Source organism: Paenibacillus mesophilus (assembly GCF_005938385.1).
Classification (GTDB): domain Bacteria; phylum Bacillota; class Bacilli; order Paenibacillales; family NBRC-103111; genus Paenibacillus_AB; species Paenibacillus_AB mesophilus.
This window is the reverse complement of record NZ_VCRA01000022.1, coordinates 1-115,343: the sequence shown is the minus strand read 5'-3', so window position 1 is coordinate 115,343 and position 115,343 is coordinate 1. Positions and strand designations below refer to the sequence as shown.

Annotated in this window: 78 protein-coding genes (1 of these 78 running past the window's edge); 61 read left to right on the top strand and 17 right to left on the bottom strand. The window is 55.3% G+C overall.

Going from position 1 to position 115,343, the window contains the following annotated elements:
* The 4 genes from FE783_RS28350 to FE783_RS28335 form a co-directional block, all read left to right on the top strand.
* Positions 1-201 carry the end of a formylglycine-generating enzyme family protein gene (locus tag FE783_RS28350; protein WP_238403290.1) on the top strand. Its footprint begins 837 nt before the window's first position, so the window shows 201 of its 1,038 coding nt (coding positions 838-1,038); its start codon lies beyond the left edge, outside the window; the stop codon is at positions 199-201.
* Between the two features lie 241 nt (positions 202-442).
* Entirely contained in the window at positions 443-1,285 is an 843-nt protein-coding gene (locus FE783_RS28345; RefSeq protein ID WP_138882746.1) for an AAC(3) family N-acetyltransferase, read from the top strand.
* Positions 1,286-1,392: 107 nt separating this feature from the next.
* Positions 1,393-1,884: a GNAT family N-acetyltransferase gene (locus tag FE783_RS28340; RefSeq protein ID WP_238403289.1), complete on the top strand. Its 492-nt coding sequence runs from the start codon at positions 1,393-1,395 to the stop codon at positions 1,882-1,884.
* A 111-nt stretch (positions 1,885-1,995) separates the two neighbouring features.
* Positions 1,996-2,178 (top strand): YjfB family protein, encoded by a 183-nt coding sequence (locus FE783_RS28335; protein WP_138882745.1) that lies wholly within the window; start codon positions 1,996-1,998, stop codon positions 2,176-2,178.
* A 78-nt stretch (positions 2,179-2,256) separates the two neighbouring features.
* Here the strand turns inward: FE783_RS28335 and FE783_RS28330 are convergent, their stop codons facing one another.
* Positions 2,257-2,769: a Uma2 family endonuclease gene (locus tag FE783_RS28330; RefSeq protein WP_158302074.1), complete on the bottom strand. Its 513-nt coding sequence runs from the start codon at positions 2,767-2,769 to the stop codon at positions 2,257-2,259.
* 237 nt (positions 2,770-3,006) lie between these two features.
* Here FE783_RS28330 and FE783_RS28325 point away from each other — a divergent pair, with 237 nt between their 5' ends.
* The gene (locus FE783_RS28325) at positions 3,007-4,230 is read left to right on the top strand and encodes an MFS transporter (protein WP_138882743.1); all 1,224 of its coding nucleotides are present in this window, start codon (positions 3,007-3,009) and stop codon (positions 4,228-4,230) included.
* 64 nt (positions 4,231-4,294) lie between these two features.
* Here the strand turns inward: FE783_RS28325 and wsfD are convergent, their stop codons facing one another.
* Genes wsfD through FE783_RS28310 form a run of 3 tightly spaced genes read right to left on the bottom strand, consistent with a single transcriptional unit; the run spans position 4,295 to position 7,235 of the window.
* Complete coding sequence (gene wsfD, locus FE783_RS28320) at positions 4,295-5,737, bottom strand: glycan biosynthesis hexose transferase WsfD (protein WP_476638932.1); 1,443 nt, start codon at positions 5,735-5,737, stop codon at positions 4,295-4,297.
* 5 nt (positions 5,738-5,742) lie between these two features.
* A complete protein-coding gene (locus tag FE783_RS28315; protein WP_238403288.1) occupies positions 5,743-6,195 on the bottom strand; it encodes a GtrA family protein in 453 nt (150 codons plus the stop codon).
* Positions 6,192-7,235, bottom strand: a complete 1,044-nt coding sequence (locus tag FE783_RS28310) for a glycosyltransferase family 2 protein (RefSeq protein WP_138882741.1) — start codon at positions 7,233-7,235, stop codon at positions 6,192-6,194. Before FE783_RS28310 ends, FE783_RS28315 begins: the two co-directional genes overlap by 4 nt.
* A 731-nt stretch (positions 7,236-7,966) precedes the next feature.
* Here FE783_RS28310 and FE783_RS28305 point away from each other — a divergent pair.
* On the top strand, positions 7,967-8,614 hold the full coding sequence (locus FE783_RS28305; protein WP_138882740.1) for a hypothetical protein: 648 nt from the start codon (positions 7,967-7,969) through the stop codon (positions 8,612-8,614).
* Between the two features lie 240 nt (positions 8,615-8,854).
* On the opposite strand, the gene FE783_RS28300 is transcribed toward FE783_RS28305, so the two are convergent.
* On the bottom strand, positions 8,855-9,124 hold the full coding sequence (locus tag FE783_RS28300; protein ID WP_138882739.1) for a hypothetical protein: 270 nt from the start codon (positions 9,122-9,124) through the stop codon (positions 8,855-8,857).
* A 486-nt stretch (positions 9,125-9,610) separates the two neighbouring features.
* Here FE783_RS28300 and FE783_RS28295 point away from each other — a divergent pair, with 486 nt between their 5' ends.
* The 5 genes from FE783_RS28295 (at position 9,611) to FE783_RS28275 (ending at position 14,268) form a co-directional block, all read left to right on the top strand.
* Positions 9,611-10,450 (top strand): AraC family transcriptional regulator, encoded by an 840-nt coding sequence (locus FE783_RS28295; RefSeq protein WP_138882738.1) that lies wholly within the window; start codon positions 9,611-9,613, stop codon positions 10,448-10,450.
* Between the two features lie 77 nt (positions 10,451-10,527).
* Positions 10,528-10,734: an FAD-binding protein gene (locus tag FE783_RS28290; RefSeq protein WP_138882737.1), complete on the top strand. Its 207-nt coding sequence runs from the start codon at positions 10,528-10,530 to the stop codon at positions 10,732-10,734.
* 7 nt (positions 10,735-10,741) lie between these two features.
* Positions 10,742-10,873, top strand: a complete 132-nt coding sequence (locus tag FE783_RS38745; protein ID WP_274381465.1) for a hypothetical protein — start codon at positions 10,742-10,744, stop codon at positions 10,871-10,873.
* Positions 10,874-11,761: 888 nt separating this feature from the next.
* Positions 11,762-13,096: an ABC transporter substrate-binding protein gene (locus FE783_RS28280; protein WP_138882735.1), complete on the top strand. Its 1,335-nt coding sequence runs from the start codon at positions 11,762-11,764 to the stop codon at positions 13,094-13,096.
* Positions 13,097-13,269: 173 nt separating this feature from the next.
* Positions 13,270-14,268 (top strand): Gfo/Idh/MocA family protein, encoded by a 999-nt coding sequence (locus tag FE783_RS28275; protein WP_138882734.1) that lies wholly within the window; start codon positions 13,270-13,272, stop codon positions 14,266-14,268.
* 182 nt (positions 14,269-14,450) lie between these two features.
* On the opposite strand, the gene FE783_RS28270 is transcribed toward FE783_RS28275, so the two are convergent.
* On the bottom strand, positions 14,451-15,395 hold the full coding sequence (locus tag FE783_RS28270; protein ID WP_138882733.1) for a phosphatase PAP2 family protein: 945 nt from the start codon (positions 15,393-15,395) through the stop codon (positions 14,451-14,453).
* Positions 15,396-15,785: 390 nt separating this feature from the next.
* Between FE783_RS28270 and FE783_RS28265 the strand changes: the two genes are divergently transcribed.
* Complete coding sequence (locus FE783_RS28265) at positions 15,786-18,173, top strand: WG repeat-containing protein (protein ID WP_138882732.1); 2,388 nt, start codon at positions 15,786-15,788, stop codon at positions 18,171-18,173.
* An 80-nt stretch (positions 18,174-18,253) separates the two neighbouring features.
* Here FE783_RS28265 and FE783_RS28260 read toward each other — a convergent pair whose 3' ends face one another.
* A complete protein-coding gene (locus tag FE783_RS28260) occupies positions 18,254-18,586 on the bottom strand; it encodes a hypothetical protein (RefSeq protein ID WP_138882731.1) in 333 nt (110 codons plus the stop codon).
* 227 nt (positions 18,587-18,813) lie between these two features.
* On the opposite strand from FE783_RS28260, the gene FE783_RS28255 reads away from it, so the two are divergent.
* The 10 genes from FE783_RS28255 (at position 18,814) to pglX (ending at position 36,384) form a co-directional block, all read left to right on the top strand.
* On the top strand, positions 18,814-19,650 hold the full coding sequence (locus tag FE783_RS28255) for a YitT family protein (protein ID WP_138882730.1): 837 nt from the start codon (positions 18,814-18,816) through the stop codon (positions 19,648-19,650).
* Between the two features lie 203 nt (positions 19,651-19,853).
* Positions 19,854-20,051 (top strand): hypothetical protein, encoded by a 198-nt coding sequence (locus FE783_RS37730; RefSeq protein WP_202916279.1) that lies wholly within the window; start codon positions 19,854-19,856, stop codon positions 20,049-20,051.
* Positions 20,048-20,998 (top strand): helix-turn-helix transcriptional regulator, encoded by a 951-nt coding sequence (locus tag FE783_RS28250; RefSeq protein WP_138882729.1) that lies wholly within the window; start codon positions 20,048-20,050, stop codon positions 20,996-20,998. Before FE783_RS37730 ends, FE783_RS28250 begins: the two co-directional genes overlap by 4 nt.
* A gap of 207 nt (positions 20,999-21,205) precedes the next feature.
* Complete coding sequence (locus tag FE783_RS28245; protein WP_138882728.1) at positions 21,206-24,109, top strand: PD-(D/E)XK nuclease family protein; 2,904 nt, start codon at positions 21,206-21,208, stop codon at positions 24,107-24,109.
* Complete coding sequence (locus FE783_RS28240) at positions 24,102-27,425, top strand: UvrD-helicase domain-containing protein (RefSeq protein WP_158302072.1); 3,324 nt, start codon at positions 24,102-24,104, stop codon at positions 27,423-27,425. The genes FE783_RS28245 and FE783_RS28240 overlap by 8 nt, the downstream gene beginning before the upstream one ends.
* A gap of 37 nt (positions 27,426-27,462) precedes the next feature.
* On the top strand, positions 27,463-29,523 hold the full coding sequence (locus FE783_RS28235; RefSeq protein WP_158302071.1) for an AAA family ATPase: 2,061 nt from the start codon (positions 27,463-27,465) through the stop codon (positions 29,521-29,523).
* 5 nt (positions 29,524-29,528) lie between these two features.
* Positions 29,529-30,836, top strand: a complete 1,308-nt coding sequence (locus tag FE783_RS28230) for an McrC family protein (RefSeq protein WP_138882725.1) — start codon at positions 29,529-29,531, stop codon at positions 30,834-30,836.
* Between the two features lie 137 nt (positions 30,837-30,973).
* Positions 30,974-31,945, top strand: coding sequence for an ADP-ribosylglycohydrolase family protein (locus FE783_RS28225; RefSeq protein WP_138882724.1), 972 nt, complete (start codon positions 30,974-30,976; stop codon positions 31,943-31,945).
* Complete coding sequence (locus FE783_RS28220; RefSeq protein WP_138882723.1) at positions 31,945-32,382, top strand: YkvA family protein; 438 nt, start codon at positions 31,945-31,947, stop codon at positions 32,380-32,382. The genes FE783_RS28225 and FE783_RS28220 overlap by 1 nt, the downstream gene beginning before the upstream one ends.
* A 495-nt stretch (positions 32,383-32,877) precedes the next feature.
* Positions 32,878-36,384: a BREX-1 system adenine-specific DNA-methyltransferase PglX gene (pglX, locus tag FE783_RS28215; RefSeq protein WP_138882722.1), complete on the top strand. Its 3,507-nt coding sequence runs from the start codon at positions 32,878-32,880 to the stop codon at positions 36,382-36,384.
* Between the two features lie 200 nt (positions 36,385-36,584).
* Here the strand turns inward: pglX and FE783_RS28210 are convergent, their stop codons facing one another.
* The 3 genes from FE783_RS28210 to FE783_RS37725 form a co-directional block, all read right to left on the bottom strand.
* A complete protein-coding gene (locus FE783_RS28210) occupies positions 36,585-38,324 on the bottom strand; it encodes a hypothetical protein (protein ID WP_138882721.1) in 1,740 nt (579 codons plus the stop codon).
* Positions 38,325-38,431: 107 nt separating this feature from the next.
* A complete protein-coding gene (locus FE783_RS28205) occupies positions 38,432-39,373 on the bottom strand; it encodes a hypothetical protein (protein WP_138882720.1) in 942 nt (313 codons plus the stop codon).
* Positions 39,363-39,518 (bottom strand): hypothetical protein, encoded by a 156-nt coding sequence (locus FE783_RS37725; protein ID WP_158302070.1) that lies wholly within the window; start codon positions 39,516-39,518, stop codon positions 39,363-39,365. The genes FE783_RS28205 and FE783_RS37725 overlap by 11 nt, the downstream gene beginning before the upstream one ends.
* 244 nt (positions 39,519-39,762) lie before the next feature.
* Between FE783_RS37725 and FE783_RS28200 the strand changes: the two genes are divergently transcribed.
* The 8 genes from FE783_RS28200 (at position 39,763) to FE783_RS28165 (ending at position 55,935) form a co-directional block, all read left to right on the top strand.
* Positions 39,763-41,550, top strand: coding sequence for a vWA domain-containing protein (locus FE783_RS28200; RefSeq protein WP_138882719.1), 1,788 nt, complete (start codon positions 39,763-39,765; stop codon positions 41,548-41,550).
* A 222-nt stretch (positions 41,551-41,772) separates the two neighbouring features.
* Positions 41,773-45,162, top strand: a complete 3,390-nt coding sequence (locus FE783_RS28195) for a tubulin-like doman-containing protein (protein WP_138882718.1) — start codon at positions 41,773-41,775, stop codon at positions 45,160-45,162.
* A 19-nt stretch (positions 45,163-45,181) separates the two neighbouring features.
* Positions 45,182-47,524, top strand: a complete 2,343-nt coding sequence (locus FE783_RS28190) for a hypothetical protein (RefSeq protein WP_138882717.1) — start codon at positions 45,182-45,184, stop codon at positions 47,522-47,524.
* A 38-nt stretch (positions 47,525-47,562) separates the two neighbouring features.
* Entirely contained in the window at positions 47,563-48,846 is a 1,284-nt protein-coding gene (locus FE783_RS28185) for a vWA domain-containing protein (RefSeq protein ID WP_138882716.1), read from the top strand.
* A 30-nt stretch (positions 48,847-48,876) separates the two neighbouring features.
* Positions 48,877-49,515 (top strand): hypothetical protein, encoded by a 639-nt coding sequence (locus FE783_RS28180; protein ID WP_138882715.1) that lies wholly within the window; start codon positions 48,877-48,879, stop codon positions 49,513-49,515.
* Between the two features lie 13 nt (positions 49,516-49,528).
* Positions 49,529-50,797 (top strand): TRAFAC clade GTPase domain-containing protein, encoded by a 1,269-nt coding sequence (locus FE783_RS28175; protein ID WP_138882714.1) that lies wholly within the window; start codon positions 49,529-49,531, stop codon positions 50,795-50,797.
* A 2-nt stretch (positions 50,798-50,799) separates the two neighbouring features.
* The gene (locus FE783_RS28170) at positions 50,800-53,442 is read left to right on the top strand and encodes a GAP1-N2 domain-containing protein (RefSeq protein ID WP_138882713.1); all 2,643 of its coding nucleotides are present in this window, start codon (positions 50,800-50,802) and stop codon (positions 53,440-53,442) included.
* Positions 53,443-53,484: 42 nt separating this feature from the next.
* Positions 53,485-55,935 (top strand): S-layer homology domain-containing protein, encoded by a 2,451-nt coding sequence (locus FE783_RS28165; RefSeq protein WP_138882712.1) that lies wholly within the window; start codon positions 53,485-53,487, stop codon positions 55,933-55,935.
* A 74-nt stretch (positions 55,936-56,009) separates the two neighbouring features.
* Here the strand turns inward: FE783_RS28165 and FE783_RS28160 are convergent, their stop codons facing one another.
* Positions 56,010-57,362 carry a PD-(D/E)XK nuclease family protein gene (locus FE783_RS28160; RefSeq protein WP_138882711.1) on the bottom strand — a complete coding sequence of 451 codons (1,353 nt, stop codon included), beginning with the start codon at positions 57,360-57,362 and terminating at the stop codon, positions 56,010-56,012.
* 158 nt (positions 57,363-57,520) lie between these two features.
* Between FE783_RS28160 and FE783_RS28155 the strand changes: the two genes are divergently transcribed.
* The 7 genes from FE783_RS28155 (at position 57,521) to FE783_RS28125 (ending at position 67,483) form a co-directional block, all read left to right on the top strand.
* Complete coding sequence (locus FE783_RS28155) at positions 57,521-58,477, top strand: 3'-5' exoribonuclease YhaM family protein (protein WP_138882754.1); 957 nt, start codon at positions 57,521-57,523, stop codon at positions 58,475-58,477.
* A 550-nt stretch (positions 58,478-59,027) separates the two neighbouring features.
* Positions 59,028-60,113 (top strand): Gfo/Idh/MocA family protein, encoded by a 1,086-nt coding sequence (locus tag FE783_RS28150; protein WP_138882710.1) that lies wholly within the window; start codon positions 59,028-59,030, stop codon positions 60,111-60,113.
* 84 nt (positions 60,114-60,197) lie between these two features.
* Positions 60,198-61,226, top strand: coding sequence for a LacI family DNA-binding transcriptional regulator (locus FE783_RS28145; protein WP_138882709.1), 1,029 nt, complete (start codon positions 60,198-60,200; stop codon positions 61,224-61,226).
* 148 nt (positions 61,227-61,374) lie between these two features.
* Positions 61,375-63,324 (top strand): alpha/beta hydrolase family protein, encoded by a 1,950-nt coding sequence (locus tag FE783_RS28140; RefSeq protein ID WP_238403287.1) that lies wholly within the window; start codon positions 61,375-61,377, stop codon positions 63,322-63,324.
* Between the two features lie 629 nt (positions 63,325-63,953).
* Positions 63,954-65,600: an extracellular solute-binding protein gene (locus FE783_RS28135; RefSeq protein ID WP_138882707.1), complete on the top strand. Its 1,647-nt coding sequence runs from the start codon at positions 63,954-63,956 to the stop codon at positions 65,598-65,600.
* A 25-nt stretch (positions 65,601-65,625) separates the two neighbouring features.
* The gene (locus FE783_RS28130) at positions 65,626-66,591 is read left to right on the top strand and encodes an ABC transporter permease (protein WP_238403286.1); all 966 of its coding nucleotides are present in this window, start codon (positions 65,626-65,628) and stop codon (positions 66,589-66,591) included.
* A 19-nt stretch (positions 66,592-66,610) separates the two neighbouring features.
* A complete protein-coding gene (locus FE783_RS28125) occupies positions 66,611-67,483 on the top strand; it encodes a carbohydrate ABC transporter permease (RefSeq protein WP_138882752.1) in 873 nt (290 codons plus the stop codon).
* Between the two features lie 545 nt (positions 67,484-68,028).
* On the opposite strand, the gene FE783_RS28120 is transcribed toward FE783_RS28125, so the two are convergent.
* The gene (locus tag FE783_RS28120) at positions 68,029-70,308 is read right to left on the bottom strand and encodes a helix-turn-helix domain-containing protein (protein ID WP_138882706.1); all 2,280 of its coding nucleotides are present in this window, start codon (positions 70,306-70,308) and stop codon (positions 68,029-68,031) included.
* Between the two features lie 289 nt (positions 70,309-70,597).
* On the opposite strand from FE783_RS28120, the gene FE783_RS28115 reads away from it, so the two are divergent.
* The 8 genes from FE783_RS28115 (at position 70,598) to FE783_RS28080 (ending at position 85,243) form a co-directional block, all read left to right on the top strand.
* Positions 70,598-71,614, top strand: a complete 1,017-nt coding sequence (locus tag FE783_RS28115; protein ID WP_138882705.1) for an ABC transporter substrate-binding protein — start codon at positions 70,598-70,600, stop codon at positions 71,612-71,614.
* Between the two features lie 75 nt (positions 71,615-71,689).
* A complete protein-coding gene (locus FE783_RS28110) occupies positions 71,690-72,700 on the top strand; it encodes a FecCD family ABC transporter permease (RefSeq protein WP_202916278.1) in 1,011 nt (336 codons plus the stop codon).
* An 8-nt stretch (positions 72,701-72,708) separates the two neighbouring features.
* Positions 72,709-73,752 (top strand): FecCD family ABC transporter permease, encoded by a 1,044-nt coding sequence (locus FE783_RS28105; protein ID WP_138882750.1) that lies wholly within the window; start codon positions 72,709-72,711, stop codon positions 73,750-73,752.
* A gap of 82 nt (positions 73,753-73,834) precedes the next feature.
* Positions 73,835-74,413: a nitroreductase family protein gene (locus tag FE783_RS28100; RefSeq protein ID WP_138882704.1), complete on the top strand. Its 579-nt coding sequence runs from the start codon at positions 73,835-73,837 to the stop codon at positions 74,411-74,413.
* A gap of 135 nt (positions 74,414-74,548) precedes the next feature.
* Positions 74,549-76,183, top strand: a complete 1,635-nt coding sequence (locus FE783_RS28095) for an AraC family transcriptional regulator (RefSeq protein ID WP_138882703.1) — start codon at positions 74,549-74,551, stop codon at positions 76,181-76,183.
* Between the two features lie 161 nt (positions 76,184-76,344).
* Positions 76,345-82,182 carry a DUF3320 domain-containing protein gene (locus tag FE783_RS28090; RefSeq protein ID WP_138882702.1) on the top strand — a complete coding sequence of 1,946 codons (5,838 nt, stop codon included), beginning with the start codon at positions 76,345-76,347 and terminating at the stop codon, positions 82,180-82,182.
* A gap of 95 nt (positions 82,183-82,277) precedes the next feature.
* Positions 82,278-82,844: a Uma2 family endonuclease gene (locus FE783_RS28085; RefSeq protein ID WP_238403285.1), complete on the top strand. Its 567-nt coding sequence runs from the start codon at positions 82,278-82,280 to the stop codon at positions 82,842-82,844.
* 125 nt (positions 82,845-82,969) lie between these two features.
* Complete coding sequence (locus tag FE783_RS28080) at positions 82,970-85,243, top strand: ATP-dependent helicase (RefSeq protein WP_138882700.1); 2,274 nt, start codon at positions 82,970-82,972, stop codon at positions 85,241-85,243.
* Between the two features lie 502 nt (positions 85,244-85,745).
* Here the strand turns inward: FE783_RS28080 and FE783_RS28075 are convergent.
* Together FE783_RS28075 and yhbH are read right to left on the bottom strand one after the other, a co-directional pair.
* On the bottom strand, positions 85,746-87,173 hold the full coding sequence (locus tag FE783_RS28075; protein WP_138882699.1) for a SpoVR family protein: 1,428 nt from the start codon (positions 87,171-87,173) through the stop codon (positions 85,746-85,748).
* An 8-nt stretch (positions 87,174-87,181) separates the two neighbouring features.
* Entirely contained in the window at positions 87,182-88,327 is a 1,146-nt protein-coding gene (yhbH, locus tag FE783_RS28070) for a sporulation protein YhbH (RefSeq protein ID WP_138882698.1), read from the bottom strand.
* Between the two features lie 319 nt (positions 88,328-88,646).
* Between yhbH and FE783_RS28065 the strand changes: the two genes are divergently transcribed.
* From FE783_RS28065 to cyoD, 9 genes are all read left to right on the top strand, one after another.
* Positions 88,647-89,363 (top strand): NAD-dependent deacylase, encoded by a 717-nt coding sequence (locus tag FE783_RS28065; RefSeq protein WP_138882697.1) that lies wholly within the window; start codon positions 88,647-88,649, stop codon positions 89,361-89,363.
* A gap of 164 nt (positions 89,364-89,527) precedes the next feature.
* Positions 89,528-91,228 carry an ATP-binding protein gene (locus FE783_RS28060; protein WP_138882696.1) on the top strand — a complete coding sequence of 567 codons (1,701 nt, stop codon included), beginning with the start codon at positions 89,528-89,530 and terminating at the stop codon, positions 91,226-91,228.
* A gap of 30 nt (positions 91,229-91,258) precedes the next feature.
* Positions 91,259-91,570 carry a hypothetical protein gene (locus FE783_RS28055; protein ID WP_138882695.1) on the top strand — a complete coding sequence of 104 codons (312 nt, stop codon included), beginning with the start codon at positions 91,259-91,261 and terminating at the stop codon, positions 91,568-91,570.
* Positions 91,571-91,795: 225 nt separating this feature from the next.
* Entirely contained in the window at positions 91,796-92,263 is a 468-nt protein-coding gene (locus tag FE783_RS28050) for a zinc ribbon domain-containing protein (protein ID WP_138882694.1), read from the top strand.
* 234 nt (positions 92,264-92,497) lie between these two features.
* Positions 92,498-92,752, top strand: a complete 255-nt coding sequence (locus FE783_RS28045; RefSeq protein WP_138882693.1) for a hypothetical protein — start codon at positions 92,498-92,500, stop codon at positions 92,750-92,752.
* Positions 92,753-93,079: 327 nt separating this feature from the next.
* Complete coding sequence (gene cyoA / locus FE783_RS28040) at positions 93,080-93,997, top strand: ubiquinol oxidase subunit II (RefSeq protein ID WP_420799777.1); 918 nt, start codon at positions 93,080-93,082, stop codon at positions 93,995-93,997.
* The gene (locus tag FE783_RS28035) at positions 93,981-95,948 is read left to right on the top strand and encodes a cbb3-type cytochrome c oxidase subunit I (RefSeq protein ID WP_138882691.1); all 1,968 of its coding nucleotides are present in this window, start codon (positions 93,981-93,983) and stop codon (positions 95,946-95,948) included. The genes cyoA and FE783_RS28035 overlap by 17 nt, the downstream gene beginning before the upstream one ends.
* On the top strand, positions 95,948-96,583 hold the full coding sequence (cyoC, locus tag FE783_RS28030; RefSeq protein ID WP_138882690.1) for a cytochrome o ubiquinol oxidase subunit III: 636 nt from the start codon (positions 95,948-95,950) through the stop codon (positions 96,581-96,583). Before FE783_RS28035 ends, cyoC begins: the two co-directional genes overlap by 1 nt.
* 1 nt (position 96,584) lies before the next feature.
* Complete coding sequence (cyoD, locus tag FE783_RS28025) at positions 96,585-96,947, top strand: cytochrome o ubiquinol oxidase subunit IV (protein WP_138882689.1); 363 nt, start codon at positions 96,585-96,587, stop codon at positions 96,945-96,947.
* A gap of 66 nt (positions 96,948-97,013) precedes the next feature.
* Here the strand turns inward: cyoD and tnpA are convergent, their stop codons facing one another.
* On the bottom strand, positions 97,014-97,412 hold the full coding sequence (tnpA, locus tag FE783_RS28020) for an IS200/IS605 family transposase (RefSeq protein ID WP_138882688.1): 399 nt from the start codon (positions 97,410-97,412) through the stop codon (positions 97,014-97,016).
* Between the two features lie 441 nt (positions 97,413-97,853).
* Between tnpA and FE783_RS28015 the strand changes: the two genes are divergently transcribed.
* On the top strand, positions 97,854-98,930 hold the full coding sequence (locus FE783_RS28015) for an exo-alpha-sialidase (protein WP_138882687.1): 1,077 nt from the start codon (positions 97,854-97,856) through the stop codon (positions 98,928-98,930).
* 89 nt (positions 98,931-99,019) lie between these two features.
* On the opposite strand, the gene ileS is transcribed toward FE783_RS28015, so the two are convergent.
* Positions 99,020-102,100: an isoleucine--tRNA ligase gene (gene ileS / locus FE783_RS28010; RefSeq protein WP_138882749.1), complete on the bottom strand. Its 3,081-nt coding sequence runs from the start codon at positions 102,098-102,100 to the stop codon at positions 99,020-99,022.
* 664 nt (positions 102,101-102,764) lie between these two features.
* On the opposite strand from ileS, the gene FE783_RS28005 reads away from it, so the two are divergent.
* Positions 102,765-103,193, top strand: coding sequence for a VanZ family protein (locus tag FE783_RS28005; protein ID WP_138882686.1), 429 nt, complete (start codon positions 102,765-102,767; stop codon positions 103,191-103,193).
* Between the two features lie 35 nt (positions 103,194-103,228).
* On the opposite strand, the gene FE783_RS28000 is transcribed toward FE783_RS28005, so the two are convergent.
* Positions 103,229-104,806 (bottom strand): extracellular solute-binding protein, encoded by a 1,578-nt coding sequence (locus FE783_RS28000; protein ID WP_138882685.1) that lies wholly within the window; start codon positions 104,804-104,806, stop codon positions 103,229-103,231.
* 768 nt (positions 104,807-105,574) lie between these two features.
* On the opposite strand from FE783_RS28000, the gene FE783_RS27995 reads away from it, so the two are divergent.
* From FE783_RS27995 to FE783_RS27975, 5 genes are all read left to right on the top strand, one after another.
* Complete coding sequence (locus tag FE783_RS27995) at positions 105,575-107,833, top strand: helix-turn-helix domain-containing protein (RefSeq protein WP_158302069.1); 2,259 nt, start codon at positions 105,575-105,577, stop codon at positions 107,831-107,833.
* Positions 107,834-108,182: 349 nt separating this feature from the next.
* Positions 108,183-109,643 carry an extracellular solute-binding protein gene (locus FE783_RS27990; RefSeq protein WP_238403284.1) on the top strand — a complete coding sequence of 487 codons (1,461 nt, stop codon included), beginning with the start codon at positions 108,183-108,185 and terminating at the stop codon, positions 109,641-109,643.
* A 132-nt stretch (positions 109,644-109,775) separates the two neighbouring features.
* Positions 109,776-110,723 carry a carbohydrate ABC transporter permease gene (locus tag FE783_RS27985; protein WP_138882683.1) on the top strand — a complete coding sequence of 316 codons (948 nt, stop codon included), beginning with the start codon at positions 109,776-109,778 and terminating at the stop codon, positions 110,721-110,723.
* Between the two features lie 16 nt (positions 110,724-110,739).
* Complete coding sequence (locus FE783_RS27980) at positions 110,740-111,576, top strand: carbohydrate ABC transporter permease (protein WP_138882682.1); 837 nt, start codon at positions 110,740-110,742, stop codon at positions 111,574-111,576.
* A gap of 208 nt (positions 111,577-111,784) precedes the next feature.
* A complete protein-coding gene (locus FE783_RS27975; RefSeq protein ID WP_138882681.1) occupies positions 111,785-114,991 on the top strand; it encodes a DUF4838 domain-containing protein in 3,207 nt (1,068 codons plus the stop codon).
* Positions 114,992-115,343: the final 352 nt, after the last annotated feature.

Genomic DNA, 115,343 nt, shown 5'->3' with positions numbered 1-115,343 from the left:
CGGACCGCTTACATGGACGAGCCGGCGGACAACCCGAAAGGTCCCGCGTCCGGCGACCGCCGCAGTATGCGCGGGGGCTCGTATTTGTGCCATAAATCATACTGCAACCGGTACCGTGTGGCGGCCCGCAACTCCAACACGCCGGACAGCTCGGCGGGCAACATCGGGTTCCGCTGCGCGGCGGATGTGCCCGGCCATTAATAGCGGTAAAGCCTGCGCCTGCGCCCCTTCGTTCGAACGGAGGGGTGTGGGCTCTTTTTGCCTATATGGGGTTTATGATTTCGGGGTCCCCGCAAAGTACTTGGAATAAGCTTCGAAGCAAGGCTCCACTTTGTGGGGTTATTTTGCGGAAGAAGGCGAATCGGCTATAGTCAAAAAAACACTAACAAGCGGATGCTTCCGATGCGGATAATAAGGGAAAAGACAGTGGAGGCGGCATTTGATGAAACAGCCGGAAATTCAGGGAGACCTCATTACGATAGAAACGTTAATCGAGGACTTGATCGCCATGGGTGTAACGCCCGGCATGACGCTCCTCGTCCATTCTTCGATGAAAGCGCTGGGAGGATGGGCTCCGGGAGGACCGGTGGATGTCATATTGGCGCTGGAGCAAGTGCTGGGGCCGGAAGGCACGCTCGTCATGCCGACGCATGCGGGAGACTTGTCCGATCCGGCCGGCTGGTGCAATCCGCCGGTACGCGAGTCGTGGTGGGAGCCGATCCGCAGGCTGATGCCGGCTTATGACCCGGATTTGACGCCGACCCGCAGCATGGGAGCGATTCCCGAATGCTTTCGGAAGCAGCGCGGAGTCGTCCGCAGCATGCACCCGCAGCTATCGTTCGCCGCCTGGGGCGGACGCGTCCAAGACATTGTCTCCGAGCATCCGCTCGAGTTCGGCTTGGGGGAACGTTCGCCAATAGCCCGCATCTATGACGCGGACGGGTGGGTGCTGCTGCTCGGCGTCGGGCATGGCAACAATACTTCGCTGCATTTGGCGGAAATTCGAGCATCTTTTCCGGGGAAAGCGGAGACGACCGCCTACGCCCCGATACTTCGCGACGGCGTCAGAGAGTGGGTAGGCTACCCGGAGCTCGACTACGATTCGTCAGACTTCGAAGCGATCGGGCGTGACTTCGCCAAAGACACCGGACATGTCCGGACAGGACGCATCGCCAATGCGCCGACCATGCTGATGCCGCAAAGGCAATTGGTCGATTACGGCGTCGCGTGGATGGAGAGGAACAGGCCGGCCGACTGCGCTTTTTCCGAACATAGAAGCTCCTAAAGGCTCTTAACCGCCACACCGCGGGTACACAATGTTGCGGTCCCGACTTACGGAACGGGCCGCGTTTTGGTACACTGTAGCCAAGAGAGCGATTGCGGGGTGGAACTGTGGCGGTCATCATTCGAATCATCGAAGAAAAGGACGTCGCCGAAGTACGGACGGTGGCGCGCACGACATGGCATCATACGTATGCGTACATTATTCCCGAGCCGGTACGCGTCAGGTTTCTGGATTCGTTCTATTCCGAAGAGGCGATGCGGCGAAGAATGGTCAATTCTTTGCTGCTCGTGGCCGAGCGGGACGGCGTCATCGTAGGCTTCGGCAATTTCTTCGTGTCCCGCCGCGATCCGGAGGAGGCCGAGCTCGGCGCGATCTACATTATGCCGGAAGCGCAAGGAACCGGCATCGGAACGATGCTGCTGAAGGAAGGGATAGGCCGGCTCGAGGGAACGAAGCGGCTGTTCGTCAACGTGGAGAAGACGAACCGGACGGGCCGTGCGTTCTACGACGCTAGGCGGTTCCGAGTCGTCGGCGAGACGGAGGAGCTGTTCTACGGACATGCCCTGCGTACGGTCAAGATGAGATTGGATCTGGCTTGATTACGACTCGGCGTGGCGGGCCAATTTGCTAATTTATGGTTGTTCGCGCGTCGGGCTACGTGGTATGATCGGGTTTGAAGGGAAAATGGACAACCGTCAGGAGGATCAGTTATGAGCGTATCGTTAAATGCGGCGTATTCCCAATTCAGCAAGAGCGATCTTCCTCTTGCGGTCGGCATCCAAATGCTCAGCAAGGTGAAGGAAGCCGCCGAGGTGCAAGGTGCGCAAATGGCGCAAATGCTGCAGCAGAGCGTGCAGCCCCATTTGGGCGGCAGCCTCGATATTCGCGCGTAGCGGAAAGGCCGTTATAACCGGTTACAGACAAGAAGCCCGCGAAATCGTCGATTTCACGGGCTTCTTGTCGTAGGCGGATCAGTGGACGTCCGGCAATCCGCGGAACAGTTCATCGGTATCGGTCACAAGCTCCGGGAACAAAATCGAACGGTCGGCGAGTGCATACCCTCCATCCTTCAACGTATGGACCCGGATTGTTTTATCGAACGGATCGACAATCCAATACTCCTTTACTCCGAACTGCTCGTAATTATTATATTTTTCCACGAGATCCCGATCATAGGCGGATAAACCAGGCGATAGGATTTCTACAATCAGGTCGGGACTTCCGAATATTCCATCCTCACGGACAAGCTCGTCTTCTCGCTCCGCAGCGACAAACGACAGATCGGGCATCCGGTAACGATCTTTTTTTCCTGTCAAATATACGGCCGTATTGGAACCGTATAGACCGCCGAGACGATTCGCATCTATATGGGTGCCGAGCAGATTGGATATGCGCAGAACAACTTTTTCATGCCTTGGACTAGCCGGAGTCATCATAATGATTTCACCGTCCCACACTTCATACCTGTCATGTTCCTGGAACAATGGACCCACCGCCTTGCGCATATAGGTTCATGCAGCTAGTTTCAAGTATACCATACGAGAAAATAACGATAAAGGGAGCTTCCCGGGTAACAGATCGGGAAGATCCTTAAGAACGTTCCCGCTCACTAGGGTATTGACGGTTTCCCGGCCTGTCGTGCTATAATCGCACAAACGTTCATTTCGTTTGAAGGAACGTTTGCTTTTCTTTTGTTTTTATTTTTCAACCAGCTTAGGGAGATGACCACAGTGGCAAGAACCGCTTCACATGCTTCAACCGCAGCAGCGACCGTTTTTCCGATTTTGTTCGCCATCAGTATCGTCCATTTGCTGAACGATGTGATGCAGTCGACGGTTTCGGCGCTGTTTCCGATTCTGAGAGACTCGCTCAGTTTGTCCTATAAGCAGATCGGCTTGATCGCCTTCGCGATGAATATGACAGCTTCGATTTTGCAGCCGATCGTCGGAACGTATGCGGATATACGCCCCCGGCCGTACATCTTGCCGATCGGCGTATGTTTTACTTTGGCGGGTATCGTCATGCTGGCGCTTGCGCCGAATTTCGCTCTAATCCTGCTTGCCGTCACGGCGATGGGCATCGGCTCGGCGATCTTCCATCCGGAATCGTCGCGGGTCGCTTACTTGGCCGCCGGAGGAAAGAGAGGATTGGCCCAATCCATTTTCCAAGTAGGCGGCAATATCGGCAGTTCGCTCGGTCCGATTTTGACGGCGGTGCTGTTCGTACCGCTCGGACAAATAGGCGTCATTTGGTTTACTTTCGTCGCGATAGCGGGAATCGTCATCCAATATTACGTAGCAGGATGGTACAGGCGGCAAAATATCGCGCCGCGCGCATCCGCCAAGCGCACTGCGCAGGAGGCCAGGATCGGCTCGCTGTCCCGTTTCCAGATCGTGTCGGCGATCGTCATCCTCGTGTTTCTCGTGTTCTCGAAGCATGTATACATGTCCAGCATTACGAGCTTCTATACGTTTTATTTAATCGACGATTACGGAGTGACGGTCGAGCACGCGCAGCTGTTCCTGTTCGCATTCCTCGTCGCTACCGCGGCCGGGACGTTCTTCGGCGGGCCGCTCGCGGACCGGTTCGGCAGACGCAACATCATCTGGCTGTCGATACTCGGAACGGCGCCGTTCTCGATACTGCTGCCTTATGCGGATTTGTTCTGGTCGGGCGTATTATGCGTATGTGCCGGTTTCGTGCTCTCTTCGGCCTTCTCGATCATCGTCGTCTACGCCCAAGAGCTGCTCCCCGGCAATGTCGGGCTCGTATCGGGATTGTTCTTCGGTCTGGCGTTCGGCCTCGGCGGACTGGGCTCGGTCGTGCTCGGTTGGATCGCCGATGCGACGAGCATCGCTTACATCATGAAGCTTTGCGCCTACTTGCCGCTGCTCGGCGTGCTGGCCATCCTGCTGCCGAAGGACAGGAAGCCGGAGGCGGCGTAAATACGGGCTGCAGCAGATAAGGAAAGGGCGCGACTCTCTTCATCGAGAATCGCGCCCTATTTCTTTACTGCCACGAGTCATAACGGGGATAAGCCGGCCGTCCGCCAAACGCAATCGCCGCCTTATGGACGATCCAAAGCAGGCTGGCGACGAACATGATGTCGAAGCAGACGTTGAACAGAAACAAATGCTTGCTCAGATCGGCTTCGCCGTCGCCGATAACCGGGATGAGGAACGAGATGATGCCGATCAGCCCGACGAGGGCGAACGTCTCCGCGTATATTCGTCCTCCGAGCGACCCCGCATTGCGCCATTCCATCCATAGAATGAAATAATACAGCAGGCAGAACGGGAGGAGGAACCAGAGCGTATTCGGCAAGTATGTCCGCTTCCACTCGCTCCATAAGCCGAATTTGTTCGAGACGGCGCCTCGCGGCATGCCCTCGCTTTTCTCGTAAGTGCCCAAATAATACGGGCGGATCGTCATGCCGTTCTCGGCCGCGATTTCCAGCTTCTCGAATAGGCGTCCCGGATGCTTCAGGTAGAACAGCGCGATTTTGCCATGGCTCATATGGTTATAGAACATCTCGTACATGCGCGGATCGCGCTGCGGAATCGGCGTGTCGGCGGTGAAGAAGTTCGTGCCGGCCAGAACCGCGAGCTCTTTCGATACGCCAAGCTCCTCCAAGTCTTCTTCGGGCGTCGGCGAATCTTTCACTACGCCATAGAAGACCGTTTGATACATATTAATCTCTTTCAGCTGCTTCGGCGCGAAAATATACATGGCCAGCGAGCCGAGCGCGAGAAAAGCGGAGAAGCCGATTACCGTCCTGCGCCAAGCGGCTTCGCGGCTCATCCCCAAGAAACGCAAGCCGAGAAGGGCGATCAGGATGCCGACGGGTGCGTTCTGGATTTTGGATCCGGTCAGCCAGATCGCGCAGAGGAAGAAAGCGACGAGCAGCTTGCGCGAAGGCTTCTCACGGGTAGCGGTTGCCAGTGCCAGCGCGACGGTCAGGAGCAGAAAGACGAGCGACACCGGCTCGCCGAACAGCGAGTTGAAGTATCCGATATAGCCCACATCGGCAAATACGAACACGAGCAGCAGCCCGATCGCGATCCGGCTGACGAGCGGAAGCGTCCGGTGAAACCGGGTGACGGCCCAGAAGCCAGCCAGCAGCAGCAAGCCGTATACGACGGTCATGAACCGCATGTCGAACACGTCCCGGCTGTAGGCGAGCTTGTTCAGCCAAGTGGCGATAATGACAAGCGGCACTTGCGTCGAAGCGTAGCCGCCTATGCCGAGCGAGGCGAGCTTGAACTCGCGTATAAAGTTTCCGAAATATTTGTCTTCATAAGAGAGATTCGGATCCAGGTAGTCCAGTCCGGTCGATGCCATGATGCGCAAAAAGTCGCCGTTGTCGGCGATGCCGACGATCGGTTTGACGATCAGTACGTACACCATGACGACGATTGCCGCGGCCATCGTCCAGAAGGTAAGGCCTGGCATTCTTCTCAAGACGACTCACCTGCCTGTCTGCTAACGGATGAAACCGTCCGAAAGCTGAAATATTTGTGTCCCAAATAATTGGTTACCGTATAGAGTCCCGTGCCCAGCAGGGTCGCCGCGTCGTGCACGCGGTTGTCGGGAAACCAAGGAAATACGGCCGCTATCAACCATCCGCCATATAAACCGATCCCGTAGGACAAGCCGTAACAAACGAGAGTGACGAGCAAAAATTTCCACAAGCTTCCGGCAACCTTGGCTTTGGAGCGAAACGTGAACCGTTTGTTCAAAATGTAGCTGACCAGCGCTCCGACGGCGTTGCCGATAAAGGTGGAGGCCCAATAGCCGATCCCGGCGACATGGAGCAGCAAGGCGATGACGGACAGGCCGACCAGCGTATTGAACACTCCGACGAGCAGGAAGCGGAGGAACGAGTGGTCCATCCGGGCGAGCAGGTTCATCGCAGCGTCTCCTGTTCCACTTTCCGGGAGGTCTTGTCCGGCGTCGGGTTCGGTTCCGTCCGGCTGCTCGCTTCGGACTGCGCCGCGAGATCCGTCTCTACGATATACAGCGGACGGCGCTTGACTTCTTTATAAATTTTGCCGATGTACTCGCCGATAAGCCCGAGGCTGATCAATTGAATGCCTCCGACGAACCAGATCGAGAGCATGAGCGACGTCCAGCCGGAGACGGTATTGCCAGCCAGCTTCTGGATAATCGAATATAGCGCCGCGAGCACACTGATCAGGAAAAGCGCGAAGCCGGCCAAGGTGACGAACCGGATCGGCGTCACGCTCAGCGAAGTAATGCCGTCCCATGCGAACGAAAGCATTTTCTTCAGCGGATATTTCGATTCCCCGGCGAACCGCTCGTGACGGTCGAAGTATACTTTGGTGCTCTTGAAGCCGATCATCGGCACGATGCCCCGCAGAAACAAGTTCACTTCCTTGAACCGGTCGAGCTGCTCGAGCGCGCGGCGGCTCATGAGCCGGTAGTCGGCGTGGTTGTATTCGACTTTGGCGCCGAGCTTGGCCATCAGCTTGTAGAACGATTGCGCCGTTCCGCGTTTGAACGCGGTGTCCGTGGCGCGGCTTTGGCGGATGCCGTATACGATGTCGTAGCCTTCACTGTATTTGATCATAAACTCGCGAATCGCTTCCGGGTCGTCCTGCAAGTCCGCATCAATCGAGATTGCGCAGTCGGCGGTCAGACGGGCGCGATTCAGTCCGGCGAGCAGCGCGCGCTGGTGTCCCGCGTTGCGGGCCAGCTTCAGGCCGGCGACCCGGGGGTTCGACTGCCGGAAGCTCTCGATCAGCTCCCACGTCTTGTCCCGGCTTCCGTCGTCGACGAACAGCATGAAGCTGCCCGGAGACGCGAGACGTTCCCCGACCAGCCGATCGAGCACGCGAGTCAGTCGTACGATCGTTTCGGGAAGAACTTCTTCCTCGTTGTAGCAAGGAACGACGATGCCTAATATGGGTAAAGCCCCTTGCGCATGCATATGCGTGTCCTCCGTTAGCCAATTTTACCTCTCTCTATGATACGATTATTGACGGGAAAATCAAATGCCGGTTAAAAGCCGCTTGCTTCCGGGCAATGCGCAAATGGATCAGATAGGAATGAGAGTATTTCGAGACAGGGGGAGTGAGTTTGACCGGCGGGATGGGACATTTCGAATCCGAGCGTGGATAAACCCGATGAGGAGCTTGCATGTGTTCCGTAGCCATCGATTTCCACGGCAATCCGAAACGGCGGTCTAATGTATGCGTAGTCGATGAATCGCGAGCACTTGAAAATCTTTCACGTCGTGCTCCAGATGCAAATGGCGGAAATGCCCGATCACGGCCACCATGGGTTCCACCTTGAAGTCTGGGTGTGCTTTTTATACCCAAGCAGCTCGCGTGATACAAGCGCAGGGCTGCTTTTTTAACGATAAGGAAAGTTTAACTTCGCTAAAGCACTACAGTGAAGAGAGACTTTGTTTACCAAGAATAAGCTACCGCTAAAACACGAATGAACATCATCGAGAAGGCTTCGATCAGAAGCTTTTCTTATAGCGAAATGTTTTATTGTTCTTTATAACGAACGATTTCAACGAATTTACTTAATATTCAGGCGTTAATTCAAAAAAAATTCTTTAACAAGAACAAAATTATTGAATTATCTGTATATTCGGAATATACTAACTTATGGAATGGCCATCCAATCATGATTTAAGGAGGGAATTGAAGTATGAAGGGAAGCAGGAAAAAGCTCATGCTCGTCGGTTTGCTGTCCGCCGCCCTCACGCTGTCCGCCGCCGGAGTCACGGGAGCCGAGTCCACCGGGAACGGGGCTCCTAGCGGCGCTCATTACAATCTGAACATTATCGGAGTATCGCATGACAAAAATGCCGATATGACCAATAACGACGGTCGTCGCATTTTTGTTCCGCTTGAAGGAAGCTCGCGAATTTTACTTTCCCAGGGCGACTACCAAGTGTTGGATGCAAACGGTACCGACGGCAGCGCTGCTTTCCGGTTGCCCAATCCGGATCCGGATGGAGACGGCACGACTTCGTATTCCGTTTATGCGCGAGCGCTTGGAAAATCGGGCGGCAGTTCGGAAATGACGACTTGCGCTACGGATCCGTCAACGGACGAACTATATTGTTCTTTGTATAGCCTTGTTTCCGTGAGAGACAAAGGAAAAAGCTCGTTCGACAACGTCACCAAAGAATTGTTGTATATTTATGTGGATTTGGACGGAGACGGCGTTACGGAACGATACCCGCTTTTTGACGATCGTTTGGAAAACTATTTCTGGCAGTATGACAATAAGGGCTTAAAGGTGCTCCAGCTTCGTTTCTACGAACAGCCTACTAAGGTACCTGCGCAATAATCGACGAACGTTCGGGTTGGAGCCGGGCTTTGTCTCGCTCGACGTTTTCCCGTTCCCTTTTAGCGAGGATGCACTTTGTCCTCGCTTTTTATTTTTAAGACGATTGATATAGACAAGGAAGGAAGAGGCGGATTCGTTGAGTATAGCTCCTATCAGTATGCTGGGGTAGATAAAAACGGCGGCGGCCGTCCGGGACTTTATTTTCGCGTCCCGGGCTGCCGCTGCCGTTGCATTCAAATCTTATCCATAGTATGGATACGGATAGTAAGGGTACGGCTGTTGGTACGGCTGCTGGTACGGATAAGTCGAGTAAGGATAGGAGGAATAAGGAGTCGGATACGGATACGGCAGCGGGATAATTAAAGGGAATAGCTGCGGGAATTTAGGCGGGTAATAACCGCCATGGTATCCCCCTCCATGATAACCGCCGTGATGGCCGTCTCCGTGATGGCCGTCGTGCCCCCCTCCTTGGGGAGGTCTTAGCTCCTGCGTATCGGTGCCGTTGCTCATCTGCCGCTCTCTTCCTTTCCATTGATGTCTAGTTTATCCTATGCACGGCAAAGGGAAGAGGGCACTAGCCCGCATCGTTTTGGATCAGCCGGACAAACGGCGAAAAGCCCGCGATTTTCACCCTTGCAAAGTCGTGTTGGCCGTGTTATTTTTGCGCAAATACCCCTTTACGACTTTCACGCGTTCAGGTGGACTATCTCCTCTACTCCCGGCTTGTCGGCTGTTAGGCTGGCTCGCTTTTTGTACGATTCACCGATTTTTTTCCTCGCATATGGATACAGGTTTACAAGTATGGAAGCCCTCGTTCTTTCATGGAATCGCCATATAGGCAAGAAATGACACTGGTAAATGGATGAAAAAATAGAAACATGGACAAATGTTTGGATTCCTCATCATAAAACATAAATCCATATATCTGTTCAAAATTCCATTTAAACCATATCGCGAAGCAACTATAATAACGTTACGGAACAGGGGGGATCGTTAATGGACAATGCCTTCTTCTCGAGATTTCATCCGCGGGTTTTCGGCGTGTTATGGCGCGACTGCAAATTTTGGCAGGTTCATGGCAAGCATACTCGTACGGTGACGTATGAGAAAACGTCGCTGCGTAATTTCATGTTTGTCACCCATGGAGCGGGGGTGGTGATTATTAACGGCGTCCATTATCCGCTGTCCGTCGGTTCCGTATTTTATTTTCCGCTTGGCAGCAGATGCCAGCTCACGTATACGTCCGAGCAGCCGCTGCAGTTTTATTCGGTCCATTACGATTACAAGCTGATCGAGTGGGACGCAAGCTCCGTCATTTGTCTCGATCCGCAGGAAGACCGTTTGCCGCTGCCGGTTGTGACGCAGACGGACGACATCGAAGGCTTTGCCCTTCAAATGAAGCGTCTGTACGATCTGTGGCACGACAAGGACGCGGATTACGAATGGCAGGCCAGACTGATGTTCCAGAGCATTGTAGGCGAAGTGCGCAAGCTGTACTTGCAAAGGAAGGAAGGCGACCTTGTCCGCCGGGCCATAACCAAGAGCATGGAATATATCAAGAGCCATTACGCCGACCCTTTGGAGAGGGAGGAGCTGGCGGAAGTAGCCGCTTTGTCGATGAGCTACTTCTCGATCATGTTCAAGAAGGTGGCGGGCTGCACGCCGACGCAATACATTACGAAGATCAGGCTGGACAAGGCGAAGCAGCTTCTGCAGAGCAGTGATATGACCGTGTCGGAAGTGGCGCGGAAGGTCGGCTTTCAAGACCCGCTCTATTTCGCCAGAGTGTTCGCGAGCCATGCGGGCATGCCGCCCCGGGAGTACAGGAAAGCGTAGCTTGGGCTTATCGGCTTCGGATAAAGGTTGGAAAGTTCGGTCAATCCGATAGGGGATGTCATGAGGAGGTTGTTCAAGTGAATCGCACAGAGTGCTCGCTGCTCGTATGCGGCGCCACGTTAGCCGGCCTTGGCGCGGCAATAGCCGCGATGGAGGAGAAGCGGGACGTGATCGTCGTCGAGCGCACCGCCTCGGTCGGGCGGGAATTTATCGAAGCGTTCAATCCGGGCTTCGGGTGGGGGCCGCCACGAGGAGACTCGGCCGGCAATCGCGGGAGCGTTTGAGCGCTATTTGCCGAAGCTCGACGGATCGCTGGTCATTTCGTTCAAAGGCAGCTCGGAAATCCGCAACGTAATGGACGATAAAATCCGGCTGCTGATCGACCGCGCGCTTCGCCGTTGGGGGAAGCCGGCCTTCATCTAAAATAAATGAAGCGGCTGCCGCGTGGCAGCCGTTTTTTGCCGTGTCATACGGGGATAGCAGCTTCCGCTCTTGTACGGTTCGTCCTCCTCCCCTCATTAAATGGAAAACATGCATATAAAAGCGGCGCCGAACGGCAGCTGGGGACTTTTAACTGGAAAACATGCAGCTATTTCCTCAGTACCTGAGGCAACCAGGGCAGATTTAGGAGAAATAGCTGGACTTTTTCCATCTAACTACAGGTACATGCACTGATTTCACGAAAATAACTGCATCTTTTCCATCTGCGGACGGCGGACACATCTAGCCTGCACGCGATCGATATAACGGTTACTTCCCGGCTTGCGGGTAATAGCTTTAATGCAGTGCGATGGGCGGGATAAAGTTTCGGGTTTACAGGAGCGATCTTAAATATTATAATGTATTGTAACAATATAGGTTATATTGTATCTCATTGTGAGACATATACTTCGACTCACTCGCAATAATAATCCCCAGTCATCTTAACGAAATTCACCTGCTGCATAGCGTAGCCTGGAATGATCCGTACAATTCTCCTAATCGCTCCGGATATTGGCTCAAGCTTCTCATCCTTCATGGGACTGTTGAATCCGCAATTCGTATCGCTCGAAACTTTTCTTTCCAGTAAGCGCTTCCAATCGATTGCCGATGCAAGTCGATGCTTCAATCGCCGAACCTTGCAAGACGCAATCGTTCCGCTTCCAAATAAGCGATCGCCATGCTTAACGCGGGTGAACCGGGAGGGATGCCCAATAGGGTGACGGATGTACCGTTCAATGGCGGCGTAGCCCGCAGCCGCTTTTTCCAGCCTGTCGGATAGAACCCGTAAGCCGATTGCGGGACATTCACGTACTGGAGGGGGAACAAGTCATGTTGAATAAAAACGTACGAGGGTCGGTCGCTTTGTTAGCATTGACGCTGGCACTGACAGCCTGTTCGAAAGGATCGGACGGATCGGCCAATGGGAAGGGACCCGAGGCGACGCCTGCGGCACCAACGATAGGCAAGCCCGGAGAGCCTGTCGAGCTGCTGTTTCTCGGTTCTACCGACAAGGAAAGATTTATGCGCGAACACGGCAACGATCTGCTCAAAAAGTATCCGAACCTCAAGCTCGATTACTATTTGCTGGGCTCAACCGATGACGAGGCCAAAGGGATCATGTCCATCCAAGGTGCGCTCACGAAAGGGCTGTCCATCGATATTCTTCATGTGGGGACGATCAACATCAACCCTTATCTGATAGAAACGAAATTGGCCTACGATGTCGGCGATCTGATCAAAAAATACCGGTACGATCTGAACATGCTGTATCCGGAAGCGATCGACGTTCTCCGGCTTATAACCGGGGGGCCGCTGTACGGCTTGCCTGTCAACTTCAGCTCCTACAAATTGTACTACAACAAAGATTTGTTCGATAAATTCGGGGTCGCCTATCCGAAGGACGGGATGACCTACGACGAGTTTTACGAACTCGCGAAGAAGATGACGAGAACCGACGGCGGCGTGCAGTATCAAGGGGCGATTATCAACACCGGGAATATGCTGCTGTTCAACCAGCTGTCCGCTCCTTTCGTCGATCCGAAGACGAACAAATCGCTGTTCACTTCCGATCCGAGATGGCAGAAGTTTACGTCCAATTACGTCCGCTTCTTGCAAATTCCGGGGAATGAGAAGCCGACCGACACGAATTTGTTCATCAAGCAGGGCACGGCCGCGATGATGCTTGCCGCCGTCGATCTGAATGCGACCTGGGAGGTCAATTGGGACATCGCGCGCGCTCCCGTGTTTGCTGACCTGCCCGGCGTGGGCGGGGGCATTCAAGGCAGCATTTATTCGCTTGCCAGCACGAGCAAGCATAAGGACGAGGCGTTCCAGGTCATTTCGTTTCTGGCTTCGAAGGAGCATTTGATGGACTTGTCCAAAGCGGGGATCTTGACGGTGTTGAACGATCCCGAAGCGAAGAAAATATTCGGTACGGAAATCCCTTGGCTGAAGAACAGGAAAATCAATTTGGCCGCGATGTTTCCCGACAAATATGCGCCGCCGTATTTATTGACGCCTTATGACGGATTGGCCCAAAGCGCACTGAATAAACAGTTCGGCGAAGCGGCTGCAGGCAAAGTCACCGATGTGAATACGATGCTCAGAATTGCGGAAGAAGAAACGAATAAAGCCGTCGCCGAACGAATGGCCGCCAAAAAATGATGCGGGCTGCGTACCCGCCTGCCCCTCGGAGAAATCCGAGGTTTTTTGTTTGCCGCGGTTGACCGGAACATACTGCTTCAATCTTTCGTTGATGGAATATACTAGGAAGTGTTATTCTATAATAAGAACGTAATTCTTTATTATAGAACATTGGTGACCAAAGGTGGGCGCGTATGGCGATTCGTGTAGGATTTATCGGAACGGGAAGATTTGCGGAGAAGCACCAACGCATTATTGCGCAAATGGAAGGCGTGTCGATCGCCGCCATATGCGGGAGAACGATGGAGAGCGCGGAACGGGCGGCGGGAAACTGGCGGGATGCGAAGGCGTTTGCCGATACAGAGCATATGCTGGACGAATGCAAGCCGGATGCCGTCTACATTTGCCTGCCGCCGATGGCGCATGGCGCTGTAGAGATGAGTTTGGTCGAACGCGGAATCCCTTTTTTCGTGGAGAAGCCGCTTGCGATTCAGACGGAGACGGTTGCTCCGGTGCGGGACAAAGTCGTGGAGAAACGCCTCATTACGGCGGTCGGCTACAACTGGCGATACCATGATTCCGTGGCAAAAGCCCGCGAGCTGCAGCAGCGAGCGACGACCGGGATGGCGCTCGGCTACTGGATGGGCGGGATGCCCCTAACGCCGACATGGTGGAGACGGCAGAACGGCTCCGGGGGACAATTCGTCGAGCAGGCGACGCATCTGGTCGATCTTGTCCGGTATTTGTGCGGCGAGGTGGAGGAGGTATACGCGGCGTTCGGACGGCGCCATGTACACGAAGTTGTTGAAGGGACGGACGTAGCCGACGTCGGGACGGTCACCATGAAGGTGGCGGGCGGCATAGTCGCCACGATTTCCAATACGTGCATGCTCCCGAAGGGGCACCAGACGGGGCTGGATTTGTTCACGAGCGCAGGCGTTCTCGAAATCCGCTCTACCGGGCTGAAGGCGATCGGACGGGATCGCACGACCGAATACCGGAATGCGGCGGACCCGTATGTACTGGAAAACGAAGCTTTCCTGCATGCGGTCCGAACAGGCGACACGTCCCGGATTCGTTCCGATTACGCCGACGCGTATCGATCGTTCGAAATAACGGCCGCGGCGAACGTTTCCGTGGAGGAAGGCAGTCCCGTCCGTTTTGAAGGTACAGCCCAATCCGTAAGACCGTAGATGGAAAAGATGCAGTTAATTTCGGGAAAACGACGCATATACGGTTCATGAACTGGAAAAAGTCAGCAATTTCTCCCGAATCGGCGCCGATCGCCGCCATGGCCAGGAAATAGCTGCATGTTTTCCAGTAAGTAAGCAATGCAAAAGCCGCCTCCTCCGTAACGGGAGAAGGCGGCTCTTTTTTAACCGTGGAGCGTGCTTGAATCCGGTGGGACAGCCTGCGGCATTTGAGGCACCTTCGGCCCCATGAAACGGTTCTGCAGACGGGCGCCAAGCGCTTCGAACCAGGCGGCGAAGGCGGCGTACGCCTTCGTGCCGACGATCCAGTCGGCCAGCTTGACGCAGCCGTAGGCGAACGCCATGCCCGCGAATACGTCGATGACCCAATGGATTTTCAAATACATGGTGGAGACGATAATCGAGATGCAGTACGTACCGATCCACCAGCGGTACCACACGCTTTTCTCGCGCATGGAGAGAAGGAATCCGGCGAAGGCGATCGACGTATGCATGCTCGGGAAGCAGTTCATCGCCGTGGAATACTGCTGCTCCGGCGTCAGTATGCGTTCCAGCAAATCCGGCGTTCCCTGCACGTACCACACCTCCTGCAGCAGAACGAGATTGTAGAACGGCAGGATGAGCGGCACCTGCAGCAAATACCCGGCGAGCGAGTAGCGCCCGAACTTCTGCACGTCCTTCGTGAAGAAGGCGCGGATGACGCAAATCCAATACGACAGCGCGAAGCCGTAATTGTACACCCACTGGAAGTATTCCGTCAGCCAGCCGGGCTGCCACAGCCGGAAGAAGAAGGCGTCGTTGAACGGGATCGCATTGAAGATCTCGTTCCATTGAAAGATGTGGCGGATGTTCGCCGTCTGGTAGCCCACTACCTGGTGCCACATCGGATTGGCGTAATTATAAATGAGGAAGAAAACGAACATAACGACGATGCCGAGCGGCATGAACTGCCCCCACGAGATCGCTTTGGCATCCTTCCTGGCGCCGATCAGCGCGAGCGCCAGCACGATCAGACATAGGATCCCCCAATTTTCCACGCGCGTAATCGCAAAAATAATAGCCGCGGCAGCCGCGACCAAAAACGTCATGTACCCTGTTCTAGCCGTCAAGCTTGTAATCCCCCTTGTGCTCTCCGCATCTGTTTACAATATGTTTACAATACCGGATTTGACCCTAACCTGCAACAGATTTCACGGGAAACCGATTGGCGGAATGATGGAAACGCGGCGCTGACGGACGAGGGAAGGGGGATGGGGGTGGATCGGACGACGGAGTTGAACAAAATAACGGTCTTCTCATCTGAACGCTTTTGGCTAAAATCGCTTACAGGTAATGCGAAGGTTATCGGTGACAGTTAGAGAGTAGCATCTCTTCGTTCGGAGTGTCAATGAGCGCTCTGTCGAGAAAAAAAGGAATGGATAATATTACCTGTCGATGCTACACTCAGAAAAGGAATTTATAAGTAACAAGCTCAAGTACAAAGGGAGAGGACAACGGAAGTGGAACGGATTTTTATTGCATGTATAGCCACCGTGCTTCTGTACGCTTGGCCGGTTTCGGCGGCGGACGCCGCTGCGAACGTGAAGGTGAACGATAAAGGCAATATCGTTTATCAATTTTTGAACGCATATGACGAAGCGGAGTCCGATTCGTTCTCAAGCGCTTATGTGGACAAAGACGGAATCATCATGGTTCCATCCGTCTCGGTCGCCCGGTTCAAGAACGCGATCGGCCACAGCTACAACAGCGGCAGCGGCATAATTACGATTTCCGACAAGGCGAAGTCGCAATATTACGAGATGAAAGTAGGCAGCGACAAAGTAGCGGTGCTGGACAAGAATAAAATCAAGCAGTCCGAGTTTACGCTCAGTACGGACGTTTCCTTGCATTTGGTCGGGGATTACCCGTGCTATCCGCTGGACTTTTTTCAAAAGATAGGATACAAAGCCGAATTCGACGGGAAACGGACGATCACCTTCGACTTTGTACCGAAAGCGGAGGAGAAAAAGGAAGACCCTCAGCTCGTTCCCTTTTCGCTAGGCTCCAAATTCGGCTATATGAACGCTGCGGGCACGGTCGTCATCGAACCGGATTTCGACGGAGCGCAGCCGTTCTCGGAAGGGCTGGCGGCCGTGAAAGCCGACGGCAAATGGGGATATATCGATTCGAGCGGAAGCATGGTCGCCCTGCCTCAGTACGATACGATATCCGCCTTCTCCGAAGGACTGGCCGTAGTCGGGCAATATATCGACGGGAAGCTGAAATACGGCTATTTGCATAAATCCGGCAAATTGATGAAAGCGCCCGAGTTCGACTATGCGCTTCCGTTCAGCGAAGGTTACGGCGCAGCGACATACGGGCACACCTTCTTCTACATGAATCAGGACGGAATCTATGTCCTGAATCGATCTTACGAGGATACCGGTCCTTTCTCCGACGGGTTGTCGAAGGTGGCGAAGAAAGACAGCTATGGCTACATCAACAAGCGCGGAGATGAAGTGATCACGCTGCAGTACGAGAACGGCGGCGACTTCTCCGAAGGACTGGCGGCCGTTCGGAAGAATGCAAAATGGGGATATATCGACAAGACCGGGGCTACGGTCATTCCTCACCAATACGAGCATGCCGGCCCGTTCACGGACAGCTTAGCGGCGGTGAAGAGTGCCGGCGGCTTATACGGCCTAATCGACAACACCGGCAAGCCGGTAGTCGCGCCGCAGTTCGAAGCGATCGGAAACGGCCATAACGGATATTGGCCGGCCAAATCGGCGGGCAAGTGGGGCTATATCGACGCCAAAGGGAGCTGGATCATCGCTCCGAGCTATGATTTTGCTTATGGAGCGGCCAGCGAGCTGTTCTCCGTACGGACCGGGGACCGGAACTATTATGTCAATTCGCAAGGAGCCGAGGTTGTTCCGCGCGATGCGTCCGGCAAGGAGTATGTGCAGCTGCTTATTGCTGGCAGGGCGATGGAAGTGAACGGCAAGCTGATGGAGCTGCTGGACAATCTTCCGGCAGTCATCGAAGGAATAACTTATGTTCCGGCGCAGCCCGTCTTGGAAATGGAAAGAGCAGGCTTGCGGGCTTCATGGAACGCCGATACGCAAACGTTGACCGCGACCCGGTCCGGTTTGTCGGTTGCGCTGCAAGCCGGCAACGCAAAGGCTCAGGTGAACGGGGCCGATGTGGAGCTGGCCGCCGCGCCTGTCGTTGTGGACGGTATACTTTACGTTCCGGCCTCTTTCCTTAAAGGCAACGTCGTCTCTCGAGTGGATTATGCGGATTACCGCCCGGTCGATCTGACCGCAATGGGGATGGAACAAACGTGGAACGACTTCGCGGAATGGGCCGACCTGTACAACAACGCCGATTCCGATACCCGGCTCGAAATGGCATTGCAGATCGAAGAGGATTTCAATGCGCTCGAAGCGGCTTACGCGGCCAAGTTCCAGGCGGAGCCGAACAACGATGCCGCCTATATGGAGTACGCCGTCCTGCTCGGAGAGCTTGCGCAAATGTTCGAATTGGATGAGCTGTGGGCCGAATCGGCCAATATGGCGAGAAAAGCCGCCCAGCTCGACGGCCGCAATGCATCGTATTACAATCTGTACGTGGCCGATCAACTGATGATGAGCGGCCCGGAGAAATCGGCGCAATACGGCAAAGCGGCCGAGGCCGATCCGTATCTGGTGCTCAATCATGCATGGACGAGCGGCATGTATTACGACGCCGGGATCGCGTTCGGCGAAATAGACGGCATGTCCGACTTTGCGATCTATTGCTTGAAGCTGGCCGCATCGCACGGCGATGAAGAGGAGCAGCGGCTGGCGAAGCAGCTGCTCGGCGACAAGTACCATTTGTCGGAAAGCCATTACCGGCGCTTCTAGCCGCCGCGGGAGTCATGCTTAACCGAAGAAAACCGCCGGTATCCGGCGGTTTTTTTGGCGAAAATGGCAAAATGAATTCTTCAAGCCCGATATTTCTCCGAAATGCCGTAAGGACTTCTTAACAGGACGTCGGTCTGTTTGGAAGCCAGCTCCAATAGCTCCACTAAGGTTTGTTTGGACTTCTCCCCCAGCCCTTTGATTGTACGGAGCGCGCAATCGTTCATTTCCAGAACGTCGCCGAGCGACTGGTATCCTCGAGCGTGAAGAGCGCGAATGATTTTATAGACGGCCGGCTTAGTTTTCTCATCGGCGGCGACAGTCAACAGACAATACAGGTCAAGCTTCCAACATGGTTCAGCTATGTCGGGGACAAATTGTTTTAGCGGAACACGCTTGTGCAAGGCCGTATTCACAACGGGTCACTCCTAGTAATTGGGGTATGTTACAATTTTAGCGATTATGACCTACCCGTTGTGTGATCGAAATCACTTGACCAAGGTGTAAATTATGCCAACCCCCGCTCATAAGACGCGTCGGCGAAAGGAGCGGCTCGAACAAGGGGTTTGCCGGGGCTTGTCGAATATTGTACATAGGACATAGTACCGGCAATCTTTCAGAGACAACAAGGGGTGACACGGCGATGAAAAAACGATTGGTAGACATACTTGCGATTCTAGTAGGAGCGCTGCTGTTCGCTCTCGCGATCAACTTGTTTATTATTCCCCACGAGCTTGGCGAAGGCGGAGTAACGGGCATAACGATTATTCTCTTCTACTTGTTCGAATGGTCTCCCGGGCTCGTCAGCTTGATCCTGAACTCGCTCCTATTGATCATAGGCTACAAGTTTCTGGATAAAACAACGACGGTCTATACGATTATAGCCGTGTCGTTCCATTCGCTGTTTTTGGTTTTGACCAAGAATTGGCATATCGATTCGGAAGAATTGATGATTAATGCGATATTCGGCGGAATCTTCTCGGGAACGGGCATCGGTCTGATTATACGGGTTGGCGGAACAACGGCGGGCAGTACGATTTTGGCCAGAATTATGAAAAAGTATTTGGATTGGAACGTCAGCTATGCGCTCTTGTTCTTCGATCTCATCGTCGTTCTTTCGTCGTTTTTCGTGATCGGCGCGCAAAGCTTGATGTTTACGATCGTCATGCTCTATATCGCGACCAAAGTGATGGATTTCATTATCGAGGGAGTAAACCCCAAGAAGGCGATCATGGTCGTGTCCAAAGAGCATGTTCGGATCGCCGAGCAAGTGAACGTGGCTATGGATCGAGGGGTTACCGTCATTCATGGCTATGGGCATTACACGAAGCTGCCCAAAGAGATTCTATATATCGTCATCAGCAAGCAGGAAGTGAGCATGCTCAAGAAAATTGTAAGATCGATCGACAAAGAGGCGTTCCTGACGATACACGACGTGCGCGATGTGTTCGGGGAAGGATTCATGGACATCTCCAAGTAATTGCCGCTGCCGAGGCCGTTATGAAGGGCATCCGATCGGGATGTCCTTTTTCGGCATGCCGTTTAATAGTCCGGTAACCCGCAGCGGAGTTCATACCGGACTTTTTTGGAAACAAACGCAGCGAACGTACATTCGAGACAACCTAGTGTCATTTGGAAAATGTAACCTGAAATGGGATGTAGGTCATTTCTATTCGAGGAAGGATGAAAGAATTGAGGGAATATATGACAATCGATGTTAAAAAAATGATGAAACAACTGGGGCTTGCGCCCGCAACCATAGATGCACTGCTCGATCAAGACAGTCGTCGATTTATGCAGGAAAAAGCAGTTCCTTGTAGAAATAGTTCGAAAGAACCAAACGATTCTAAAATTTACAACCTACAGGGAGAAATGTCATGATCGACAAAGTGATCCGGCTGTTCAACATCATCCAGGCGATTCAGGCGAATCCGGGTATATCCGCGGCCGATCTGGCCTTGAAATGCGACATCCATATCAGAACCGTCTACCGCGACCTGGATACGCTCAGTCTGATCGCTCCGGTGACGAATGAGCGGCGCGGTTCGGGATACCGGTTCATGGGGAAGTTTTATCTCCATCCGCTCAATTTCACGGAGCAGGAAGCGCTCGTCTTCTCGCTGCTGCCTTCCGTCATCGACCGGGACAAGCTGCCGCCGGGATTCGATACGGCGTACAACAAAATTATGTCGACCCATCTGAAGGAGAAATCGAATCAGAACGCGATCATCGACAATATCGCCGACATCATCCAGATGGGAACGCCCGCCTACCGGCAGGAAAGCCCGAATTTCCTGCAGCCGATCATTCGGGCGATTCTGGAAACGAAAACGATTCATACGATATATCATACGCAATATCGGAACGAGACGACCGAGCGCCATATCGATCCGTACTACTTGGTGCCCCGCGAGCAGCGGTTTTATTTGATCGGCTATTGCCATCTGAAGGGGGAAATCCGCACGTTCCGCATCAGCCGTTTCCAGCGGGTGGAGCTGACCGGACAGTCTTTCGAGATGGGCGACTTCAACATCAAGTCCTATTTGAAAAATACGTGGTCGATCGAGCGCGGCGACAAAAGCATGACGTTCAAAGTGAGGTTCAATCCGGAGGTGGCCCGGTACATACGCGAAGAGGAGCTGTTCGTCCATCCGAGAATGAAAGACCAGCGGGACGGGAGCCTGATCTTCGAGGTGACGGTCAACAACGAGCGGGAGTTTCTGAAATGGGTCATGCAGTACGGCCCCGCGGCCGAAATCCTCGAACCCGTATCCGCGAGAGACAACCTGAGGCAGCAGCTGGCGGAGTGGGTTCGACTGTACCAATAATAACCGCCGCGAACTTATGTTCGAGACAGCATGCTGTCACCTATGCGATGGTATGCTTTTTACGACTTAGGAACGGTCACGTAATAACGTATCTGCTCTGAGATTCGCTTCTTCTTGTTAGGAAGGGGAACAGGCGTCGGATACGCGGTAAGTAATTGCGTGACAGTTCCTTAAGCGCAGATTCGAGTGGAAAGGTTGGGATTTTCCGTGGCTCACGACCTCGTACGGAATGTTCACGAGCTGCTGCAGCGGCATCCGCTCAGCCGGAAGGTGCTGATCTGCGATCATTTCGCCGCAGGGAATATGCTTCTCGAGCAAATATGCGGGCGGTACGGACAGGTGCTGCTGGCCGAGGTGCAAACGATGGCCGCTCTCGCGCTTCGGGAGGCGGAGTTCGGTCTGTTTCGCCAAGGCCTGCAATTCGCCGGCCGCGATACGACTTTCTGGATTGTACATCACCTGATGGGACAGCTTGCGAAGCTGCCCGATCCTTATATGACCGGCGAGCTGCTGACGCCGGGAACCGTCCGCCTCGTCCATGAGGCGGTAACCGGGCTGAGGGAAGCGGCGGTCCGGGCGGAGACGCTTGCGGCCGATGCTTTCGTGGATGAGCGCAAAGGCCGGTATGTGCGGGAGCTTCTGGCCCGATACGAGCGGTATTTGGAGCGTCATGCGCTGGTCGACTTCGCAGGCGTGCTCCCGCATATCGGGGAGGAGTCCGACGACGCCGTGTATTTGATCGGCGAATCGCTGGTGCAGAACGCTACCCGCTACGAATCGCTGCTGCTCGAGCGGATCGCCGGCGGCCGTCTCCTCGTGTACCCGGACCCTTTGCCGTTTCTTCACCCGGAGTCCGGCTTTCCGGCGAAGGAGTCGGAGCAGTTCCATGCCGTGGGGGCCACGGCTGAAGTCCGTGAAGTATTCCGGCGGCTGCTCGCAAGCGGTACGCCGCTCGACCGGACGGAAATCGCGGCTTCCGACTATAACGAAGCGGCTGGAATCGTCCATTCCGTCGCCTCGCTGCTGGATGTACCCTGTACGTTCGCCGAAGGGCTTCCGATCGAATTTTCCGGAACGGGGAGGGCGGCGCTGCAGGCGCTCGATTGGCTCGAGGGCGGCTGCCCCGTCCGTCTATTGTGCGATATGCTGCGCGAAGGGGTCATCTCGTTTCGCAGCTTGGGGGAAGACGTACCCGCGTCGGAGTGGATTCGCGTGTTGGAGACTTGCGGGATCGGCTGGGGCAAGGAGCGTTACTTGCTTCTGCTCGACCCGCGGCAGGTGCAGGCGGCGGATAAGGACGCGGAGCTGAAGAGAACGCTGTACGGCCTGTTCCGCGAGCTGTTCACGCCGCTGTCGGACGGCGATGCGTGGAGCCCGCGGCTGCTGCTGGATTGGCTTGCGCGCTTTCTAGACCGGTTTGCGAACTCGCCGGATGAGCAGGAGAGCGCGGTGCGAGCCGCAGTGAAAAAGGCGGGCGAATCGCTGCGCGGCTTGCCGGAAGAAGTCTCGGATATGGCGATGGAGCAGGCTGTCCGTTACGCGAAGGCGGCTCTTGCGGGTATACGGGTGCGAACCTCCCCTATGCCGGTTCCGGGTGCGGTGCATGTCGCATCGCTGTCGGGAGCGGGATGGAGCGGAAGGGACAACACGTACGTGATTGGCGCTGACGAACGCAGCTGGGCGACGGCCGCGAGGCAAAATCCCGTTCTGCTCGATGAAGAGCGCGTCAAGATCAGTCCGTATTTGCCGACGTCCGGCGAGCTTGCGAAGCGCGCGCGCAATTCCCGCTATTCGCGAATCGGCGCGATCCGGGGGCGGGTTACGTTCAGCTACTGCTCCTACAGCTTGTCGGACGGGAAGTCCGCGAGTCCCGCGTTCGAGCTGCTTCATCTATTCCGCATTGGAAGCGGACTTCCGGCTGCGGATTTCTCCGAGCTGCGGACGGCGCTCGGCCAACCGGCAGGCTACTGGGGGGCGAATGGGGCGTTCGCGCTCGATGAAGGCGAAGCTTGGACGAACGCGCTGTCCGATCGGTCCGGCAGGTGGAAGGACGGGAGAGCGGCGATGGAGCGGGCGAAGCCGTCGATGCGTAAAGCCGGGACGGCTGCCGCATTGCGGGAGCAAGCCGCCGTCTCGGAGTACGACGGGGTCGTAAGCGGCGAGCGTTGGGACGTTCATTGGCGAGAACGGCACAAACGCTCGATCAGCGCCAGCCAGCTCGAACGTTATGCGGAATGCCCGCAGAAGTATTACTACGGCTACGTGCTCGGCTTATGGCCGAAGGACGGGGCGGAGTTCGAGCGGACGAAGTGGTTGCAGCCGACGGAGCGGGGAAATATGCTGCACCGTATATTCTACGAATATATGCGGACCGTGACGAACGGCGGGAGCGATGTCCCCAAGCATGACGCGGCGATGCTGGAATCCATCACCGACATTGCAATCGCGGATTACGAGAGGTCGATTCCGGCGCCGAGCGCACACATCTTACGGAAGGAATGTCTGGAAATCCGCGACGATGTCGAGCTGTTCTTCAAGGAGGAACTGAAGCGTTCGTCCCGTCCGCGATTTTTCGAGCAGGAGCTGTCGATTGACGGCAAGCCGATGGAAGTGCGGCTCGGCGAAGAGCTGAGCTTGCGGCTGAAAGGCTTCGTCGATCGGATCGACGAAACGGCCCCGCACGAATACCGGATTATCGACTACAAGACCGGGAGCTCGAGCAAATACAGGGACAACGCCTTCTTCGCCGGCGGGACGCAGCTTCAGCATGCGTTGTACGCGGCCGCGGCGGAGCAGTGGCTCCGCTTGACCGGTATCGACGCGGAGGCGCGCGTAACCGAATCGGCCTATATATTCCCGACGATGAAAGGTGCAGGCCGCGAAGTGGTCCGGGTCCAGAACAAGCGACAGGAGCCGGCGCAAGTCGTGCGCAGCCTGCTTGCGTCGATGGAACGGGGGCTGTTCGTCCCGACGGGGGACGCATCGCGCTGCAGAAGGTGCGACTACAACGTTGTGTGCGGAGCGCAAGCCGAACGGATGGCGGTTAAACGGAACGCCCCCGCTAATTCGGATGCGCTGCGGCATTTGCTGGAGGTTGAGGCGATTGACTAAGACTGGCGATGCACAGGCGCGGGAGCGAATCATGACGGAGCTCGGCACGACTTTCATGGTCGAGGCCGGGGCGGGCTCGGGCAAAACGACCGGGCTCGTCGGACGCATGACGGCGCTCATTCGTACCGGAGCGGCGGAGATCGACCGGATCGCGGCTATTACGTTTACGAATAAGGCGGCCGACGAGCTGAAGGAACGGTTTCGCCTCGAGCTGGAACGGTCCCTGCAAAGCGCGGCCGCCGACGCCGAGCATACGAGGCTCGCGGCGGCGCTGGAGCGGCTCGACGGCTGTTCGATCGGAACGATCCATTCTTTCTGCGGCGGCATGCTGCGGGAAAGGCCGATGGAAGCGGGGCTGGACCCCGCGTTCGCCGAGTTGGACGAAGAGGAAGAGAAGCGGTTCCGGGACAGGTGCTGGGACGAATATTTGCTGCAATTGGAGGAGCGCGGCGAGAACGGAGCGCTGGGGGAGCTGCTGGACGACGGGCTCGACGTCGTTACATTGAAGGACGTATACGACCGGGTGTCGATGTTCAGCGACGTTCACGTCGTTACCGAGGACTGTCCCCGTCCGGACTTCGACCTGATCCGGCTGTCGCTCGCGCCGCTTGTGGACGAAGCTTACGCTTACGTTCCGGACAACGAGCCGGAGAAAGGGTGGGATGTGCTGCAAGCGCTGCTGCGCATGACGAAGCGGCTGGAGCGTCTGCTCGGCTGGGACGACGACCGCAGCGTGCTGCAGCTGGCGCAGGCGTTCGACAAACGGCTGGAGGTTACGCAGAATCGCTGGACGGACGGCGGCAAAGCCCGCGAGTTCAAGCAGGCGTTTCATGAATGGCAAATATCCGTACTGTTTCCGTTTCTGAGGTCGTGGCGCGAATATTTGTATCCGCAGCTCATTCGCTTCGTCCTGCCCGCGGTGAACTATTGCGAGCGAAGAAGGCGGGAGCTCGGGCTGCTCAGCTTCCAGGATTTGCTTGGGAAAGCGACCGCCCTGCTGCGGGACTACCCCGAGGCGCGCCGTTATTTCGCCGGCCGTCACCGGATTGTGCTCGTTGACGAATTTCAGGACACGGACCCGGTTCAAGCGGAGATGATGTTCCTGCTAACCGGTGAAGGAGAGGACCCGGACGAGCGGGATTGGCGGCAGTTGACGCCGCGGCCGGGCTCTTTGTTCATCGTGGGCGACCCGAAACAGTCCATATACCGGTTCCGCAGGGCGGACATTTCTCTCTATAACGAGGTGAAGGAGAAGATCGCGGGATGCGGCGAAGTGCTGCAATTGAACGCGAATTTCCGTTCGGTGCATGCGATCGGCGACTTCGTCAACTACCAGTTCGGCTCCCGCTTCCCGGCGAAGGCGACCGAGGAGCAGGCCGCATTCGTCCGTATGGAGACGCAAGCCGCCAATCCCCGAGGGGGAAAACGGGCCGCGCACGGCATCTTCACGCTGTCTCACGCGAAAACGCCGGGAGGCAAGCAGGCGGTCGCGTTGGCGGACGCGCGAAAGGTGGCGCAATGGATCGCCTGGGCGTGCGGGGAAGGCCGGCTGCACATTCAGGAGAATGGGGCGCGCGGGGAGGCGGCGTTACGCCGGGCGGTTCCGAACGATTTCCTTATTTTGCTCAAGACGACGGAGTTTCTTCATCTATACGCGGAGCAGCTGGATATGCTGGGCATCCCGTCCGACACGTCGGGCAGCTCCGTCCTGTATGTCGAAATGCACGCTCTCGCTCAGTTAGCCGCCTGTTTGGCCGATCCGGCGGATTTGGTGGCGCTGCTCGGCGTGTTGAAGGGAGAACTGTTCGGCATAAGCGACAAGGAATTGTTCGCATACAAGCAAGAGGGGCATCCGTTCGAATTCCGATCGCTGCCGGATCGGGACCGCTGCGCCGCCGAGGCGATGCCGGTATGGTCCGCGCTTGCGAAGCTGCAACATTACGAAGGCTTCGTTCGTACACTGCCCGCCATGACGGCGCTGTATCGGATCGTCGACGACTTGGCCGTTTTGCCGGGAACGCTTATGCGTCAGGCGGGAACGACCCGGGCCGGCACGCTCATCAAGCTGCTGCAGCTGCTGCAGGAGCAGACCGGGACTGCGGCTAGCTGGCCGGGGCTGTCCCGGTCCCTTGCGGAGCTGTGTACGAATAAAGGGATGGAGACGTCGAGCGTCCATGCCGGCGGCGGCCAGGCGGTCCGCATCATGAATTTGCACAAGGCCAAGGGGCTTGAGGCTCCGGTCGTGTTTCTCGCCTGTCCGGCAGGCGAATCGGATCATGATGCGACCCAGCATATCGACCGTTCGCGGCATCCGGCCGTCGGCTATTTTACGATAACCCGCCAAAAGTACGATTACGTATATGAAACGGTAGCCCAACCGGTAGGATGGGCGGAACGGAACGAGAAAGAACGCGCCTTCATGAACGCGGAGAAGGAACGGCTTCTGTACGTCGCCGCAACCCGCGCCAAGCAGCTGCTGGTCGTCAGCCTGTATCCGGGGCAGCCGGCCAAATGCCCGTGGACCGCTTTGATGACGGGAATGGAGCATACGCCGGAGCTGGAGGCGGCCGGCTCGCTAATGTGGCGGCCGGAGCCGTACGAAGGCGACCCGGATTTGGCCGATGCAGCCGATGCCAGAACGCTGGCTCTCGAACGCGCGGCCGGTCCGACTTATGCCCGCCTGTCCGTAACCCGGTTGACCAAAGAGGCAGGAGACGTTCCGGAATGGTCCGGCGAAGGAAGAGGGATGGCATTCGGCACGGTCGTGCACGAAGGCGTGGAAGCGATGGGAAGTGGTAAAGCCGGAGAGATGCTTCGAGACTATGTGGCGATGCTGGCCGCAAGGGAAGGATTGGGCGGAGGCGGCGCCGAGGCCGCTTGGGCCGTGCTTCGGCAGCTCGCGGACAGCGGTCTGTGGCGGCGGGCGATGGCGGCCAAGCGGAGGCTGCACGAGGCTGCGGTGATGATCCGGCGAACGCCCGAGGAGCTGCAGGCGTTCGGCCCGGCGGAGGGGGACGCTGCCACCGAGGCCGCCGCTTCGGGAGCGGCTTTCCCTTCGGCGGCGGGGCGGAGTACCGTTCGCACCGTCTTCGTCAGAGGAGTCATCGACTTCCTGTTCGAGGAAGAGGACGGCTGGGTGATCGTCGATTTCAAGACCGATCTGATCGACGAGCGCCGCGAGCCGGGCTTCGTCCGCTTCTATAAGCCGCAAGTAATCGCCTACGCCCGCGAGTGGGAGCGGTCGTTCGGCTTTCGCGTCAAGGAAGCCGGGCTTTATTTTACGAGTACAGGCAAGTATGTGCCTTTGGGGCGCTGAATCCCTTCATACCCTAGACGAGAGGAATTTGCACAAGATGACACAGCAACAGCAGCAGCTATTCCAGCAGATCGAGCAGTTCGACAAAAAATATGACAACCGGAAGCTTGAGGCGGCCATCAGCCTTCATGAACAATTCATGCTGCGGTTTCCGCGGAGCGAGCTGGCCCATCTTCCGCTGGAAGCTTACGCGCTCGGCAGACAGGGAGAGTCTTTCTCGTGGTGGCTCGAATTCAACACGCTCCCCTTGGGCAGCATCAAGGGGGGCAACGCCGCCAAGCATATTATTTACTACAGCAAGAAGGACGGCGATTGGAAAATCCCTTCGGGCGAAACGTCCGTCAGCGAAGTATGGCAGAAGCTGCGCAGCGACATGATATCGCTGCTGTCGCTCTACGACCGGGAGCCGTACGGGGAGCTCGATGCGGGCAGCTACATGAGCCGGGCGAATATGGTGCGGGGCAAGCTGTTGTTCATGTATCACCCGCATCTGTTTCTGCCGATCTATTTGCTTGATCATTTGCGTTTCTTTCTCGAGGCGCTCGGCGTACCGAAGGAGCAGTGGGCCGGGAAGGACAGCATGGAGACGAACCGCCTGCTTGCGCAAACCGTCAAATCGGTCGGTCCTTTGGAAGACTGGCATCCGGTCAAGATCAAAGATTTTCTTTACGGGACGTACTTGCCGGAAGAAAAGTTTTTCAAAGTATCGCCCGGCGAAGACGCCAAGCTGTGGCCCGCCTGCAAGCAGGACGGCTACATCGCGGTCGGCTGGGACGAGATGGGCGATTTGACGCAGTATCCGGACTACGAGGAATTCAAAAACGCCTTCCACGGCAAAGGGTATCAGTCGACGGCGAGCAAAAATACGGAGAAGGCGAACGAGCTGTGGCAGTTTTACAATCTGAAGCCGGGCGACCAAATCGTGGCGAATAAAGGGAAGTCGCATATATTGGCGATCGGCACGGTGACGGGGCAAGGCTATGCGTTCAGACCGGAGCTGGAGTCGCACCGGCATACGGCGGCCGTCAGCTGGGACTTGGTGTTCGACCCTCCTCTCGAAATACAGCCGCAGTCCTATTGGCCGATGAAGACGGTATACGAGCTGTCCAAGAAGCAGGTGAACGAATGGAAAAATGCCGTTTCCGACGCGTCCGCAATCGATTCCGGAGTGGAGGAGCACTCTTTCGCCCCGCAGGAGGAAAGCTTCTTCGGCAAGCTGGAGCAGGCGCTGGACCGCAAAGGCCAATGCATCCTGTACGGTCCCCCCGGAACCGGCAAAACGTATACGGCCCGCCGGTATATCGAATGGAAGCGGAGCAAGGCCGGTCATGACGGTGTCAGGGGCGAGGCCTATATGGAAATGGTCACGTTCCATCCTTCGTTCAACTATGAGGATTTTATCGAAGGGTACAAGCCGGGGGCGGAATCGAGCGGGTCGGTATCGTTCGCTCTGGAGAAAGGAATATTCGCGCAGCTGTGCGCACGCGCCCAAGCGAGCCCGCACATTCCGCACTATTTGATCATCGACGAGCTGAACCGCGGCAACGTGCCGAAAATTTTCGGGGAAATCATTACGCTGCTGGAGAAAGACAAGCGCGGGGTAACGCTGCGGCTGCCGCAAAGCAAAGAAAGCTTCGCGATCCCCCCGAACGTGCTCATCATCGCCACGATGAATACGTCCGACCGGAGCATCAAGATGATGGATGCGGCATTGAAGCGGCGGTTTGCGTTCATCGAATGCATGCCCCGGTACGACCTGCTCCAAGAGGAGATCGATATTCTCGGCTTGAGCCCGGGGGCGATTTTGCAGTCGTTGAACGAAGCGCTCGTCCGCACCCAAGGACGCGACAAGCAGATCGGCCATGCTTACATGATGAAGGACGGGCAGGCACTCGCCTCGCTGTCCGAGCTTAGAGAAGTGTACGAGCTCGAGATCATTCCGCTCATCCAGGAATACTGCTTCGACGATTACGAGCTGCTCGCGGAAATCGTCGGCGGCGGGTTCGTCGATGCGGTCGCCATGCGCATTCGGACGGAACTGTTCAGCGGGCTCGAGGACGCGTTCAGCGCCGAGCTGATCAAGCGGTTCAAAGGGTGAGGGCGATGCTGACTGCTATCGAGCTGTCCGAATACGGCGAAACGATCATCGAAGGCTATGAGCTGACGGACGAGGAACGGCGGTATTTGCAGAAGCTGGCCGTCATCAAATCCGAGGACTATTGGGAGAAACGGTTTTACTTCGATGAGCTGAGAGGCGGATTGCGGCTTCGCGCAACGAGCTGGGTCGGGGTGATCGAGCTTGGGCGGGTGCGGGTGTCGATCCGTCCGAAGTTCAATCACGGCTTCCAATCGCTGCTGCGTATGATCGGGTTCGTCGAGAGGCTGCCGTTTCACGTCTGGCATCCGACCGCAGCAAGCTGGGGGGCGCTCGATATGGCGGAGCTGCTCGTCCGGTATTTCCTGAAGCGGCTGGACGAGCTGTGGCAGAAAGGGCTGGCGAAGGACTACGTCACGGAGGAGGACAACCTGAAGCAGCTGCGGGGAAGGCCGGACATGCTGAGGAATATGCGGGACAATCTCGGCTTCCCGAACCGGATCTATTGCCGCTACGACGAACTGGTGACCGACCAGCCGGAGAACCGGGTGATCCGCCTTGCGCTGGAACTCGCCGCACGGTTCCGCCTGCGGCCCGAGACGGCGCGCAAAGTGAACCGGTACCGGTCCGAGTTCGAGCTGCTGTGCGGCGTACACGAGGACAAGCAGTGGCCGTCCTTCCACTACCACCGGCTGAACGCCCATTACGAGCCGGTTCACCGGCTGGCCCGGTATATTGTCGATCAGCGTTCCGTCAACGATGTGTATCAGGCCGACAACGCCTCGTTCTTCTCGCTGCTCGTCGATATGAACAGCTTGTTCGAGCAATTCGTGGGGACGTTCCTGAGCCGCTATTTGCCCTCCGCTTACCGCGTGGAGGAGCAGCGGAGGCTGACCGATGCGATCCAACTGAACGGAGCGAGCTACCGCCACATTATCCCGGATCTGGTCGTACGCGATACGGCCGCGAACAAGACGGTCGTGCTCGATGTGAAGTATAAAAATTACGGGGCCAAGCCTGTCGATACCGCGGACATGTTCCAACTGGCGTTCTACGCGCAATATTACAAAGCCGACGAAGCCGCCGCTCATCGATCTGTCATCGTATTCCCCCGATATGCGGACAGCCCGGGGCCGGGCGAAGCGGGGGTGCGGATCGATCTGCTGCCGCAGAAGCCGGCGCGCGGTCAGCTTATGACGCGTAGCTTGCGGATCGAGGAGGTTTTGCAGCTGTGCGCGGAGCGGAATGATGCGGAGCTGCGGGAGCTCGCTTTGCGGCTTGTCGATCCGTTCGGGTATGCGGACGCGCGAGCTTGATTTTTTTATGGTTATTGTCCCCGCAAGTCGGAACATGCCATAATTAAGAGGTGCAAACGTCCGCTATTTTCCGCACGCATCCATCGGCTGCAGCCGGAATTGGCGGGTACGATCGCAGGATGAAGGAGGACGGACTGATGGAGCAGGTAGGCCAGGGATACGGGCCCGAGCCCGGATATACGCGTGAACGGTACGAGGGAGCCTTGGCGGGGCTCGCGGTCGGAGATGCGGTCGGCGTGACGCTGGAGTTTACGAAGCCGGGAGCGTTTCAGCCGATCGACGATATGGTCGGCGGAGGGCCGTTCGGCTTGAAGCCGGGCGAGTGGACCGACGATACGTCGATGGCGCTTTGTTTGGCGGACAGCCTGCTCGCGTGCGGCGGGTTCGACCCGCTGGACCAGATGCGGCGCTATCGGGATTGGTACCGGAACGGCTATAGGAGCAGCAAAGGGTACTGCTTCGACATCGGCAACGCCACGGCGGAGGCGATCGAGCGGTTCGAGCGCACGGGCAAGCCGTTCAGCGGCTCGACCGATCCGTACAGCGCGGGCAACGGGGCCATCATGCGTCTCGCGCCCGTCCCGCTCTATTATGCAGCCAATACCGCGGAGGCGGTCCGCTTCTCGGCCGAGAGCTCTATGACGACCCACGGAGCGCTCGAGTGTGTCGACGCTTGCAAATATTTGGGCGCGCTGATCGTCGGAGCGGTATCCGGTTACTCCAAGGAACGATTGCTCGGCGGCGAGCTTGATTTGCCGGCGGACGAGCCTTTGGCGGACGCCATCGAAGCGATCCGCGGCGGTTCGTTCAAGCGCAAGCAGCCTCCGGACATTCGCGGAACCGGATACGTCGTCCAATCGCTCGAAGCGGCCTTGTGGGCCTTCCACAACAGCGGCAGCTTCAAGGAAGGACTGCTGCTCGCGGTCAATCTCGGCGAGGATTCCGATACGACGGGCGCCGTATACGGCCAGCTGGCGGGCGCTCACTACGGAATTTCTTCCATTCCGGCTTCATGGCTGGACAAGCTTGTGATGAAGGAAACGATACTGGAGCTGGCGGGGAAGCTTTTCGAGCGCTGCCGCCATACCAACGAAGGGAGCAAACAATAATGGCAATGAAAGAGGATTTCTACCAAAGCTTTCGCGAGAAGATGAGAAGCTGGCTGGCCACGGATGAGGGAAAGACGAACAAGTTCGGCGAGTACCTGATGTTCGCTCCGGATTTGTTCCACCTGCTGTGCAAGCTGTCGCTGGACGACGAGGTCCCGGTCAAGGAAAAGGCGAAGCTCGCCGGAGCGATCGCCTACTTCGTATCGCCGATCGACCTGCTGCCGGAAGTCATAACCGGACCGCTTGGTTATCTGGACGATATCGCCGTTGCGGCGTACGTGTTGAACGGCATCATCAACAACACGGACAAGGCGCTCGTAGAGAAACACTGGGCGGGCGACGGGGATGTTCTTGCCGTCATTCAGCAAATCATTAAAGGGGCCGACGAAATGCTCGGCAGCGGCTTGTGGGCCAAGATTAAGAAAAAGTTTCAATAGAGGGTCCGTAATCGGCCCGTTCAACCGGCAGAGCGTAATGGCTGCCGGTTTTTTGGTGTTCGAAACCTTCCCGTTAAAATGTTGTGGTGGCACATTGCCGGATTTCTGAAACGAACTGTGATAAAATTAGCGAAGAACTGCACGGAGCCCAATGGCAAAAAGAAGTCTTTACCATCTCTTATTTGGCGCTTCTCTTATCTGCCTTCACAAATAAAAGCTGCCAGCACCTCTTATTCGGAGACATTTCGCGCTTTTGTGGAGGAATGGGGGCAAATAACAGCCTCAAACCGCTCTTATTTTACCAAAACTCCAGGTAGGACAAACAATAACAGCTGCAAACCATTCTTATTTCGCATACTTGCTCGGCAAATTTGCCATAACAAACCGACTATAGCAGCCCGACGCCGCATAGCGCGGGCTTTCCATGCGACCCCGATCCGCTTACGCTGATACGGATGTCAATGCACTCCTACAACAGGCAGGTGGCACTCGGTTATGAATAAGACGGCATTGAGAAGCTTTGCGATGAACGCGCGGAAAGAGCTGATCCGCAAAGTGGAGGCGCAAGCCCGTCGAATAGGAATAACTCCGTACGACAACGAAGGGAAAGCCGCCCCCGGAAGCCCGAATCTTACCGCCGACGAGAACAAACAAAGGGACACGATCGTCCGCCGGATTCGGGAATCCGGTTACGACCGGGTGATGGAGGATGCGGCCTGCACTTGGTTCAACCGTTTCACGGCGCTGCGCTTCATGGAGGTAAACGGCTATGTTCCGGCGAGAGCCGAAGTGCTTTCTTCCGTTGCTCCGGGCCGTCCGGAGGCGGATTTATTCGAGGAAGCGTTATCGGTCGACTGGGGCATCGATAAAGAGCTGGTGAACGAACTTATAAGGAGCCGCGATGCAGAGCGGTTGTTTGCATGCATGATGGTCAGGCAGTGCGGCAGCTTGAGCCGCTACTTGCCGTTTCTATTCGAAGCGGCGGGGGATGCCGACGAGCTGCTCTTCCCGACGGGGCTGTTGACGGACGGCTCCTTTCTTCGTCAGCTGACCGATCCCGAATGTATTCCGGAATCCGACTGGAAGCGGGTCGAGCTCGTCGGATGGCTGTATCAGTACTACATGACGGAAGAGAAGGACCGCGCAATCAAAGCGAAGAACAAATATAGGCCGGAGCAAATTCCAGCGGCAACCCAATTGTTCACCCCCGAGTGGATCGTCCGGTATATGGTGCAGAACTCGCTCGGGCGGTATTGGATGGAAGCGCACCCGGAAGACCGCAATTTACTCGACGGCTGGGAGTTTTATTTGGAAAATCTCAGGCCGGAGAAAGACTTGGCGCAGAAGCTCGCACCCTACGTCGACAAAGAACTGAAGGTCGAGCATATCCGATGCTTCGACCCCGCGATGGGCAGCGGTCATATTCTGGTCTATCTGTTTGATGTTCTTTACGAAATTTACAGCAGGTGCGGGTACAAGCGGCAAGAAATTCCGCGGCTGATTCTGACCCATAACCTGTACGGCCTGGAAATAGACGACCGCGCTTACCGGCTCGCTTGTTTCTCCGTAATGATGAAGGCACTCCAATACGACGGCAGCTTCTTTCAAACGATAGAACGGGAAGGATTGTCGCTCCGTCTGGCCTCCATCCAAGAGACGAATCGGCTCGGCGACCGCGATATCGCTTACTTGGCCGGAGAAGGTGCGGGAGCAGGATTTCAGGCGGCGAAGCGATTTGTAGACCGGTTCAAGAACGCCAAGACGTTCGGTTCCTTGATCGAGGCCGGGGAATACGACTATCGGTTTCTGGAGAAACGGTTGCGCTGGATGAAGGATAATCCGGCAGAGGACGCCCGCGACGAGCAATCCAGACAGGCATGGTTGGAGCTCATGCCGAAGCTGCTGCAGCAGGCCGATCTTTTAAACGCCTCCTATCCGATCGTAATCACGAATCCGCCCTATATGGGGAGTGCCTATATGAACGAAGAGCTGTCCGCCTTCGTGAAGAAGCACTATGCAAAGACGAAATCCGATCTGTTCTCCGCTTTTCTCGAAATGTGCTTCCGCAGAGCGACCCCGGACGGACATTTGGGTTTCATGACCCCATTCGTATGGATGTTCATAGCCGCATACGAACCGTTACGGGAGCTTATCATTCGCGATAAAGACATAAGCAGTCTCATCCAGCTCGAATATTCCGCGTTCGAGGATGCGACCGTACCGATCTGCACGTTCACGCTAAGAAACAGCAAAATCGATACAAGCGGTGAATACGTCAAACTGTCGGATTTTATCGGAGCGAAGATGCAGCCCGTCAAAGCAAAGGAAGCCGTTATCGATCCGTCCGTCGGCTACAGATATTCCGCCATGTCCGAGATGTTCGGTAAAGTTCCGGGCAGCAGTATCGCATATTGGCTGGATACGGCGGCAATCCGGCCGTTTGACGGTCCCCGTATTGCGGAGCTGATAACAACCCGGGAAGGCATGACGACGGCCGATAACGATCGTTTTTTGCGGGAATGGTATGAAGTCGATTTCTCCCGTATCGGCTTCGGCATCGGAAATAGCAAGGAAGCGGAGCTTTCAGGAAAAAGATGGTTCCCTTATCTGAAAGGCGGGCCGTTCCGGAAATGGTACGGCAATATGATGAAAGTGGTCAATTGGGAACGGGATGGAGCCGAGATCAAATCCAACATCGACCGGACGACCGGCCGAATCCGTTCCCATAATTACAACGGCAACTTCGGGTTCAGGGAAGGAATTACATTCCCGACCGTCAGCTCGGGGAAATTCGGGGCGAGATATGCACCCGCCGGATTTATGTTCGACGCCAAAGGGGCTATGGGATTTTTCCGTGACGATTCCGACCTGTACATGATATTGGCGCTGCTGAACACGGCAGTCTCGCAATATTACTTGCGGGCTCTGGCGCCGACTCTCGATTTCAAATTGAACAAGATCATGTCGATACCCGCGCTACTTCCGGACTGCAGAGCGGAAATCGTTTCGTTATGCGAACAGTGCATGGACATAGCCAAGAGAGATTGGGATGGGTACGAGAAGTCGTGGGCATTTTCGACCCACCCGCTGCTCAGCACAAGATCCGGCTCCGGTCGAATAGAGGATGCTTTTGCGGAATGGTCGGACTTCAAGCATAAGGAATGGACCCGGCTTAAAGAAACCGAGGAACGGCTGAACGCCATTTTCATCCGCCGCTATGGATTGGAGCATGCAGTGTTCGCGGTCGCGGCCGACGAGGACATTACGATTACCAAGGCGCATCGGGAAAAGGATATAAAGTCGTTCCTCTCCTATGCGGTGGGCTGCATGTTCGGGCGGTATTCGCTTGATGAAGCGGGTCTTGTTTGCGCCGGAGGCTTATTTGAACCGGACCGATACCGTACGTTTTCCGCCGTTCGGGATAACATCATTCCGCTCATACCGGGCAATTCGTTAGGGAGGGATATTGGTTCGAAGTTTGTCGAATTCGTCGAGGCGGCTTTCGGGACGGAAACGTTGGCGGACAATCTGGAGTATATAGCGCAATCGATCGGTAAAAAGGATGGCGAGTCCGCAAGGGAGGCAATCGAATCGTACTTCTTGACCGGCTTCTTCAAGGATCATGTGTCGGCTTATAGGAGGAAACCGATCTACTGGCTGTTTAGCTCCGGCAAGCAGAAAGCTTTTGCGTGCCTGATCTACATGCACCGATACGACGAAACGACGCTCACCCGCATTCGCACCGACTATGTGCACCGACAGCGGGTTCGGCTCGAAGCGGAGAAAGCGGCGCTCCATGAGATTAACGCGGCAGCGGGAACAGCCGAGGAGATAAGCAAAGCCAAGAAAGCGTGGAAGGCGCTCGACGCGAAAACGAGTGAACTGGAAGCATATGACGAGCTGCTGCGACGGATGGCGGATATGCCGCCCGAGCTCGATCCGGATAACGGAGTTGCCGGGAATTATGACAAATTGAGCGGACTGCTGGCAAAGCTTGAATAGATTTTAAGGTATGTGTACGTCATAAAGCCCGGTGTACGATTCGCCGGGCTTCTGCTTAACGTTTCAGAATGTTTAAGTTCGCTAAAGCATTAAAGCGAACAGCGACATTCTGAACCAAGGAAAACTTCCGCTAAACCGCGGCCGCTCATCCTTGAAATACGTCGATAGACGTTATACTTATTTGCGTGTCTATGTCTCGGCTACTGCTGAGCGGCGACAACATTCACCTTCATGGCCGGAATGCTCGTCGCTCCTTTCTTGATTTCTTCGTATTCCGACCAAGTGCCGGTTATGACGGCGGACCCGGTCTTCAGCTTCATCCCGCCGAGCAGAATATATTGTCCGTCGTGCATGACGACGGCTACGTTGTCGTCGACGGCTATGATGGTGCACTGGAACCGGACTTTTACGTTTTTGTAGTTTTTGAGAGATGCCAAGGCGATGTCCACATAGTCGGGCTTGATTTTGCTGAACGCGTATTCGCCGTTGCGGTACTCGTAGTACGATTTCTGTCCCGCGCCTTTGCCGTTGTCGTTGTCCACGACCAGGACGCCTTGTCCTTCCTGCTGGTAGCCGTCCGCCTCGAAGTCGAACAGCTTGCGCAGTCCGGTCTGCACAGCGTCGTAGGCGATATATCTCGATTTTCTGGCCGTGGAGGCGGCCTGGACTAGCAGCGTAGGCATCCCCTGCACGCCGAGGCTTTCGATGGTGCGCAGCTCCGTGATCCTGACGCCCGGACCCAGGTCCGTCTCCTTCTTGTCGACCGTCATATCGGCCATCAGCTTGGCGAGTACGAGCTTGCTGCCGGCTATGCCGGCCGCATAAGCGACGGCTCCGAATTGCGACTTTCCTGCGATGACGTTCGTAAAAGCCGTTCCGGGCATCGCCTTCTGCAGCAGGTGTTCCGGCTGTGCCGTCGACCAGGCCAGCTCGACGGCGCGAATTGCCGCGCGGGTATCGCGGTAAGCCGCGAGCTTCTCGTACAGGGCGATCGCTTCGGCGAATCGTTGCTGGGCAGACAGCTGCTCGGCTGCCGCCAGCTGCTTGTTGTAGCTGTCCTGAATATATTTCGCGGTCGGAGAGCCGGCGACGGGCCATTCTTTCGATTGCTCGTACAGCTTGGCGTTTTGCGCGAAGGCCGTCCAGTCGTTTTTCTCGAGCAATGCGGCTAAGCGGTTCTGCACCGTTTGCTCGATAATCGGATACAGCCAGTCGGGCCGGAAGCCGTATTGCTGGTACAGCTTGTTCAGGCGAGCTCCCTCGGCCATCAATTCGGCCAATCCTTTCCCTGCGTTCAACGCCTCGATTCTCGCTTGGTCGTACGGCTCCAGCTTGGCGCGGATTTCTTCGTTTCTTTTCTGCTCGCTGCCGATATAGGCGGGGGGAAGCTGAAGCCATACGACTGCTGCCTCGTCTTGGAACACCCTTTTCTTCATGCCGGCCTGCAGCTCCTTGGCCGCCTGCTCCGCGGCGCGCTGCATCGCGCCGGATAATTCGGCCTCGACGTTGTCCAGGGCGGACATCTCCGCGAAAAGGGCGGCATTGTTTTCACCGCCCGCAGTCGCCTGAGCTTTCTTCTCCCCGTATTCGCCGTATACGGCGAGCAGCGACTGAATGTCGTTCTTTTTGTCCGCTTCTTCGGCGCGGTTGCGGATGTCCTGCATCATTTCTTTGATTTCGGTCACCGGTTTCAATTCGGCGAGTATGAGGGAGGTTGTCTCCTCCTTGTAGCTCAACCATCGGTTGCTGGCGGTTTTATTGAAATAGATCTCGGCTTGGATCCAGTTCCGGTTTTCATAGGACCGTTTCGCCTCCGCGAAATGGCGCACCTTCGTGTAGCTGTTGTACAGCTTGAAGCAGACGACGGCAGCGAGCGCGAGCATGAGTGCGAAAGCGGCCGCCCTTAACCGGATAGCCGTGTTGTATGAGGGGCTGTTCATGATGCCGCTCCTTTCTTGGTCCCCCAAAAGTGACGTGGAGCTTCGTAGCTTATTCCGGGTACTTTTGGGGGAGCCCCCGAAACCAGACCCCCAAAAGTGAAGTGGGGCTAAAACAATCCTTGAAACTCCGGATCGAAGCCGTAGCGCGTCTTGGCCAGCTCTTTGCATCTTTCGTACAGGCGCCCCCGGTCCGCCGCCGGTGTCGAGGCCATCAGCTTGCATAAGCGGTGAAACCTTTCCCTAGGCAATTCGTCTAAGTAATCGACAATGAAATGCGGGTATCTCTGCACGTACGCTTTCATGCGCAGAGCGGCGCCCGCGACCAGCGTCAGGATGTCCTTGCCGTGCTCCATGGCCGCTATTTCGTATCGATACGCTACGACGTAATCCAGTACGCTTTGCCGGACCAATCGCTTATTGACTTTGACCGCTTCCCATAAGTAGAGTACGAAATCTTGGCGGAATGACGCGGGTACGATTTCCTCCAGCTCCAGCTCCATATCTTTGCGGATAAAGAACCGGCCCAGACAGTCGATCTTGCGTACTTTCACATGCTCGCCGCGGAGGAAATGCCCGATTTCCCGCAGCTTCTCGTAAGCTTCCTTAGGTTTGGCGGCATCCATGTCCTGCACCGCCTCCTGAAGATCCGCGCGGAGTCCCCTCCATATGGCCGGGGTATGGTCGATCAGCAGCCTATGCAGCCGGTAAGTGTCGGCGTAAGGCTTGTACCGTTTCCGCAGCAGGAAGAACAGGAACAGGAAGGCCGCTCCGCCGATCACGGCGGCGGCGAGATGCTGCAGCGTACCCGCGCTTGCTACGGCAAGCAGGACGAGCGCGATAGCCCCGAACGCTTCCGCCCAAGGCATAATGCGGTTCATCGCGGAGGCGTATTCGGTAACCGGGATGAACTTGTCCCGGGAGCCGCACTGCTTGCAGACGTTGTCGAAGAGCACCGAGTAGCCGCCGCACTTTTTGCACGTTTTCAGCCGCTCGAAGGCGTGGGAGGTCCTTCTGTTTTTGCGGAACTGGACGGCGAGCTTAGTCTGCATGCGATCCCTCCGCCATGTTCAGTCTGTCGACCAGCGCGGAATCGATTTGGCTGCGCGTCAGCGCTTTTTTCTTGTATGCATGATAGAAGACCCATTTCGCCAACAAATAAATCGCTGCGACGATAAGGAGGCCGTAAGTGATCATGAGCATCTCTTCTCCTTGTCTCCAAAATTCTACAATATTCTACAAACGACGTCGTGGCGGCAGTATAAAAACTATGGCAATAATCGTTTCGAAAAGGTATCATAAAGCTTGTAAAAACTAGCATTTCGTGCATGTTGCATACAGGACTATTCTACTATCTGTCTTGCCGTTTGACTACTTGTTTTCGGCCGGACCGCTTCTGCCAGAAGCGCATATTCAGACGACGAATGCGGAGGTACGAATCGTGATCAAGCATAGAACAGGCAGCAAACTCTCGCTTTTGTCCATCCTCCTGATCGTACTCATCCTACTCGCGGGCAGCCCTTCCCTGCATGCGGCGCAGAGCGCGGATCAGAAGATGGATGCGGTGCTGGCGATGGATGCGAGCACCTCGATGAACGACAGCGACAAAAACAAAGTAGCCAACGAAGCGATGAAAATGTTCGTCGACATGGCCTCCGTAAGCGGCGACAAAATCGGCCTCATCTCGTATACCGACCAGATCGTCAGGGAGAAAGCTCTGCTCAAAATCAATTCGGCGGGCGATAAAGAAGAACTGAAATCGTTCATCGACCAATTGGCCAGAGGCCCCTATACCGACGTAGCGGTCGGAGTAGCCGAAGCGGTGAAAATATTGGAGTCCGGCAAGGAAGCCGGCCATTATCCGCTTATCGTGCTGCTGTCGGACGGGAACAACTCGCTTAGGGCGGGACGGACCCAAGCCCAGTCCGATGCGGAATTGCAGGCGGCCGTGAAGAAGGCGAAGGAGCAGAGCATTCCGATTTACACGATCGGCTTGAATGCGGACGGGCAGCTTAACAAAGACGTGCTGGACCATATTTCCCGGGAAACCGGAGGCAAATTGTTCGTGACGAGTACGGCCGACACGCTGCCGCAAATATTAAGCGAAATATTCGCCAACCATCTGAAGCTGAAGGTCGTTCCGCTGACGGGGTTCACGGCGAACGGGGATTACCAGGATGTGACCGTATCCATTCCGAACGGCAACGTCATGGAAGCGAACGTGTCCATTATGTCGACCCGTCCGGTGGAAGTCAAATTGTTCGATCCGTCCGGCGCGGAGCGGAAAGTTCCTTCCGACGGAGTCGTTTATTCCAAATCGGCCGCGTATTCGCTCGTCAAGCTGATCAAGCCGCCCCAAGGCGACTGGAAGCTGCAGATCAAAGGGGTCAATCAGGACAAGATCAATATCAACCTCGTCTACAACTACGATCTGGCGCTGGTCATGACTCCGCTGTCCAAGACTTATAAGGCGGGAGACACCGTCCAGATCAGCGCGCGCCTGGAGTCGAACGGGCAGACGGTCGCCGATCCGGATTTGTATAAAAATCTCAAGTCGACGCTGCTGCTCACCGACTTGGATGCGAAGCAGACGAAAGAAATTGCTTTGACGAACAGCGGCAAAGACTTCACCGGCTCCTTCAAGATCGGCGAGCCGCACGACTATGAGGTCAAAGTGCGGGTGGAGGATTCGAGCTTCTTCAGAGAGACGAACCCGGCGACGATCAGCGCGAAATCGGGTGCCCAGCAGCCCGCGGCGACGCCGGTCCCGGCACCCGCTCCAGTTCCGGCGGAAGACGGCAAGCCGTTTCCATGGACGCTTGCGATCGGTGGCGGTGTTCTGCTCATCGTGCTGCTGGCGGCGCTTCTGTTCATCCTGAGCAAAATCAAGCAGGCGAACAAAGGCTTCTACGGCCAGATTGTCATCGAGATTTTCGACGAGGACACCGGCGATCGGACGAGCCCGCAGTACAAGAAGCTGAACGGCTTCAAAGGCAAGGTCAAGCTTCATCAGCTACTGCAGCTCGCGCCGGAATTCGCCGAGACGGAACAAATCGTCTTCACCCCGGGCAGCGACTCGGTATTCGTGACGAACCAGTCGCCCTGCGTGCTCGAGAAGTCGGGCCGGGCGTTCGACGCCACCAAGGCGAAGGAACTCAAGAAAAACGACCGCATCAAAATTACGCTGCAAAGCACCAATAAATCGATTTGGCTCGAGTATATTCACTAGGAAAGGAACTTTAACGGAACTATTTTCCGCTAACCCGGGTATTTCCCGATATTTCCCGCGAATAAAGGAACTTTGTGCCGCTATATCAGCCGGTTTGTCGTGCATTGGCGCGAGACGGGGCGAATAAGGGAGCTCAGTTCCGTTATTCGTTTCCCGGACGTTCAATCGTAACTGAATAAACGTACTTGTGTTCCGCAATCCACTATACAGGAGGATGCAATCATGAAAGCAGTCGTCAAAGAGCATATCGAACAGTTGGACGTATCCAAGGGCGGCGGAATTGTCAGCGATAAAATCCGGGTCGATACGATCGACAATCCGATGCTGGTCATCGGCTTGGGGGGCACCGGCATCGACGCGCTGCTCCGCCTGAAATACCAGATCAACCGCAGGTTCAAGCTGCCGGAGGATCCGATCTCCAAGAAAAAACGCGATAAGCCGGATAACGTGGAGTTTCTCGCTTTCGAGACGAACGAGCACGACCGGCACAAAAAATATAGGGGAATCGGGCTGGACCCGCTGACCGAATACGTGCTGCTATCCAATCCCGAAGTAGGCGGCCTGCTCCAGAACCGCAGCCTGCTCGAGCCGTATATCAAGGAGTGGCTGTCGCCCGAGCTGCTGATTACGGACGGCATCAACGGTGCGTCCGGCATCCGTCAGGCCGGAAGGCTGCTGCTGTTTACGAAGATCGTGCCGGTCGTCCAGGCGATCGAGAAGAAGATCAAGGCGCTGTCCGTCGGCACGAACAAGAAGCTGATCGTCTTCCTGCTGACCGGGCTGTCCGGAGGTACCGGGAGCGGCTGCTTCCTAGATATCGCTTACATAACGAGAGGGCTGATCGAACGGGATCACGGCGATGCCGGCGTGGACAAGGTCAACATGTTCGGCTATTTGTTTACCCCTGACGTCAACTTGTCCAACAAGAGCATTTCCGACCATACGAGAGAGTACATCAAGAAGAACGGGTACGCGGCTCTGAAGGAGCTCGACTACTGGATGAACGTGAATGAGCGTAACGAACGGTTCAAGCAGAAGTACGGCAACATCTTGTCCGTCAATTCTCCGGTAGCCCCGTTCAACTTCGCCCATCTGATCTCGGCCACGAACCTGGAAGGGACGCTGCTCGAGAACGGCTACGATTATTGCATGAACGTGACGGCGGAGAAAATTACGACGTTCATGGCCAGCGAGGAGAAGCAGTCGGGCGAGGAATTCGCCATTCAGGATTACATGAGCAACATCCATACGAACATCGCCCAGATGACGAAGCAATATGCGGCCAACTACCAATACAACGTCATCGGCGCCTCCTCGGCGGTGCTGCCCATCGAGGAAATGACGACGTTTCTCGCTTACCGGCTCTTCAAGAAGATGGAGAAAATGTTCGACGCCTCCCCTTCCCAGGAAGAAGTCGAGAAGCTGGCCCGCAAGCTCGAGATCGATCCCGACTCCGTCCACCGGGAATTCAACAAAAGAGTGCCGGAGCCGATCCCGGGCTACCAGAACAGCGAACGGTTGAGCTACAACAACGTCATCAAGCAGCAGGTCGTCAGCATCGATACCGAGCTCGAGCAGAGCTTCCTGTCGCGCGCCCGGGAAGAATACATCAAATCGAAGAAGCAGCTGCCGCGCCAATGCGTCGAACGTTTCACCGAGCAGGTCAACCGGATGTTCCTGAATCCGGAGCAGGGGCCGTTCTTCGCCTCGCGCGTTATTTTCTCCCATAAGGGTTACTGTTTGCTGAATCAGATCAGCTCGTATATCGAGGCTTTGAAAGAAAATTTGTACCGGGTTCCCCAGGACGCGGAGAGCGCCAAAACGACCGCCAACCAGAAGCTGGGCGACGCGCGGAGCGCCTTCATCTCGCGGGACAAGAAGAAGGACGCCTATATCGAGGCGAAAATCCAGGAATACTTGCTGTACGCCGACCGCGAGCGCATGGAGCAGATGATCGAATTTTACGAGGATCTGTACAATATCCTGAACGATCAAAACTCGCGCATTTATCAAATATTTACGGAAATATTGAACGCGTTGAACCAGATTTTCGAGAAAAACGGCGACATTCTCGTCAACGGGGAAGAGCAGGTCGATCACAAGGGCAACAAGACGTACTTCTGGAACGTCGTCAACGTGCCGGACATCGAGAAGCTGATCGGGCACATTATGGACGATAAGAACGTGAACGACCTGATCCGCGACTTTACGAACGAGCTGCTTACCAAAACGAACCAATGGATCCGGGAGCAGGATATTGACATTATCGGCTCGATTTCCGAATTTTTGACCGATCATTTCGGCGATTTGATTACGAAATCGATGGAGGATTTCCTCGCGATCAAATACGGCCAGGACGAATCGATCGAGAAGGTCATCGAGCGGATCATCGCCAAGCGGCTCGACGATGAAGCGGTGCCGGTGTTCCACTTGAGCAACAGCGCGGGCAGCTTTCATTTCCCGGAATGCGGCTTCGTCTCCGTGCCGGCCGACGCCCCGAACATTTTCAAGGGAGTCAGCAATTTCAAAGAAATCGCCCTCGGCAAAACGAAGTTTACGATCAAAGAGAGCCGGGTGAAAAACCGCATTTTCTGGCTGAACACGAAAAACGGGGTGCCGCTGCTCGCCTATTCGCCGCTGAAGGTGATGGAGGAAAGCTACGAGAGGACGATTCTCGAGCAGGAAGGGATCGGCCGCCACCTCGTACAGACGGAGAAGACGAACTGGACGTACTTGCCGTCGCCGATTCCGGAGAAGTCGTGGGGAGACGTCTACGTCAACGCGCGCGTAAGGAAATACAACGCGGAAGTAAGAGCTCTCTTCGACAAAGCGGTCGCCTTCGGCTGCATCAAGGAGAAAGCCGGAACCGCCAATACGAGCAACCGGTTCGAATGTTATTTGACCAAGCCGTTCGAGATCCAAGCTTTCGTCGCCGGGTTCCCGATGCAGCTGGACGCCCAGAAGCCGAACTTCGGCGAATTGAAGCGGTGCATCGCGGCGCTGAAGGAGCTGCTGCAGGGCGGCATGGAACGTGAGGAAACGAAAGACGTATTCAATAGCATAAGCGAGGAAATGGCCAAGGAAAACTTGATCCGCTCGCCGGAGCTGTTGGACCGCATTCGCCGGGAAGTGGCGAAGTACGAGCAGATCGCAAGCAAAGTCGCCGAATTGGAAGCGGTGCTGAACTCGCATCAGGACGAGGAGAAGCTGCTCGACCGGTTCATCGAGGCGATGTACACGAAGACGATCGCGAAGCGGGGCGCCCAATACGTCTATGACCACGATGCCGACGAGGATGCGTGGGAGCCGTTCGTCAACCTGATTAAAGTGAACAAGTTTTACGAGTACGTCATATTCGAGCAGGTGCGCGGTCTCGATGCGAAGCGCCAATCGCTGCTGCAGCGCAAGGCGGCCAGGAGGAGCGAGCAGTTGACCGCCTCCGACGATATTTCGGGGCTTGTGGTCACCTTGAAGGAGATGGCCGACGCTTATCAGGAGGCGAAATCGGCGCTGGATTACGACCGCAACGAATATGTGAACGGCGAAGACATGTACCGGTTCTACAAGCAAGTCGTGACCAAAGTGAACGATATGCTGAAGACGATCAAATAAGGTGGGTGGAGGAATCGCCGTGCAGGAACGATTATGGGCATTCGCCGGCGAGTATGACGCCGAGGCCGACAAGCAGGCATATGCGAGCGACGGGCAGCGCAGCATCAATCACCCGCTCGTCTTCGCGTTTATCGGAGACGAGAGTCTGGATGCGCTTGCCGCCGTGTACGAGTTGAATGAAACGAAGTGGAACAACAGCAAAGGGGTTGTCTATCTTCACGTATACACCGAGCGTACACTCACACGAGACAACGTGTTCGGAATCCGTCTGCCCGCGCTATCGGCGGACCGGAAGAACGTTCGCCCGGAGCTGCACCGGCAGTTTTACGACGACCCGCTCAAGCTCGCGGAGCTGGGCCGCGCCGTCCGGCAGATCAGCAACCGGATCGCCGAATTCGGCCGGATGTACTCTTCGTTCCAGCAGCTGAACATCGCGGTCGTAACCCGGACGGACGACCCGTGCAACGTCCTGCTGCAGGAAGTAACGCTTCTGCTCAAGACGGTGCTGAGCGAGTCGTTCAAGCAAATCCAGGTCGATTTGTACGGACTTATTCGCGAGAAGCAAATAAACGGAGAGCACGAATACGCGTCGTCGGTATCGGTAGGCTTTCTGCGCGAGCTGGATTATTACCAGAGCCGCGGCTACAGCTTCAACGCCCCGCTTCTGGTCACGGAAGATCAGATTCGTCTGCCCGTCGTGCATGCCAATGCGCCGCTGTTCGATCTTGCTTACTTGCTGAGCGACAAAAACGAACAGGGCATGTTCGTAGACGGAAGCATGGAGTCGAACTATGAAATCATTTCCGGCATAAGTCTTCTGAAAAACCGGAAAACGGCCGACTCCTACGATTCGTTGCAGGAAAGCTATAACAACCAGCATTTCCGGCAGCATATCACCCCGGCGCACGTACAAGGAAACACATACGCCACGGCGGGCTTCTCCAAAGTCAAGCGGCCAAACCGCGCCATCGCCTTGACCGTGCTGCATCACTTGACTCAGCATATGGTTGGCCGGCTGAAGGAGCAGAGCGAGGCGGACCGCCGGACGATTCTCGAGCTATGGCAGCTGGAGAACGGCTCGATCGACCGCAAGGCGGAAGCGATCGTACCGGACAGGGAGAAGCTGGAGGACATGAACGCCCTGCTGTTCTCAACCGTTTCGATCGACGAATTGAAGAGGCTGACGCTCGCCGAGGCCGAGCAGCTGATGTACGGGCGGCATGCCGGGGAGTTTTTCCGCGAGCAATTCGCGGCCAAGGCGAACCGGATGCTCGAGCAGCTCGATCCGGACCGGGAAGTGCGCGAAGCGGCGGAACGGAGCATCATCGACAATCCGCGGTTCGGCCTGTACTGCGCCTACGCTTGGACGTCCGAGAAAGATGACGCCGTGCCGTATCAGGAGCTGCGGAAATGGTCGAAGGAAACGGCGAAGCAGCTGGAGGAGAGCAGGCTCGGGCTCGAGCACTTCCTGCAGGAGACGGTCGATATGCAGCCGTTCCGCCGCGTGCCGTTCATGAAGAAGAGCACGCTCAAGCATTTCAGCCGCTTCTTCTTCGAGAACGTCTACGGCAGAAGGCTTGCGATTCTGCAGCTCGAGACGAAGCTGTCGCTCCTGCAGCGGTACGAGACGGCGTTCGCCCGGCTGCACGAGCTGCTGCGGCCGAAGGTCGAAAGGCTGTTCGAGCTGGAGAAGCAAATCCGCGAGGCGAGCCGGCAAAGCGTATCGGAAGCGAACGATTACCTCGGGCGGAACATTTCGGAATATTATGCGACAGTCGTGGGCGACATCGTCAAAGAGCTGCAGGCGAAGCGCGGCGACGACTTTTTTTTCGGAGACCGGTTCATCGGCAATGCGGCCAAGCATCTGGAGGAAGGCCCGGAGCGGCTTCTGCAGCGGCTTATCGACGTATGCCGCAAAGAGCTGTTCCCGCACGAGCCGTTCCGCCAGTCGTTCGAGGACGAGCTGATCCGGCGGGCGAACGTTACCGTACGGTTCGACGACAAGGACGGCGTCTTGTCCAAGGAGCAGCTGTACCGCGATTTGTATGATACATTGCAGGAGCAGGCGACGGTTCACGTCGAAGTTTATAATTACACGCACAAGCACCGTTATGAAGAGCATTACTTTTTCGGCGATAGCGAAAGCGAATTTATCCGTTACGCGTTCGATGTGGACAAAGGAAACCGGGCCTACAAGCTCGGCTGCGTGCACGAGAACCGAAACAGCGGCATCGAGAAGCTGAGCCTCATGGGCGGCTTCCGCATCGACGATTTGCAGAGCTTGCGCAACGGCAAAAAATATTACGACAGCTACAGAGCGAACGGCTTTCAATTTCACGCGATTCCATTGGACGAGCCGTAATAGCTCCGTGCGATGCGGCCATAAGGAGGGGCGGAACGGTGTATCAACGGAAAGTAAATCTGCTTCTCATCGTATTCAGCGTCATCGGGGGCGTCATCGGCTTTGCCGCCGGGGAAGCGCTGCTCTACAGCTGGGAGGGGCGCATTCCGAACTGGCTGCTGATGGGCGCCTACTTCGGCCAGCTTGCCTTGTTCGTCGGCTTGATGTGCCTCATTGCCGAGCAGATCTCGCCCGAGCTGAACGGCAAAGGGTGGCGGCTGCGCTACGCCAAGGATGGCTGGAAGCTGCTCGTTCCCGCGACGCTGCTCCTCCTGCTGATCGCCGGCGGGGTATTGCAGTTCGTGTACGGGCTCTATTTCGGGAAGCATCAGCCCCCGCACAATATTCTCGTCTCGATCGACGTCTCGGAAAGTATGGCCGAAACCGATCCCGGCCGGGAAAGCTTCCGGGCGGCCAAGCAGCTTGTGCAGAACATGGAACCGGACAAGCGTGTCGCCGTCATGACGTTCAACGACCAGGCCAACCTGTTGCAGCCGCTCACTCCCGTCGACAACCAAGCCGCCAAGGACGCCGTCACGGCCAAGCTGGACAGCTTCGGCCGTCCGACAGGAGGGACGAACATCGGGGCCGCGCTGGCCAAGGCGATGGAGCAGATCGAAGCCGCTCAGGCGGAGGCGCGCGGGAGCATGGTCATTCTTATATCCGACGGCTATAGCGAAGTCGATTTGAACAGCTCGCTTATGCCGTATACGAGCAAAGATATAGCGGTGAATACGGTGGGCGTCAACGCCCAAGACCGGCAAGGAAACGAGCTGCTGAAGCGCATCGCGTCCAGGACCGGCGGAACGTACCACAGCGTCGAGGACGTCCAGAATTTGTCGGCCGTGTTCGAGAAAATTTACAAAGCGAACCAAGGCTGGCATCTGGTTGGGGAACGAACGGGGTCCGCCGTCAATAGTCTCTACTATGCCGTACTGAGAATCGTCTGCATGACGCTGATCGGACTGCTGATGGGTTTGTCGCTCGGCATCGTATTCGACAACCGGTACCTCGCACGCAGCTTCTCCATCGGCGGAGCGATCGCCGGACTTGCGGCCGGCTTTATTTTGGAAGAAGGGCTGAAGGGCGGTTTCCTTCCAGGAGGTACGGTCCGCGGAGCGGCCGATATCGTACTGGCCGTCGTCTTGTCGCTGTCTACGCTGATCTTCGCTTATAAGGAAAGCAGGACGGACGATGCGGGCCAAGGATTATACAAGCGCAGCCGGAACGGCTCCGGCCGAACCTTCGGACAGAACGGCCCGACGAACAGGAAGTTCCAATAAGGAGCTTGAGATGAAGGAGGAATCGCGCGGATGCAATGGAGCGGCGAGGCGTCCGGGCGGAGCCGTATAACCGGAATGCGGCATCGGATGCAGGACAACGAGAGCGTGTTGACATGGAACTGGCCGGAGGACATCCACATCGTATACATTTACCTGTTTCCCGCGGAGGCGGAGCTGCCTTTGGAGAAACGGCCCGGGCACGCGATGAAGCTGCTGACGCGCGAGGAGTACAAGGCGAAGGCCGGTTACCGGGGACGCATCGAAGGTATCGGGCGTTACGCCTATCGCGTCTATCCGTGCGAGCGGGGGGAGGGCGGCATCGCGCTGCTCCGGCAGGAGGACGAGGACAATGTCATCCGCTTCAGTACCGGCAAAGCCCGAATCCGGTATTCGATCAAATACGGCAGCGCCTTGTTCCGTAAAATGAAGCCGGTGCGGATCGAGCTGTTGAGCGAGGTGCTCGTGCCGAAGGAGGCGCTGTGCTACGTGATGAAGGAAGGGGCGCTTCCGCTCCATAAGGAGGACGGGACGGCGTACCCTTTCATCGAGGACATCGTTCCGGGACGCAACGTGCTGCCGGAAATCGAGATTCCGAGAAACAATCGGATCAGGCTGTTTTTTACCGATGGCAAGCTTTACGGTGAAATGTACGAGCTGATCCCCGAATAGAGGAGGGAAACGCATGCTGCAATTTCTGAAAGGGCTGTTCGAGAAAAAGCCGCTGCCGAAAGTGAGGCCCGAGTTCTATCCGATCGTGTGCCCGTATTGCTTCAGCAAGTTCAGCCCCGAGGATGTAGTGTTCCGGGCGTCGCACCATGTCGAGGGCGACCAGGATTACGGGCTCCAGGAAGACGAGGAATTGAACAAATATCGCGGGCGGTTCAATTTGTCTCCGATCGATGAGCTCGAAGCGGTCATTCATCCGGCTTCCATACCGGAAGAGAACCGGATTTACTCGAATAAGGTGCTTGTCGGGCTAAACGACCGGTACGGCCGCGTGACGAGAAAGCGGCTGTGTCCGCATTGCCACAATGAGCTGCCGATTACAGCGGGCAAAGTTCCGAGCAACATCATCTCGATCGTCGGCGCCTCCCAAGTCGGGAAATCGGTCTATATGACCTCCCTGATCCATACGCTGCAGCATTTAACCGCCTCGAATTTCAACGCGGCCTGCATTCCGCTCAACGCCGATATAAGCAGGAGATTCCGCCAAAATTACGAGGAGCCGATATTCGAGAGAGGCATCATGCTCGATTCGACCCAGAAGGAAGAGAAGCAGGAGCCGTTTATTTTCCAGTTCGTGTTCAAGGACGAGCAGATGGCTCCGCTTACGCTCGTTTTTTTCGATGTCGCGGGCGAAATTATGACCGATCGGGATATGCTCGACCTGTATGCGGCGCACATTAAAAATTCCGCGGGAATCTTGTTCATGGTCGACCCGCTTCAGATCAAGACGATCCGCGACAGGCTGCTGATCAATGCCGGCAGTCAGGTGGGGGAATTCGCGGGCCGGTACGACGAGCCGAGAGAAGTGGCGATTACGATGTTCGAGAATTTTATCGGGCACGAGGACAAGTCCAGAACCGATATTCCGACGGCCGTCGTGCTGACGAAAAGCGATATGCTGCAGCATTTGAAGGAAGAGGACGGGGACTATATCCGCTCGAACAGCAACGTGTTCCGCGACGTCGTTCACCGGAAGCATCTGAACTTGAGCGAATTCGAGAACATTAACGGGGAAATACGCAGATTCATCGAGAAGGTGGACCGTCCGTTCAAAGATACGCTGGACGTTTATTTCACGGATACCGCCTACTTCGCCGTCTCGGCGCTCGGGTCCAATCCGGTCGACAAAAAAATCGCCGGCGTCGTCACCCCGTGGCGCGTGGACGAGCCCTTCGTCTGGCTTCTGCACAAGCTGGACTATATCGAGGGGAGGGAGGGCGATTGAGCATGCAGGGGAAAATCCAGCAGCAGTACTATACCCGCGGGCGGAAAGGGATATTCCGGTCCAACGAGGGTCTGGACACCGTAGCCAAGTCCCCCTCACTCGACAACAATTTTATTAAGAAAACGCTGCATCCGTTCTGCTTGTACCACGCCCCTCAAGAGCTGAGACAGCGGGGGGAGCAGGATTTGGCGAAATATCCGGAGTCGCTTACCGTCTTCACGGCGGAAACCGGGGAACTGGTCATCGGGCGCGGGGTGTTCGCCGGGGCGGATTTTACCGGACAGCGCGATACGATATTCGTCCACCAGTATGTCGTTCCCGTAGACAGGAAAGAGCAAGCGTACCGGACGCCGGACTCGATATTCCGCATCCGCTTCTTCGAGAGCAAATACAACGAGGAACAGACGTCGCTGCCGGAGCTGGACGAGCTGGACTATACGCCCGGGCCGAAGCTTGAGGAGGAACGCGAGACGCTGAAGCGGCTCGGCATCGGCGAGATGCGGTTCAAGCAGCTGCTATGGGCGATTATGATGTCCGTGTCCAGCAACAAGAAAGTGTACGTCGCCCTCGACGTCGACGTCAGCGAAAGCTCGCTGTACGCGAACAGGCTGCTCGGCTTGTTATACCGTTGTCTGCCTTACGGGATGCGGCGCAAATTCGGCTTTACGACTTACAGCCACGAGCCCCAAGGCAAGAAGTTCATCAACGCGATGTTCGTGGAGAAGGGCAGTATCCGGGCCGGAGACCGCAATATCGACAAAGACTACATTTTCGATTTTCCGAACGAGCGCTTCAGCAACGTAGAGCCCCAAGGCTCCGATCCTTATTATTTGGATTTCGCCTGGGCGAATCGGGAGCGGCCGGAGGAGCTTGCGGCTTTCTACGAGTTTGCGGAAGAGGCGCTGCAGGATATGGACGCCTCCATGCAGTCTTCTTTGCCGGCCTATTACCAGCTATGCGCGCTTTACTTGGTGGAGCAAGGAGACGACAGTCTGTACGAGGCAAACAAGGAAGCTTCCGTCTCCGGGACGCTGAGCTACTTGAACAAGGACAACGTCGAACGCAAGCCGAGAATGGACGGGCTGTTCTGGAAGCTGGTCGACAAGGAGGTTTCCTTGCTCGGTACCGGCTACACCCCGACGTTCGGCTTTCTGGAAGCGATGATCGACTTTTACCGGATCGGCGGTATGAAGGAAAAGCTGGTGACGTCGTTAATCCGTTTTCTGTATAACGGCTGGAACTACCACGAGGATAGCAGGTTGGCGCAGCAGGTGTTTCAAGCGATGGTCAAGCACGAGGAGCTGTTCCAGTCCGTCGTCCGGCGAATGCTCCATACCGACCAGTTCGCCCCTGTCGTGCACGGCTACTTGCTCGACCGTCTGCAGCCTATCTCCAAGATGTCCGCGCTGTTGGACGAGCTGTCGTTCTGGCTCAAGCAGAACGAGGAGGCGTTGTGCACGCCGTATTTCCGGGAGCAGCTGATCCGCGTGACGAAGGAATTGCTGGATAAGGACAAGGAACGGATCGCCGCGGGCGGCAGCCTGAACGCCTTTCTGGACAAGCAGTACAAAAGCAAGTCGGACAACGCGAAGCGGCTGCAGGAATTTTACAACGATCTGGACTTGCAGGCGCAGAAAACGATTATCGCCCACGCGGATCTGGAACGCATCACCATGCAGCAGCTCGAAGGCGTGAAATATATGCTCGGCCACCACTCCCAAGTGCTGTCCGACAGCTTGGGTCCGAAAGACCAGGCCGTGTTCAACATTTTGCAGTGCGCCTCCTTCCTATTGCGCAACGCCAATATGAAGGAAGCCGAGAACTATATGACGTTAAGCCTGCTGCAGCCGAGGGAAATCGACCAGCTGCAATCGCTGCTGCAGCGTCTGCTGAAGGACAAGGTCCGGTCCGACAGCTATGAGAAGATCGCATACGCCTTCTATGAGAGCGGAACGGAGCCGGGCGAATGCTCGTTCTCTTATTTGAAGATGCTCGACTACGTGCTGAAGCAATCGAACCATTCCGATGAAATGTACGACTTCTTGAACTGGTCGGCCTCCTACCCTTATTTTCTGGATGCGCGCGGGAAGATCGCCAGGGAATATGAAGGCGCGATCCGGGGCTACTTCAACAAAACCGACCGCGGCGCGCTGAACAAACGGAACGTGTGGCTCAAGCTGAAAGGGACGCCGAACCGCTCCTTCAAGAAACTGTACGACGATATCCGGCTCGCGCAGTCGAACCCGATCATCCGGTTTATCAAAAAGAACCGCAAAATGCTCATTCAGTTCGGCGGCATTGTCGTGGGCGTGGCGGCGCTGACGATCGGCGGCATTTACGCCTTCCAGTCGTGGTCGGGGCCTTCCGAGCCGGTTCAGCAGGAGCCGAAGACGGAGGACAACGCGGGGAAACAGCAGCCGGCCGCTCCTGCGGACAAATCCGGTCAGCCAGGCGGACAGACGGGGACGCAGGGCGGGCAAAGCGGGACACAGAGCGGACAAACCGGGACTTCCGGGGCGAATACGGGGTCCGGCACATCGACGAGCGGTGGAGGTCAGACGACAGGACAGACGACCAATTCTCCCGCCTCGTCGTCCACGCCATCGGGTACGTCCCAGACCGGGGCCGGCGGCGCACGGCCATAACGCCGGCTCGTCTACTTTGTTGCAAACACGGGAGGAATATCAGTGCTCGACGTGAAAAGACTAGCGAGCCTCGCCCTGTTGTCGATGCTGGTGGGCGCAGCCGCGATCGTCGGATGGGCGGGCGCCGCGGCGGCCGCCGATTCCGGCGATAAAACGTTCGGCGACGTATCGGCCGACCATTGGGCGCATCAGGCTGTCCAGGACATGATCGGCAAAGGCATTATCGACGGCTATGACGACGGGACGTTCCGCCCAGGCGATTCGCTGACGAGGGAGCAGTTCGCCAAGCTGCTGACGCTCGCCTTGGACCAGCCGCTTGAGCCGGTATCGGAGGCGACATTCTCGGACGTGGCCCCCGATTCGTGGTCGTTCCCTTACGTCGAGACGGTCAAGCTCTATTTGGAAGGCTACGTGTTGCCGATAGGCAAGCCGTTCTTCGATCCGGGCGCGGTCGTGACCCGGGAAGACGTTGCGGTCGCTCTCGTGAAAGGGATGAAGCTGCAAATCGAAGGCATTGATGCGAGAAGCGTCATCGAGGCCAGACTGACCGATTATGACGATATTTCTCCGGGGCTGGACGTATATGTGGCCGCGGCGCTGCAGAACCGTCTGATCGAAGGCTATCCGGACGGAACGTTCAAGCCGGATAGCGGCTTGGACCGCGGTGCGGCGGCCACGCTGCTGTACAGACTGCTGCAGTCTCCCGATATGCCGAAGATGAAGGAGATCGAGCTGACCGTAAGCGCGCCGTCCAGTGCGGAGACGCCCATAATTCAAGTGTCGGGCTCGGTAGGCAAGGAGACGAAGCTGACTTTGAACGGAACTGATATCTCGCATAACGACACGTTCAGCCGGCAGATCGAGTTGACGAACGGCGAAGGAAGCTACGATTTCGAGTTTCGGGCGATCAAGCCTAACGGACGGTATAAAGCCGTCTTGAAGCATGTAACCTTTGCGATGCCGGGTCCGAAGCTGACGGTGGAAGCGCCGCAATCGACCGATAAGCAGAAGGTCGTCGTGACCGGCCAAGTATCCGACATCAACGACGCCGCACCGGTGATCCGGGTGAACGACCAGGAAGTAAAGCTGTCGTCGAACGGGGCATGGAGCAAGGAGCTGACGCTCGCCGAAGGAGATAACCCCATTGCGGTTACGGCCGTCAACAAGTACGACAAGACGACCTTCATTCAGCGCAACGTGACCTTCACGGTCAAGCCGCCGGAGTTGTCGCTCGGCGACATACCGGAGACGGTTCATGCGAAGACGCTGAAGGTGACCGGCAAAGCGGACGATTTGAACGACAAGCAGCCTAAGCTCTCGGTAAACGGTCAGCCGATCGAGTCGCTGGATTTCGCCGTGAACGTCACCTTGAAGGAGGGCGACAACACGCTTCTTTTCGTGGCGAAGAACAGCTTGGGTAAGACGACGACGATTACGAAGAAAGTCAATTACGTCATACTGCCGCCGACCATTACGCTCGATCCATTCAACGAAACATCGCTCCAGAGCAGAGTGACGCTGAAAGGCAGCGCAACCGATACGAACGACCCCGAGCCGTCCTTGTATGTTAACGACCGGTTTGTGAGCCGGAAAACATTCAGTACGGACGTTACACTCGCGGAAGGGGACAATACGGTTACGATCAAAGCGACGAACAATTTGGGGAAAACGAGTACGGTGACGAAGAAAATCACTTACGTGATCATTCCTCCGAATCTGAATATCGACCCGATTCCGGAAACGAGCCCAACCAAGACGATTACAGTCAAAGCTTCGGCCGCCGATGCCGTCGACCGCTCCCCGATGCTGTACTTGAACGGCAGCTACGAGGCGGTATCCGCCTTTACCCGCACGGTCACGCTGAACGAGGGAATGAATACGTTAACCTTCAAAGCGACGAATGCATCGGGCAAAAGCACGGTCGCCGAGCGTAAAGTGATGTTCGTTCCGCCGCCCCCGACGATCAAGGCGGACAATATCCCTCAAGCGGTAACGTCCAATACGCTGTATTACGTAGTCAAAGCAACGGACCCGAACGACATGTATCCGAAGCTGTACGTAAACAACCAGTACGTCGGTTCCGGCGACTACAACGGCAGTATGACGCTGAAGGAAGGCGAGAACGTCATCGTCTTCAAATCGACGAACGCTTATGGCAAGACGTCGGAGCTGACGAAGACCGTTACGTACACCGCGCCGGGCCCGACCGTAACCGTCGGCACGCTGCCGCAGACGACAAGCTCGCAGCTGCTCATGATCAGCGCGGACGCGAAAGATCCGAACGATCCGGCCCCGAAGCTGTACATGAACGGCCAGTACGTTCAGGACCGCGCTTTCGCCAAGTCGGTTACGCTCGTCCCGGGGTTGAACAGCTTCGAGATCAAAGCGATCAACAAGGCCGGCAAAACGTCGAACGTCGTAACCGTGAACGTTACGTACAATCCGCCGGCGTCGGCATCGCCATCGCCGTCCGCACCGGCTACGGCGAAATGATCGGCGTATAGGCTACAAAACGGCAGTCCCTTTATTGTGAAGGGGACCGCCGTTTTTGTTTTGTGCAAGCCGATTTACCAGTTGAAGGTGGCGACGCAATCCAGAAGCTTTGGATGGAAGTCGCCGAACTTTTCCTCATACAATTGATTCATTCGGTTCAAAATGCTGCTCTCGCTGCTCCAGTCGACCGGTACGGATTCTTTTTTGATTTGATTGATTTTCGGCTTTCTGCGCGTCGAGATCCCGAGCTTCGTTTCGGCATGGAGAATAAAGTTCAACCGTTCGTCGCTGTAAGAGTCCTTGCAATGTCCGACCTCCACTTTAAGGTACATAGCATTATTTTTATCTTTGCCGAATATATAAGGAACCGGATACGGGCAATAAGTCCAACGTTCGTGGGTCAGCTGCCTGAAATTCGGAATTTCCTCGTACGCTTTCGGATAAAACCAGAAGGAGGATTTGCCGATATTCCCGCAGTAGGCCAAATTCGGGTGTTGGCCGATAAATTGCTGCATCGCCGAATCGAACATGTCTACTTCGCCAAAATCTTTAATATATTTCGATACCGCTTTATATTTATGTACAATTTCATAGACGGTCCGGGAAGTCGTGTCGGCAGGCGCCTCGACTTGATCCAGAAGCAATATTTGTTCAATCGCGCTTTTATGTTCCTTGTAAATATCCCGGCACAGCTCGATATGCTTCGCTTCCGGCAAAGTCAAATCTTTTAACAACTCCAAATAATATCCGATGAATTCGTATACTTGGTTGTTCATATTGTGCTGCTGCAGCGGCAAGTACCGGCTCATCAAGAGATACCAGTCCAAATGGCTGTACGAGAAATACCGGTCGTCGCTCGGCGGCGTATCCGGGAACAGGGTCAAGAATACCGGTAAAATCGTATAATCCGGGTAGTACCGGCTGATCATTTCATAATATAGGTTTAATTGATCCTTTCCTTCCCCGGCGTGCACTTTGTTCTCGATGATCATCGCGAATTTATGATGCCGCGAGACGACGACAAGATCTATAAAATATTTTTTGTTTGTGGGATGCTTCTGTTTATTCCACTCCCGGTAAACTTCCGCGTCCATCAAGTGCCGGAGAAATACGTCGGCTTCCGTCAGCGCAAGGGAGTTCGTTTTCTGTTCGACCGCTTTATCGCTATTCATCTCATGGGAGAGTACCTCAATGATGAACTTCTTCAGCGGCGCATCGCCGAGGTTGTGGTTTTCGCCCGGATCGAGAAGCCAACCCAAAATATTCGAATGCCGGATTTCGTAGTGGTTCATTTTCAGCACTTTAAGCGGGTTGAAAGACTGCAAATGGAACTGGAGCTTCTCGAGCGAGTCGTTGTTAATAATAAATTTGGTCAGCAGCGGCAAAATGTCGTTACGTTCCAAGGCGTTCACCTCTGTCCTATTCATAGTTTGCTATAATCCCGTATGATTATATACCATATTCCGGGACTTTTGAACTAATAGGCAAATAGATGAATAGATGCGAACATATGTTCGCTGACAACAATAGTCATCAATTTTTGCTAAAATAAGAGAAAAGCTTCATGAACAAGGTGGGAGAGCGGATGTCGTTAATCAAAACGCTGAATAACCAAGAGGAGTTTACCGGATTTTATTTGCTGAAGGAACTGGAGCTCAAACAAACCAATTCAACGCCGGCGAAAGACTATTTCGACATCGTGTTATGCGATTCGAGCGGGCAGCTGCCGGCGAAGTACTGGGATGTTTCGCCAACGGATAAAGAAACCTTTTTCCCGATGGGGCTTGTCAAGGTGCGTGGGATCGTTCAGATGTACCGGGAAAAGCAGCAAGTCAAAATTATGAAAATCCGCAAAGCGACCGAACGGGATGGAATCTCTTTAACGGACTTCATCCGCTCGGCGCCGATCCGGCCTGTCGATCTCGTATACACGATCAAGCAGGCGATGGAGGCGATAACCGACGAGGAGATCAAAACGATCGTTCAGCATTGCGTCTCCAAGGTGGAGGAGAAATTGCTGCACTATCCGGCAGCCAAAACCCATCACCATGCTTATTGCGCGGGGCTCGCTTATCATATCGTAAGAATGCTCGAGATCGGCGATTTTATTTGCAGGCAGCGCGCCTTTCTGAACCCCGATTTGATCAAAGCCGGCATTATTCTGCATGATATCGCGAAACCGGAGGAGATGGTGGCGCAGCTCGGCATCGTCAGCGAGTACAGCGTCAAGGGGAAGCTGCTCGGACATATCAGCATGGCGTCGAACTGGATTACAGAGGCGGCGATCGCCCATCATATCGATTTGGACTCGGAACGCGTGCTCGCCCTGCAGCATCTCGTCTTGTCCCATCATAATTTGGGAGAGTGGGGGAGCCCCGTTCAACCGCAGACGGCGGAGGCCGTAGCGCTTCATCATATCGATTCCCTCGACGCCAAGCTTCAAATGGTGGAGGATGCCCTGGACTCTACTCCCGAATCCGAGAGGTGGACTCCCGCTATTAGAGGCTTGGAGAATCAAGCGGTTTATCGGACTTCTTTTTAATCCTATATTCAAACAAGTCTGCTTCGCCCAAAGCGCGAGCGGACTTTTTTTGTACATGAAAGAGGCCGGTCCTGCATAAAAGTTATTGACATGTCGATGGTAGCAATATAGTCTTATGTTTGTATAAACGTTTACACTAAATATGATTTGTTTGTATATATGTTGAACTAATAACTTCCATGAGAGAGCCAAGTGCAATGGAGGAATTACCTTGTAAGCGAGTTTTGGCTTTGAGAGCTTTCTTCAGAAAGCTTGCTTCGTGAGCCTGGAGTTTCTACAATCCGAAGGCCCATACAAATCAAGAAACTCAAAACAACCTGTCTGAAGCTGCAAGTGTGATTTTACGAAGATACGTAAATTCACACTAGGTAATCCCTTTCGGAATGGAACGACAGCTAATCATTAGTTCAACTCATATATACTTGTAATTGTCATTACTAACACAAATTTTTTTATACATATTTGTGTAAACGTTATTACAAAACCGTCAAAAAAATGAATCGTTTCTCCGCTGGGAAGGGCGCGAGAGCATACGAAAGGGAGATTGAGAATGGAGAAACCGGTATTGAACGTCGGCATGATCGGTCTTGGCGAGGTGGCGCAGGTAGTTCACATTCCCGTTCTGGAGGCGATGCCGGATCGGTTCAAAATTACGGCCATCTGCGACATTTCCCCGCAGCTTGTACAATACATAGGGGATCGGTACGGGATTGAGAACCGGTACACGGAAGCTTCCGAGCTCGTCAAGCAGCCCGATGTGGACGTGGTGCTTGTACTGAATAGCGACGAGTACCACGCCGAATGCGCGATAGCGGCCGCAGACCATCGCAAGCACGTGCTCATCGAGAAGCCGATGTGCCTTACTGAGGCCGAAGCGGACGCCATCATAGAAGCGCAGAAGCGGAACGGCGTTAAAGTGATGGTAGGCTATATGAGGCGCTATGCCGCGTCATTCGTCGAAGCGGTGAACCATATCGGCGGATTTGAGCGGATTACGTACGCGAGAGTAAGGGATATTATCGGACCGAACCGCTTTTTTATTGGACAGACGAGTCATGTCGTTTCGTTTGCGGATATACCGGAGGAGCTGAAGCAGGATCGAAGAGAGCGATCGCTCAGACTCGGTCAAGAAGCGACCGGACTCGAACCCGGCTCTCCTTATTTTAACCTGTATCGGTTCTTGACAGGACTGTCCAGTCATGATTTGTCGGCCATGCGGGAAGCGATCGGAATGCCCAAGGGGGTCGTAGGAGCGAAGCTGACGGTTCATCCGGGCAGCCTGTTCCTGAATGCGATCCTCGACTACGACAAGTTTTCCGTTACGTTCGAGACGGGGACCGACGCCCAAGGGCGGTTCGATGCACATGTGGAAGTATACTCCAGAACCAAATCCGTGAAGGTCCAATACGACACGCCTTATATCCGCCACTTGCCGACCAAGCTGCTCATCTCCGAAACAGCGGGCGAAACCTACACGGAATCCGTCATCCGGCCGACCTATACGGACCCTTATACGCTCGAGATGCGTCATTTCTACGACGTCATTACGCAAAACCTTGTCCCTAAAACGACACCGGAAGACTATAAACAGGACTTGGCTCTATTTAAAATGATCGTGGATGCGGTCCAGAAATAATCCGTTCGCCGGCCGCAAGGCGTGTTTGACATACCCGGATTTTTGTGCAAAAGTAGGTGTAAACGTTTATATGGAGAGTAGACGATGTATACCATCAAAGATGTAGCACGGGAAGCCGACGTATCCATCGCCACGGTATCGCGGGTTATTAACGGAAAAGACCGGGTCAAGAAAGAAACGAGAGAGAAAATCGTACGGGCGATCGAAAAGTTAAAATATGTTCCGGACCAGGCGGCCCGGACGATGATCAGCAAAAAAACGAAGACGATCGGCCTCGTCGTTCCGCTGCTGTCCAACGAATATTGGGCGCAGATGGCGGAAATGATGCAGAGAAGGCTGATCAAGCGCGGGTATTCGCTGCTAATAAGCACATTTAATTTCGATGACCATAACGACTTGTCCTTTCTCGATACGTTCATGGAAAGAAAGGTTGAAGGCATCATCATCGGCGCCTGGCCCAAACCGTTCAGTGAAAGCGATCAAGCCTATATCGGAATGCTGCAAAGCCAGAACATCGCGCTCGTTTCCCTCGCTCACGTTACGAATAACGTCATCTTTATAGGCGGAGATCATTTGAGCAGTTCTATGGAAGCGGTCGAGCATTTGATTCGGCTGGGGCACCATAAAATTGCTTATTTGGGCGGGGCCGGCGTTGGCTTCGAGAGAGAATTGGGATACCGAAACGCGTTCATGCTGAACCGGCTCCAGATCGATGAATCGCTGATCGTGAGCGAACGGGAGCATACGCTGCATTATTTCAGCCAATACGGCTACGAGCGGACTTGCAGGCTCGTGTCGGAACGATCCGAGTTCAGCGCGCTGTTTTGCGCCAACGATTTAATCGCGATCGGAGCGATCAAGGCGCTCGAAGAGCACGGATTGCGGGTACCCGAGGATATAGCCGTTGTCGGATTTGACGATATTACGGCAGCCGGGTATTACCGGCCCGCCTTGACTACCGTGAAGCAGCCGATCGAGGATATGGCGAATGCGGCGGCGGACGTATTGCTCGAACAAATCGAACATCCGGACGTCCGTTCTCCGCAACGGAAAATTATGTTTCCGATGCAGCTGGTCGTTCGGGAAAGCTGCGGCTACGGACGGGGGCAATAGCTATCCAATGTGGCAAGGAAAACAGTCTGCCCGGCCGGGTGCCCGAGCAGGCTGTTTTTTGCATTTTCGAATTAGAAATCAAAACTCTGGTCAAGCAAGCGGGGAGCATGCTATTATAGAAATCGATTACTAAACAAAGGAGCCGGTCATGATGTCCCGAATATCCGAGCTTGAACGTTACTGCTGCACCTTGTACGATACGCGCGATCAGTTGAAGCGTCATATTTTCGACCGGGCGGATCAAGCATTCGAGGAAGGAGATCGGGCGCGCGATCGAGTTGCGTACTTGGAGCAGCTCCAGGCTCGACAGATCGAGATGAAGAAAGCGTTCCTGAACGCGATCGGCGGGCTGCCTTCGACGGACGCACCGTTGAACGCAAGGACGACGCATATATCGAAAGGCTCCGGGTACACCGTCGAAAACGTCATATTCGAATCGCGACCCGGCCATTACGTAACTTCGAACTTTTATTTGCCGTATCGGCGGGAGGAGCGTTCCGCCGCGGTGTTATTTTTAAGCGGACATGAATACGAGGCGAAGCACAGCGTTTATTACCATGAAGTATGTTTGCGTTTCGTCCAAGCGGGCATGATCGTCCTGGCGATCGATCCGATCGGGCAAGGAGAACGGCTGAGCTTCAGTGGTCCGGAGCACGATAGCTCGAATGTAATCTGGGGAACGCGAGAGCATCAGCATTTCGGCGTGAAATGCCATTTGCTCGGCGAAAGCGTGGCGCGCTACTTCATTCACGATGCGATGCGTGCGGTCGACTATTTGTGCGAGCGTCCGGAAGTGGACCCGGCGCGCATAGCCGTTACCGGCAATTCCGGTGGCGGTACGCAGACGTCGATGATGATGGTGTGCGACGACAGACTCGCGGCCGCCGCTCCGGCTACCTTTATTATGAACCGTCAGCAATATATGCATGCAGGCGGCGTGCAGGACGCCGAGCAGATATGGGCCGGTTTGACCGCGGTCGGTTTCGATCACGAAGACTTGCTGCTGTCGTTCACGCCTAAGCCATTGCTCGTGCTGGCGGTGCAATACGACTTCTTCCCGATCGAAGCGACGCGTCGTACGGTCGCACGGTGCGGCCGTTTCTGGGACATGCATGGCAAAGGCGGGCTGATGCGGATGGAGGAGGATGCGTCGACGCACCGATATACGGATAAATTGGCCCGTGCTGCCGCCGAATTTTTTCGCGAGCATTTATCCGTTCGGACGGACCCGGTCGCCGCAGATCAAGCTCCGCTGTCCCCGCTGCCCGTCGAGCAGCTGCTCTGCACGAGCCATGGACAAGTCGTACTAAGCTTGCCCGGCGCGAAAACCGTTCAAGACGAAATCGCGGCGAGATGCACGCAACTGAAGCGTTCCCGGGACGGAAGGGGAACGGAGGATAAGAAAGGCGAGGCGCTGGCTTGGCTTCGGGAGAAGGTAGTAACCCCGCGCAAACCATGCGATTTAAACGTGCGCCGTATATCGGTCGGGGCGACGGATGGGCTGCAGGCGGAATACCGGCTATGGTGGTCCCAGACCGGCATCATGAACAGCGGCTATATGTTCCGCAGCGAGGGAGTCACGGATGACGAGAGAAGACCCGTAACGGTCGGCGTCTGGCTCGGAGGGACGACCAAGCTGGCCGATCGCTGGTCATGGATTCGGGAAACGTGCGACAAAGGGCGGGACGTGCTTGTACTGAACTGCTCGGGCGTAGGGCCGCATGAACCTTACGCGATATACGGCAAGCCGCTTCACCCGTTCTTCGGAGTGATCCATAAGCTGACGGACGATCTGATATGGCTTGGCGACAGCATGGCCGCGCTGCGCGCTTACGATGTGATCCGGTGCATCGATATGATCGGACAGGTCGACCAGCCCGGGAGCGAAGCGGTCACGGTCGATTTCCACGCGGCAGGTCGGCAGGAGCTCATTGTGCGGCTTGCCGCAGCATTGGATGAGAGGGTCGGACGGGTTTCGTCGGACAGCCCGTTGGTCAGCATTTCGGATTGGGTGAAATCCGAAAATTATGAGGAGGACGACGTGATGAGCGTTGTCATGCCCGGCATATTGCAATATTTCGATCTTGGAGAGATTTGAATCGCAGCAAGTCGGGAAGCCCGTTTCAGCTTTATTAGCTGAGCGGGCTTTTTGTCGATAGGGGACTTGCCGGGCTGTCAAAATCCGCTACTCGGAGAATCTTGTCATAGTAAACCAAATTTGCTAAATAGTAAACTTCGTTGCGCTAATTTCCCGCTCTGAGGCGTTCTGACGTAATTAGTGAACCTAATTCCGCAAACACCGAACTTAAGTTCACTAATAGTAAAATTCGGTTCGCTATTCCGAAGAAGCCCATACTTTCGTGTAGCTGGCGGTAATACGATAGGGGCTGCCCGATCCATCCGAACACCCGGCGTGAACACTCCTCTATCAGGCTATACCGGCAGAAAGGATGACCGCACCGAGCGCCGGGAACACTACAGGCGCATTCGTATTTGACTTTTAGCCCAGAATTGTTGTCCGGCGACCATATTCCGATTGTTTTTTAATATGCCGATATTCCATTTATGGCGATCCGGTCGACGTTTATACAAATGGGCGATAGTTCGGACCGTATTTTTTCGATATAGTTTTAGCCAAGCGGCAGTTCGGTCAGGCGATCCGATGGCGATCGGCCTCGCATAGCGGTGTCGCCGCTAATCACATTTCGAAGAGGAGGCCACAGTTTTATGTTAAACAAGAAAAGGGGTTACACGGCCATATCCGCCGTATTGGCAGCGACGGTAGCGTTAGCGGGGTGCGGCTCGGACAAAGGCGACGGGAAAAACGCCGCAAATGACGGCAAGGCGGCAGCGCCGAACAATAACGCTCCAGCCGAGGGCTATACGCTCCCGATCGTGAAGGACGGCAGCGTTACGCTGAGCATCGCCGCTCGCGATTTTCCCTCTCCTTATAGCTATACGAAAGGGTTTCCGGTCTGGCAGGAAATCGAGAAAAGAACCGGCATCAAAATCAATTGGATCGTAACGCCCAACGACCAATACAACGACGTCATGAACGTGAAGCTGGCCGCCGGCAAAGATTTGCCCGACATCATTACGCTGCCTACCGCCGATCCGGTAAAGACGGCCGACGACGGGCTGATCATTCCGCTCGACGATCTGATCCATAAATACGCGCCCAACATCAGCAAATTTCTAAAGGACAATCCGGAAATCGACAAGAAGATGCGCTCGCCCGACGGCAAGCTGTATGCGATATCCTCGGTCACTTCCGGTGTCGCCTTCTCCGACCCGTACGGCATCCTGATCCGTCAAGACTGGCTGGATAAGCTCGGGCTGAAGGAACCGAAGACGCTCGACGAATGGTACACCGTTTTGAAAGCGTTCAAAGAAAAAGATCCGAACGGCAACGGCAAGCCGGACGAAATTCCGTTCGTTCCCGATCTGAAGCTGAGAGGGCTCACCATATTCGGCAGCGCGAAAGGCTTGCATCTGTTCTACAGCTCCGGCTATTACCCGGACAAGAGCGGCAAGGTGCAATTCGAATGGCTGAAGCCGGAAGCGAAAGAGCTGGTCGTCTGGCTGAATAAGCTGTACAAGGACGGCTTGATCGACCCCGAATTTATGACCAAGACGTCGGATGCGACCCGTGCCAACATTACCCGCAGCGAGGCGGGCGTAACGAACCGGTTTCTGAACGGCAAACCTAGCTTCGAGTCGGCTATGAAGAAAGCGGGCGAGCAATCGGTGGTCTGGAACCTGACCGTACCGCCCGCAGCGGACGGCGATAAAGGCTTCTACGAGAAATACGGCCCGATCAGCGGCTGGTACGGCATTAGTAAGGACGCCAAAAACAAAGAAGCGGCGATTAAATTCCTCGATTACATTTACGCAAGCGAGGAAGGTAACCGGTTCGTCACGTTCGGTATCGAAGGAAAAAGCTATACGATGGTTAATGGTCAGCCGAAGCTTACGGAATTCGCGTACAAAAATCCGGAAGGGCTGGACATCAACACGGCGCTCCGTTCGCTCGGGGCTTCGCCGACGATGCCTTGGATTCGTGCAACCGAAGGGCCGCTGTCTTCGCTGGTCAAGGAAATTATGGCATTGGACCCGAAAAGCGCGGAGCAGGCCAAGAAGGTCGAATCGTACTTGATCGAGTCGAACCCGTATTCGCTTCCGTCCGTCGAAGAGTCCGAGACGCTCGCCCGCTACCAGTCGGAAATTACGACCTATGTCGATTCGACGATCGCCAAATTCGTCACCGGCGTGGAGCCGATCGATTGGGACAAATTCACGAACCAGGTTAAAGCGCTGGGCATCGACAAAGTACTGCAAGTGAAACAGAAGCAATACGACCGGTACAAGAAGTGACATTCGGAACGGGAGGCGAAGGACCGTGCGCACGGAAGCGGACTATATAGAACAAACGGCTCTTCTCCCCCGCAAGAAGAGCTGGTCGCAACGATTGTGGAAAACGGTAGAGCGCGACAAATATTTGTATTTGCTCATCCTGCCGGTATTGATTTACTACGTGGTGTTTCATTATGTACCGATGTACGGCATCATTATCGCGTTCAAGAAGTTTCAGCCGCTGAAGGGCATTTTGGGCAGCTCGTGGGTCGGGTTCCGTTATTTCGAGGAGTTTTTCACGGCTCCTTACTTTTGGCGGCTGTTGAAAAATACGCTGCTGCTCAGCTTTTATTCGCTGCTGTGGGGGTTCCCGGCCCCCGTTCTATTCGCTCTGCTGCTGAACGAGGTGAGGCATAAGCTGTACAAACGGCTCGTGCAGACGGTAAGTTATTTGCCCCACTTCATCTCGATCGTCGTCATCGCGGGGATGGTCGTCAGCTTCACGGGGCTCCGGGAAGGCATCGTCAACCAAGCGCTAGTGCTGCTCGGCATGGAGCCGATCAACTTCATGGCCGAGCCCGGCTGGTTCCGGACGATATTCGTCGGCTCCGGCATCTGGCAAGGGTTCGGGTGGGGTTCGATCATTTACCTTGCCGCCATCGCCGGCATCGATCCGCAGTTGTACGAAGCGGCGGAGATGGACGGAGCCGGACGGTGGACCCGAATGTGGCATATTACGATACCTAGTCTAATTCCGACCATCGTCATCATGTTCATTATGCAGATGGGGCACCTGATGGATGTCGGGGTGGAGAAGGTGCTGCTGCTGTCCAATCCGCTCACGTATGAGACGGCGGACGTCATCTCGACGTTCGTGTACCGGCGAGGGGTGCTGAATCAGGATTACAGCTTCGCGACGGCGGTAGGACTGTTCAACAACGTGATCAATTTGGTGTTGCTCATCGGCGTCAATGCGCTGTCGCGCAGACTATCCCAATCTTCGTTATGGTAGGAGGGCTGATACCGTGAATATGTCGAGAACTTGGGGAGATCGGATATCGTACGGGTTCATTTGCGCGATTCTGGCCGTCGCCCTCCTCATTACGCTGTACCCGTTCGTGTATGTGCTCAGCATGTCGATCAGCGACCCGATTCACGTCATGAACAACTCGGTCTGGCTGTTCCCAAAAGGCTTTTCCCTCGATACGTACAAGAAGGTGTTCGAGAACGGGGAAATTTGGATCGCTTACGGAAATACGCTGTTCTACACCGTCGTCGGTACCGCGATCAATGTCGTCATGACGTTTCTCGCCGCGTACCCGCTGTCCCGGCGTACATTCTCCGGTCGCAAAGCGATTATGGTCGGCATCGTGGTGACAATGTTTTTCAGCGGGGGACTGATCCCGAGCTTTATCTTGATCAACGAGCTGGGGCTGTACGATACGAGATGGGCGCTGCTCCTGCCCGGAGCGGTCAGCGCGTTCAACATCATCATCGCGCGCACGTTTTTCCAGAACATTCCGGAGAGCTTGTTCGAATCGGCCCGAATGGACGGGGCGAACGATATCGGCATCCTGTTCCGTATCGTACTGCCGCTGTCCAAAGCGGTGCTGGCCGTGCTCACGCTGTTCTACGCCGTCGGGCATTGGAACAACTACTTTAACGCGATGCTGTATGTTTCCAATGTGAAGCTGCAGCCGGTTTCCTTGTATTTGATGAAAATTTTGATCCAGAACCAGGACCCGACGATGCAGGACATGAGGGAGGCGCTGGAGAGGATGCTGTTCTCGATGCAGCTGAAATATACGATGATCGTCATTACTACGCTGCCCATCGTCTGCATCTATCCGTTCCTGCAAAAATATTTCGTCCAAGGCGTCATGATCGGCTCGTTGAAGGAGTAGGTGAAATGGGGAAGGCCGCACAGTTCCGTGCGGCTTTTCATTATTGTTCGGGAAAAGCCAATAACCTTCCTCAAACTGGAAAAAGGGAGACTGTCGATTAACTGAAAGCGAAGCGAAAGCACGCCGTTCCAAGTGAAAAGATACCTTCTTTTACTCAGACAGCTTGTTTTAAAGTCCTTGATTTATCAAAGATTTAGCGGTTGGAATAGTGAAGCTTACGAAGCTAGCTTTCTGTCGAAAGCTCTTAAATCCAAAACTCGCCAGAAGGTATCCTTTTCACTTTCCACTCCTTTACTCACGAGTTAATCGACAGTCTCAAAGATACAGTTATTTTCGGGAAAACGACGTGTGTACTTGTAATAGCTGGAAAAAGTCCAGCTAATTCTCGCAGATCGGGACGAATCGCCGTCTTGACGTAGAAATAGCTGCACCTTTTCCATTTAAAACGGCGAGAGCGGCCTTTGACGCCGCTTTTACATACATATTTTCCATTTAACAAACATAACGATCGCCCGGATACCTTCACTCCCGGGGAGTTGCTTCACTCACGTTTCCGGCGCGTCGTCCCCTTCCTGGATCAGGAGACGGCGGTACTCGCCCGGCGTGACGCCGCATATTTTTTTGAACATGCGGATGAACGAATTGACGTTCTGGTAGCCGATCTTCTCGGAAATTTCGTTGATGCGCATGTCTTTCTCCCCAAGCATTTCCTTGGCCCGGCGGATGCGCAGATCGTGCAAATAATCGGTGAACGTCATGCCCGTTTTTTCTTTCAGATAGGTGGACAAGTAGCTGCGCGATCGCTGAAGCTGCTCTGCCGCCATTTCCAGGGAAATGTCCTCGTTGTAATGCTTCTCGATGTAGTCGAGTACGAACTCCTTGACCGGATCGTAGCGTTCTTTCTTTTCCCGGATCAACCGGCACGTTTCCTCGATGCAATCCGTCAATACCCGCTCCAGCTCCCCGACGTTACGGCATTCCTGAATCTGAGCGTAAGGGGAGTGGCTTTCCATCAGAGCGCCGACATCGAGATGGTGCCCGAGCAGCGCTTTAATAAGCTGGGAGGCGATCTCTTTACCGAACAGCGTGAACTGATGCGCGTTCATCTCCTTATGCTCCATCTGCCGCAGGAGGCGCCCGACGATAGCGGCTGCCCTCTCGGCTTCTCCGGCTTGCAGTTGGGCCGCCAATTCACGCTCTTGAGCGGAAGGAAGGAACAGGAACGGATCTTCCTCGTACGGCGTATGCTCGGTTACGATCTGCATGTCGTCGGTCATGCTGCGCGCGAGCAGCATGCGGCGGCACTTCTCGTATCCAGCGGCGAGCCCCGGCGCTTGCAGCGGCTCGGGATGGACCGCTACTGTTAACTGGCAATAAGCTTTATCGCGGTCGAACACTTGCTTCAGCTTGGCCAGGACGTCAAGCAGCTTGTCGGGATGCGATTCGCCGAACACGAGCGTCAAAATCTGGTTTTTCTCCGTCTGCAGCGTAACCGCATCGGTAAAATGCTCCGCAATGTTCAGGTTGATAAATTCTTGGATGAAATAGCTCGCCTTTTCCTGCGTTTCCTCCGTCAGCTCGCGGTAGTTTCTCGTAAACGCCATCTGGAACACGAGCAAGTAATACGGCTTATCCGTCTCGATCAATTCGCGTATGGCGTTCATCGGGTACAGCGATTTGGCACCGCGAAGGTAGCCGTACTGCTTCAGCAGGCTCGTTTTGCGCGTCAGGTCGGAGCTCATCTCGCGGTTCGTCTGCGCCATGTCGGCCATTTTCTCGTTGATCCAATTCCATTCGTCGATGCCGCTCCGGATGACGGGAGGATTGCCCGACCGCTTCATCCCTTCGATCATTTGCTGGATCGGATTGTTGAATTTGTAGCTCAAGATGACCGAAATCGCGATGCCCGTCAGGACGGCCGCCGCCATAATCGAGAGCAGCAAGGCGTTCAGTCTCGACACCTGGGAAGCGATATAGGCATGGGGGATGACGTTTACGTAAGTAAAACCGGTATACGGCCCTTTTTTATAAAAATAATATTGTCCGTCCCGGATCGTATGCCCTTCGCGCTCGGGATACATCGAACCGTCCGCCTGGACAGCGTCACCCTTGGAGAACAACCGCGTCCCCGCTTCGTCCAAGATGAGGAAGCTGTCGTTGATGGAAAAGTGAAACCGCTCGAACATCTTCTCGCCGTCGATCAGCGCGATCAGCAGAAACGGATTGTTGTCGGTGCCGCGTTTGGAGGCGATCGGAAACAGAAGCCCGAGATCGTTTTCCGGGCCGATACTGTCGATTTTGCGGAAACGGTCGGCGGGAAATACGCGGAAGGCGTACTTTTCCTTCAACTGCTCCGTCCAGAACGTCTTGCTGTAGGCGGGACTGGCAAAATTGCGAACGAACAGATCGGCGGCGCTGCTTGTGCCGTTTTTCTCGATCGCATAGGAATGGTTCGGCATATAGATTAGCAAATTATTCATATACAGGAACGTATTGTTCGTCATCGTCTGGATCTGCTTCAGCACCGACGCGACGGCTCCGTAGTCGTAAGCGGTCTCGGATTTCGCTATCGCGTTCAGCGTCTCGTTGAAGCTCATGAGCAGCAGATCGTTCTGGATGAGGCTGAAATGCTTCTCGTAGCCGTCTACCGTTTTGTCCAATCCAAGCGTATTGTACCGGATAATTTCCTGCTGAATATTCGTTTTGAAGAAGGTCAGGGAAAGGAAGTTAAACGACAGAAGAAACAGGATCATCGCGATGAACGATATCAGGAGCTTGACGAACAAGGAATTCCATTTCAGCTTTAGAAATCGATTAATCCTCATCGGATTGCCCCCTCATGTCTGTATTTCTTTATTTTACTATATATTTGTCCGTTTCGGTACTGCTATTCGTTCCCTGTATGCTTCCGCGCCATCCAAAGAGAATGCCCATGACAAAATAAGTAGGAAAAACGGATAAAATGCGACATTTACAACAACGAAGGCAGCGCCTATTCTATAACTGATAATAATTATCAATATCAATGAAAGGTCGGCAAATGCATAAAGGAATAGTTTGCTTCCCGGGCGGAGGCAGTCGATATTGCTTTGCTGTACAAGGGGAGGACAAGACATGAAAGCTTTGCGGTTAGTGGTCGTGCTCATGCTTACGCTTGCGGTTGCCGCGTGCGGGAGCGGGAATTCCGGGGGAGCGGGCGGACAGGGTGCCGGCGCGAAGCCCGAAGCCGGCGGGAGCAGGGCGAAGCCGGAGCAGTCCGGCGGAGATACCGGCTCCGGCCAGGACAAGACAATTAAGCATGCGATGGGAAGCGTCACCTTGAAGAAGCAGCCGGAGCGGGTGGTCATCCTTTTTAACGGCATGGTGGACAATGCGGTCGCGCTCGGCGTCAAGCCGGTCGGAGCGGTGGAGTCTTGGGAGGAGAAGCCGTGGTATAACTTTCTGCGCGACAAAATGACCGGGGTCAAAAATTTGGGCGAGGAAACCCAGCCCAATGTGGAGGCGATCATCGCTCTGAAGCCGGACCTCATTATCGGCGCCAAATCGCGCCATGAGAAGCTGTATCCGCAGCTATCCGGCATCGCTCCGACGCTGATGCTCGAAAACGTGTTCGATTGGAAGGAAAACCTGACGCTGGGCGCCGCTGCCTTGTATAAGGAGAAGGAAGCGGAGCAAATTTTGAAGCAGTGGGATAAGCGGGTTGCGGAGTTCAAGCAGCAGGTCGGCAGCAGCTTGGGGACGACGGAAATCTCGATCGTCCGGTTCGAAAGCGACGGCAGCGCCCGCTTCTATGTGACCGGCTTCGCCGGAACGATATTCCAGGAGCTCGGCCTGACCCGGCCGAAAGCCCAGCAGGTGGAAGGCAAGACGGTCGTCAATTTGACCTCGAAGGAGCAGATGGCGCAGTTGGACGGGGATTACATCTTCGATATAACCCGTTTCGTCGAGGGGGATGAGGGCAGGAGACAAGCGCATACATCCTGGACGTCGCATCCGTTATGGAAAAGTTTGAAAGGGGTCAAAGCAGGCCGCTATTATCCCGTCGATGTGGTCACGTGGAATTTGAGCGCGGGAGCGTTGGCTGCGCAGTCGCTGCTCGACGATCTGTATAAATATATCGGAAAGAAATGAGCCGTTGTAGATAAACGGTCGGACGAATGAGCGGCAAAGACCGTTCGTCCGCGCATCGCGAGGAGATTCGGGCCAATGACAGCAGGAAACAAAAACGGCTGGAAAGCGGCAGGTTTTGCGGCCGGCGGCTTGCTGCTGCTGGGCGGCATGATCGCCAGCGTGCTGGCCGGGGCGGTTCATTACAACTGGTCTGTCGCTTGGAATGCGGCTTTCCATTATGACGATGCCGTCATGGAGCAAGTGATCGTGCGCACGACCCGGATGCCGAGAGCGTTTATAGCCGCCGCTGTCGGAGCGAGCCTGGCGATTGCGGGGGCTTTGATGCAGACGCTGACCCGCAATCCGCTGGCCTCGCCAAGCGTGCTGGGCGTCAATGCGGGGGCGAGCTTCCTGGTCGTTCTTGCGGCGATCCTGTTCTCGGTGTCGTCGATGCAGGTGCTAATGTGGTTCGCTTTTGCGGGAGCCGCTTTGGGGTCGGTCATCGTCTATATGCTCGGCTCTCTCGGCCGGGACGGCTTGACGCCGATGAAGCTGGTGCTGGCCGGAGCGGCCATGGCGGCGCTGTTCTCGTCTTTTACCCAAGGCATTCTGGTGCTGAATAAGCAAGGGCTCGGTACGGTGCTGTTTTGGCTGACCGGCACGATCGCCGGGCGCGAGCCGGATGCGCTGATCGTGTTCTTGCCGTACATGCTGCTATGCTGGGCCGCCGCCTGGTTCATTGCCCGCGACTTGAACGTCCTGACGATGGGGGAAGACACGGCCAAAGGCTTGGGGCAGAAGACGGCATGGCTCAAGGCCGGAGCCGGGCTCATCATTCTTGTTCTCGCCGGCGGCGCGGTTGCCGTCGCGGGACCGATCGGATTTATCGGCGTCGTCATCCCCCATATCGCACGATTCATGTGCGGGCCCGATCATCGCTGGGTCGTCCCTTATTGCGCGGTGCTCGGGGCGTTGCTGCTCGTCTCCGCCGATTTGGCGGCGCGCTTTATCATGATTCCGGAAGAGGTGCCCGTAGGGGTCATGACCGCACTGATCGGCGCGCCCTTCTTCATGCACATTGCCCGAAGGGGGATCGTCAAGTCATGAAGCACTTCATGAAGGGCTATATTCCCTACCGTTCGGGAGGGCAACGCGTTTCTTTTCTGGTACACGGGAAGACGGTGCTGCTGTTGTTCGTTTTGCTTGCGGTCTGCGCGATCGCCGCCGTGGTTAGCGCCGGCCTGGGGGAAATGTACATTTCTCCGCCGAATGTGCTGCGCGCCGTCTTCGGGGCGGGAGTCGACGAGCACGTGATGGTGCTCCAGCAGCTGCGATTGCCGAGGATTGCGATCGCGATGCTGGTCGGAGCCGCATTAGCCGGGTCCGGTGCCTTGCTTCAGGGGATTATGCGCAATCCGCTTGCCTCCCCGGACATTATCGGCGTTACCGGCGGCGCGTCCGTGACGGCCGTCCTGTTTCTGACCTATTTATCCGGAACGGTCAGCATCCGCTTGCTGCCCTTCTTCGCCATGATCGGCGGCGCGGCCGCCGCGGTACTGCTGTACGCGTTGGCTTGGAAAAAAGGGATTTCGCCCGTGCGGCTCGTGCTGATCGGAATCGGACTATCCTCCTTGACCTCGGCGGCTACGACGATGATGATTATTTTCAACCCGAGGAACGACGCCGGATTAGCCTATATGTGGCTGACAGGGTCGATTTATGCGACGAATTGGGAAAATGTACTGACGATCGTCCCCTGGACGCTGGTCGTGCTGCCGATTGCCTTCTTGTTCTCCCGCCATGTCAATATCGGTCAGCTTGGCGATGAAACCGCGGTCAGCGCGGGAAGCGCGGTGGAACGGAACCGGCTGCTGCTGCTGCTCATGAGCGTCGCTCTGGCCGCGGCCGCCGTGTCGGTAGCGGGCGGGATCGGCTTTATCGGGCTGCTCGCCCCGCATATGGCGCGCAGGCTGGTCGGATCGGAATTTGCCCGGCTGCTTCCCGTCTCGGCGCTGCTGGGCGGGATCGTGATGCTGATCGCGGACTTGGCGGGAAGGACGTTTTTTCTACCGCTCGATGTTCCGGTAGGCGTATTTACCGCAGCCGTCGGCGCGCCGTTTTTCATTTATTTGCTGTATGCGAAGCGGAACTCGGCGTAACCCGGAGGAACGGGCGGAGCGAGGATGGATACAGGCGAGAAGAATACCGGAAGCGATACGGAGAAGGAGAGGGAGAGAGAGTATGAAATCGTTGCAAGCGCAAGCGAAAGGTGAGACGCCGATAGCAGACTTGATCAGGGAGAGAAGGACGGTCAGGCAATTTCTGGCCGATCCCGTCCCCGAATCGCTGCTTCTGGAGTTGTTAAATGTGGCCGTATGGGCTCCGAATCACGGGCATCGACAGCCTTGGCGGTTTATCCTGTTTCACGGCGAGGCGAGGCGGACGTTCGCGGAGGCGATGGTCCGGACTTATTCCTCGGAGGAACGGGGGAAGTATGGCGAACGGAAGAAAGAATATTTGGAGTCCGTCCCGGCTCACCTGATCGTCATTATGAAGGAGGATCCCCGCCAAAAAATTTGGGACGAGGATTATGCCGCCGTATGCAGCATGATTCAAAATTTCCAGCTGGCCGCATGGGAGCGGGGGCTCGGCGTCGTGTGGAAAACGAATCATTACGGCTATGACCCGACATTCCGCGAGGCGGTCGGTGTGCGGCCCGGAGAGAAAATCGCCGGGGTGCTGCATGTCGGTTACCCGCTCGCGATTCCCCAAGCCCGTCCGCGGATGCCGGCCGAGGAGCTGCTGACGATCTTCCGATAGGACTCTTCCAAATGGATTGGATTTTTGCTATATTGATGATAATGATAATCATTACTATTTATAAGGAACAGCCGGGACGTCCGCCAGGACCGTGCCGGCTTAACCCCCATTCCCGGATCAGGAAGGTGAAGCTTCGTGCCGCGCAGCGCCGGTTCCCGCTATCCTCTCTTGCTGCTGTCCTCTATTCATAAACGTACGTACCGCCCGAAAAAGACATTGTTCCGCCTGACGGTCCCCGGCGATATGCTGCTTCTGATCGTGCAGGGGGACGGCCTGCTCCGTCTCGGCGACGATATCGTCCCGCTCAAGCCGGAGCTGGCTTTGTTTCTGCGACGCTCGGATACGGTGGACCTTATGCCCGAATCGGGTCAAATCGAATATTATGTTCTCGTGCTTAGAAGCGTAGAGGTCGGAAAGCCGCGGGGGTATTGGACCTGCACGCCGTCCGAGGCGTCCGGAACTTTGCTGCCGCCGGGGCGGCTGCGCAGCCGATCGATCCGGCCGATGGTGGAGCGACTGGAGCAGATTTATCGTGGCAGCCGATCGAATCCCGGGCAGGCATTAAGCGTGCAGCTTCAGTTCCAGTCGCTGCTGCAGCTTGTTGCAGCCGACTCGTCCGGGCAACGGGAGCCGGAGCGGGAACGCGGGGGGATCGACCGCAGTATCGCTTACATGCACGATCACTTCCATGAGAAAATAAAGCTGGACACGCTGTCGGTCATAGCTGGCTTAACCCAAACCTCCTACTCCAGAAGCTTCAAGCGGCAAAGAGGCGTCTCGCCGATAGAGTACTTGAATCAAATCCGCATCGACTGCGCCAAGCCGCTGCTTGCGCAGAAGCGCCCGATCAAGGAAGTATCTGAATCGGTCGGGTTCGGCAGCGAGTATTATTTTAGCCGGCTGTTCAAAAGGACGGTCGGCCTTTCTCCCGCAAGCTACGTGCAGAGAAGGCAGCTTCGAATCGCCGTGGCCACCTGCTTCGGCTTCGGGGATTGCTTGCGCTCCCTGGGCGTGCAGCCGGCGGCCGTCATGAACGGACTGCCCTATAACGGACAAGGCGGCGACAGGCACGGCAGGCTGGTCCAGCTTCAAATGCAGCGAATCCGCCAGGCGCGGCCGGATCTGATCGTGACCGATTGCCGGCATCAGCCGTATTACGAGGAGCTGAAGCAGATTGCCCCAATCGTCGTATTGCCTTTTACGTCCGACTGGCGCGACAATCACCGGAGAATAGCCGAGCTTGCCGGACGGGAGAAGGAAGCGGAGCAAAATTTCCGACAGGTCGAGCAGGAAATCCGTGATGCGCGTCTGCTGTTGAGTTCTCCCGAAGCCGGCAAAACCTTTTCCTTTATGCGTCTGTACAGCCGAAAAATCAGGGTGCAGGGGACAACCGACCATCCGATGAACGTGCTGCTGTACGCCGAGCTTGGCCTAAAGCCGGGCAGCGGGGTGCCTTCGGACTCGCAGTATCGCGAATTCGATCTGCGCCGGATGCCGCCCTTCGATACGGATTATATGTATATTCACCCGATCGAGAAGCCGGACCGTGATGTTCCGCTGTTTGCCAGTCAGCAGCAAGACGCCTTTCGTGGCGGTATGCAGTTTCGTCCGGTATCGAACTGGATACGCAAAAGCTGGTCGCCGCTCGGACAGCGGCAAATTATCGACGAGCTGCTGCGGGGGACGGGCAGTCCCGGCACAACCGCCGGTGAGGCCATGGGGCGGGCCGCCCGCACCGAGAGCAGCGCCCGGCGCTTCTCAATTACTTAAACGCGCATTTCTATTTTTATTCCATAATCCGTCCCCGCCGCCGTCGATTGACGGCGGCTTTTTGCCGATTTGGTCGAAAAAACGCGCAACGATGCGGAGAAAGTGCTATCATATAGGTATACATAATTTGGGATATCGACCAAACAGGAGGAGTTATTGTCGTGAACGAGCGGATCGGGATCGAGTGGGCGTATAGCGAAACCGTCAACTATGCGATGCAGCAAAATCACGTACCCGTTATAAAGCAACTGATTCTCGCGAACAAGATGGAGGACGATATTGCCGGGGCTACCGTGGTTCTCTCGACGGAGCCGCAATTCGCCTACGATTGGAGCAAGACGTACGATTTGCTGCCGGCAGGCCGATCGGTCGACCTGGGCGTCGTCCCTTTGCAGCTTTCGGCTGCTTATTTGGGTGGCCTGTCCGAACGAATGGCGGGTACACTCAAATTGTCCGTTCTTCAAGGACAAACGCCGATCTATGAAACGAACGTCCCCATCGCCATACTTGCCTTCGACGAATGGAGCGGGCTCGCCGTTCTGCCGGAAATGGCCGCCGCATTCGTAACGCCCAACCACCCGGAAGTGGCACGGGTCGTTCGGGAAGCCGCCGATGTTCTTGGCAAGTGGAGCGGCACCCCGTCGTTTACCGCTTACCAAAGCAACGACCCGAATCGGGTGAAAATGCAAGCTGCGGCTCTCTATGCCGCTTTGCAAAGCCAAAATATCGCTTATTGCGTCGCGCCGCCCAGTTTCGAGCAGATCGGGCAGCGCGTCCGTCTTCCGGAAACGGTATTTGCCCAGCGTATGGGCAATTGCCTCGATTTGTCGTTGCTTTATGCCGCCTGTCTGGAAGCCGTCGGGCTGCATCCGTTGCTCGTGTTCATAGAAAAGCATGCGTTCGTCGGCGTATGGCTTGTAGAAGAAACGTTCTCCGAAAGCGTGCAGGACGATATGTCGCTGCTTACGAAGCGAATTGCCCCGGGCATTCACGAAATATGCGTGATGGAGTCTACCGCTTTCGTCGAAGGACCGGCGGTCTCGTTCGAGGATGCGGTCAAGATGGCGGCCTCGCATTTGAACGATCCCGCCAAGTTCGACTGCCTCATTGATGTTCGCCGGGCGCGTTCCGGCGCGATTCGTCCGCTGCCTCTGCGCGTGGCGACGACTCATGGCTGGGAAATAGCGCCGCCCGCGCGAACCGCGGCGGAAGTAGCGATTGCCCCTGAACTTTTGGATGTCGTTCGGCGTCCGGTCGAGGTGGATTCGCTTCCGATGACCCGGCAGAAGCTGTGGGAGCGCAGGCTGCTGGACTTGTCGCTGCGCAACGCCTTGCTTAACTTCCGGCTGTCGAAGTCGAGCGTTCCTCTGATGGCGATCCATCTCGGACAATTGGAGGACGCGCTGGCCGGACGCGAAGAGTTTCAAGTGCTGGCGAAGCCCGGCGACTGGCAGGAGGACGGGAGAAACGCAAATTTGTACCAATCGATTGATGCCGCTCATCCGCTTGCCGCCCTGCTACGGGAAGAATTCGAACGAAAACGGATTAGAGCCGATTTGCCTCCGCAGGAGCTGGACAGAAGGCTCGTTCACCTGTATCGGAGCGCCCGTCTGTCGCTGGAGGAAAATGGCGCCAACACGCTGTATTTGGCGCTAGGCTTGCTGAAATGGTACGAATCCGCCGTAAGCGAAATGCCGCGATACGCCCCGGTCGTGCTTGTCCCCATCGAAATTATAAGAAAGTCATCGCGAATCGGATACGTCATCCGCATGCGCGACGAGGAGCCGCAAATCAACGTAACGCTTCTTGAAATGCTGCGGCAAGATTACGGGATCGGCATCGGCGGGCTCGATCCGCTACCGAAAGATGACAACGGAATCGATTTGAAGCAAATTTTCACAACATTCCGTCATGCGCTTATGCAGATGACGCGATGGGATGTGGAGGAAACGGCGTATATCGGCTTGTTTTCGTTCGGTCAGTTCGTCATGTGGAACGATATTCGCACTCGCGCCGACCAACTTGCGGAGAACGGCGTGGTGGCGAGCCTGATGGCAGGCCGGCTGAAGATGCCGCAACAACAGTTGGACAAGGAGGAAGAAGGGCGGCTTGACGAAGAGCACCCGAGCCGGCCGCCGGTGCCGATCAGCGCCGATTCGTCCCAGCTATCGGCGATTCGGGCCGCAGCCGGCGGACAAAGCTTTGTTCTGCACGGTCCTCCGGGAACCGGGAAGTCGCAGACGATTACGAACATGATCGCCAGCGCGCTGGCAAACGGGAAACGGGTTCTGTTCGTCGCAGAGAAAATGGCAGCTCTTACGGTCGTGCAAAACCGGCTGGCCCAAATCGGTCTCGATCCGTTTTGTTTGGAGTTGCACTCGAACAAAAGCACGAAGAGGGCCGTGCTTGACCAACTGAACGCGGCAGCGGAAGCGGGACGAGTCCGAAAGCCGGAAGAATGGGAAGCGCAGGCGCATAGGTTGTCCCGGATGCGCGGCGAATTGAACGAGTACGTTAACGTGCTGCACGACAAGCATCCATTCGGATTCTCGTTGTTCGAAGCGATATCCGGCTATGAACGAACGGGCAAGGGAGCGGATGTCGTCCGGTTCGAACCAGCATCTGTCGAACGGTTGACGCCGGATCAAGTAACCGTTTGGCGCGATTTGGCGTCACAAATGCGAGTCGCGTCCGCTGATATTGGCATTCCGTTCGATCATCCGTGGAAAGATGTGGGCTGTACGGCCTACTCGCAAACGTTGAAAGCCGAGGTCGAGGCGCTGCTTGGTCGATACGTCCCGAAGCTGGACGCCGGCGAAGCGGCGCTAAGAAAAGCGGCAGTCGAGCTTGGCGTCGATTCGCTTGCTTACACGAATGAGCAGTGTGACCGGTTTGTTCGATTGTGCGACATGCTGCGGCATATGCCCGATCTGAAGGGAGATCTGTTCTGCTCGGAAGATATAGGAGGGGCGGTCGCCGCACTGAAAGCCGTTTCCGAGGTAGGGAAAGCGAGAGATCGCATCCGCGACAAAGTAAGCGCCACTTTTGTTCCGGACGTGCTTCGCTTCGATGCCGCGCTCGTCCAATCGGAATGGACCAAGACGGAGCTGCAATGGTTTTTGTCGAAATGGATGGGCCAAAACCGGATCGTCAAATTACTCGGAACGTTGACCGTATCCGGTCGAACGATTGCGAAACACGAGGTCAAGTCGCACTTGGAGAATATCCGTCTTTGGCAGGAGGAAGAGCGAAGGCTGGCCGAAGCCGGGAAGTCGGCGGGTTCGTGGCTCGGCCCCGAATTATGGTGCGATGGTGAAGGCCGGTGGGACGAGATCGTCGCCTCGTGCGGCTGGGCGCTGGAGCTGCAGGAGCTGCTTGCTTCCTTGTTCGCGGAGGCGTCGTCGTCCGTGCGCAAGCGGCTCGGCGAGCTTGTGCGTGGCGGCACGACCGGGGTGATGAAGCAAAACGGAGCCTGGAAGGCGGCTGTAGAGCAATACGGCGATATGAAAAAGGATGAGTCCGAGCTGCATAGGCTACTCCGGATTTCTTCTGAGCAAATGACTGTGGCATCCAGGGAAAGCGACCGCTTTGCGTTCATGAGAACGAAGGCGGTCCTTTTGGAAACGAATCTGGACTCTTTGCGGAGCTGGTGCGCTTGGCGAAAAGTGCGTGACGAGGCAGTCGCAGCGGGCTTGCTCCCGCTAGTCGCCCCTTACGAGCAAGGCTTGCTTTCGCACGAACAGCTGGTGCCGGCCTTCGAGCGGGGATTGTACAAGTCGTGCGCCGATTGCATCATCTCGAAGGATACTCGCCTCAGCTCGTTTTCAGGCAGCTTGTTCGAGGAGACGATCCGGCAGTTTACCGAGACGGACCGCAAGTATACGGAACTTACGCGAAAAGAAATTGTCGCCCGGCTCGCTGCCAGAGTACCGCAAATGTCGCAGGAAGCAGTCCAAAGCTCGGAAGCGGGCATCTTGCAGCGGGCGGTTCGCAGCGGCGGGCGTTCGCTCTCGATTCGGAAGCTTTTCGAGCAAATACCGAATTTGCTGCCGAGACTGACTCCTTGCATGCTGATGAGTCCGATTTCCGTAGCGCAATATTTGGACCCGGCCGGTCCGAAGTTCGACCTTGTTATTTTCGACGAAGCTTCGCAGGTTCCTACCGCTCAGGCCGTAGGCGCTCTTGCCAGAGGACATCAGTCGGTAATCGTGGGCGATCCGAAGCAGTTGCCGCCGACGAGCTTTTTTTCCAAAATGAGCGGGGAGGCGGAGGAGGATCAAGACGTAATCGAGGATCTGGAGAGCATATTGGACGACTGTTTGGCTATCGCCATGCCGCAGCGGTATTTGTCGTGGCATTACCGCAGCCGCCATGAAAGCTTGATCGCTTTCAGCAACGCGCAATATTATGACAACAGGTTGATGACGTTTCCGTCGCCGGACGAGCCTGTTTCCAGCGTCAAATGGCATCCGGTGGAGGGAACGTACGACAGGGGCCGCTCGAAACAAAACCGGGCGGAGGGCGAAGCCGTCGTCGCGGAAATTGTGCGCCGTCTGAAGGATAAAAATCTGTGTCGGACAAGTATTGGCGTTGTGACCTTCAGTTCGATTCAGCAATCGCTGATCGAAGATTTGCTTGACGAGGCGCTGAAACGGGATCAGGACTTGGAGCTGCTGGCTGCAAATATGCCGGAGCCCATATTTATTAAAAATTTGGAGAACGTGCAGGGCGACGAGCGGGATGTCATCTTATTTTCGGTCGGGTACGGTCCCGATCCTTCCGGCAAAATAAGCCTAAATTTCGGACCGCTCAACCGACAAGGAGGCTGGCGTCGGTTGAATGTGGCCGTATCTCGCGCACGTCAGGAAATGCATGTATTCTCCACACTTCATGAGCGCCACTTAAGCGCCGGTAGGATAAGCGCCCAAGGCGTCATCGGATTAAAGGCATTCCTGAGCTACGCGGAAAAAGGCAAAAGGGCCCTGCCGACAAGCGAAATTGCAGGAATCCGCACCGGGGATAGCGACATCCATCGCAGCCTGATAGCGGAGCTTGAACGTCTCGGCTATGCGGCCGATCTTCATGTCGGGACGTCGGGCTTCCGGATCGACGTCGCGCTCCGGGATCCGGCAAAGTCGGGAGCCTACGCTCTCGGTATCGTGCTGGACGGGCCTATGTATAGGGATGCGAAGACGGCCCGCGACCGTGATATATTGCGCCTCCAGGTTTTGAATCAGCTTGGCTGGCGCATTCACCGGCTTTGGACGCCGGATTGGTGGGATAATCGCGGCACGGAAATCCGTAAAATCGTATCGGCAATGGAGCGCAGCGCAGGGGGCGAAGCGGAAAAAGGGGAAGAAGCGTCCGTGGAGGAAACGGCTGACGTAGACGTGCCCGCAATGACGACGGACGTGCCGACTGCCGGCTTGCCGGAAGGTGCGAAGCGATATCGGCCGTGTGTGCTCGCAAGTGTGACTGCGGGGACGGATTCGTTTTATTCGCCGGAATATGCCCGACTGATCTGCGATCAGATCTTGAAGACTATCGAGGAAGAAGGGCCAATCAGCCGCGGACTTCTTGCCAGACGCGTGCTTCAGGCGTGGGGGATTTCGCGGCTGGGCGCCAGGCTTGAACGTCATTTGGTCGAGCTGATGTCAAGAATGCAAGTTCGTTCCGTAGAGCGGGACGGGGTCGAGTTTTTTTGGCCGGCCGGGATTGAGCCCGAACAATATGCGCTATTCCGCGTCGCCGAAGATGATTCGCAGCGGCGGGCTGCCGAGGATCTCCCGCCGGAGGAGATCGCGGGCGCGGTTCGCGCCGCGCTTGCCTCGCAGATCAGCCTGCCGGAGGACGACTTGGTTAAGCAAACGGTACGTTTGCTTGGCTACGCCCGCTCCGGTCCAGCTCTTGAAAAGGCGGTCAAGAATGGAATCGCCGTGGCTGTAAAGCGAGGCTTCGCGACTATTGATGGATCGGGAAGATTGGTATATCGGGGATAGTCATCATTCGGCCTATCCGGTTGGCATTTAACCAGTAGGTCATGATACAATTGGTAAATATCGCACAAAAATCAATCAGAAGGAGGTCGAACATCGTGTCAAATCCGGATGAAAAGAAAGTCCACACTTATCAAGATTGGCTAACCTGGGACGGATCTTGGGAATTAATTAACGGCAAAGCGTATAATATGTCGCCGGCTCCGACCCCACTGCATCAATTTATTGTTGGAGAGCTTCATTTCGCTTTGCGGACATTTTTTCAAAATCGGAGTTGCTATGTGTTCGTAGCTCCATTTGATGTGTTTTTTAGCGAGAGTGAAGATTACGAGTCGCCCGACCACGTTACACAGCCCGATCTCTCGATGGTTTGCTCGAAGGACCAAATATCGAAGAACGGCTGTCACGGTGCGCCGGCAGTAATTATTGAAGTGCTGTCACCATCCAGCGCATTGAAGGACTTTAATGAAAAGTTCAACTTATATCAGAAGCATGGGGTGCTGGAATATTGGATTGTCGATCCCGGGAACCAAACGGTCCATGTGTATGCGCTGCAGGATGGTAGTTATGCGATACGTCATTTGTACACGGAACAGGAGACGATCCACTCCGTCGTATTTAAAGATTTGCAGGTACCCATGAACAAATTATTTAGCCTGGAATAATTGGAACAAAAAAACGGCGAGATGACCTCGCGTACCATCCCTTCTCCGCGTCCATACTGGAGAGGGGATTTGTTTCTATGCTACAATTTAGGATATAGCACAGCAATAGATGGAAGGGAATGGCCATGGGAGTGGAGGATGCTTTTTTTGTCCGAAAACAAGAGGAAGCCGGCGTCACGCTGAACGCCGTCCAGAAGCAGGCGGTGCTGCGCACGAACGGCGCGCTGCTGCTCCTTGCCTCACCCGGGTCGGGCAAGACGACGACGATCATTATGCGGATCGGCTATTTGATCGAGGTGAAGGGCGTGTCTCCCGCGAGGGTGAAGGCAATCACGTTCAGCCGGGCGTCCGCGAACGATATGAAGGAGAGGTTCAAGCGGTTTTTCCCCGGCTATCCGGATGATTGCGTCGCCTTCTCGACGATCCACAGCATGGCGTATGAAATCATGCGCGATTATTTCCGCAAGAGAAGAACGGCGTACCGTTTGATCGAAGGGGATATCGCACTGGGCGAAGTCGAAGGGGGCGAGCCGAACAAGCTGCCGCTGCACAAAAAGCTGATTCTGCGGGAGCTGTATTACCGGATGGCCGGCTCTCCCATTACCGACGACCAGCTGGACGAGCTGACCACCTATATCAGCTATATCAAAAACAAGCTTATTCCACCGCAGCAGTGGTCGCAGGTTAAATGTGACGTGCCGGAAGCCGAACGCATCCTGCACGAATACGAGACGTTCAAGCGAACGGGCTCGGACAAGCTGCTGGTCGATTACGACGACATGCTTGTCATTGGCAACGAGGCGATGGAGCGGGACCGCGAGCTGCTGACGAGCTATCAGCGCAGGTACGACTATGTGCTGACGGACGAAAGCCAGGATACTTCGCTCGTCCAGCATGCCATTATCGAGAAGCTGGTGCGCGCCCACGGCAACCTATGCGTAGTCGCCGACGACGATCAAAGCATTTATGGCTGGCGGGCGGCGGAACCGCAATATTTGCTCGATTTCAAGCGGTATTATCCTTTTGCCGCTATTTTGAAAATGACTCAGAACTATCGTTCTTCGCGAAATATTGTCGATATCGCGAACAGGTTTATCAAGCGCAACGAAAACCGTTACGACAAAACCATGTTTACCGCCAATAGGCCCGATAAGCCGATTGTGCTGAAAAGCTTGTCCGATTACAGATTTCAAGCCAAATATATAGCCGAGAAAATAGCCGGTATCGAACAGCTGCGCGAAGTAGCGGTGCTGTACCGGAACAATGCGTCCTCGATCTCGCTGATGAACGTCTTCGACCGTATCGGCATTCCGTTCTATATGAAGGACGGCGACAATCGCTTTTTCTCGCATTGGGTCGTCGAGGACGTGCTGAATTTCATGAGGATGGCTTATACGGACAAACGGGTTGAACTTTTCGAGAGCATCCATACGAAGTGCATCGGGTACGTGACGAAGCAGCAAATAGCGAAGGTTAAGGAGCTCGCCAACAACGAGTCGGTGTTCGACAATTTGCTCCGTTACGCCGAACCGCAGGAGTATCAGAAGAAGCTGCTGACCGAGGCGAAGGAAGCGTTCCGCAGGCTGAAGGGGATGCCGCCGCTGCAAGCGATACGCGACATACGCGGTAGACTGGGGTACGAGAAAGCGCTGGAGAAGCTTTGCGAGCGGCTCGGCTTCCGCAAAGAATATTTGATCGGCATCGTCAATACGCTCGAGGAAATCGCCGAAGGGCTGGATACGCTGGAGCAGTTCGCCGCGAGACTGAAAGATTTGGAAGCGTCGATGCGCGAGTCCAAGCGGAACCGGAACGGAAATGCGGTCACGCTGTCCACGCTGCATAGTGCCAAGGGGCTGGAGTTCGAGCGGGTCTATATGGTCGATTTGATCGAGGGCATTCTTCCTTCAAACGACGACGCCAAAAAATTCGAAAGCGGGGACATCGCGTCCATGGAGGAGGCGGTGCGTCTATTCTACGTCGGCATGACCCGGGCGAAATCGCACCTGGAGCTGCTGACGTACCGGATGCGGGACGGCGGGCAGACGAAGGAATCGCGCTTCGTGACGCATGTCCGCAGCCTGCAGTCGGGACCGCGGCCGGCTCCTTCCGGCTCCAAGGAGACCGGGGCCACCGACGGTGATGCGCGCAAGCCTCCTGACGCTTCCGGAGCGAAGCGGGTCAAGAAGGTTAAGGCCAAGGCGGACAAAGAGGAGCTGAACTCCGAGGAAAGGCTGCTGCTGACCCGAATCCGGGAGACCGGGTCCGCCCATCATCTGAAGTTCGGTCAAGGCGAGGTCGTTCATCTCGATGAGAAAACGATCCATATTCGTTTTGAAGCCGGAGTCAAGAAGCTGCTGGTGACGACTTGCCTGAAAATGGGACTGCTGACGCCGGTGTAGGCGGGGCGACGGCAAGGCCTGGTCCACTGACGAAAACAGATGAAGCCTCCATCATCGGGGCGAATGCCGCTTTCGGTGATCGGAGGCTTTTACTTTCCTTATTATAAAACTTGCCCGCAGAAAAAGAGTTTTATGGTATAATATGGAACGTACAACTGAGCTTGGGCGGTGGCATTCCTCCGGAAAGGGGGAATGCACATGAACTTTTCGCTGCAAGATGTGATTATGCTCGGAATGTTTCTTCTGGCGCTTCTCACTTACTTAAAACGAAAATAACCCGCCCAGGTTAGCGCCAACGGTGCGGGTTATTTCTCGGAAACATTCATTTACTCGGGAGGTACCCTGCCCAAATGTTGTACAGGGAGTCGGCGGCAACCGGCTCCTGTTTTCTATCTTTATGTTATCATGGGAGATATATACATGCAACATGTAAATCGGATCGACAACAGGGTGTTCAATCATTAGGAACCACTGATTTTGGGTTTTCCCAACAGCCAATCCCTCACATAAACTTCCGATGCTGCTTCTTGCCGTCGAACGTGAACAGCACGCTTTTCTCCTCGATAACGGTCTCGAGGTGGACCGTCCGGCCCCATAGCTTATGCACGTAAGGGATCGTCTTCTCCAAGTATTTGATGTCCAGCTCGATGCCCTCGAACGAGTGCTTCAAGTACAGCTCGCCGTTGTTCGTATGGTTGCCGTCCAGAACGTGCAGCACCGGGAAGCCGCCGTTGATGCGGGAATAGACGAGTTGGTCGCGTACGGACTCCCACGCTTTTTCGGTAATTTTCCACTCGGGACCCTTCTTCTCGAAAATGTACAAGTCCAGATCGTCGACGAGCTCCTTGGTCAAATAGTTGCGGACGAACGACGTGTCGGAGTCGAATTCGCGCACTTCGAACATTTTCTCTCTGCCTCGTCCCGGCTGACGGCCGAACCGACGCCGGTCTTCTTCGGACGGTTTGTCCCAGCGCTTCTCGATGTCCTCGAAAATTTTCAAGCCGAGGTAATACGGGTTCAGACTGTGCCGCGACGGCTGGACGACCCCGCTGTTCAGCTTGGCGTATTCGATCGTTTCCTCGCTCGTCAGATCGAGCTCCCGCACGATGCGCTGATGCCAGTACGAGGCCCAGCCCTCGTTCATGATCTTCGTTTCCATCTGCGGCCAGAAGTACAGCATCTCGTCGCGGAGCATCGTCATAATATCGCGCTGCCAATCTTCGAGAATCGGGGAATGCATCTCCAGGAAATAGAGCAGATCTTTCTCCGGACGGGGCGGAAACTTCTTCGTCGTTTCTTCGGCCGGCTTGTCGCTCCTGTCTGTATCCAGCTCCCACAAATCCTCGTAGCCGGTTTTGCCGGCCTGGGCCGCCTTCGCCTTGTTTTTGGCTTCGGCTTCGTTCTTATCCTTATCCCCGTAATACGGCTTGACGAGCGTCGGATCTACGTGCTCCTGAATGGCCAGCACCGCGTCCAGGAACGTCTCCACCGCTTCCGTGCCGTGGATCAGCTCATAATGGCGGACCCGCTCCGCCGTTGCCGACATGCTCTCGACCATATTGCGGTTCGTCTTGGAGAAGCGGGCATTGTTTTTGAAGAAATCGCAGTGGGCGAGCACGTGCGCTACGATCAGCTTGTTCTGGATGAGCGAGTTGCCGTCGAGCAGGAAGGCGTAGCACGGATTCGAGTTGATGACGAGCTCGTATATTTTGCTTAAGCCGAAATCGTACTGCATTTTCATACGATGAAACGTTTTGCCGAAGCTCCAATGGCTGAACCGGGTCGGCATGCCGTAAGCTCCGAACGTATAGATGATGTCGGCGGGGCAAATTTCGTACCGCATCGGGTAGAAATCCAGGCCGAATCCTTGTGCAATTTCCGTAATCTCGTCGATTGCCCGCTCCAATTGTTTGATTTCATCCGGATGCATCGCTCGCCTCACCCTTCCTTCGGTTTTGTGAAAAATGTTTTCAGCGCCTTGTACACTTCGCCTTTCTCGCGGATGACGCAATGCTGGAACCGGGGGTATTGAATGTGGCGGTAGGCGGACATGAGCGTGCTGCTCCGGTTGTATTGGTTCACTTCGCCGTAGCCGAACATATTGCACCGCTCCAGCAGCTTCTCGATCAGCTTGACGCACCGCTCGTTGTCGGAGGTCAAGTTGTCGCCGTCGGAGAAATGGAACGGGTAGATGTTGTAGTGGGACGAAGGATAGCGGCGGTCTATAATATCGAGCGCTTTCTGGTAGGCCGAAGAGCAGATCGTCCCCCCGCTCTCTCCTTTGGTGAAAAATTCTTCCTCGGTAACTTCCTTCGCCTCCGTATGATGGGCGATGAAGACGATCTCGACCTTCTCGTATTTCGTGCGCAGGAAACGGGTCATCCAGAAGAAGAAGCTTCTGGCGATAAATTTCTCGAAGCTGCCCATCGAGCCCGACGTGTCCATCATAGCGAGGATGAGCGCGTTCGAATGGGGAACGACGACTTCATCCCAAGTTTTGAACCGCAAATCGTCGGGGGAGATGTGGTGAATGCCCGGCGTGCCGGAATTGGCGTTGCGGCGCAAATTCTCGAGAATGGTCCGCTTCTTGTCGATATTGGACATGATCCCTTTCTTGCGGATATCGTTGAACTGGATTTCCTGAACTTCCAGGTTCTCTTTCTGCTTCTGCTCCATATAAGGCAGCTCGAGCTCCTCGAACAGCATCGTCTGCAGCTCTTCCATGCTGACCTCGGCTTCGAAGTAATCTTCGCCGGGCTGCTCTCCGGCCCCCTCGCCTTTGCCCGGATTCGCCGCGGACGGATCGACGCCGAGCACGTCGCCTACCTGACTATCCCCGTCGCCCTGTCCGACGTGTTTGCTTTTATTATGATTGAAGCGGAACCGGTATTCGTCGAGACTGCGGATCGGAACCTTAATAATTTGCTTGTTGTGGGACGTGACGATGTTTTCTTCGGTGACGAGGTCGGGCAAGTTTTGCTTGATCGCTTCGCGCACCTTTTGCTGGTGGCGGGTCTGATCCTGATATCCTTTGCGGTGAAGGGACCAGTCTTCCCGGGATACGATAAACAGCGGCTCTGTCATGATGCGGCACCTCCTGTATGGTGTTTGAAGCCCGCGCGTCCCGCGTACGGACGCCCTAGGGATAACGGACAATGGGAAAAAGAGCTTGTTATCAAATATATTCAAGCGGGCAAGGGATATGTGAATGGGACGAGGAACGATTTTTGGCAAGGGGGGAACCGGCGGCCGCGAAAAGGGCCGGACTATAGGGCGGAACCCGGATAACCGGCATGAAAAAACACTTGAATGGGAATTTGCTTGTTTGGACAAATCCTTATCTCCCAAAATTTAGTATAATGGCCATACAATCCTTGAATTCAATATAGTTGAGGTGAGCCTTTTGCTGGCAAAGCTGCTTATGGAATCACAGGCTGCGGTCATTTTTTCCGGCGCGGGAATGTCGACCGAGAGCGGTCTTCAAGATTTTCGATCGGCGGACCGGGGGATGTGGAATCATCGCAACCCGATTGAACTCGCAGATATTGAAGCTATTGATTCGAATCGTTCGGAGTTTGTGAGGTTTTATCAGTGGCGTATTCAAGAGATGAATTCCCATCAGCCCAATGATGGACACCGCATTCTCGCAAGCTGGGAAAGACGAGGGCTTATCAAAGGGGTCATTACGCAGAATGTCGAGAATTATCATGAACAAGCGGGCACGAGCAGCATTGCGAAGCTTCATGGAGATCTCGGTACATTGCGCTGCATGAAATGTAATAAGCAATATGAGTCTCGGATGTATTTGGAGCCTCACGCACTGACAGCTTGCAACTGCGGCGGATTTATTCGTCCTAATGTCGTGCTGTTCGGTGAAATGCTTCCGCGAGCATCACTTCAATTTGCCGGTGCACTAATGGAAGATGTCGAACTTTTTATCGTACTCGGATCTTCGTTACGGGTCAGCCCGGCTAATCAGTTTCCCAAACAAGCAAAGGCGAACGGTGCGAAATTGGTTATCGTCAACCATGATCCGACTCCGTTTGATTCATACGCGGATCTGGTCTTGAACATGTCCATTGGCGAGCTATTGCGGAAGACTGACGAAGAATTGAAATGAATATGAGATGCGAAAGTAACCAGCGCTGTAAGGCTCAAAAAGGGGTATGCACACGTTTTCATATTTGCCCCTAAGGATGCGGAAAGACCTAACGGAATGGTTCGATCCGGCGCAATCGGTTATAATGGTACCATATTGAATCGAGAAGGAAGCGGGTGAAGTTCATGGGGAAAAGGAAGCTGCCGTACGGAATATCCGACTTCAAAAGTTTACGCGAGCAGAATTATTTATATATCGATAAAACGCCATACATCGAGAAGATGGAAAGTTTCAGCGGCAAGTACCTCTTCCTCATACGCCCGCGGCGGTTCGGCAAAAGTTTGTTTTTGTCGACATTGGAGCACTACTATGGGTTTGAGCATGCCGAACGTTTTGATAAATTATTCGCCGGCTTGTACATCGGTAATCATCCGACATCTCTAAGAAATAGCTACTGTATTCTAAAATTGAATTTCTCGGGACTTAATACGGACAACAGAGATAAGCTGGAAGAATCGTTCCGGATAGCATTCAAGGACACGTTGACCAGTTTTTTTAACACATACAGCTTTATCATTGAAGATGCCGCAGTTTATAAAGGCCAGATTGAAAGCAAAAATGATTTCCGTTCACTTTGGTCGCTATTGTTCGAGGCCGTGAAATCGTGCGGCAAAAAATTGTTTTTAATTATCGATGAATACGACCATTTTGCCAATGATATCATTGCTATGGGCAATGCGCCCTTGTATCAAGATATCGTACGCGCGGCGGGGTTCGTCAGAGATTTCTACGAAAGTGTAAAAATCGGTACGGAGCATGTAATCGATCGGATTTGGATGACCGGAGTTTCACCGATTATGTTGGATGATTTAACCAGTGGTTTCAATATTGCTACTAATTTAACGATGAATGCGTCGTTCAATGAAATGCTCGGATTCACGGAGCAGGAAGTCCGAGCGGTTATTGACGCCGCCGGCATTCAAGAACAACAAACAAGCTTGGTCGAGCTCAGGCGAAACTATAACGGATATTTATTTAGCGAAGATGGCGTTTCTCGGGTGTATAACCCGGATATGATCTTATATTTCTTCACGCAATGGGAGCTTGAAGGGAAATATCCGAAGCAGCTTATCGACGAAAATGTTAAGACGGATTATGGCCGTCTGCAGCGTCTAATTTCCAGCGAAAGCAATAGAAAGACATTGGATTATGTTATTCAAAACGAAGAAATTGCGGCTGACATTGTATCCAAGTTTTCTTTTGATTTGATGTATGACGAGCAATATTTCGTCTCCCTGCTGTTCTACATGGGATTGCTCACGATTGACCGGAAGGAGCGCATGCGGCTGGTCTTGAAAGTGCCGAACTATGTCATCCGAACGGTATTGTGGGAGTATTTGGAGAGACGTATTCGACTGGAGCAGCACATACGACCCAATACGGAGCAATTGCGTAAAACGATTGAGCAAATGGCTTTTGACGGTACGATCAAGCCTTTTGTGGATTATGTCGGCGAGCATGTGATAAAGCCTTTATCCAATCGGGATTTGAACCGTTTTGACGAGAAATATTTGAAAGTTCTCTTGTTCGCTTATCTGATAGAGAGCAGAGCTTACCGGCCATATAGCGAGAGAGAAACAGAGAACGGATATATGGATATTTATTTGGAAAAGGATACCCGGATTCCCGGCATTGTGTATGAATGGATCATAGAGCTGAAATATTTGAAGAAGCAGAATGCTTCCGATATAGAGATGGTCAAAGCGGAAGGAATCAAGCAATTGGCCGGGTATGCGATAAGCAGAGATTTGGCGGATAAATCGCATGTTAGAAAAGCATTGATCATTTTTGCAGGAAAAGATGAGTGGGTTGTGGTGGAAGAGTAGTCTTTTATTTATTTAGGGGGATAGACATCCATGAGCAAAAAGCTGGACAAGGAAGCCGCCTGGGCGGATGCCAAAAAACGATGCCGACTAAGCGATGAAGAGATCCGGATGGCGAAGGAGCTCGGGATGACGCCGAAGAGCCTAACGAAGAACATCCCGTCCCCCTCCCAGAAGTGGAAGGCGCCCGTCCGCGAGTGGGTCTGGGAGTTGTATGCGGAAAAGTTCGGGAACAAACGCCCGTCCGCTGCGGCGAATTCGTCACCCCTTCCGGTAAAGCGAAGCGCCGTCAAGATTCAACAGAAGCTATCGCCGTCAATGGCAGAAATAGAGCTTCCATTCTGATGAAGAATTCAACCTATCGCAAGCCTATCGCGGCAATATAAGTAAGAACCCGCTTCCTGATGGAGGAAGCGGGTTTAGAGTTTTTCCGAAGTAAGCTATAATACCTAATTTTACTTGGCAACAGAATTCGACAAACAACAACACGAATATGGTTTATTATATAATTATTGCCATTATTTTTGCGTGTTGAAGTCCGGAACAATAAGGGGATCTTGGAGGGATCGTATGAGTTTTTTTGACAAGTTGAAGGAAGGCGCATCCAAAGCAGCCGACAAGGCCAAGGATACCGTGGAGATTACGCGGCTCGGCACGCAGATTTCATCCAAAAGAAAAGAAATCGAGAAGTGTTTCAATCAGATGGGGGAAGCCGTTTTCGAAGCTTATGTCGCCAAGGATTTATCGTCTGCCGAAGCCGAGATCGAGCGGTGCTCCAACAATGTGATCGTCCTACAGCAAGAAATCGCCGTTCTGGAGCATCGGATTAAAGTGGTGAAGAATGAGAAAGATTGTACATGCGGCAATGTAGTCCCCTTGGACAGCAAATTTTGCCCCAAATGCGGACATCAATTCGAGATCAAAGAAGAAGCGGAGCCGGAAGCGCTTGAAGCTCCCGTAAAGCCGTGTCCTTCCTGCGGCGCGGAAATGGACAGTTCGGATAAGTTCTGCGGAAGCTGCGGAGCTTCTGCACAATAGTAAAATACACACGATATCATGGCGCTTGTCCTTCCGAAGAACGGTTAGGAGCCCACGGGCTTCCTTACTCCAACGAAGGATCAGGCGCTTTTTTACATATTGCCGAATAGGTGAACCGAAGCCCCTTCACCCATTTTTGTCGGGAATTTGAACAAAAAATGAAAAAGCGGTGAACATTTTGCGAAAAATATGTTACAATATACGTAACAATGAAATTCGCAGGGAGTGTTCCTCATGACGACTAAACAACTCGCGTTGAAGCAGGAATCGGTCAAGGACGGCAACCGTCTCGCTTCATTCATGACCGTAGCGGCTTGGATCGCTTTGGCTATCGGATTATTGACTTGCTTGTTCGAGGTAAGCGATTTCTCGGATCGGAATCTCGGTCTGATGGTCGGCATCGGCTTTCTGGTCGGCAGTGTTCAAATCTACATGATCGGAGCGGCTATCCGGCTGTTTCATCATAATAAGGCGAAGCAAAGCGAGTAACGGGTCAACCGTGACAAGCGATTGGATAGAAGAGAAGCTGACGCGGCTTCTCTTTTTTTTGTGCGCAAGGGCATGCCGCACAAGGAAAACGCTTTATCCGATTCATCTTGTCGAAACGTTGAACTTTATTTTACGGAATTGCGGCGGATCGTTGACGCCTTTGTTAAAAGTGTGTAATCGTGCGGAAGTTTCAGTTTGTTTCTGCTATGGTAATGACAAGAGAAGACGACGGCTTTCAAACGAAAGCTTATAGGAGATGGGAACATGAAACATTCGCGAGTCATACGGCACCTGATTTCCGTACTGCTGCTCGCAGCGACGGCCGTTATGGCTTCCGGCTGCACGGACAGCATGATTGTGTTGGACCCGAAAGGTCCGATCGGCGAACAGCAGAAAGATTTGATTCTCCTGTCGACGCTGCTTTGCCTCATCGTCGTAGTGCCGGTGCTCATCATGACCTTCGTCATCGTATGGCGGTACCGCGACAACAAAGCGAACAAGGCGAAATACAAGCCGGAATGGGAGCATAATACGAAGCTGGAAACGATCTGGTGGGGGATCCCGATCCTGATCATCGTTACTCTTGCCGCGATTACGATAAAGTATACGCACATGCTGGAGCCTTCCAGGCCGCTTGCGTCGGACAAGAAGCCGATCACGATCCAAGTAACCTCGCTGGACTGGAAATGGTTGTTCTATTATCCCGAGCAAGGCATTGCAACGGTCAATTACATTCAATTCCCCGAAGACGTTCCGGTCAAGTTCTTGCTGACTTCGGACGCTCCGATGAATTCGTTCTGGATTCCGCAGCTCGGCGGGCAAATTTATACGATGTCGGGCATGGCGATGACGCTGCACCTGCAAGCGGACGAACCCGGGAAATATTTCGGCTCTGGGGCCAACTTCAGCGGCAAAGACTTCGCCAGCATGATCTTCACGGCCGAAGCGACCTCGCAGGAGCAGTTCGACAAGTGGGTATCCGGCATCAAGAGCACGCAGCCGGCTTTGACGGCAGACGGCTACAAGAAGCTGGCTATGCCCGGAGTTTCCGAGGTGCAAAGCTTCTCCTCGTTCCCGATAGGGCTGTTCGAGCAGACGGTCACGAAATATTCGGCCGGCCACAATCATGGAGGCCAAGCGTCGTCATTCACGGACAAAAGCCACGAAGGGCACGGCAAAGAAGTCGCTGCATCGAAAACCGTAACCAAACAAGAAGGGGGGCACGACCATGTGGGACAGCATTAAAACATTCGCTTCCGAATTTTTCGTTACCGGCGACCCGCTCATCTACGGCGCGGACGTCGCCATCGCGCTTACGCTCATTTCCGTCGTGTTCGTGCTGTCCTATTTCAAGAAATGGACGTGGCTGTGGCGCGAATGGCTCACGACGGTGGATCATAAACGAATTAGCATCATGTACGTTCTGGCATCCCTTCTGATGTTGTTCCGGGGCGGAATGGACGCGCTTCTGATGCGGACCCAGCTTGCCGTCCCTGACAATCAGTTTTTGACGCCAGAGCACTATAACGCGATTTTTACGACCCACGGCGTCATTATGATTTTATTTATGGCGATGCCGCTCATGTTCGGCTTGTTCAATCTTGTCGTACCGCTGCAGATCGGCGCACGCGACGTTGCATTCCCGTTCCTGAACTCGCTCAGCTTCTGGCTGTTTTTCTGGGGTGCGATGCTGTTCAACCTGTCGTTCGTCATCGGCGGTTCGCCGGATGCGGGGTGGCTTGCGTATCCGCCGCTATCGGAACTGTCGCACAGTCCCGGCGTCGGGCAGAACTTCTATATATGGGGTATCCAAATATCCGGGATCGGCAGCTTGATGACCGGGATCAACTTCATCGTGACGATTCTGAAAATGCGCGCGCCCGGCATGAAGCTGATGAAAATGCCGATGTTCTCGTGGTCGGTGCTGTCCAGCTGCTTGACGATTATTCTCGCCTTCCCGATTTTGACCGTAACGTTGTTCCTGTTGTGGCTGGACCGGTTTATGGGCGCTCACTTCTTTACGCTGGACGGCGGCGGGAACCCGATGATGTATATTAACCTGATCTGGATGTGGGGTCACCCCGAGGTTTATATTGTAGTATTGCCGGCATTCGGAATTTTTTCCGAGGTTACGGCTACTTTTGCAAAGAAACGTTTGTTCGGCTACAAATCGATGGTGTTTGCTCTGATGAGCATCAGCGTCGTATCGTTCTTCACATGGGCGCATCACTTCTTCACGATGGGCTCCGGCGCTAACGTCAACGCGTTCTTCGCCGTATCGACGATGATTATCGCGATTCCGACCGGCGTGAAGGTGTTCAACTGGCTGTTCACGATGTTCCGCGGCCGAATCACCTTCAAGACGCCGATGATGTGGTCGATCGCCTTTATCCCTTGCTTCGTCGTAGGCGGGATGACGGGCGTGCTGCTCTCCGTAGCGCCGGCCGATTTCCAGTTCCATAACAGCTACTTCCTGATCGCTCACTTCCATCAAGTGCTGATCGGAGGCGTCGTGTTCGGCTATTTCGCAGGGCTGTACTACTGGTGGCCGAAGGTTACCGGGTTTATGCTGAACGAGCATCTCGGCAAATGGGCCTTCTGGCTGTGGAACATCGGATTTTATGTGTGCTTCATGCCGCAGTACGCTCTCGGCCTGATGGGGATGACGCGTCGGATCAATGCATACGGCTGGGATCGCGGCTGGTGGGAGCTGAACCTCGTGTCGACGATCGGCGGCTTCCTGATGGGTCTTGCGTTCTTGTTCCAAGTTTGGCAAATCGTGCACAGCATGAAGTTCATTCAGAAGGCTCCCGCCGATCCTTGGGGCGGCCGGACGCTGGAATGGTCGATTCCTTCGCCTGCTCCCGCGTACAACTTCGCGACGGTACCCGTCGTTCATGAGCGGGATTCGTGGTGGGAAGAGAAGCTCCGGAGGGAGCAAGGGCATCCGCCGACGCCGACTCCGCCTATCGAGCCGATTCATATGCCGGGCAATTCGGGCATTCCGTTCATCAAATCGTTCTTCTGGTTTATCGCCGGCTTCGGCTTCGTATTCAACTGGCTGTGGATGGCGATTCCGGGCATGATCGGCGTAGTGGTTTGCATGCTCGTACACTCGTTTACTTATAATAACGATTACTATATTCCGGCGGAAGAAGTGATTCGGACGGAAGCCGAGATGAGGGGGACGGTCTGATGGCACATGCAGCGGGACATAATCATACGAATTCGCATTCGGCTGCGGACGATCACGGTCATCACGACGGCCACCACGATCAGGAATCGCTTCGGATGTTCGGCTTCTGGCTGTTTCTGATTACGGACTGTATTTTGTTCGGCACGTTGTTCGCCACGTATGTCGTGCTGATGGGCAATACGAACGGCGGACCTACGCCGCATGAGCTGTTTGAAATGCCCGGCATTATCGCCGAGACGTTTATTCTGCTGACCAGCTCGTTCACGAGCGGTTTGGCGGTGCTGGCGATGAACCGGGGGGACCGGAAAGGTCTGATCGGCTGGCTGGCCGTAACGGCGCTGCTCGGATTGTCATTCATTACGCTCGAAGTCATGGAGTTCGTGAAGCTCGTTCACGAGGGCGCAACCATCGGTACAAGCGCGTTCCTGTCCGCATTTTTCACCCTTGTAGGGGCGCACGGTCTTCACGTAACGGTCGGTCTCGTATGGATGGTCGCGATCATGATCCAGCTGCGCAAGCACGGGCTTACACCGGTAACCCGGCGCAAGGTGAACGTCATCAGCTTGTACTGGCACTTTCTCGACGTCGTCTGGATTTTCGTCTTCACGATCGTTTATTTGATGGGGGTGATGTAAGATGGCGCAGCATTCCGTTCATTCCGGCGGCGCGAATGGAGGCCACGGCGGCGGGGCGCACGATTCGCAGCACGAGGCGCACGGCTCGTTCAAATCGTACCTTACCGGCTTTCTCTTATCGATCGTATTGACGATCATTCCGCTCGTCGTCGTGCTGAACCACTGGGTCGAGGGAACCGGCGCTATGGTCATCATGCTCGGCACGGCGGTTCTGCAATTCGTCGTCCAGCTCGTCTTCTTCATGCACCTGCGGGAAGAGAAGAAGCCGCGCTGGAACTTGATGGCGCTCATCCTCGGCTTGATCATTCTGCTTACGATCGTCATCGGTTCGATTTGGATCATGACTTACAATCAAGTTGCTTAAAATTAGGATGCCCCTTGCCGTGCGAATGCGGTTGGGGGCTTCTCTATTCCCGAACAATTCCGCATGTCACCTTGCTTTCTGATGTTGAATGTATTGACGTATTTGTGCTTCCAACTGCTCACTAACGGTCGCCACAAAGTAAGAGGGATTCCAAAGTTTCTGTCCCCCCTTCTTTTTTAACACAGGGAACTCTTTAAACAGCAGCCTCGCCGAAACGCCTTTCAATGTTTTGATCATATTCGGAATCGAATGTTGGGGAGTACACTCCAGCAAGAGATGAACATGGTCACCATTGCATTCAATCTCCGAAATCGTGAAACCGTTGTCTGCGGCAATCCGATGCAATATTTCCTCGAGCCCTATACCTATGTCGCCAAGCAGCATGCTATGGCGATCTTTGACGCACCATACGATATGATACTGGATGGCGTACACATATCCTCTGCCTTGTTTGACTGCCGTCACGTTCTCCACCTCTTTTGAATTTCGGGTACATATGTAACCACCCGAAGGAGTATATCAATATGAGCTATACAGAAACTATACAGGGGTTGCCGGCATGTTTGAGCGGGTATCTGCGTCACACTGCGCGAGGTAGAAGTAAGATCGCCGGATATATGGAAGAGGTCAGGTTAGCGCATCGCATGGCGCCGAGGTCGGGCCTTTTTGCCGTTCAAGTGTTGCGATTTCGATATTTACTAATGCAAAGAACACGGTATATAATATTTAACGAATACACTGTGTCATAATAAGATACAAAGTAAATATTTATAAAGAAGGGCGGCATTGTGCAACGTCATCGAACGTCTCGGAGATCCCGCTTAGGAGCGTCGAATGGAAAAGTCGTACACTTTATGAAATCGCATTCAGTAGCTGGAAGTAAGAAAAGGTAGGGGAGAGGATCTTATGCAGCGACTTGAACCGATCGAACATATCGTGATTTACAAGGACATGAAGTACAACAGCTTTTTTCCGAGTGTTGTAAAACGTCCGGACGGTCGTATCGTACTCGGGTTTCGTCAAGCTCCGGACAGACGCCGCAACGAAGAGAAAATATCTCATATCGACCCTTCTTCCAGGGCCATGATCATCGCATCGGGGGACGGGATATCGTGGGAGCCAGAGCCTAACGTGCTGTATGACGATTATTTCTGCGGGGTGCAGGACCCGTGCTTGAACCAATTGCGCGACGGAACGCTGTTCGCGACTTTTTTCATGTGGAAAGTGCTCGAGCAGGAAGATGCGGCGGAGAAGCGAATCGGCGACAAGAACATCTTCGGGAAGTGGATCGGGAGAAGAAAAAACGCTCATTCGATCCGCTCGACGGACGGTGGACAGACGTGGGACCGACCGATCCCGATTCCGATCGACGGAGCGATTCGCGGCAATAGCGTGGAGCTGGACGATGGGGCTATCCTAACTCCGCTCTATAGTCCCGAGAGCACGAATGTCCATATCGCCAGAACCGAAGACAAGGGAAGCACGTGGACCGCTCACGCCGTAATCGAGTCGTGCGACGGATATACGTTCGAGGAGCCGAACTTGTTCCGGACGCCGTCGGGGAAACTGGTAGCATTCATTCGAACGCGCAATGTAAGCGTTCAGCCGACGAAGGAGATACCGCGTTCTCCGCTCTATACGTCCGAATCCACCGACGGCGGGCGAACTTGGAGCCGCCCGGTCATGCGGCCGTTCTATTCCCCGAGCCCGTTCCATGCGCTGACGCTGGACAGCGGCAATCTGCTGCTTACATACGGATACCGGAATTCTCCCTTCGGGATTCGGGCTGTCGTGCTCGACGCCGAATGCGAGCGATGGGATGAAGCGCAGGAAACCGTTCTGAGAGAGGACGGACTGTCGCTGGATATCGGATATACGAGCGCCGTGCAGCTGAACGACGGCCGCGTGCTTGTTACGTATTACTACTACGATGATTCCGACGTTTGCCGGTATATCGCGGGGACGGTGTGCCGACTCGTATAGCCGATTAAGCGAAACACCCCAAAACAAACGGCAGCCCGAGACCTTGTACAAGGTCCGGACTGCCGTTTGTTTTGATCCGCTACGATCAGCTATTCGACCTTCAATCCGAGGCTTTTCTCCCCGATCGAAACGATCTCCATTCCGTCTTCCTTCGCATATCGCACGCCGGCAAGAAGCACGTTCTCCTGAAGCACGTGATCGAACCGCTCGATCGCCGCTTTCAGCGAGGCTTCCGCATCCAGCACGAGGTTGACGCGTTTCTCGACCGGCAGGTCGAGCTTCTTGCGGTAGTCCTGGATGGCGCGGACGACCTCGCGGACGAGACCTTCCTGCTCTAGCTCCTCCGTAATCGTCGTGTTCAGAGCGACGGTCAAACGGTTGCCGGACGCCGAAGCGAAGCCCGGTTTGGCCTGCTTCTCTACGAGCAGCTCGTCAATCGTAATATGAAGCGTTTCTCCGTCGACGGTTACATCTAGATAGCCGCTATCTACCGCTTGCTTGGATTCGGCGGCGGGCAGTTGCTTCAGGTGCGCTTGCACAGGCCCGACGAATTTGCCGTATTTTTTGCCCGCGGTTTTCAGGTTCAGCTTCAAGGTGAAATCGACGAAACCGCCGTCGCCTTGCTCCACGCGGATTTGCTTGACGTTGACCTCGTCCTTGATAATCGGCTCGAAGCGGGCCAGGTTGAACTCGCGGTCGAGCGAGACGATCAGCTCGGACAAAGGCTGGCGCGTCTTGATCGCCGTGTCGTTGCGGACGCTGCGGGCAAGCTCGACGATTTGCCGCGCCGTCTCCATATCGCTCTCGAGCTGCGCGTTGATCAGCGACACGTTCGCCTTCGGATAGTCGGCGAGATGGACGCTGCCTTCTCCGCCCATGTTGCCGTACAGGTCCTCGGCGATAAGCGGCGCATACGGCGCGATCATCCGCGACAGCGTCAGCAGCACCTCGCGCAGCGTCTGGTAGGCGGACACTTTGTCGGCCGTCATTTCCCCGCCCCAGAAACGGTCGCGCGAACGGCGGATGTACCAGTTGCTCATCTCCTCGACGAACGATTCGATCTGCTTCGCCGGATTGAGGAAGTCGTACTGCTCGAGCCCTTTCTCGACTTGGCGCAGCGTGCTGTGGAGCCGCGACAAAATCCACAAGTCCAGCTCGTTCTCGGACGTGCGCGCAGGATGATCTTCCGGCCGGTATTGATCGATTACGGCATACAGCGCATAGAATGCATGCGCGTTATGGATCGTATCGATGACCTTCGACTTCGCTTCCGCCACGATTTGCTTCGAGAACCGTTTGCTGTTCCACGGCGCGCTATCGGCAAGCAAAGACCAGCGGAACGCGTCCGTGCCGAACTGCTCGATAATGTCCCACGGATCGATGACGTTGCCTTTGCTCTTGGACATCTTCTGCCCGTGCTCGTCGAGCACGTGTCCGGTAGAGAGCACCGCCTTGTACGGCGCTTGGCCGTTGTACAGCGTCGATACGGCCAGCAAGCTGAAGAACCAGCCGCGCGTCTGGTCGATGCCTTCGCAAATAATGTCTGCCGGATACTGCTCCCGGAACGTCTTCTCGTCGCCGAACGGATGGTGGTATTGGGCGAACGGCATCGAGCCGCTGTCGAACCAGACGTCGATCACTTCCGGCGTCCGCTCCATCGTGCCGCCGCAGGAGCAGCGCACTTGGACGTGGTCCACGTAAGGCTTGTGCAGCTCCAGGTCCGGATCGATCGTGCCGACCACTCTATCGCGCAGCTCCTGGCGGCTTCCCGGCGAGAACTCCGTCCGGCAATCTCCGCAAACCCATACGTTAAGCGGCGTACCCCAGTACCGGTTGCGGCTGATGTTCCAATCGACGAGCTCCTCGAGGAACTTGCCGAACCGGCCTTCGCGGATATGGCCCGGATACCAGTCGACTTTGTTGTTGTTGTCGATCAGCTGCTGCTTCACCGCGGTCGTGCGGATAAACCAGCTTTCCATCGCGTAATAAAGAAGCGGGGATTTGCACCGCCAGCAGAACGGATAGCTATGCTCGTAACGCTCCTTGGCGAACAGCAGGCCGCGCTCGGACAAGCTCTTCACGATATCGACGTCGCAATCTTTGACGAAGCGTCCGGCGAACTCGGTAATTTGATCGGTATATTTCCCGGCCAAGTCGACTACGCTCACGAAATCCAGCTCATGCTGGCGGGTTGTGCGATAGTCGTCTTCCCCGTGGGCGGGGGCGGTATGAACGATACCGGTACCGCTCGTATCGCTGACGTAATCGGCGTCCACGACGATATGCCCTTTGTTTACACTGATATAGTCGAACGGCGGCTTGTACGACGTGCCGACGAACTCCGAGCCTTTATGCTCGGACAAAATCTCGCTGCCTTCCTTCATCACCTTGTCCACGAGATTTTTCGCCACGATGAACACTTCGCCGTCCTGCTTCACTTTCACATAGTCGATGTCTTTGTTGACGGCCAGGGCGACGTTGGCCGGCAGCGTCCAAGGCGTCGTCGTCCAGGCGAGGAACGACTCGTCGGCAGCGGCGCTTCTGAATTTGACGGTGGCGCTCAAATCTTTCACGTCCTCGTAGCCTTGGGCTACTTCGTGGGAGCTGAGCGTCGTCTGGCAGCACGGGCAGTACGGGCTTACCCGGTGGCCTTTATACAGCAAGCCTTTCTTATGGATGTCGGACAAAATGTTCCAGACGCTCTCGATATAGTCGTTCGTCAGCGTAATGTACGGATTATCCATGTCGGTCCAGTAGGCGATCGCTTCAGTCAGCTCGCGCCACTGCCGCTCGTATTCGAATACGCTCGCTTTGCAAGCCTCGACGAATTCGGACACGCCGTATTTCTCAATCTCCTGCTTGCCGGAGATGCCGAGCTGCTTCTCGACGCCGAGCTCGACCGGGAGACCGTGCGTATCCCAGCCGGCTTTGCGGATGACGCGGTAGCCGGACATCGTTTTGTAACGGCAGATGAAGTCTTTGATGACGCGCCCGAGCACGTGCCCGATATGGGGCTTGCCGTTGGCGGTCGGAGGACCTTCGTAGAAGACGAAGTTCGGCTTGCCTTCGCGGTTCGCGATCGACCGGCGGAACGTATCGTCCTGCTTCCATTGTCCGAGGACGCGCAGCTCGCGGGCTCTCGGCTTTTCTTTGACATCGACTTTTCTCATCATGTTCAAACCCTTCCTTCGGTACGATTGGCGGAACAGAAGTACGTTATGGCGGCGAAAATAAAGGCTGATTCCAAAATAACGGAATTTGCTTCCGCTATGTCACGCTGCTTGTACGGATTTTCCATGAAATGTTCGAAATAACGGAGCTTGGTTCCGCTATTTTTGGAAGATAACGAGAAATACAAGGATTAACGGAACAGAGTTCCGCTAATCGCCGTTAAAACAAAAAAATCCCGTCCCCGTAAGGGACGAGATACTCTCGCGCTACCACCCTCGTTCCGCAAGACGCTTCCGGTCAGTATAGATCGGAATGCCGCGGCACCTCTGCCACGTACGGTCATCGTACGCGTCCCTTGTAACGGCGGGCTCCCGGGTCGGCTTACTGGCAATGTTCGGCCTTCCTTCTCGGAGATGATTTCCGTCTGCGTCTCGAACGTCGGCTTTGCAGCGGATGGCCGACTCTCTGGGGATCAAGCAAGCAGCGTACTCGTTCTCGTCAATGAATGTGCATAACGTATACATTTTACATCCTTTATACACGAACCGCGAACGAAAGTCAATCGGCCGAATGTGCCGTTAAGCATGCTTGAGCCCGCGAAGCGTCTGAAATCCGTGCAGCCTGGAAATGCTGGCTACTACAGATGCTTGGCAGAGGTGACGTATGAGACTTTTTGTTTGGATCGCATGGGCGGCCGCTATTTTTGTGCTGACGTGCGCCTCGGACTCCGGCTTCTGGATGCATAACCGGCCGTTAAGCTTTCAGTGGGTCGGTTCGCCGGATTACTCCGAGCTGTTATCGTTCAAGACCGACTACGCGAGTATGGAAATGATCGTGCGCAAAGTCGGGCACTTTGTATCGTTCGGCCTGTTTGCCGTGCTGTTTGTTCGGCTTGGCGGCGGCCGGAAAGCAAGCTTTGCCGTTGCAGTGCTATATGCCGTACTGACGGAAATGATGCAGCTCCATTTCGCCAGGGACGGCAGGCTGTCCGATATGATGATCGATACGGCCGGCATCGCTTGCTTCCTGCTGTTCTTGCCCGGAAGACGTCCAAAGCAAGATGCGCGCGGGAGAGCCGATCCGGGCTTATAGCTGCATTATCCGCGGCGGAGCGGGTAATCCGAATGCTAGCGGCCGCCTCGCGCCGCCCGGATTTTCTCCTCGTATTGCTTGAATATGGCGTCCCCGTTATACTGCTCCATCAACAGACGCCGGTATTCGGGCCAGCGGGCGGAAGATTTGTCCGAGAACATCATTTTGACGAGCAGCTCGTTCTGCTTGGCGCGCATCGCCTCCACATTGATGCCGAGCGGCGGGGTTAGCGTCGTGCCGAGTCCTTCGAGCACCGGAATCGAGGTGACGGTGTCGAGGACGACTTGATCGCGAACGGTTCTGCGCGGGTCGATCACCTTCAGGCCGAGCACGTCCGGCGTGTTCGGGGTGAAGAAGTCCCAAATTTTCAGAAAATCCCCTTTCTTCACGATGTCCGCCTCGATTTTGTCGGGGTAGAGCGTAATCGTGTTGCCCTTCCGCGTATAGTGCTCGTGCTCCAGCCCGTAATGGGTCAGCAGAAACCCTTCCGCTCCGGCGAGCCAATCGAGAATTTCGGTCATCCGCTTCAGCTTCTCTTGATTCAAGCCCGCCGCGTTGTTCGAGTAGACGAACGGATAGTCCGGCGTAGGAGCGGCGCACAGTGGCAGGCCGCCGAATGGGTTGAACGGCACCCAATCCGCTTGGGGATTGACCTGCCTGCCTCTTGTCTGAATGCTCTCCGGATTGGCGTCCAGCGCGAAGTCGGCGGAATGGCCGAGCACGATGCCTGCTTTTCCTTGCACCGCCTTGTCGATATGCTGCTGTCCTTTATTCAGAAACCAGTCCGGGTCGACGAGACCGCCGCGGCTCACATTCAAAATATCCGTCACCGTCTGCTGGATAAGCGGATCGCTCTGCATGTCGATCAGCCTGTCGTTCTCGAAGTAGGCGGGATACAGCAGGCCGTTCTTTACGAACTCCGGCCAGTCGAGCGACAAGGAGGAGCCGTTGCCGGATACGGTAAAGCCATACGTGTCGTTCTTGCCGTTGCCGTCCGGATCGCCGAACGTGAACGCTTTCAGCACGGCGACATATTCGTCGTAGGTGCGGGGGACGGCCAAGCCGAGCCTCTGCAGCCAATCTTTGCGGATATAGTAGGCGCGGTACGATTTCTTGTCGTAAGGAATCGGCGCGCGGACGAATTTGTTGTGAAGCTGGTATTCTTTCAATTCTTTCTCGTTCATCCAGTAGGTGAAATAGTTCGGCATCGTCTTCGGCGTGACGAAATAAGTCATGTCCGCGAGCACATTATCGAGCGCTTGCTTCGCGCCGCCGTCCGGACTAAGCTGGAGCCACATGTCCGGCGGATCGTTGGCGGCGAGCAGATCGGCTATCTTCGCCTCGTACGCCTCGCCCGGCTCCATGAACGACACCTTGAGGCTCACATCGAATTTCGATTCGATCGCCTTGCGGACGAAATCGTTCCCGGGATCGGGGAGGCGCGAAGAGGACGGTCCGCTGATGAACAGGCTCAGCTGCATACGGCTGCCCGCATCCCGGGCCGCCCGGTCGGCGGAGGCGTCCCGTTCGTAGCGGTTCCATCCGATATAGCCGATCGCGGCGCAGCACAGGATGACCAGAAACAGAATAGATCCCCGCTTGACGTATTTCAACGTATTCGCCCCCTTGTCTTACCGGTGTAGCTTCTATGTTATACGGATTTGTCCGTAAAAGGAACAACCGATTTGCATGCCGCCCCTGCACGTTTTAAACCAAGGGCAATTTCACGTCAGCCCGTGAAGAGGCTGCAGGACAGAACGATCAGCCGATGTGCGGGAGAGAAGTCTGCTCGCGCGGCTATCTTTTCCCTCCCGTCGTCAAATGGAAAAGATGCAGTTATTCTCGGGAAATCGGCGCATGTATCGTTCATCAGATGGAAACAGTACAGTAAATTCTCCCGAATCGACGCCGATCGCCGTCATTGCGGGGAAATAGCTGCAGGTTTTCCAGTAAAACATGGCAACGGACCTTTTTCGCCGAATTTACATGCATGTTTGAGACTGTCGATTAACTGCTAGCGAAGCGAGAACACGCCGTTCCAAGTGAAAAGATACCTTCTTCTGCTCAGACAGCTTGTTTTAAACTCCTTGATTGATAAGGATTCAACGATTGGAATTTAAATCCAAAACTCGCCAGTTAATTGACAGTCTCTGTTTTCCAGTTCGCTCACCTAAGAGAGGGGCGTTCGTTCCGGCAATAGATGGCTCCACGAGCATGTAGTGCCAACTGACTCCCGCTATCCGCGCCTATGGAGGAATCCTCCGCACCCCCTATGATGTCTAATGCAGTTGCCCTGCCGCCTTTACGGAAAAACGTTTACATAACCACGGCAACAAGGGTACAATTTTGCCATGCAAGCCATTAAGGAGCGGGGGGACACGATGAGAAAAAAGAGCGGATTTCAGCGGCTGCTTCTATCCTATTTGCCCGTTTTCTTCGTCATCAGCCTGACGCTGCTGCTGCTTGCCTACCTGTCGCTCAGCGAAATGTCGCAGCGTTCCGCCTCGAAAGCGAATATGCTGCTCTCCCACAACATCAGCCAGACGATCGACGATGCGCTGCGCAGTCTGGATGAATGGATCGGCAATGAAATGCGCGGCAACGATGCGATCAAATCGTTTTTCTTGCCGGTACCGGCTTCGGACAGACAGCAGACGGACTACGAGGCGGCCGCGGCACTGAACGAAATGATGCGGAAGCACCCGATCCTGCATTCGATCTATTTGTACCGGACCTCGGATGCGAAGGTGCTGACTCCGTCTTCGCTAGTCCCGCTCGACCAGTTCGGCGACAAGCAGTTTATCGGGGCGAATATATCCGCCTTGACGCCGTTTCGTTGGGAAACGAAGCGGACATATGCGGAGCTGCCCGATTCCAAGGGAGTGCCGGTCGTCAGTCTCGTCAAAATCGCCGGCTTCTCGGACCGCAGCCTCCTCGTGATCCATGTGAGCACCGAAAGCTTGAGCGACATGATCGCGAAAATGTCCGAGTCGAAGCTGAACTTCGTCGAGCTGGTCGACGGCGGCGGCAAGCTGATCGCCTCCAAACGGCTGGCGGACGCCGAAGACGGCAAAGGGGAAACTCCCGATCCCGGCAAGGAGCTTTCGTTCGTGCGCTCAGAATACACCGGCTGGTCGGTACGGAGCGGAATATACAACTCGAGCATACTGGACTGGGTTTCGTCCTTGTTCTACGTCTGGATCTCGTTCGGCTTCGCGGTGATCGTGTTGGGGGCGGTGTGGCTGTTCTATGTAACGAGGCGCAATTTCCGGCCGATCGAGAGCGTCGCGAGCCGAATCGAAGCTTTTGCCCGGCAAAAATCCGAGCGGCTGCGTCTCGAAGAGAAGACGGACGAGTTCAAATATATCGAAGCCGCGATCGAACAATTGCTCGACCAGCACAGCCTGATGCAAGTTCAGAATGAGGAAAATATCGTTTACCGGAAAAGGCACGTCTTCCTGCATCTGCTCGAGGACGAGGATTACGCCGGGCGGGCGGAACGTACGGCGCAGTCGGAGCTTGCGCTGCTCGGGCTCGGGGCCCCGACGGGCGGCGCGATGGCCGCTCTGATCGAGATCGACCAGTTCCACGAGTTCGCCGGCAAGTATGACCGCAGAGATCAGCAATTGCTGAAGCAGGTGCTCGGCAATGTCGCCAAGGAGATTGCGGAGAGCGCTTCGGTCCGGCACTGCTCGGAATGGGTGAGCCCCCATCAGATGGGATTCATTTTCCGCTTGAGCGAATCGGACAAGCCGGAGAGCGCGGCCGTCGAAGTGCTGGAGAAATTGCGTGCCTGGATCGAGATGAATTTGTCATTTACGGTGACGGCGAGCATCGGAAGCTGCTGCGAAGAGCTGACCGGGCTGCCCGACTCGTACCGGAAAGCGCAGCAGATGCTCGGCTACAAATCCTCCCTCGGGACGAACCGGCTGATCGTTCCGGCCGATGTGGCGCAGCCGCATGGCGAAATGTTCAAACGGCTGCAAGATATACGCCTCATCTGCCAAGCGTTCCGGTCGGGCGATCCGGATTGGGCCGAACGGCTGAACGAGCTGTACCGATCCGTAAGGGAGGCTCTCTTTACGCGCGACGATTTGTTCCATCTGTTCAACATGCTGACCGTCCATCTGCACCGGGAAATGATGGAGCTGCCCGGCGAGTTTCAGGACATCTGGTACAAAGGATTCGGCCGACGGCTGGACGGGGTTATGGAGCGGCACGAGACGCTAGACGACATGTATGCCGAGCTGGATGCGCTGCTGCACGAAGCGTACAGGCAGATGAAAGCGATTCGCGAAGCGAGAAGCGCGCACCAGACGCTGCAAAACGTCAAAGCGTACATCGACGAGCGGTACGGCGACCCGGAGCTTTCGCTTGCCCAGGTGAGCGGGGAGTTCGGCTACAATGCCAGCTACTTCAGCCGGGTATTCAAGGAATCGTTCGGAGTCAAGTTTCTCGATTATGTAACCCAGATCCGGATGGATAAAGCGGTGGAGCTGCTGCGGGAAACATCGGCCCCGGTTCAAGATATCGCCGAGATGGTCGGGTATATGAACGCCTTGTCGTTCATCCGCGCGTTCAAGAAGCATACCGGCACGACGCCCGGCAACTTCCGCAAGGAGAGCCCGGACGCGCTGTAGCGCGGAAATCAACAAAAACGATGACGGGGTAAAAAAAAGGCGATCCCGCCATATGCCCGATTCGACCCGGATGGCGGCCGTGCCGTCTTTCGCGGACGGATCGGTTTTTTGGCTAACATATTTATATTTTCAGGGTCTCCGCAAAGTACTTGGAATAAGCTTCGAAGCAAGGCTCCACTTTGTGGGGTTATTTGGCTTCCGGCACCTTTCAACAAATATGCATATCGCGTAAAAAATCAAATATTTACGCCGTTTCGATGAACATGATACGGTACTAGCGAACCGGCCGGTTCCGATAAAAGCATATAAACGATCAGCAGCAGCGATTACTCAAGGAGGGTTACGGATCGTGTCCAAACAAATAAAAGCGGTTTCAATTACAGTCGCGGTCGCCATGCTCGCGCTAATGGGAGCGGCTTGCGGCAAGGCGGACGACAAGAAGGCGGCGGACGGCGGGCAGGGAGCGGCAAGCGGAGCGAGTGCGGCGAACGGTGGCGTATACCCGGAGAACGGGCTTCCGAAAGACCAGAAGGTTACGCTTAAGGTAGGGTTCTTCGAAAGCGGCATGGGCCGCGAATGGTTCGATTACGCGATGGACTCCTTTAAGAAGAAGTTTCCGAACGTCAGCTTCGAAGTCGTCTATTCCCCCAAGATCGATACGATCATAGGCACGAAAATATCCGCGGGCAACGATCAAGACATGTTCGATCTGTTCTCCGGCAGCATTCCGGGCGGAGTGGAGCCGGTCGTCGCGGCCGGCAAGCTGGAGCCCCAGGAAGATTTATGGGACCGCAAGGCATATGACGGAGGCGGCAAAACGCTGAAGGAAATCGCCCTGGACGGCGAATACGTTTCGGCACCGCGGGTGCTGGGCAAAACGTATGCGCTTCCGAACGCCGGTACGAGCGCCGGACTGATGTTCGACAAAAATATGTTCGTCAAAAACGGCTGGAACCAAAACCCGAAAACATGGGAAGAGTTTCTGAAGCTGTGTGAAGACATTAAAGCGAAAGGCATCATTCCAATCACGTTCCCGGGTCAATACCCGGGCTACCTCGATTATGCGTTCGGCGTCTGGAAGCAGTTCGAGCTGGCGGAAATAAACGGCAACCTGAAAACGTTCGAGGACAACTACCGCAACTTCAAGCTGCCGCAACATTTGGCTCCGGAAAATATCGAACGCTGGAATCGCGTATTTGAGATGGGCAAGAAAGGCTATTTCCCCGAAGGCGTCGCCGCGCTCAACCATACGCAGTCGCAGATGCAGGTGCTGCAAGGCAAAGCGGCCATGGTTTCCTCGGGAACCTGGGTGCAGAACGAGATGAAAGAGTCGACGCCGAAAGAGTTCAAATGGGGCTTCATGGCCGTGCCGATGAGCAGCAAGCCGGGCAGCACGATCTATGTGCGGCTCAGTGCGGGCAACGGCAACTACATTTGGGCGGCCAAGCCTGAGCTGAACAAGAAGTGGGCGAAAGAGTTCAACGTGTGGCTGTGGAATTTGGACGTCCAAACGATGATCGCCGATAAAGGCGGCATGCTGCCGGTACGCAAAGATTTCTCCGACGACCCGGTGCGCGCGAGCAAAATCCAGGACGCGCCGAAGGCGATGTACGACTATATGAAGACGAATAAAGTGATGCTGGAGAGCGGCTTCCGCAACGTCTCCCTCACCGATCCGGCCTACCAGCAATCGAACAAAGTGATGAACGAAGCGGTTACGCAGATCGCGCTCGGCAAGCAGGACCCGATGCCGGTTCTCCAGGAAGCCGAAGCGCTGCTGAAGAAAGCGATCGAAGCCGCGGCGAAATAACTACATGCAAACTTAGGACTGTCACGTAATAACGTATCTGCTAGGAGATGGCCCCGTTTGTCATGAGTAGGAGCGGGCGTCGGCTGCAAGGTAGGCAATTATGTGACAGTTCCTTAAAAAGGAGTGTGCCCGTTGCAAGCGATCCGAAACGAAACGAACGCCGACCGTCCCGTCCGAACGGGATGGCTGCAAAAAGCGAACGTACAGAAGCGTTTGTTTCTCCTTATCGCCATAGTACCCGCATTCGGAGGATATTTGCTGTTCACGCTGTATCCGAACTTGATGTCCGTCTATTACTCGCTGTTGAATTGGAATGGCATCTCGGAGCCGAAGTTCGTCGGTCTCGACAACTATTCGACGATGATCCGGGACAAGTACGTGTGGAGGGCGCTCGGCCACAATTTGTTTTACATGGTCACTGTCCCGGTATGCGTCATTCTGATCTCGCTGCTGCTCGCCTACTTGCTTACGAACAAAGGCTACAAAGGCACGAAGCTGTTCAAGGTGCTGTTCTTCTTCCCGAACGTGCTGTCCACGGTTGTCGTCGCCTTGCTGTGGGCGTTCGTCTACGACGGCAGCTATGGGCTGCTGAACGCGACGCTCGGACTGCTCGGCATCGATATGGGAGGCTATTACTGGCTCGGGGATACCCGGACGGCGTTGGCCGCGATCGTGCCGCCGTTCGTCTGGGCGGGAGTCGGGCTCTATGTAGTCATCTTCATGAACGCGATGATTACGATCCCGCGCTCTCTCTACGAATCGGCCATCATGGAAGGGGCGGGTCATATGACGCGGCTGTTCCGCATCACGATTCCGCTCATCTCCCCGATCATCCGGGTCAGCGCGCTGTTTCTCGTGCTCGGTTCGCTGAAGAGCTTCGACAAGGTGCTCATCCTGACGAACGGCGGACCGTCCGGCTCGACCGACGTCATCGGGCTGTACATGTTCAACCTGGCGTTCGGCAGCGAGTCGCACAATTACGGCTACGCGTCCGCCATCGGCATGTTCCTGTTCGTCGTTCTCATCGCGGCGAAGCTGCTTGTGGACAAATTTATGCCGAACAAAGCTTACGAGTATTAGGAAGGGGAGAGGACTTATGAAGGAACGGCGCACATGGATGGACCTCATATGGCGGCTCGCGCTGATCGTCTGGTCGATTACGATCCTCTTCCCGCTCGTATGGGTGCTGTATGAATCGCTCAAAACGAACCGCGAGTTTTTCCAGAACGTATGGTCACTGCCGGAAGTCTGGAAGTGGGTCAATTACAAAAACGCCTGGGTGAAATACAAGCTCGGCACTACGCTGCTGAACACGCTGTACTACGTGGGGGCGAGCCTGCTCCTCGGCACGCTGCTTACGACTTTGAACGCATACGCGCTTACGCGAATGGAGTTCAAGGGCCGCAAGCTCATTTGGGGCACGATTATGCTGTCGCTGTTTTTGCCGGGGATCAATGCGCTTATTCCGCAATACGTGCTTATGCGGGATCTGCATTTGACGAACAGCTTGACCGGACTGATCCTGCTGGAGAGCTTGGGCGAGAGCGTCTTCTTCCTCATGCTGCTCGGCGGCTTCATGCAGTCGCTGCCGAAGGAGCTGGAGGAAAGCGCGTTTATGGACGGCGCCTCGCTGTATCAAGTGTTTTTCCGCATTATGGTGCCGCTCGCGATGCCCGGCATCGTGACGGTGGCGATTTTCAAGTTTCTCGGACTGTACAACAACTTCCTGGCCCCGTTCATTTATTTGAGCGATCCGAAAAAGTATACGATCGGCGTCAACATGTACCAGGCGAACCAAATGATGCAGTACACGGCGGATTGGGTCACGTTGTTCGCCGGCGTGACGATCGCGATGATTCCTTCCATTCTGATGTACGTCTTCTTCCAGCGTTGGATTATGGAAGGGGCTACGATGGGAGCGGTGAAGGGGTAAGGGTCCCCCAAAAGTGAAGAGGGGCTTCGAAGCTTAATCCGATTACTTTTGGGGGAGCCCCCAACTGGTCCCCCAAAAGTGAAGAAGGCCTTCGAAGTTAATTCCGAGTACTTTTGGGGGAGCCCCCGAAACATCCGAAAGTCTTACACCCTAGATAACTTCTAGTCAGACCGGAGAATACATTTCCAATGGTCAAGGAGTGAATCGAATGGGAAAGAAGTTGCAACAAGCTGCGGGCAAATGGATCGCCGTCCTGCTGATGGCATTGTCCGCGTCGATCGTCTGGAGCGGGAGTACGTCCGTGGCGGCATCCGCATCGAACGGGAGCGGGAGCTTGATAATCGTGGACAACGGCGCCCCCCATGCCGTCGTGATCGTGGCGGAGCAGGCGGACGATACGACCCGCCGTGCCGCGGACGAATTGGTCGAGTATGTCCGGAAGTCGACGGGCGCCGTCCTGCCGGTTATGACGGAGCAGGAGCTGCACACGAACGGAGGAAGCTTGAACGTGCATGTCCGCCTCTATGTAGGCGATTCCGGTTCCGACCCGCACATGGCGAACTTGCTGCAAGGGCTCGATGATGACGGCTTCGTCATTCATCCTCACGGCAACTGTATCGTAATCGCGGGACCGACTCCGTCAGGCACCGCGTACGGCGTCTATGATTTTCTGGAGCGTTATGCAGGCGTCCGGTGGCTGCTGCCGGGTCCCGACGGGGAGGACGTTCCGCTGAGTGCCAATTTGTCCGTTCCGGGACAGGACGTCAGAGAGGAACCCGTCTTCTTCTCCAGAGTGTTCAGTCCCGGAACGAGCTGGACGCAATATCCGGAGCGGTCGGATTGGCTGGACAAAAACCGGCTGCACAACCGGATCCATTTTCATCATAATTTGTTGAAGCTGTTCCCGCCTTCGCAATACGGCACGACGCATCCCGAATATTTCCCGATCCGGAACGGCCAGCGATATATTCCGCCTACCGATACGACGCACGGGTGGCAGCCTTGCTTTACCGCGCCCGGCATCGTGGAGGAAGCGGTAAGCAACATCATCCGCTATTTCGCCAACAACCCGGACGAAACGTCATATTCGCTCGGCGTAAACGACTCGGGCGGCTACTGCGAAGCGAACCCGGATCATCCGGACTACCCGAACAAACTGAATTCGATCGGCCTCGTGGACATGTCGGACCTTTACTACAACTGGGTCAATCAAGTGGCGGAAGGCGTGCTGGCCGTATACCCGGACAAATGGTTCGGTCTGCTCGCTTACCAGGAGGTGATGGACCCGCCGTCGTTTCCGCTGAACGCGCGCGTCGTTCCGTTTCTGACGAAAGACCGGATGGCGTGGGCCGATTCGGCCGTAGAAGCGGCAGGCCAAGCGCAAGTGCAGCAATGGGCGGCCGTGACGTCCAACTTGGCCTGGTACGATTACATGTACGGTACGCCGTATTTGGTGCCGAGGGTATACAACCATCAGATGGCCGACAATTACAAGTTCGCCGCGCAGTCCGGGGTAACCGCCCATTATGCGGAGCTGTATCCGAACTGGGGAGAAGGACCGAAGCCGTGGATATCGGCCAAGCTGCAATGGAATCCGTCCGCGGATGTCGACGCGCTGCTGCAGGAATGGTACGTCCGGGCGGTAGGGCCGGCAGCGGCGGCGGACCTTGCCGCGTATTACGACCATTGGGAGCAATTTTGGACGCAGCGGGTCAAGGCGACGGACTGGTTCGAGTCCCGTAAAACGGGTACCTATTTGGCGTTCAATTCGGCGGACTATTTGAACATCGTCACGGATCGGGAAATAGCCGACAGCCGGGCGCTGCTCGAGTCGGTCGCGGCCAAAGCGCAGACGGCGCCTCAGAAGGCCCGGGCGAACTTGCTGCTTCGGGCGTTCGAGTATTACGAAGCTTCGGCGCTCAGCTATCCGAAGGATACGGCGGCCCCGGCGGACAGCGCCTCCGCACTGGCGATGCTGGACGAGATGGATCGGACGCTCGGGACGAAGCAGCTTATGCTGCAAAAGCGTCTGGATTTGGTCGATGCGTTCAAAAACGACCCGGTTCTCGTTCACTATCTTGATCCGAGAACGTATTCGCTGACGTGGCCACTATGGAATGCAAAAACATACTGGGATATGGCGGGCTACTTGGAGCGGAACGAGCCGAACGGAGGACCGGTTACGGATCAGGTAGCCGCGCTGGCCGCGGGCGGAACGAGTCCGCAAATGAAGTCGTTCGCCCGTCTGCTGAAGGAAGCGCGAAGCGGCTTGTTCCAGATGGCGGCCAACGGTTCGTTCGACTCCGGATCGACAACGGCGGCACCTTGGACGAATTGGATTCAAAGCACCGGTACGATCCAAAGGTCGACGGAGCTCGCTCGTTCGGGTGCGGCAAGCTTGAAAATCCAAGGATTGGACCGGGGAGGGCCCGTACAAGTATTTCCGGTAGAGCCGGGACTGCTCGCCGCGCGTACGTATTATAAAGTTCCGGCGGGTTATGCGGGCAAAGGGACGATTCAGCTCGCGATGAACTTGAGGGACAGCGCGGGCAAGCAGATCGGTTCGGCCCGGGGCAAGACAGTTAGGCTTGCCGGCGGCGCCGGGACATGGAACGAAGCGATTATGTTGTACGACATCCCGGCCCAGGTGGGCGGCGCCGCCGTCAAGAGCGTGCAGTTTATCGTCATCGTCGACAGCTTGACCGACGGCACGGCTTATTTGGATGACGTCTCCGTATTCCAGAACCGCAGCAGCTTGAATTTGGAATCGACGTTCTGGCCCGTATTGGACTATATCCGGTCTTCCGGGCCTCAGGCGGGGGATATCAGGCAAGCGGTTACGGATACCGTCTATGGTTCCGTCTACGGCTCGGAGCGGGAATGGGCACGGCTTCTGCTGACGATGGCGGACGGCGGTCCTCCCGCATCGGCCAACAGCTCGTTCGAGTTAGGGTCGGGAACGGCGGCCGCGCCGTGGACTTATTGGGTCAGCACGACAGGGAGCATCGCCAGATCGAATGCGGCTTCCCGTTCCGGACAGTACGGCCTGCTCATTCAAAATATGGTGCGGGGCGGACCGGTGCAAGCGATGAACGCCGTTCCCGGACGTTTCGCGGCGGAAGCGTTCTATAAAGTAAAGGACGGAACTCCGGCGAACGGCACGATTCAGCTGGCGGTCAACTTCCAGGATGCGCAAGGGAAGACGCTGTCTACCACCGTCTCGGAGGTGCGGGCGCTGAACGGCTCCACTCCGGGCTCATGGGAGCCGATCCGGCTGAAAGGAGTCATTCCCGCGACTGCGGGCGGCAGCGAAGTGAAGAAGCTGCAGCTTGTCGTCATAGCCGACAAGGTGACGAACGGGGCGGAGCTTCTCGTGGACGACGTGTACTTGTATGCGACGCCAGCGAGCCCTTGAATGTGTTGTAAGTGAAAACAAGCAGCCGGTTAACCGGCTCAGAGTGTCGATAAAGTCTAATGGGCATTTCGCACTTTATTTTTTTATGTGGTGACTCTCGTCTCAAACAAGAAAAATCGATTTAAAACGATCTGAGAGCCACGTTATGATGTGAAAAATGTTCTTTTTAATCGCCCTTGAAAAAATCGGGGGTTTCTCGACAGCCTGAGCCGGTTAACCGGCTGTTTGTTTTTTGTGCGCCACGCATGGCGACTAACTAGGCGGTGAAAGTCCGCTGTGGGGGCATGTAGTGGCCAACCACTAGCCAAGAGCAAGGGTGTCCATCGCGAGGTGGAATCTGAAGGAAGCTGGA

What these genes read in the sequence shown, in the direction of transcription:
- FE783_RS28345 (WP_138882746.1), top strand. Translation starts at nt 443, where the DNA reads ATGAAACAGCCGGAAATTCAGGGAGACCTCATTACGATAGAAACGTTA.
- FE783_RS28335 (WP_138882745.1), top strand. Translation starts at nt 1,996, where the DNA reads ATGAGCGTATCGTTAAATGCGGCGTATTCCCAATTCAGCAAGAGCGAT.
- FE783_RS28325 (WP_138882743.1), top strand. Translation starts at nt 3,007, where the DNA reads ATGACCACAGTGGCAAGAACCGCTTCACATGCTTCAACCGCAGCAGCG.
- wsfD (WP_476638932.1), bottom strand. Translation starts at nt 5,737, where the DNA reads ATGCCAGGCCTTACCTTCTGGACGATGGCCGCGGCAATCGTCGTCATG.
- FE783_RS28315 (WP_238403288.1), bottom strand. Translation starts at nt 6,195, where the DNA reads ATGAACCTGCTCGCCCGGATGGACCACTCGTTCCTCCGCTTCCTGCTC.
- FE783_RS28310 (WP_138882741.1), bottom strand. Translation starts at nt 7,235, where the DNA reads ATGCATGCGCAAGGGGCTTTACCCATATTAGGCATCGTCGTTCCTTGC.
- FE783_RS28305 (WP_138882740.1), top strand. Translation starts at nt 7,967, where the DNA reads ATGAAGGGAAGCAGGAAAAAGCTCATGCTCGTCGGTTTGCTGTCCGCC.
- FE783_RS28300 (WP_138882739.1), bottom strand. Translation starts at nt 9,124, where the DNA reads ATGAGCAACGGCACCGATACGCAGGAGCTAAGACCTCCCCAAGGAGGG.
- FE783_RS28295 (WP_138882738.1), top strand. Translation starts at nt 9,611, where the DNA reads ATGGACAATGCCTTCTTCTCGAGATTTCATCCGCGGGTTTTCGGCGTG.
- FE783_RS28280 (WP_138882735.1), top strand. Translation starts at nt 11,762, where the DNA reads ATGTTGAATAAAAACGTACGAGGGTCGGTCGCTTTGTTAGCATTGACG.
- FE783_RS28275 (WP_138882734.1), top strand. Translation starts at nt 13,270, where the DNA reads ATGGCGATTCGTGTAGGATTTATCGGAACGGGAAGATTTGCGGAGAAG.
- FE783_RS28255 (WP_138882730.1), top strand. Translation starts at nt 18,814, where the DNA reads ATGAAAAAACGATTGGTAGACATACTTGCGATTCTAGTAGGAGCGCTG.
- FE783_RS37730 (WP_202916279.1), top strand. Translation starts at nt 19,854, where the DNA reads ATGAAAGAATTGAGGGAATATATGACAATCGATGTTAAAAAAATGATG.
- FE783_RS28250 (WP_138882729.1), top strand. Translation starts at nt 20,048, where the DNA reads ATGATCGACAAAGTGATCCGGCTGTTCAACATCATCCAGGCGATTCAG.
- FE783_RS28235 (WP_158302071.1), top strand. Translation starts at nt 27,463, where the DNA reads ATGACACAGCAACAGCAGCAGCTATTCCAGCAGATCGAGCAGTTCGAC.
- FE783_RS28230 (WP_138882725.1), top strand. Translation starts at nt 29,529, where the DNA reads ATGCTGACTGCTATCGAGCTGTCCGAATACGGCGAAACGATCATCGAA.
- FE783_RS28225 (WP_138882724.1), top strand. Translation starts at nt 30,974, where the DNA reads ATGGAGCAGGTAGGCCAGGGATACGGGCCCGAGCCCGGATATACGCGT.
- FE783_RS28220 (WP_138882723.1), top strand. Translation starts at nt 31,945, where the DNA reads ATGGCAATGAAAGAGGATTTCTACCAAAGCTTTCGCGAGAAGATGAGA.
- pglX (WP_138882722.1), top strand. Translation starts at nt 32,878, where the DNA reads ATGAATAAGACGGCATTGAGAAGCTTTGCGATGAACGCGCGGAAAGAG.
- FE783_RS28210 (WP_138882721.1), bottom strand. Translation starts at nt 38,324, where the DNA reads ATGAACAGCCCCTCATACAACACGGCTATCCGGTTAAGGGCGGCCGCT.
- FE783_RS28205 (WP_138882720.1), bottom strand. Translation starts at nt 39,373, where the DNA reads ATGCAGACTAAGCTCGCCGTCCAGTTCCGCAAAAACAGAAGGACCTCC.
- FE783_RS37725 (WP_158302070.1), bottom strand. Translation starts at nt 39,518, where the DNA reads ATGATCACTTACGGCCTCCTTATCGTCGCAGCGATTTATTTGTTGGCG.
- FE783_RS28195 (WP_138882718.1), top strand. Translation starts at nt 41,773, where the DNA reads ATGAAAGCAGTCGTCAAAGAGCATATCGAACAGTTGGACGTATCCAAG.
- FE783_RS28180 (WP_138882715.1), top strand. Translation starts at nt 48,877, where the DNA reads ATGCAATGGAGCGGCGAGGCGTCCGGGCGGAGCCGTATAACCGGAATG.
- FE783_RS28175 (WP_138882714.1), top strand. Translation starts at nt 49,529, where the DNA reads ATGCTGCAATTTCTGAAAGGGCTGTTCGAGAAAAAGCCGCTGCCGAAA.
- FE783_RS28170 (WP_138882713.1), top strand. Translation starts at nt 50,800, where the DNA reads ATGCAGGGGAAAATCCAGCAGCAGTACTATACCCGCGGGCGGAAAGGG.
- FE783_RS28160 (WP_138882711.1), bottom strand. Translation starts at nt 57,362, where the DNA reads ATGAATAGGACAGAGGTGAACGCCTTGGAACGTAACGACATTTTGCCG.
- FE783_RS28155 (WP_138882754.1), top strand. Translation starts at nt 57,521, where the DNA reads ATGTCGTTAATCAAAACGCTGAATAACCAAGAGGAGTTTACCGGATTT.
- FE783_RS28150 (WP_138882710.1), top strand. Translation starts at nt 59,028, where the DNA reads ATGGAGAAACCGGTATTGAACGTCGGCATGATCGGTCTTGGCGAGGTG.
- FE783_RS28145 (WP_138882709.1), top strand. Translation starts at nt 60,198, where the DNA reads ATGTATACCATCAAAGATGTAGCACGGGAAGCCGACGTATCCATCGCC.
- FE783_RS28140 (WP_238403287.1), top strand. Translation starts at nt 61,375, where the DNA reads ATGATGTCCCGAATATCCGAGCTTGAACGTTACTGCTGCACCTTGTAC.
- FE783_RS28135 (WP_138882707.1), top strand. Translation starts at nt 63,954, where the DNA reads ATGTTAAACAAGAAAAGGGGTTACACGGCCATATCCGCCGTATTGGCA.
- FE783_RS28125 (WP_138882752.1), top strand. Translation starts at nt 66,611, where the DNA reads ATGTCGAGAACTTGGGGAGATCGGATATCGTACGGGTTCATTTGCGCG.
- FE783_RS28120 (WP_138882706.1), bottom strand. Translation starts at nt 70,308, where the DNA reads ATGAGGATTAATCGATTTCTAAAGCTGAAATGGAATTCCTTGTTCGTC.
- FE783_RS28115 (WP_138882705.1), top strand. Translation starts at nt 70,598, where the DNA reads ATGAAAGCTTTGCGGTTAGTGGTCGTGCTCATGCTTACGCTTGCGGTT.
- FE783_RS28110 (WP_202916278.1), top strand. Translation starts at nt 71,690, where the DNA reads ATGACAGCAGGAAACAAAAACGGCTGGAAAGCGGCAGGTTTTGCGGCC.
- FE783_RS28105 (WP_138882750.1), top strand. Translation starts at nt 72,709, where the DNA reads ATGAAGGGCTATATTCCCTACCGTTCGGGAGGGCAACGCGTTTCTTTT.
- FE783_RS28100 (WP_138882704.1), top strand. Translation starts at nt 73,835, where the DNA reads ATGAAATCGTTGCAAGCGCAAGCGAAAGGTGAGACGCCGATAGCAGAC.
- FE783_RS28080 (WP_138882700.1), top strand. Translation starts at nt 82,970, where the DNA reads ATGGGAGTGGAGGATGCTTTTTTTGTCCGAAAACAAGAGGAAGCCGGC.
- FE783_RS28075 (WP_138882699.1), bottom strand. Translation starts at nt 87,173, where the DNA reads ATGCATCCGGATGAAATCAAACAATTGGAGCGGGCAATCGACGAGATT.
- yhbH (WP_138882698.1), bottom strand. Translation starts at nt 88,327, where the DNA reads ATGACAGAGCCGCTGTTTATCGTATCCCGGGAAGACTGGTCCCTTCAC.
- FE783_RS28060 (WP_138882696.1), top strand. Translation starts at nt 89,528, where the DNA reads ATGGGGAAAAGGAAGCTGCCGTACGGAATATCCGACTTCAAAAGTTTA.
- FE783_RS28055 (WP_138882695.1), top strand. Translation starts at nt 91,259, where the DNA reads ATGAGCAAAAAGCTGGACAAGGAAGCCGCCTGGGCGGATGCCAAAAAA.
- FE783_RS28050 (WP_138882694.1), top strand. Translation starts at nt 91,796, where the DNA reads ATGAGTTTTTTTGACAAGTTGAAGGAAGGCGCATCCAAAGCAGCCGAC.
- FE783_RS28045 (WP_138882693.1), top strand. Translation starts at nt 92,498, where the DNA reads ATGACGACTAAACAACTCGCGTTGAAGCAGGAATCGGTCAAGGACGGC.
- cyoA (WP_420799777.1), top strand. Translation starts at nt 93,080, where the DNA reads ATGGCTTCCGGCTGCACGGACAGCATGATTGTGTTGGACCCGAAAGGT.
- FE783_RS28035 (WP_138882691.1), top strand. Translation starts at nt 93,981, where the DNA reads ATGTGGGACAGCATTAAAACATTCGCTTCCGAATTTTTCGTTACCGGC.
- cyoC (WP_138882690.1), top strand. Translation starts at nt 95,948, where the DNA reads ATGGCACATGCAGCGGGACATAATCATACGAATTCGCATTCGGCTGCG.
- cyoD (WP_138882689.1), top strand. Translation starts at nt 96,585, where the DNA reads ATGGCGCAGCATTCCGTTCATTCCGGCGGCGCGAATGGAGGCCACGGC.
- FE783_RS28015 (WP_138882687.1), top strand. Translation starts at nt 97,854, where the DNA reads ATGCAGCGACTTGAACCGATCGAACATATCGTGATTTACAAGGACATG.
- ileS (WP_138882749.1), bottom strand. Translation starts at nt 102,100, where the DNA reads ATGAGAAAAGTCGATGTCAAAGAAAAGCCGAGAGCCCGCGAGCTGCGC.
- FE783_RS28005 (WP_138882686.1), top strand. Translation starts at nt 102,765, where the DNA reads ATGAGACTTTTTGTTTGGATCGCATGGGCGGCCGCTATTTTTGTGCTG.
- FE783_RS27995 (WP_158302069.1), top strand. Translation starts at nt 105,575, where the DNA reads ATGAGAAAAAAGAGCGGATTTCAGCGGCTGCTTCTATCCTATTTGCCC.
- FE783_RS27980 (WP_138882682.1), top strand. Translation starts at nt 110,740, where the DNA reads ATGAAGGAACGGCGCACATGGATGGACCTCATATGGCGGCTCGCGCTG.
- FE783_RS27975 (WP_138882681.1), top strand. Translation starts at nt 111,785, where the DNA reads ATGGGAAAGAAGTTGCAACAAGCTGCGGGCAAATGGATCGCCGTCCTG.